The sequence below is a fragment of the Nocardioides sp. NPDC101246 genome, assembly GCF_044767415.1.
In the GTDB taxonomy this organism is placed as follows: domain Bacteria; phylum Actinomycetota; class Actinomycetes; order Propionibacteriales; family Nocardioidaceae; genus Nocardioides.
Genome location: NZ_JBIWNX010000001.1, coordinates 171476 through 283603 on the forward strand (window position 1 = coordinate 171476; position 112128 = coordinate 283603).

The window sequence follows — 112128 nt, forward strand, 5'->3', positions numbered from 1 at the left end:
TCCTCATAGTGGTCGCGCTTCAGCATGCATCGGAGTCTACGACGCAGTGGTTACTCGGTGGTAACCCTCTCAGAATTCAATCTGCTTCAGTCCTGCCGGATCCGGACCGGCGTACGCCAGGCCACCACCAGCAGCGGAAGCGAGACGACCAGGCCGACGACGAAGACGACATGCAGCGCGGGCGCGAGGACGTCGGCCGGCAGGGCTTCGAGCGGCGGCACCTCTCCCCCGGCGTACTCACGCCTGACCAGCCCGTTCGCGACCGCACCGAAGAGCGCGACGCCCAACGCCGAGCCGACCGAGCGGGCGAACATGTTGGACCCGGTCGCCACCCCGCGCACCTCCCAGTCGACCGCCGACCCGGCGGCGACGATGCCCGGGTTGACCGACCAGCCGAACCCGAGGCCGAGCACGAAGCACGGGATCGCCAGGTGCCAGATCGAGGACGTCTCGCCGACCGTGATGAGCACCAGCCCGCCGACGATGACCAGCAGCGAACCGAGCCCGACGGCGCTCCGGAACCCCCGAGAAAGGTAGATCCGGCCGGCCGTGGCGGCGGCGATCGGCCAGCCGATGCTCATCCCGGCGAGCGCGAACCCGGCCACCAGCGCCGAGTGACCGAGCACGCTCTGGGCATAGAGCGGGACGTACGTCGTGAGCCCGAGCATCACCACGCCGACGATCAGGCTGGCGGCGTTGGCCGGGGCGAGCACACGGTGACCGACGACCCACGGCGGCAGCACCGGGTCGGCGGCGCGGCGCTCGACGAACCCGAAGGCGACCAGGGCCGCGATGCCGACCGCGAAGATCAGGTAGGACGGCCACGAGGCCCACGCCCAGGCATGCCCGCCCTCGAGCAGCCCGAGCAGCAGCGCGATCCCGCCGACCGTCAGCAGTCCCGCACCGGCCCAGTCGATGGCCTGATCGTCGGCGGCCGCCCGCCGCTCCTCGCGGAAGTGCCGCAGCAGCCACAGCGCGACCGCCCCGACCGGCAGGTTGATCAGGAAGATCAGCCGCCAGTCGAGGTAGTCGGCGAAGAGGCCGCCGAGCGTCGGCCCGACGATGGCAGCGGTGGCCCAGACCGAGGCGACGTACGAGGTCGCGACCGCCCGCTCCTCCAGCGTGTAGATGTCGGAGACGATCGTCATCGCCATCGGCTGGATCGCCCCGGCACCGATCCCCTGGATCGCCCGGAAGACGATCAGCGCGGTCAGCGACCACGCCAGACCGCACAGCAGCGACCCGATCAGGAACGCGACGATCCCCGCGATCATCACCGGCTTGCGCCCGAGCCTGTCGGCGACCTTGGCGTAGAGCGGCGTGGTCACCGCGGTGGCCAGCACGTAGATCGAGAAGAGCCACGGGAACTGCTCGAACCCGCCGAGGTCCTTCACCACGCTCGGCACCGCCGTCGCCAGGATCGTCATGTCGATCGCGACCAGGCTCAGCGACACCATCACCGCGAGCAGGATCGGGCCGCGTTCGCTACGAAGTCCTACAGAGCTGCGCGTGGGTCGGGTCGAGGTGGGCACACCAGTGAGCAAGCCTCACGACCGCCCATTCATTCCAGAAGAGTCATTCCTTCCGCGCACGGGCGGCGATGCGTACGTCCAGGTCGGCGAGTTCGTCGAGGATGTCGCCCGCCCCCCAGACCTGGTTGCGGGTGCGGTTGGTGAGCGGCCGGATGACGCCCGCCCCCCGGAGGCGGTCGATGACCCGGTGCGTCGTGGCGACAGAGAGGCCCAGACCATCCTCGACGTCCTCAGTGGTCACAACCGGCTCCGACGCCAGCTTGTCCAGCAGCGCCTCGGCCGCACTCCCCCTGCTCGGCTTCACGCGCTCGCGCCAGTCGTCCGGCAGTTCGGCAAGTCGGGAGGCCGTCACCTTCGACTCCTCGGCTGCGACAGTCGACGCGGTCGCGATGATGCTGATGATCGGCTCGGCGTCGCCCGCGTGGAAGTCGTTCAGCGCCTCGAAGTAAGCACTGCGACGAGCCGCCAGTGCGGAGGCCACCGGGACGGTCACCGAACGAGCAATGCCACGGCGCCGTACGACTGCCGCGGCAAGCGCTCGACCGATGCGCCCGTTGCCGTCGGTGAACGGATGGATCGCCTCCAACTGCGCGTGCGCGACCGCTGCCTGCGGGATCACCGCGATGTCGTCGCGGGTCGCGAAGGCAACCAGGTCGGCCATCAAGCCGGCCACGCGGTCCGGTGGCGGCGGTACATAGATCGCGCCACGAGGCGAGTGGTCACTGCCCCCGATCCAGTTCTGCATGTCACGCCAGCGCCCGGCGTACGGCCCGTCGACGGGGTCGTCACGCATCAATCGTCGGTGCGCGTCCATCAGCGTGTCGAGGTCGAGCGGGCCGGAGACAAGCCGATCCAGCGCCCCGGTCGCACGGACCATGGAGAGCGCCGAAGAGTTCGACTTCGCGCCATGCAGTGCGCGTACGTAGTCGTCGACCGAAGCGATCTCGTGCTCGATCTTCGAGGATGCGATCGACTCGGCACGCAGGAGCATCGTCGCCAGCGGGCGAAGCTGCGGGCCATGAGTGGCGTCCAGAGACGCGATCGCCCGCACGGCCTCATCACACTCGGCGGCCACCCCGGGCGGGACGCTCAGGCTGACCCCGGAGATGAGTGCCGGGATGCTGACCGTCACCTCTGCCAGCCGACGGTCATCGATGGTGCCGCCCTTGACGCTCTGGCGCCACGGAACGAGTGCGCGCTCGGCCGCCGGAATCAGCGCCGCACCGTGATCGGTCATGAGAAGAGCGTACGCGCTATTCTCACATTTTCGCGTAAAGTGAGAATAGCGGCAGGGCTGTTCTCACTTCTCCAGCTCCGCGAGGTCGAAGACCTCGTCGGCGGCGGGCTCCTCGACGTCGAACTCCTTGTCGAAGTCGGAGAAGGTGAGCTCGCCGGAGCTGCCCTGGGTCCACTTCACGATCCGGTGGGGCTCCGAGGCCCGGACGTACGTCCTGCTCTCGGTCTCACCGTTGGTGACGTCGAGGCGGACAGCGGGGCCGTCGGCGGCCATCGCCGGGCCGATCGCCTGGGCCTCGGCCTCGGGCGGGACCATCTGGGCGGTGAGGCTGTCGATGCTGCAGAAGGCGCGGAGGCTGGCCAGCTCGCCCTCGAGCTTCACCCACTTCTCACCGACCCGCTTGGCGATGCGCTGGCCCTCACCCTCGGCCGGCGCGATCGACTTCCAGAACTCCTCGTCGCCCTGGTACCAGGCCGAGCCGTCGATGGAGCGCAGCGAGATCTGGCCGTCGCCGATGCTGACCTTGCCGACGCAGGCGTCGTCGGCGGAGACGTCGAGGTCGACGGTGATCTTGGTGCTCTTCGAGTCGAGCACGTCACCTTCGACATGGACGGTCTTGATGTCGTGCATCGCGGCGCGGGCGTCCTCGGCGATCTGGTTGCCGGGCTCCTTGGCGTAGTCACGCGCCTGGGACAGGGTTCCCTCCTCGTCACCGCAGCCGGCGAGAGCGCTGGTCAGCGCGACGATGAGGACGGCCAGGGGCACGGTTCTGCGCAACACGCGGCCTATCGTGACAGAATTTACGGAGGGGTCAACGCGCGAGGGTCTGTACGTCGGCAACCCACTCGGGCACCAGCTTGCCGGCCGGTCCCTGACGGGCGTCGTCGAAGAGGTGCGAGGTCTCGGACGAGTCCAGGTTGAGCTCGAGCGTCTTGGCCCCGGCACGGGTGGCCATACGTACGAAACCGGCGGCCGGGTAGACCGCGCCGCTGGTGCCGATGGCGACGAAGAGGTCGGCCTGGACGAGCGCTCGCTCGATCAGGTCGAGGTCGTAGGGCATCTCGCCGAACCACACCACGTCGGGCCTCAGCGTGTCGTTGCCGCAGCCCGGGCAGGCGGGACCGTCGGCGAGGTCGTCGTCCCACGCGAACCGGCCCTGACAGGAGTCGCAGAGGGCCGAGAGCAGCTCGCCGTGCATGTGCACCACCCGACGGGAGCCGGCGCGTTCGTGCAGGTCGTCGACGTTCTGGGTGACCACCAGCAGCTCGTCGCCGAGGACCTGCTCGAGTCTGGCCAGCGCGAGATGGGCCGGGTTGGGCACCACCGCACGCAGCTCCCGGCGGCGGTCGTCGTAGAACCGATGGACCGTCGCGGGATCGCGATGGAACGCCTCGGGCGTCGCCACGTTGTCGACGTGGTGACCCTGCCAGAGCCCATCGGCATCGCGGAAGGTCGCGAGACCGCTCTCGGCGGAGATCCCGGCTCCGGTGAGCACGACAACTTTCACAAGCATTCAGGCTAGCGAGGTTGACGAAACATCCGCTGCCCCCGGACGGGCTTTTGGTCACTTGATCGGTGTTCGTGACCGAACCGAGGCCGTCCCGACGCCGCTCGGCGAAGGTATGGACTTTTACTGTAAAGGCCCCTTACTGTAATGCGGGTTCCTACAGTTCCCCACTCGGGAGGTCCCATGCTGACCAGACGATCTGTACTCGCCGCCACCTCTGCCGCCTTCGCCGTGCCGCTCCTCGGCGGAACCTCCTGGCAGGCGCAAGCCATGCGCCCACAGGGCGTGGGCGCGCAGGCCACCATCCAGCTCCGCTTCGTCAACCGGACCGGCGCGTACGACAACGCCTCCATCCACTTCTACGTCGTCGGCACCAACCTGGCCACGGGCGAGCAGTCCCGGGTCACGCCCGAGGGCACGCTCGTGCCCGTCTCGCTCGCCGACAACGGCGCCGACGGCTACGCCGACTACGCGATCCCGTTCTCGAGCAGCGGCGACACGCTCTCCCAGATCCCCGCCGACATGTCGGGCCGGATCTACTTCTCGCTCGGCGACAAGCTGAAGTTCAAGGTCAACGAGGGCAACGCGCTCGCCTACCCGGCGGCATGGGTCGAGTCCGACCCCAGCTACGGGGTGCTGCACGACTGCGTCGAGTTCACCTACAAGAGCGGCCGGATCTACTGCAACACGACCATGGTCGACATGTTCAGCGTCCCGCTCTCGATCGCGCTGACCGGCGAGGAGTCCCCGACCACCGGCACCCTCGTCGAGGGCGGGCGCGCGAGGATCTTCTCCGCCGTCTCGGCCTCGCCCGACTTCGGCTCCCTGGTGGTCGACGACCGCCGCATCATCGCGCCCGGGCACGGCCTGGACGCCGGGAAGTTCTCCTCGACGTTCTTCGGCTCCTACATCGACCAGGTCTGGTCGAAGTACGCCGGCGAGGACATGGTCGTCAGCGCCAACAACACCACCTTCCGGGGTCGGGTCAGCGGCGACCAGTTCGTCTTCGACGGCGGCGTCAAGGCGTTCAGTCGTCCCTCGACCCGCGACGTGCTCTTCTGCGACGGCGCCCTGGCCGCGCCCAACGACGGCATCACCGGTCCGGTCGCCGCCGTGCTCGGCGCGGGCTTCAACCGGACCACGCTGCTCGCCTCCGCGAACCAGCCCACCGGCGACCCCGCCGGCTTCTACCGGGGCGACCCGGTCCATGCGTACTGCAAGGCCATGCACGACAACACGGTCGACGGGAAGGCCTACGGGTTCGCCTTCGACGACGTCGGCGGCTTCGCCTCGTACGTCGAGGACAACGCCTCCGAGATGGCGGTGACGCTGACCCCGTTCTGACGTCTGCCACGGTCCCCATCCCCTCTATCGGGGATGGCCGACTTGGCTCGTCCACCGCGCCACGAGGGCCCGTACGGTCACACCATGTCGTACGTCGTCCTCGTGGCGTGGCTCGTCCAGGCATCCGTCGGAGTCCTGCTGCTGACGGGCTGGTTCCGGCATGGCCGCGTCCGTGCACCGGTGGTGCTCACCCACGTCGGCCTCTCCGTCCTCGGACTCGCCTGCTGGACGACGTACGTCCTGGTCGACCAGGTCCTGTGGGCCTGGGCCGCTCTCCTGCTCATCACCGCCGGCAACGGCTTCGGCGACAACATGCTGCTGTGGCGTACGCGGCGGATGGGCGGCAGCCACCTCTCGACGGTCAACGCCTACAAGGTCGCCCTCCGCTCGATGTTCAAGGGCCGGCTGCCGCTCCGGGTCAGCTTCCACGCGATGTTCGCCGGCGTCGTCTACTTCTCCACACTGGCCATCTGCGTCGTCGCGACCGTCTCCTAGCCCGTTCGGCCGTGCCGGGCACCGTGTGGCCGGGATACTGGGGCCATGGGTGCGGGTGGGGCGGTTCTGATCATCGTCGTCGGGGCTGTCCTGCTGTTCTTCGTGGCGGTCGCGCTGATCCTGCTCGTGGCCGCCGGAGTGGTCCGGTTGTCGGGGAAGAATCCCAAGCCGCTGGCCTGGTCCGGGGTCGCCGTCCTCGCAGTGCCGGTACTGTTCATCGCCACGCTCGTCACGTGGGGCCAGCTCACCCGCGACCCCGACACCATCGAGCTCGACCTGCGCGAGCCGGTCCGGCTCTCCAGCCTGCCCGAGGACAACGAGGACTTCCCCGGGATCCGCGACTACGACAGCGACCGGATCGACCTGGTGCTGCCCGACGGCGAGCGCTTCGAGGCCGAGGTCGACGGTGTCCTGGTCTGGTCCGACGACGGGTACGTCACCCGCGTCACCTTCGACCGGCGCGCCCGCGAGGATGGCGAGACCGAGTCCCTCGCCCGGAAGTGGGAGAGGGAGCTCGGTGGCGCGGGCACCGTGGAGACCGATGCGGACTACTCCGATCACGGGCGGGTCCGGGCAGCGGTGCTCGCCGGCCCGACCCCGTAGGCCACCCGGTCAGCCCGTCCTGTTGGCCACGACGAACGGGCAGGCGAAGGGGTCGCGGTCGCCGAGGCCCACGCGGTTGAGATGGCGGACGACGATGGCGTACGACTCCAGGAGCCCGGCCTCGGTGTAGGGGACGCCCTGCTCGGCGCAGTAGGCGCGGACCAGGGGCTGGGCGCGACGAAGGCTGCCGCTCGGCATGCTCGGGAAGAGGTGGTGCTCGATCTGCAGGTTGAGGCCACCCATGAGCCAGTCGACCCAGCGCCCGCCGCGGATGTTGCGGGAGGTCAGGACCTGGCGGGAGAGGAAGTCGATCCTGGTGTCACGCGGGACCAGCGGCATGCCCTTGTGGTTGGGGGCGAAGCTGGCGCCCATGTAGACGCCGAAGACGGCCAGCTGCACACCCAGGAACGCCGCACCGAGACCGAGGCCCAGGACCGAGCAGACCAGCACCGGCCAGCCGATCAGCCGCAGCGCCAGCAGCGCTGCCTCCGTACGCCGGTGCTTGAGCTCTCGGTCCTTGATCACGGTGAGGACGGCGCCGAGGTGAAGGTTGATGCCTTCGAGGGTCAGCAGCGGGAAGAACAGCCATCCCTGGCGGGCGGTGAGCCACCGCTTGAGACCGGTGCGCCGCTCGACGTCCTCGGGCGTGAACAGCAGCACCGAGGGGCGGATGTCCTCGTCCGCGTCGACCTTGTTCGGGTTGGCGTGGTGGCGCGTGTGCTTGCGCATCCACCAGCCGTAGCTCAGCCCGACGACCAGGTTGCCGAGGATGCGAGAGGCCCATTCGTTCTTCGGGCCCGAGGCGAAGATCTGACGATGGGCGCCGTCGTGGGAGAGGAACGCCGTCTGGGTGAACAGGACCCCGAAGGCCGCCGCGACCAGCAGCTGCCACCAGGTCTGGCCGAGGGCGAGCAGGGCGATCGGCGCGAGCGCGAAGCCGGTGCCGAGGAGGACCGCACGCCGGGCGTACGTCCTCGGCTCACGCTCGAGCAGGCCCTCCTGCCGGACGCGACTCATCAGCTCGGTGTAGGCGTTGACCTGGCGGTGCGACTGGACCGGGAGCGTGGGCATCGTGGTCACCTCCCCAGCCGGCGCAGCCGCGCCATGGCCAGCGGCAGGCAGACCGCGATGATGGCGACCGGCCAGAGGACGGCCATGGTCAGCGCGTGCTCGCCGACCCAGGTGGTGGCGGGAGCGGCCGCGTTGCCGAAGAGCTCGCGCGTGGCGATGACGGTCGAGGAGAGCGGGTTCCACTCGGCGGGGAGCGCGAGCCAGCCGGGCATCAGGTCGGTCGGCACGATCGTGTCGGCGACCATGGCGAGCGGGAAGACGAGGGCGAAGTACTTCATCGCCGCCTCCGGCCCGCTGACCAGCAGGCCGAGCAGGATGCCGACCCAGGAGAAGGCCATCCTGAGGAGGATCAGCAGCCCGAGCGCGGCGATCACCGCACCGAGCCCCAGATGGGCCTGCCAGCCGAACAGCGTCCCGAGCGCCAGCAGGATCGACAGCTCGACCACGGCCAGGATCACGTCGGCCAAGGCCCGCCCGGCCAGCACCGCCACCGGCGACATCGGCAGGGATCGCATCCGGTCCAGCACCCCGCCACGTACGTCCTCGGCGACGGAGATCGTCGTGTTGCCGATGCCGAACGCCATGGTGAGCGCGAAGAGGCCGGGGAGCAGAAACTCGCGGTACTCCGCGCCCGGCACGTCCATCGCGACCCCGAAGGCCTCGCCGAAGACGAAGCCGAACATGGCCACCGCCATCACCGGGATCATCAGCGTGCCGAGGAGCTCGTCAGGGCGGTGTACGAGATGGAGGAGGTGGCGCTTGGCCACCACCCAGGTGTCGACCGTCGCCCACGTGATGCGTGATCCGTGGACGGCTTCGGTCATCGCCCCATCAATGGACACAGTCATCTCAGGCCCCCTCGGTGATCAGCAGGAACGCCTCGTCGAGGTCGCGGCCGCCGACGCTGGACTTGAGCTCGGCCGGCGTCCCCTCGGCGACGACCCGGCCGCGGTCGACCATCGTGATGCGTGAACACAGCCGGTCGGCCTCCTCCAGGTACTGGGTGGTGAGCAGCACGGTCGTGCCGGAGTCGGCCAGCTCGCGGACCGCGTCCCAGACCTCGATCCGGCTGCGCGGGTCGAGGCCGGTGGTGGGCTCGTCGAGGAAGAGCACCCGAGGGCTGCGGATCAGGCTGACGGCCAGATCGAGGCGCCTGCGCATGCCGCCGGAGTAGCCGCGCACCCGGCGGCCGGCGGCCTCGACGAGGTCGAAGCGCTCGAGCAGCTCGTCGGCTCGCGCTCGTGCCTCCCGGGCCCGCATCCGGTACAAGCGGGCGAACATCTCCAGGTTCTGACGGCCGCTCAGGACGCCGTCGACGGCGGCGTACTGGCCGGCGATGCCGATCCGCGCCCGCACGCCGGCCCGGTCGCGGGCGACGTTGCGGCCGGCGACCCAGGCCTGGCCGGAGTCGAAGCTTGCGAGGGTCGCCAGGATGCGTACGGTCGTGGTCTTGCCGGCTCCGTTCGGGCCGAGCAGGCCGTGGACGGTGCCGGCGGGTACGGCGAGGTCGATGCCGTCCAGGGCGGCTCCGCGGCCGGGGTAGCTCTTGCGGAGTCCTTGGGTCCAGATGGCGGGTTCGTCGGTGATCATGCTGCTGCCTCCAGTTCTGTCGGTCGAGCCGACGTCGTGAGGGACGAACGACGGCGTGTCGAGACCAACGCGGTCGTCACCTCGTCGTAGCGGCCCAGTGCGATTCGGGCGATGTTGAGCAGCGACTCGCTGCCCTCGGCGTAGTAGCCGCAGTGGCCGGGAATGTCGCCGGTGCCGAACCGGGTCGCCCCGAGCTCGAGCGGCCCGCGCCCGAGACCGAGACGCCCGACCCGCACCCGCGGGACCAGCCGGATCCGGTCGGTCTCGCCGTACGCGGCCCAGAGCCGGGTGCCGGTGCCCAGCTCGGAGCGCCGCACCGCGCCCATCCCCGCGCTGCCCAGCGCCACGTAGTCCTCGGCGCGAGCGCTCGCGAGGGCGAGGCCGGCGACCGTCGAGCCGTAGCTGTGGCCGATCAGGGTGAGGTGCGCGGCACGCGGCAGGTAGTGGGTCAGGTTCGCCAGGTCCTGCGCCCCGGCGTAGGCGGGGACGTTGGTGATCGCGTTGTACCACTCCGGCGGCGAGTGGTAGCCCAGCCAGACCACGACGGCCGACCGGCTCTCGGGCGCGATCTCCTGCATCGTACGCAGCAGCAGCTGCCCCCGGGAGCGCGGAGAGTGGGCCTCGGTGCTGGTGAAGTAGTTGCCGAGGTGGTGGCCGTTGCCGGGCACGACGACGGCGATGTGGTCGGCGGTCGCGGCGTCCCCGAAGACCTCCACGACCCGCGCCCCTCCGGGCGGGTCGCAGGCGAGGAGTCGGGGTCCGATGGTTCCGTCGGCCTCGTTGAGGCCGTATCTGAGCGGCGTCACTGTCATGGCCGTGACGTTAAGAACCAGAATGACTGCCGCGCGTCACTCCCGGGAGCCATTCGACCCCCTACCGGGGTAGTGCGGGATGCCCCTTATATACGGCGGCACGGCGCCGACTATGTCGCTACCATCCACGCCATGACAGAGGTCGCGGGAACGGTGTCGCGCGGGGGCGAGCGGATGCACGACCCGCGGGTGTGGGGGACCACGATCGGGGCGGTCGGCGCGACGGTGTTCGTCTTCGCCAATCGTGGGCTCATGGACGGGGGCTGGCCGACCGCTGCGCTGGTCGCCTGGGTCCTGGCGCTCGCCGCGTACGTCTGGGCCGTCTTCGTGGTTCCGCGGCGGTTCACGCCGCCTGAGCCGGTGGGACCGCTGGCCGGGCTCGTCTACCTCGCCGGCATCGCCTTCATGCTCGTCGGCATCTTCCTCGGCCGCAAGCTCCTGGTGGCCCAAGGACTCGAGGGGGCGGAGGGGGCGGTGATCGCCTTCTTCGTGGGGGCGCACTTCCTGCCGTACGCCCGAGCCTTCCACGCGCCGCTGTTCATCATGATCGGGGCGACCCTGATGACGATCGGCGCGGTCGGTCTCCTGCTCGCGGCGGTCTGGACGGTGACGGCTGGTGCGGCGGCCGCGGTGGTCGCGGGACTCGCCATGCTGGCCATCATCGCCCTGGACGCGTGGCGCACCCGGCACACTCGCTAGCCCGCCGGCTTCTGGGACGCCGCTAGACGTGCGGAGCGACCAGGCCGCTCTCGTACGCGAACACCACGGCCTGGGCGCGGTCGCGCAGCCCGAGCTTGCCGAGGATGCGGCTGACGTGGGTCTTCACGGTCTGCTCGGCGAGGAAGAGCTCGGCGGCGATCTCGCTGTTGGAGCTGCCGCGGGCGATGTTCTCGAGCACCTCGCGCTCCCGTTCGGTGAGCTGCTTGAGCCGCGGGTCGGCCTTCCTTCGTCGCGGCGCGCGGGCGAACTGCGCGATCACCTGGCGGGTCACCGAGGGTGAGAGCAGGGCCTCGCCGGCATGGACCACGCGGATCGCTGAGGCGAGCTCGTCGGGCGAGGCGTCCTTCAGCAGGAAGCCGCTGGCGCCGAGGCGCAGGGACTCGTGGACGTACTCGTCGGCGTCGAACGTGGTCAGCATGACCACCTTGACCGCCGCCGTGGCGGGGTTCTCGGAGAGCTGGCGGAGCGCCTCGATCCCGTCCATCACCGGCATCCGGACGTCCATCAGCACCACGTCGGGATGCGTACGCCGCACCACCTGCAGCGCTTCGGAGCCGTCGGCGGCGGTGCCGACCACGTCGATGTCGGGTTGGGTGCTGAGCAGCGCCACGAAACCCGAGCGCACCATCTCCTGGTCGTCGACGACCACGATCTTCACCGTCACGGGGTCTTCCTACCGCGTTTGGCGGACGCGCGCACGGCGGTTTGGGCCGGGAGCCGGGCCTCGACGACGAACTGGCCGTCGGCTGCTCCTGCGGTGAGGCTGCCGCCCACCGCGCTCGCGCGCTCGCGCATCCCGATCAGCCCGTGACCACCCCCGGTGGCCTCGGCGACCGGGCCGGCGCCGTCCAGCGGGTTGGTGATGCGTACGTCCAGGTTCTCGCCCACCACGAGATCGACGCTGACCGGTTCGTTCGGCGCGTGACGGCGGGCGTTGCTGAGCGCCTCCTGCACGATCCGGTAGGCCGCGGTGCCCACCTCGGGGGCCACGTCGGCGAGCTCCGGAAGGTCACCGTGCACCTCGACCCGCTGCCCGGTCCCGCGGGCCGACTCGAAGAGCTCACCCAGGCCGTCGATGCCCGGCACCGGGACCCGGCCCGACTGCCCCTCCTCGGTACGCAGCACGTCGAGCACCCCGCGCATCTGCCGCAGCGCCGAGGCCGCCAGGTCGGCGATCTCGGCGAACTCCGCCTCTGCCGCCGGGCTGACGTCGTCGACCCGGTGCGGCGCCGACCTGGCCTGCACGGTGATCAGCGACATGTTGTGGGCGATCACGTCGTGCAGCTCGCGGGCGATGCGCGCCTTCTCCTCGACGACAGAGCGGCGCTCGTGCTCCTCGCGCAGGGCGCTGCGCGACTCCGAGAGCCGCCTGGCGACCGTGGCGAGAGCGCCGAGCAGCAGCGCGAGCGAGGCGAAGTTGGCCACTTCCACGAGCGAGGCGACGATGTCGTTCCAGGCCATCCCGACCACGGCCAGGACCACCCCGGCGGCGACCTGGATGCCCAGGGTGATCGCCGCCAGCCGCCACCCGGCGACCAGGGTCAGCACCACCAGCACCAGCAGCTGGGTCAGCGTCGGCGGCGCCACCATCCACGGCCAGCCTTCCGGGCTCTGCCGCGCGACCGCCAGCGCCGCCACTGTGACCGCGACCAGAGAGAGCCCCGCCGCCTCCACCGGACGCCGGAGCGCCAACGGGATCGAGGCGGCGTGCGTGGCCCCGATCAGCAGCGCGACCCCGCCCGCGACCTCGTAGGGGTCGGTGGTCAGGACCGCTGCCTCCACGATCCCGAGCACGGTCGCGGCGACGTACAGCGCCAGACGTCCGCGGCCGGCCCACGTGGAGAGCATGTTTCAGTAATACCAGGGCGGCTAGCGCCCCACGGCCGCGTTGTCCTCGTCCCGGCTCCGGATCGTGCCCTCGCCGGACTCGATCCGACCCTTCAGACTGACGGTGATGTAGTGAGTCCAGGCGTCGTAACAGACGTCGAAGCACTCGTCCCCGCGCCCGAGGCCCTCGTGGGTGAAGGTCACCCGGGTCAGCCCGCCGTCGCGGGCGATGTCGAAGCGTCCGGTCGTGCCGATCCACTCCTTCTTGTCGGCGATGAAGTCGAGGTAGCCGTCGGTGAACTCCCACACGACGCGCTCCCCCGGGACCAGCTCGGCCACGCGCTGCTTGGAGAAGTGGATGTCCGGCACCAGGTAGAACCACTCGGCACCGACCTGGTCGGTGGGTCCGGCGATGTGGTGCCCCCACCAGGAACGTACGTCGTTGATGGCCTCGTACGCCTCCTCAGGAGTGGCGTCGACGGTGAAGGTCGCGGTCAGGTCGCTCATCGTTGTCCCCTTGGAATCGGTTTTGACTTGCATCATGCAAGCCCCACCGTAGACACCTCCACTTTCATCATGCAAGTGATTTGCTAGAGTCGTCCTCGTGCTCGGAAAGACGTACGACGGCCAGATCTGCTCCATAGCCCGCTCCCTGGAGATCGTCGGCGAGCGATGGACCCTGCTGATCCTGCGGGACGCGATCTTCGCCGGCGTCACGCGCTACGGCGACTTCCAGCACAACCTGGGCATCGCCACGAACATCCTGAAGACGCGCCTGGCCACGCTCGTCGAGGCCGGCCTGATGACGCGCGACGACGCCGGCGACTACCGGCCGACGGCCATGGCCCAGGGGCTACGGCCGGCGCTGATCGCCCTCACGGAGTGGGGCGATACGTGGTTCGCCCCCGACGGGAGACCGATCGAGTATCTGCACGCCGACTGCGGCGAGCCCGTCCGGATCGAAACCCGTTGCGAGCAGCACGGCACCGTCCCCCCGGACGACGTTATGGTTCGGCCCGGCCCCGGCATGCCCGCGGAGTATCTCGCGGCCCGCCGACCGACCCGAGACAGATGAGCGCAACATGCCTGCCCGCCCAGTCCCACCCAGGCCGGGGTGGTCGTCAGGCGGCGAGTTCGTACGGTGGGTCGAGGTCGTTGCTGACATCGACCGTGCCGGTCGGGGCGACGATGTAGTGGTAGCCGTGGGGGCTTCGCCATCGGTAGACGCCCGCGCGGAGGCGATGGTAACGCCAGCCGTGGTGGGTCTTCATTCGGTGGTGTCGTCGACACAGTGGGGTGAGGTTGCGGCTGCTGGTCGGGCCGCCGTCGCCGTAGGCGACGCGGTGGTCGAGGTCGCAGTGCTCGGCGCGGGCTTCGCAGTACGGGAACGAACACTTCTGGTGGAGCAGCTCGGCCTGACGCCGCTGCCGCGCGGTCGGGGCGTAGCCCGCGGCTTCGATGTCCTCGGCGAGGTCGACCACGATGATCGGCTTGATCACGGTGCCGGGGGTGGTGGCCCACTCCTCGAGGCGCTCGATGGTGACCAGGCCACGGGTGTTCTCAAGGCGGGTCAGGCCGGTGCCGACGAGCTCGCGGGTGTCGGTGTGGATGACCAGCTCGACGACCCGAGCCGCACCGGGGACCCCGTCGAGGGAGCCGGAGTTGTAGGCCCTCCCGAGGACTCCCAGTGCGGCCGCGCGTCGTAGGTCCAGGCTCGCGGTCACGTAGTCGTCCTGGTCGAGGAGCCCGTGGGCGATCGCGGCGACAGCCTGCTCCAGATCGAGAGCATCCGCGGCGTCGAGCACACCGTCGAGATACCCCAACGCCAGCACGGCTTGGCCTTGTTCGGCACCGGTGGCAACGACCGGGGTCGTCTCGGTGGTGGTGATCGTGACCGCACGGTGCTCGACCGCATCGTGCTCGGCGACCGCTGCGGCGACATCGGGTTCGAACATGGTGGCGGCCTGGGTGATCATCCGCTCCAGCTGGCGGGTGCCGACCTGTGGGCATGGGCCCCGATCTGCTGGTCGACCCAGGCGGCGGCATCGGCATCCAGGTTCCGGGTCAGGTCCGCGATCCGACGGGCACGCCACGCAAGCAGGGATCCGTCCAGGATCCGCGCCCAGACATGCTTGAGCCGGTAGCGCAGCTCGACGGCGTCGCCGAGGAACCTCTTGCCCGCCAGGGTCGACCGACCCAACACAGCCGCGAACTCCACCGCCGCAGCCTCCGACACCAGCGGCGCCCCCGGGCCGGCCAGGGGCAGCATCCGATCGCCGAACGTGTCACCATCCAGCCGCGCGGACTCCTCCATGGTGTCGACCGAATGCAGTGCCGCGAACCGTGCGGCAGCGATCAGCACGTCCCGGTCAGCCTGCTCCGCGACCGCACGCGACCTACGCACCGCAGCCAGCAGGTCGCTGGTGGTGTCGTCGGGGTCGAGGAGTGCTTCCATGCCCCCAATTTTACCAAGTCCAAGCCTTGAAGAGAACGCTGTTTTCGCAGGTCAGATGGCATATTTACGCCATCTCCAGAGTCGTCTTTGGCGCGTTGCGCCACCCCTTCCGCGACCCCCTGGACCCGCGCTGTCAATGGCCGGCTACCAACCCAAACCCAAGCCGGACAGGGCTGGCCGCGAAAACACACCAACCCAACAAGCAACCCAGTCGACACGGAGCCCGACAGCGACCGTGATGGCCTCGACACGCTCGGCCGCAGCCGGCCCGACGGCCTGCTCGGGACAGATGAGACAACAGAGCCCGCCGCGACTCGCGCGGCAGGCTCTGTTGCATGGGGTCTCAGGCGTCGACGAGCTCTCGGCCGCTGGTCTCGCCGAGGCGTACCAGGGAGAACACGCTCAGCAGACAGAACGCCGCAATGACGGTGGAGAGCATGACGGTGCTGGCGCCGGCCTTCTGCAGCGAGGCGAAGAGGAGCGGCGAGAGGCCCGCGCCCATGCCGGCGAGCTGGTAGCCGAGCGAGGCACCGGTGTAGCGCGAGGAGGTCTCGAAGACCTCGCTCATCAGCGCGGCGAGCGGGCCGTAGAAGGCGGCATGGATGACCGACTGGCCCAGGACCACGGCGAGCACGAGGAGCGCGACCGACCCGCTGTCGAGCATCGGGAAGAGCAGGTAGGCGAAGACCGCGGTCGCGACGGCGGCGGAGAGGACCACCGGCCGGCGGCCGACCCGGTCGGTGAGCGCGGACCAGCCGAGGATGCCGACGACGGCGCCGGCCGAGGAGACCGTGAGCGCGTTGAGGACCGTGGGGCGCTCGAAGCCTGCGCCGAGGGCGTACGAGATCAGGAAGGTGGTCAGGGTGCCCTGCACCACGAAGGCACCGAGGCCGACGCCGACGGCCAGCAGGAGCGTACGCGGGTGGTTGCGGAGGACCTCGAGCAGCGGCGTCTTCGCCTCGGCCTTCTTCTCCTTCATCGCCTCGAAGGCGGGCGACTCGGTCACGCTGAGGCGGATCCACAGGCCGACCGCGAGCAGCACGATGCTGAGCAGGAACGGCACCCGCCAGCCCCACGCGGTGAACTGCTCCGGGGTGGTGACCGAGGCCATCACCGCCATCACCGCGGTCGAGAGCACCATGCCGGCCGGGGCGCCGGCGTTGGTGAACGAGGCCCACAGCCCGCGCCGGGAGGTGGCGTGCTCAGCGGTGATCAGCACCGCGCCGCCCCACTCGCCGCCGATCGCGACGCCCTGGACGACCCTGAGCGCGACGAGCAGCACCGGCGCTGCCGCGCCGATCTGGCCGTACGTCGGCAGGCAGCCGATCAGGAAGCTGACCACACCCATGATCAGCATGGTCAGGACCAGCATCTTCTTCCGGCCGAGCCTGTCACCGAAGTGGCCGAAGACCACACCGCCGAGCGGGCGCGCCAGGTAGCCGGCGGCGAAGGTGCCGAAGGACGCGATCGTGCCGGTCACCGGGTCGAGGTTGGAGAAGAAGACCTCGTTGAAGACCACGGCCGAGGCGGTGGAGTAGAGCAGGAAGTCGTAGTACTCGATCAGGCTGCCCGTGAAGCTGCTGGCGACGATCCGGCGCATCTGCGTGCGTGAACCGGTCGTGCTACCGCCGGAGGTGAGGGTCATGGTGGGGGCTCCATTCAGGATTCCTGTTTATCAGGATTCCTGTCGATTCTAGTGATGCACGTCACCCCGTCAAGGGGTTCGGCGGTGAAAAGAAGGGTCAGATCAGGCCGAGCAGGCGAAGCGCGTTGTCCCGGAACAGCAGCGGCTTGACCTCGTCCTTGATGTCGAGATGTTCGAGGTCGGCGAACCAGCGATCGGGCGTGATCACCGGGAAGTCGGAGCCGAAGAGCACCTTGTGGCGCAGCGGGCCGTTGAGCTGCTTGACCAGCTGCGGCGGGAAGTATTTCGGCGACCATCCCGACAGGTCGATGTGCACGTTGGCCTTGTGGGTGGCGATCGAGATCTGCACGTCGACCCAGGGGACGGCGGGGTGGGCCATCACGATCTGCAGGTCCGGGAAGTCGGCGGCCACGTCGTCGAGGAGCAGCGGGTCGGAGTAGCGCAGCCGGATCCCGCGTCCGCCGGGGAGGCCGGCACCGATCCCGGTCTGGCCGGTGTGGAACAGCGCGACCACGCCGAGCTCCTCCAGGGTCGCCCACAGCGGGCGGTGCTCGGCGTCGGCCGGCGAGAAGGCCTGCAGGCCGGGATGGAACTTGAAGCCGCGTACGCCGTAGTCCTCGACCAGCTTCCTGGCCTGCTTCACGGCGGCCTCGCCCTTGCGGGGGTCGACGGAGCCGAACGGGATCAGCACGTCGGCGTGCTCGGTCGCGCGCTCGGCGATCTCCTCGCTCGACAGCGGCGGATGGTCGAGGCCGGTCGAGGCGTCGACGGTGAAGATCACCGCGGCCATGTCGCGCTCGCGGTAGTAGGCGGCGAGGTCGTCGACGGTCGGGGTGCGCGGGTGGTCGCCGCGGAAGTAGGCCGCCGAGGCGTCCATCAACTCCTGGTCGAGCGAGAAGTGACCGTGGTGGTCGGCCTCGACGTGGGTGTGCATGTCGAGGGCTCGGATCGCGTCGGTGTCGATGCGGGGCTCGTAGGGCATGGTCATGCTCCTTCCGGGGTGCCGTACAGCTCGCGCACCCGGGACTTCAGCAGCTTCCCGGAGGCGTTGTGCGGGATCTCGTCGACGAAGACGACGAGCTTGGGGATCTTGTAGCGGGCCAGCCGTCCGTCGAGGTGTTCGAGCAGGTCATCTTGGGTGAGCGCGGAGTCGGGGTGGCGTACGACGACGGCGCGGCCGACCTCTCCCCAGCGCTCGTCGGGGACGCCGATGACGGCGGCCTCGGCGACGTCTGGATGGGTGTAGAGCGCCTGCTCGACCTCTGCCGGGAAGACGTTCTCGCCGCCGCTGATGAACATGTCCTTGACCCGGTCGACCACGTAGAGGAAGCCGTCGTCGTCGAGCACCGCGACATCGCCCGTACGCAGCCAGGGCCCGTCGAAGGCAGCCTCCGTCGCGGCTCCGTTGTGCCAGTAACCGGGAGTCACGTTCGGGCCGCTGACGTGCACCTCACCGGCCCGGCCGGGGGCCGCGTCCTCGCCGCCGGGGGCGACCACGCGGACGTCGGTGAAGAAGCAGGGGGTGCCGGCCGAGCCGAGCTTGTCGAGGCCGTCGCCGGCGCGCAGCATGGTCGTCCCCGGGGACGCCTCGGTCAGGCCGTAGCCCTGGATGATGTGCAGGCCGCGGCTCTGCCAGGTGTCGAGGAGCGTGCGCGGGATCGGGGCGCCGCCGCTCAGGGCCGAGCGGAGGCTGTCGAGGTCGGCGCTCGCCCAGGTCGGCTCCTGGGCGAGCGCCTGGTACATCGAGGTGACCCCGAAGAGCAGGGTGACCCGCTCCCGCTCGATGGTCGCGATCGCGGCCGCCGGGTCGAAGCGGGCCGCGATGAGCGACATGCCGCCCTTGAGGAAGGTCGGGAGCAGCACCTGGTTGAGCGCGGCGGTGTGGAACAGCGGGGCGGTGACCAGGGCGATCTCGTCGGAGCGGACGTCGACGTCGACGAGCAGGTTGAAGGCGTTCCAGGCGATGTTTCCGTGCGTCAACATCACGCCCTTGGGGCGGCCACTGGTGCCGGAGGTGTACTGGATCATGAAGACGTCGTCCAGCCCGACCTCGACGTCGATCCGCTCCTCGCCGGGCACCGCGAGCCTGTCGAGCCCGTGACCGCCGGCGGCGGTGAACCGGTGGCTCGGCAGCCCGAGGGCCGCGACCGGCTCGGCGGAGACCGCCGCGTCGAAGTCCGCCGCGTGGACCAGCAGCGCCGGCTCGGCGTCGGTGAGGATCCAGGCCAGCTCCGGCGGCGCCAGTCGGGTGTTGAGCGGCAGGAAGACCGCCCCCAGCCGGGCGGTGGCGAAGAGCGTGACCGCGAGCTCGATCGAGTTCAGGCCCAGAAACGCGACCCTGTCCCCCGGGGCCACCCCGCGGGCGCGCAGCCCGTGGGCGACGGCCTCGACGAGGCGGTCGACCTCGGCGTACGTCACCACCGCGTCGTCCTGCACGAACGCTCGCGCACCAGGGGTCATCCGGGCTCGCCGGGCGGGCCACGATCCGATGCCGCTGTCCAACATGTCGATCCTCGTTCGTCTCGCGGGCTCAGCCGAGCCCGAGGTCGGTCTTGATCTCCAGCAGTCGCCGCAGCGCCTGGTCACGTCGCGCGACCAGGTCTTCGGCGGAGGTCCCGTCGAGCTCCTCGTCGACCCCGTCGACCAGCTTCCCGATCAGATCTTCGGTCAGGGCGGGGTGACCCAGGTCGTCCCACCAGTCGACCATCGGCGGGCCGAGGTGCTCCAGCACGTGGCCCAGTCCGCCGGGACCGCCGGAGAGATGCTGGGTCGCGAAGGGTCCGAGCAGGGACCAACGCAACCCCGGACCGTCCGCGATCGCGGTGTCGATGTCGGCGACGGAGACGATGCCCTGATCGACGAGGTGGTAGGCCTCGCGCCACAGCGCCGCCTGGAGCCGGTTGGCCACGTGCCCGGGCACCTCACGACGGATGTGGATGGGACGTTTGCCCAGGTGGCGCAGGGTCTCCAGAGCCGCCTCGACAGCGTCTGCCGACGTCGCCGAGCCGCCCACGACCTCGACCAGCGGCACCAGGTGCGGCGGGTTGAACGGATGCGCCACGAGCACCCGCTCCGGGTGGTGCGTGCAGGCGTCCTGGAACGTGCTCGGCATCAGGCCCGAGGAGCTGCTGGTCAGCAGTACGTCACCCGGGGCCGCCTCGTCGAGCGCGGCGAAGATCTCCCGCTTGACGTCGAGGCGCTCGGGTCCGCTCTCGAGCACCAGGTCGGCGTCGCGTCCGACTTCGGCGAGGCTCTCGGCGAAGCGAAGCGCGCCGGCGGACCGTGTTGGTCTCGACACGCTCGGCCGCAGGCGGCCTCGCGGCTCGACCGACAGGTCGCGCAGGCGCTCCTCGGCGCCCCCGGCGGGGTCCCAGGCGACCACGTCGAGCCCGTGCTCGAGCCCGAGCATCACCCAGCTGACCCCGATCGCACCGGTGCCGACGACACCGAGCGTACGTACGTCCTCGCCGCTCCTCATGCGGTCCTCCTGCTCAGCGCGCCCGAGGCCGCGAGCGCGACGAACGGATCCAGGGACGCCGGGTTCGCGAGCGCGTCCCGGCTGGCGACGTCCTCCATGCGGACCCCTTGCAGGATGCGTTTGGCCGGCAGCTCGAGCTTCTTGCCGGTGAGGTTGCGCGGCACCGCGGGCACCTCGACCACCTGGTCGGGGATGTGCCGCGGGGAGAGCGCCGACCGCAGCGCCCGGACGAGGCGGGCGCGGAGCGGGTCGTCGAGGCGTCTGCCCTCGTCGGTGACCACGAAGAGCAGCAGCTCGCCGTTGCCTCCGTCGGGGTCCTCGAGGTGGACGACCAGCGAGTCGGCGACCCCGTCCACCTCCTCGGCGACGCGGTAGAACTCGGCGGTGCCGAGGCGTACGCCGCCGCGGTTGAGAGTGGCGTCGGAGCGGCCGGCGACGTGGCAGCTGCCGTTGTCGTGGAAGAGGATCCAGTCGCCGTGGCGCCACACGCCGGGATAGTGGTCGAAGTAGGCGCTTCGATAGCGGGACCCGTCGTCGTCGCCCCAGAACCCGACCGGCATCGAGGGCATCGGCGAGGTGATGACCAGCTCGCCGAGCTCACCGGTCACCGGGTGACCCGACTCGTCGAAGGCGTGGGCGTCCACGCCGAGGCAGCGACCCGAGATCTCCCCGGCATAGACCGGGAGCAGCGGGTTGTTCTGCACGATGCCGGAGCAGACGTCGGTGCCGCCGCTGCCGACGTTGATCTGCGCACCCGGGAGCTGGGCCCGGAGCCAGGCGTAGCCCTCCGGCGGGAGCGGCGCCCCGGCCGAGCCGAGGACGCGAACCCGCAGGTCACCGAGGGTGCCGAGGTCGACACCGGCCTTGCGGCAGGCCATCACGAACCCAGGGCTGGCTCCCATGACCGTCGCCCCGGTGGACGCCGCGAGCCGCCACTGCCAGGTCAGGTCGGGGTGCATCGGGTTGCCGTCGACCATGACGATCGAGGAGCGCACGAGGAGCGAGGAGACCAGCGCGTTCCACATCATCCAGGCGGTGGTGGAGAACCAGAGCATCCGGTCCTCGGGCCCCATGTCCCAGGAGAGCGCGTGGTTCTTGAGGTGCTCGAGCAGGATGCCGCCGTGACCGTGGACGATCGCCTTCGGCCGGCCGGTCGTGCCGGAGGAGAAGAGCACCACCAACGGGTGGTCGAAGGGCACCGGCTCGAAGGCGAGCTCGGCCCCGTCCTCGGCACCGAGCAGCGAGGTCCAGGAGCGCGCGCCCTCGACGCGATGCTCGCCGTACTCCACGTCCACGACATGGCGTACCGACGGCAGCTCGGCCCGAATCTCGGCCACCTGGGCACGCCGGTCGACATCCTTGGCGCCGTAGCGGTAGCCGCCGGCGACCAGCAGCACGACCGGCTCGATCTGAGCGAAGCGGTCGATCACGCTGCGCGGGCCGAACTCGCTGGCGCAGCTCGCCCAGATCGCGCCCAGGCTGCCGGTGGCGAGGTAGGCGACCAACGCCTCGGGGATGTTGGGCAGGTAGCCGGCGACGCGGTCGCCGCGACGTACGCCCAGCCTGACCAGCGCCGCCCGCGCCCGGACCACCTGGTCGCGCAGATCGCCGAAGGTCAGCTCGACGTCGTCGCGCGTCTGCGAACGGCCGAGCACGGCGACGCGCTCCAGATCCGCGTCGGTGCCGAGCGCGTGCTCGGCATAGTTGAGGGTGGCACCCGGGAACCAGCGCGCCCCTGGCATCTCGCGGGAGGCGAGGACGGTGTCGTACGGAGCGTGCGCCCGCACGCCGAAGAACTCCCACACCGCCGACCAGAAGCCGTCCAGGTCGGTCACCGACCAGCGCCACAGCTCCTCGTGAGTGGTCATCGACAGGTCGCGCTCGCGGGCGAGCCAGCCCAGGAACTCACCGACCCGGGAGGTGGAGAGCACATCGGCGGGAGGGGTCCAGACCACGTCACCCTGGTTCACTGGTCCGTCACCTTCCTGGCCCGCCCGGCGAGGAAGTCCTGCATCCGGCCCTTGGCGTCGTCGGTGCCCTGCGCGATCGCGGCCATCAGCGACTCCATCAGGAAGCCGTCGCGCGGGTTGGCCTCGGCGATCCGCGGCAGCGCCTGCACGACGGCGAAGTTGGTCTGGGGCGCGTTCTGCGCGATCCGGCCAGCCAGCTCGAGGGCGGTCTTGCGGCCGGTGCCGTCGGCGACGACGTACTGGCTCAGCCCGAGCCCGAGGCCCTCCTCAGCCGCATAGCGACGGCCGGTCAGCATCATGTCGGCCATCCGGGAGACCCCGATGAGCCGCGGGACGCGCACCGAGGCGCCGCCGCCGACGAAGAGCCCGCGCTGCCCCTCGGGCAGGGCGTAGAAGGTGGACTCCTCCGCGACCCGGATGTGCGCGGCCGCGGCGAGCTCCAGCCCGCCTCCGACCACGGCTCCCTTCAGCGCCGCCACGACCGGGACCGGCCCGAACTCGATCTTCTCGAAGACCCGGTGCCACATCCGCGAGTGGGCGACCCCGGCGAGGGTGTCGCGCTCGGTCATCTCGGACAGGTCGAGCCCGGCGCAGAAGTGGTCACCGTCCGCATCGATGACGACGGCGCGTACGTCCGGCTCGAGGCTGTCGAAGAACCGCTCGATCCCGAGCACCGCCTCGTCGCTGAGCGCGTTCCGCTTCGCGGGTCGGGCCAGGGTCAGCACCGCGATGTCGTCGACGCGCTCTGCTCGCAGGGGCATGGTGAACTCCTCCGTGATTGACAGGAATCCTGATAATCGCAGAAGTAGGCGCGGCTCGCAAGCCTGCTTGAATGACCGCATGACCGATGCACCCCTGCTGCTCTACGTCGTCAAGCAGCTCGAGCTCGCGACCCGAGCCCGCCTCGACGCCGTCCTGAAGGAATCAGGGGTCACCGCCCTGCAGTACACCGCGCTCTCGGTGCTCGAGCGCCGCCCGACGATGAGCGCCGCCGACCTGGCCCGCGCCTCGTTCGTACGCGCCCAGTCCGCCGCCGATCTCATCGGCGCCCTCGAGCGTCGCGGACTCATCGAGCGCCGCATCGACCCCGACAACCGGCGCCGGATGCTGATCAGCCTCACCACCGAGGGCCGCGCCTTCCTCGACGCCTACGACCCCCGCGTCGAAGAGCTCGAGGAGCAGATGCTGGCCGAGCTGGGGCCCGAGGACCGAGAGTCGTTCCGTACGTTCCTCGACACCGCTCGCCGGGCGCTTTCCTAGTCAACGATCCCCATCCACAACGCGGGGAAATTAGGCTAGCCTCACCTCATGAGACCCCACCTCGCCGCAGCCACGGCCGCTGCCGCAGCCCTGGCCCTGGCGTTGTCCGCCTGCTCCTCCGACATCGCCGACGACGACGGCGCGAAGCCGGCGTCAGGTGCGTCCTCGGTCCCTGACGGTCCGTGGAGCTTCACCGACGGCTCGGGCGAGGTCGTGAAGACGGACAAGACGCCGACCCGGATCATCGCGCACGCCCCCGCGGCCGCCGCACTGATCTCGTACGGCATCCGCCCGGTCGGCATCTACGGTGACGAGTCGGTCAAGACCGACCCGAACCTGGACGGCGTCGACCTGACCGGCGTCGAGATCCTCGGTGAGGAGTGGGGCTCGATCGACGTCGCCAAGGCGTCCACCTTGAATCCGGACCTGATCGTCGCCGACTGGTGGCCGGCCGAGAAGGCCCACTCGGGCGTGGAGAACGGCACGAAGGCCAAGAGCAAGAAGATCGCCGACCTGGCCCCGTTGGTCGGCCCGTCCCAGGGTGGCTCGATCCTCAACCTGGCCGAGGGCTACGAGGACCTCGCCGAGAGCCTCGGCGCGGATGTGGAGAACTCGCAGGGTGCCAAGGACAAGGAGGCCTTCGAGAAGGCCCGCGACGAGTTCGAGACCGCGATGAAGGACAAGGACCTGACCGCCCTTGCAGTCTCGCCCGCGGACGACCTGCTCTACGCCGCCAACCCGGAGTACGCCCCGGAGCTGCTGGACTTCACCGAGTGGGGTCTGCAGATCGTCACGCCCGATTCCCCGGACCCGGACTTCCCCTACTGGGAGAACCTGAGCTGGGAGAACGCCGACAAGTACCAGCCCGACGTCCTGCTGATCGACAGCCGCACCTTCGTGGACGCCACGAAGACGGCCGAGGGCCAGCCGACCTGGACGTCGATCCGCGCGGCGAAGGAGGGCCAGGTCATCGAGTGGCCCGCCTTCTGGCTGCACACCTACGCCGACTACGCCGACGCCCTGACCAAGCTGACCGCCGACCTGGCCGACGTCGACGACACCATCGGCGACTGACGCGGCGGTGACCGCTTCCGTCGCCACCGCGGCGACCCCCACACCAGTACGACGACGGCGGGCCTCCGGGCTCGCCGTCGGCCTGCTGCTGCTCATCGCCCTCGTGCCCGTCCTCGCCTTCCTCAGCGTGACGCTCGGGTCGCGGGACATCGCGCTGAGCGAGGTCCTCGACGCGTTCCGGCACTTCACCACCTCCTCCTCGGTTGAGGACACGGTGACCGTACGTCTGCGGGTCCCCCGGACCGTGCTCGGACTCCTCGCGGGCGCGGCTCTCGGGCTCGCGGGCACCCTGCTGCAGGGACTGACCCGCAACGCCATCGCCGACCCGGGGATCATGGGCGTCAACGCTGGGGCCGCCTTCGCGGTGGTCGGCTCGATCACCCTGCTCGGGATCAGCTCGCTCGGGTTCCACGTCGTCGCGGCCTTCGCCGGGGCGCTCGCCGCGACCGTGCTGGTCTACGCGGTGGGCTCGCTCGGACGGGAGGGCGCGACGCCGGTGAAGATGGCCCTCGCCGGGGCCGCGATCACCGCCGGGCTGACCGCGGTGACGACCGGGCTGCTGCTCACCGACCTCGACGCCCAGCAGCAGTTCCGCTTCTGGCAGGTCGGCTCGCTGGCCGGCCGCTATGCCCCGATCGTGACGGGGGTGGCCCCGTTCCTGGTGGTCGGGGTCGTCCTGGCGCTGCTGTGCGGTCGCTGGCTCAACGCCCTGGCCCTGGGTGACGACGCCGCCCGTGGGTTGGGTGTCTCCCTGACCAGGACCCGGATCCTGTCGTTCCTGGTCGTCGGGCTGCTCTGCGGCGCCGCGACCGCGGCGTGCGGTCCCATCGTCTTCGTCGGTCTGGTGGTGCCCCACGTGGCGCGCTTCCTGTGCGGTCCCGACTACCGCTGGGTCCTGCCCTACTCGCTGGTGCTCGGTGCGCTGCTGCTGCTCGGCGCGGACATCCTCGGTCGCGTCCTCGGCGGCACCGGGGAGCTCCAGGTCGGGGTGGTCCTCGGCATCATCGGCGCCCCGTTCTTCGTGCTACTGGTCCGCTACGCCCGGCTGGCGGACCTATGAGCGTCCTGCCCCAGACCGTCCTGCCCCAGACCGTCACGGACCTGCGGCGCACACGCCGCAGCCGTCGGGTCCGCGCGGGCGTCGTACCTGTCGTCCTGCTCGTCGTCGCCGCCGTCCTGGCCCTGCTCACGCTCTGCTTCGGCTCGGTCCAGCTCAGCCTCGACCAGGTGCTGGCCTCGCTGCTCCATCTGCGCGACCACGCCGCCGTCGACTTCATCGTGCGCGACCTGAGCGGACCGCAGGTCAAGGCGGCCGTGTGCGTCGGGCTGGCCCTCGGCGCGGCCGGCACGATCTTCCAGCAGCTGCTGCGCAACCCGCTGGCCTCCCCCGACTTCGTCGGCATCTCGGCGGGCGCCAGCGTCGCGGCCGTCGCCGGTATCGCGGTGCCCGCCCTCGCCGGGGTGAGCCTTCCCGTGTTGGCCTTCGGCGGCGGTCTGCTGACCGCGATCGCGATGTACGTCCTGGCCTGGCGCGACGGCATCACCGGCTACCGGTTCGTGCTGATCGGGATCGGCACGGCGGCGTTCTGCACCGGCGTCACCGGCTACCTGCTCACCCGCACCTCGCTCACCGAGGCCCGGGCCGCGCTGCACTGGCTGACCGGCTCCATCGGGCAGGCCGGCGACGCGGAGAACAACGCGCTGCTGATCGCCCTCGTCGTGCTCGCGCCCCTGGTGCCGCTGCTCCAGCGGATGCTCCGCGCGGTCGAGCTGGGCGACGACACCGCCCGCGGCCTGGGCGTACGCATCGAGGCGACCCGGCTCGCACTGATCGCGACCGGGGTGCTGCTGACCTCGCTGGCCACCGCGGTCGCCGGTCCGATCGCGTTCGTCGCCCTTGTCGCCGGGCCGGTCGCCGACCGGCTGCTCGGCAGCGCCCGCGGCGGCATCGTCGCCGCCGGCGCGGTGGGCGCGATCGTATGCCTGATCGCCGACTACGTCGCCATGAACCTGCTGCCGGTCGAGGTTCCGACCGGCGTCGTCACCGGCGCCGTCGGCGCGCCGTACCTGCTGTGGCTCATCGCCACCACCAACCGGAGAGGGATGGGCGGATGACGGAGATCCCGCAGGCGCCGAGGCTCGCGGCGCGCGAGCTGTCGCTCGGCTACGAGGACCGCGTGGTCGTCGACCGGCTCGACCTCGACGTGCTCGACGGGCGGGTGACGGCGATCGTCGGCGCCAACGCCTGCGGCAAGTCGACGCTGATGCGCGGCCTCGCCCGGCTGCTGCGTCCGTCCGCCGGCGAGGTGCTGCTCGACGGGACCCCGATCCTCGACCGCGGCTCCCGCGAGGTCGCCCGGATCCTCGGGCTGCTCCCCCAGACCCCGGTCGCGCCCGACGGGATCACGGTCGGCGACCTGGTCGCGCGCGGACGCCACCCGCATCAGGGCTGGTTCCGCCACTGGAGCGCGCGCGACGAGGAGGCGGTCGCCGAGGCTCTTCTGGCCACCGACACGGGCGCGCTCGTCGACCGTCCGTTGCGCGAGCTGTCCGGGGGCCAGCGGCAGCGGGTCTGGATCGCGATGGCGCTCGCCCAGCAGACCGACCTGCTGCTGCTCGACGAGCCGACGACGTACCTCGACATCAGTCATCAGGTCGACCTGCTCCGGCTGCTGCGCACGCTCAACCGGGAGACCGGGCGGACCATCGTCACGGTGTTGCACGACCTCAACCTGGCCTGCCGCTACAGCGACCATCTCGTGGTCATGGCCGACGGCCGGATCCTCGCCGAGGGGCCACCGGCCGAGGTGGTCACCGCGGAGGTCGTCGAGAAGGCGTTCGGGCTGCCGTGCGTCGTCGTGCCCGACCCGGTCGCCGGTACGCCGATGGTGGTTCCGGCGGGCGACTGAGCCGAGCACGACAGGACACGAGACTCAGCCGACCGCGATCTCGTTCGGCTGCTCGTCGAGCTCGACCGAGGCGGTGACCTCACCGGAGGTGAGGTCGACGGCGTGCACCGTGTTGCTGGCCGGCTCGGTGACGTACGCGATGTCGCCGCTCACCTTGATCGCCGGGTGCGGGTCCTGCCACTCCGCCGGCCCCTCCCAGGGCTTCACGACCGGGAACTCGTCGGTGATCTTGCCGGTCGCGGGGTCCAGGACGTGGATCGAGCCGTCGGTGGCGAGGATGTAGGCCAGGTCCTCCGGGCCGCGCGCCACGTCGCGGAAGGTGTACTCGACACCCTCGGGCAGCGCGACCGGCTTGAAGGTGCTCTTCTCGGTGTCGATGAGCGTGACCGTGTCGAGCAGGTAACCCTCGGCGTCGGGGTCGGTGTTGTAGTCACCGACGATGATCGGGCTGGTCTCGGAGACGTACGCGTTGCCCATCCGGCCGTACGCGTCGGGGGCCTGGAGCTTCTCGAACTCGCCGTCGCGGTAGAGCAGGGCGCCGTCCTCGCAGCCGAAGACCACCGCCTCCTCGGCCGCGGTGCCCTCACCGTGGATGCCGGGGCAGGTGTCATTGGCGGCGACCTGCTCGAACCCGTCACCCTGGGGCTCGAGGGCGATCGCTCCCGAGCGGCTCTCCTCGGTGCCGACCGTGGTCAGCAGGGTGCCGTTCTCGAGCACGATCGAGACGCCGTGGTGGGCATCGGGAGCCGTCCAGGTCGTCGTCTCGGGGAGCTTCCCGGCATCCCCGAGAGCGGCGGTCTCGAAGATGGTCGTCTCGCCGCTGCCGTCGGCGAAGAGGACCGTGTTGTCGCCGTGGTGGACGACGTGCCCGCCGGTGTCGGCCGAGAAGACGAGGTCGGTCAGCTCGGGGGTCCGGGTGTCGAGCACCTGGAAGCCCTTGCTGGTGGTGACCGCGATGTTGCGGTCGTCGCCGACCGGGTTGACGCGGACGAACTCCTCGGTCTCGAACTCCTCGACGACATCGAGGGACTTCGCGTCCAGGACGGCGATCCCGTTGGCGTAGGTCACCGCGAGGCGGCTGCCCTCCTCGGCCTTCGGGGTCGCCGACTCCTCGCCCTCGGCAGTGGGGCCGCACGCCGAGAGCGCCAGCGATACGCCGGCCACCGCCGTGACGGCTCGGAGGGCACGGTTCTGTGGGGTTTGCATGGTGTGCCTTTCAATCGGTGGGCCCTGGTGAGAGCCCGCTGGTGATGCGCTCGGTGTTGGCGCGCATCATGGTGAGATAGGTGTCGGCGCCCTGGCCCTTCTCGGTCAGGGACTCCGTGAACAGCTCGCTGACCTCGACATCCACGCCCGCCTCGTCGGCGAGCACCTGGATGAGGCGGTCCGGCTGGGAGGACTCGGCGAAGATCGTCCGTACGCCGGCCTGCTCGATCGCCTCGGTCAGGTCGCGCAGGTCCGCGGCGCTGGGCGCGGCCAGCGTCGTCCCGCCCGGGATCACCGCGCCGACGACGCGGAACCCGAACCGGTCGGCCAGGTAGCCGAAGACGTGGTGGTTGGTGACCAGGCTGCGATGCTCCTCCGGGATGCTCGCGAAGGAGTCGGTCATCTCCCGGTCGAGCTCGTCGAGCTCGATGACGTACGCCGCCGCTGCCTGCTCCACGGCCTGCTCGTCGATGCCGTCGATGTCCGTCACCGCCGCCTCGAGGCCGTCGACGACGTCGAGCATCCGCGCCGGGTCGGTCCAGAAGTGCGGGTCCGGGGTGCCTTCGGCGTCGCCGTCGGAGTAGTCGAGGACATCGATCTGCTCACCGGCGACGTACGTCTCGACGCCGGCGTCGGCCGCCCGGTCGAGGTGGCGCTGGAGGCCCTCCTCGAGCCCGAGCCCGTTGGAGACGATCAGGTCGGCGTCGCGCATCATCGCGGCCTCGCGGGCCGAGATCTCGAAGGAGTGCGGGTCGGCGTTGGGCCGCATCAGGGTGGTGACCTGGGCGGCGTCGCCGACCGTGCTCGCTACGACGTCGCCGAGGATGTTGGTGGTCACCACGATGTGCGGGCGGTCGTCGCCGTCGGCTGCTCCGGCGCAGCCGGTGAGTGCCATCGTGACGGCCACGACCCCGATGAGGCGCCTCATCGGCCCGTCTCCGTGAAGAACACCGGAGCGGTGGGCGTCTCGAGCGTCCTCGCGATCCGTGCCCTGTCGGCGTAGTCGATCTCGTGGACGACCCCTTCGGCCGGCACGTTGAGGTAGGCCCGCTCCTGGTCGACGACCAGGTCGACCCCTGGTGACGTGGCGTCGGTCAGCGGCTCGGTGACGGCGAGCTGCTTGCCGCTCTCGGCGGCGAAGACACGCACCCGGCCGGTGGTGTCGAGGGCGAGCACGTGCCCGTCCTCGTCGTCGGCGGCGACCACCTGACGCAGCGGTACGCCGGCGTCGAGGTGGGTCCAGGTCCGCTCGCGGGTGTCGAGGAGCCAGATCCCGGTCCGGCCCGAGAGCGCCGCGACCGTCGGCCGGTTCTTGCGACCCTCGAACCTCATGGCTCTGGGCTCCGTGGTGCCCTTCGGGTAGTCGATCCGTTCGACCTCGAGCTCGCCGTCGGACTCGGTGGCCAGCACCGCACCGTCGGCGCAGCCGACGACCACGCCGACCTTGGTGGTGATGGTGCCGCTCGCCCGGGCACAGGGGATCTGCTCCCCGACCGCGTCGCCGTCGGCGTCGTGATGGCGCAGCCCGGTGACCGTGCCGTCCTGGGCGACCGTCACCAGGGCCCCGTCGCCGACGGGCACGACCAGGCCCTCGTGGGGCTCGCCCTCCACCCGGAACAGCTCGCGTACCTCGCCGTCGGCGAGGGCCTCGTTGTCGAGCAGGACCGCCTCGCCGCTACCCGCGAAGAAGACCCCGGTCGCCCCGGCCGTCGACAGCGGTCCGGTCGCGACCGTCGCCGCACCTGTCCCATCGACCGTGCCGAGCAGCGTCGGCTCGCCCCGGTAGTAGTGGAAGTGGTCGCCGTGGTCCCAGGTCCACATCCCGCTGTCGACGATCTCCACGCCGTCGGCGGTGGTCGCGAACAGGTAGCGACCGTCGGAGTCGACCGCGCTCGGCTCGCCGATCCGCCCGACCTCGGCCGAGCTCCCCTCGAGGAGGTCGAGCTGGGCGACGGTTCCGGTGCCGTCGATCGTGGTCAGGTGCAGCTGCGGCTCGGCGACCTCCTGCGCGCCCTCGACGGCGCCGTGGTCCTTCCCGGAGCCCGGGTCGGCGTCCGCGTCATCAGCCGGGGTGGCGGTGCCGCATCCGGCGGCGACCAGGGTCAGCCCTGTGACGATGCCGGCGAGTGTCCTGCGGTGCATGGGGTCCTTTCGGAGGTGGGGGACGGACGTCGAAGCAGACCGAGGGCGCTGCGGAGCAGCCCCGAGGTGACCGCGGTGAGGATGGCCGCACAGGCGATGGACGCTCCGGCGGCGGTGCCCGCGTACCAGGACGCTGTCAGGCCGATGAAGACCGCGACGGCGCCGATCGCGGCGGCGCAGGCCATGGTCGTGGGGATCCGCGTGGTCCACTGCCCCGCGGCCACCGCCGGCGCGAGGAGCAGCGCGATCACGAGCAGCGAGCCGACCGCCTGGTAGGAGGCGACCACGGCGAGGGTCACCAGGCCGACGAGCATCACCTGCGCCAGCTGCGGACGCAGGCCCAACGTACGGGCGATGCGCGGGTCGAAGGCCGAGGCGACGAACGCGCGATGGAAGCCGATCGCGACGGCCAGGGTGACCACCAGCGCGATCGCGAGGACGGTGAGGTCGTCGGGCCCGAGGGCGAGCACGTCGCCGAACAGCATCGCCGTCGCGTCCGTCGCGAAGCTGCGGGAGTGGGAGATGATGATGACGCCGAGCGAGAGCATCGCCACGAACAGCAGCCCGATGCTGGTGTCGTACGTCATCCGGCCGCGGCGCTGGAGCGCCCCGATCGTCGCGCTCATCACGATCGCGCTCACCGCGCCGCCGACCATGACAGGGGCGCCGAGGACCGTCGCGAGGGCGACGCCGGGGAGCATCCCGTGCCCGATCGCCTCGCCGAGGAAGGCCATCCCGCGGATCACGACCCAGGTGCCGACGACTCCGCAGATGGCCGCCACGAGGACGCCGCCGGCCAGCGCCTGCAGCATGAAGTCGGTCCGGAACGGCTCGGTGATCGATGGCACGGAGCGGGACTCTAACGGTTAATGAGAATGGTTACCAATTGCTATAGTGAGGCGCGTGCTCCCGCTCGAATCGACCGACTCCCCGTCCCTGTCCGCTCACGGCCTCTGCTTCGGCTACGACGGCGAGGACGTGCTCCACGACGTCAGCGCCCGGTTCTCGCCCGGTACGGTCACCGCCGTCGCCGGGCCGAACGGCTCGGGAAAGTCGACCTTCGTCGAGCTGCTCGCGGGCGTACGGAACCCCCGGCGCGGCACGGTCAGCCGCCACGGACGGCTCGCGCTGGTCGTGCAGCGACCCTCGACGCCGGACGCGCTCCCGGTGACCGTCCGCGACGTCGTCGCGATCGGGACCTGGGGCCGCCGGGTCCGATGGGCCGACCGGCAGGCCGCGATCGCCGAGGCGATCGAGCGCGTCGGGCTGACCGGCCTCGAGCAGCGTACGTTCGGCGAGCTCTCCGGCGGTCAGCGCCAGCGTGCGCTACTGGCTCAGGGCATCGTCCAGCGCACCGAGATCCTGCTCCTCGACGAGCCGGCCGCGGGGCTCGACGCCGCCAGCCGGCAGCGCACCCGCGAGATCCTCGCCGAGGAGGCCGCCCGCGGTGCCACGATCGCCTGTGTCACCCACGACGAGGAGAGCATCGCCGCCGCCGATCACGTCATCCGCCTCGACGCCGGCCGCATCGTCGGCTGAGTCCGGAACGGCCCCGGGCCGGTTGAAGGTGGCCACCCCGGCCACGATCAGAGCGAGGGCCACAGCGAGGCCGAGGCCGATGCGCTCACCGAAGATCGGGACCGCGAGGACGGCCGTCAGCACCGGGCTCACCGCACCCCCGACCGAGGCCGGGCCGCCACCCAGGGCCTTGACGGCGAAGGCGTAGCAGAGCGTCGACCCCAGGCCGGTCCCGATGCCCTGGAGCACCGTGAGAACCGCGACGTCGCCGAGCTCGGCGGTGCCCGCGAGCAGGTGCGACGGCATCACGCCGGAGACAGCCAGGACGAGCAGCGCCAGGCTCGAGACGGCGCAGACGGTCAGCACCATCTGCAGCAGCGTCAGGCTCGTACGCTGCAGCCCCATCGTGAACACCGCCCACGCGAACCCTCCGACGAGGAGCAGGCCGACCCCGCCCAGGGACGCTCCACCGCCGACGAGGAACCCGCTGACCCCGACCCCGGCAGTGATGAGCCCCAGCGCGAGCACCCGCCGGGGCGGGATCGAGGTCCGGCCGCCGACGAAGGCGAGCAGGGTGACGAACAGCGGCACCGTGCCCGGGACCAGCATCCCGGTGAGCGCCGCACTGGTCAGCTGGGCTCCGAACGCGAAGACGAGGAAGTGCGGGAGGCCGCCCACGAGCAGCAGCGCGAGGACGGCGGGCCGCTCGCGGCGTACGGCCCTGATCGTGCTCGGCAGCAGCGGGGCGAGCAGGACGACGGGTGTCGCGAACCGGAGGAACGCCGCGTCGGCGACGGTGAGGCTGGAGCCGCCGATGCCGCGCGTGCTCAGCGCGAACGACGACCAGAGCGCGACCGTGGCCGCCAGCGCCGACCAACCCAGATACTTCCTCATGTCGCGCCACGATAGAGACAAGACGAGCGCACATGATTGCCGAATCTGCCGCGATCACATCGCTCAGTGGCAGAATCTGCCACCATGCGCACGCTCGACGAGACCGACAGGCACATCCTCTGGGAGCTCCAGCAGAACGGCCGTCTGACCAACCAGGAGCTCGCCGACCGCGTCGGCCTCTCCCCCTCGCCGTGTCTGCGCCGCGTACGCGCCCTGGAGGAGGCCGGCGTGATCAGCGGCTACCGCGCCGTCGTCGACCCGCACGCCGTCGGCATGAACATCACCGCCTTCGTACGCATCAAGATGGCCACCCACACCACCGAGGCGGTCGAGGCCGTCGAGGAGCACCTGCGCGCCATCCCCGACATCACCGAGGCGTACGTCCTGGCCGGCGACCACGACTACCTGCTGAAGATCGTCACTTCGTCCTTCGAGACGTACGAGCAGTTCCTGCGCGACAACCTCCGCACGATGCCCGCCCTGGCCTCGATCGAGACCACGTTCGCGTTCGGCAACACCAAGGAGAGCGGCCCGCTCCCGCTCGGGTGACCGCTCGGGTCAGAAGCCGGCCTCGCGACAGGCCGGCGCGTCGTCGCAGAACAGCTCGAACGCGCGGGCGGCGGCGTCGATCTGGGCGGCCATGCCACGCAGGCCCCCGCGACCGACCGCTCGCCTGGTCTCGCTCTCGAACAGTGCTCGGTCGTAGGCGGGGAGCATCCCGACCAGCCGCTGCCGAGCATGTCTCCCCGACCCCAGAGGTTGGACGAAGACCTCGACCAGGTCGTCCATCCAGTCCAGCTCGAACTCGACGAGGTGATGCGGCATCGTCAACCGGACCTCGGTGCGACCGACCCGGTCCACCTGCGCGTAGGTCGTCGGCGCGAAGCGGGACGCCACCGCCTCGGCGACGGCCTGGGAACGGCGCCTCAGAATGTCATTACCAGTACTCGACATCGCGCCTCCGCCCGAACGTGACCGATGGTCATATGACCACCGGTCACAGATTAGGGGTGTCGCTGCGGCACGGTCAAGGGACCCACCCGAAGCACGCTACGATGCGAGCGTCCAGCCACGAGAGAGGGCGGGTGGCGCCATTGCCTACGCCGACCTGGGAGCGTCTCCCGGAGGCCAAACGCGATGCCGTGCGCCGGGCAGCGGAAGAGGAGTTCGGGGTCCGGGGCTACAACGCCGCCAGCCTCAACACGATCTGCCGCGAGGCCGGGATCTCCAAGGGCAGCCTGTTCCAGTACTTCCCCGACAAGTCCGACCTCTTCGTCCACCTGATCGCCCGGGCCAGCCACGACATCCGGACGGCGATGGAGGTGGCGAGCGCCGACTTCCCGTGGATGACCGACTACCTCGGCTCGGTCAAGATGCTCATGGACGCGTGGATCGACTACTTCTACGACCACCCGCGTCACCGGCAGATGCTGGTCTCGGCCAACCTCGAGCACAACCCCAAGGCGCTCGCCGCCGTCCGCGAGGCCGTCTATGTCGACTATCTCGAGGTCATCGGCGGCATGGTCGACATCGGCCTCGCGATCGGCGCCCTCCGTGAGGACACCGACCGCGACGCCCTCGTCGCCGCCATCATCATGCTGCTCCCGCACATCGCCCTGGGCCCTCACGTACGCGGCCTGGACCCGCTCCTCGGGCTCGCCGGCTCCGACCGCGACCACGCCATGTCCGTCGGCCGCCGCCTGATCCACGTGCTGATGGGCCAGTACGTCACCTGATCAGCGCGGAGGCAGCCGGATCGCGCCGTCGAGCCGGATGACCTCACCGTTGAGGTAGGGGTTGTGGATCAGCTCCCAGGCGAGCGAGGCGAACTCCTCGGGGACGCCGAGCCGGCGCGGGAAGACGACACCCTCGGCCAGCTTGGCCTTGAACGCCTCCGGGTCCGGGACCGTCTCGTAGATGGGGGTCTCGATGAGTCCGGGGGCGATCGTGTTGACCCGGACGCCGACCGCGGCCAGGTCACGGGCGAGCGGCAGGGTCAGGCCGACGACGCCACCCTTGGAGGCGCTGTACGCCACCTGGCCGATCTGGCCGTCGAAGGCGGCGACGGAGGTGGTGTTGACGATGACGCCCTTGGCGCCGTCGGCGTCGGGCTCGTTGCGCGACATCGCCGTGGCCGCGAGCCGCACCACGTTGAACGTGCCGATCAGGTTGACCTCGACCACCTTGCGGAAGGCGCCGAGGTCGTGGGCGGACTCGTACTTCCCGTCCTTCCCGACGGTGCGGGACAGGCTGGGGATCCCGGCACAGTTGACCGCGACCCGCAGCGGGCCCGTGGTGAGGGCGGCCTCGGCGGCGTCGATCACCTGGTCGGCGTCGGCGACGTCGGCACGACGGAACATTCCGCCGATCTCGGCGGCGACGCGCCCGCCGCGGTCCGCGTCGAGGTCGATCACCGTCACCGCCAGGCCTTCGGCGGCGAGCCTGCGCGCGACGGCCTCGCCGAGGCCGGAGCCACCGCCGGTCACGATCGCCGAGCTGTTGGTCAGTTCCACGTCCACTCCTACTTGTCTACTTGTCGTTCGGTCTGTTGAAGGCACCGATCGCGGCGTCCGCCTCGGGTGAGGCGATGACCGCGACCTGGTTGGCGATCTCGGCCTCGAGGGCCTCGGCCAGCGTCTGCTGCCAGGCGTTCTCGAGCAGTCGTTTGGTGCCGGCCAGCGCCATCGGCGAGGCGCTCGTCAGCCGCGTCGCCAGCGCCGTCGTGGCACCGGCCAGCTCCGCGCGCGCGACGACCCGGTTGACCAGACCCCAGGCCTGCGCCTCGTCGGCACCCACCTCGTCGCCGAGCAGGGCGAGCTCCAGGGCACGGCGATGGCCGACCAGCCGGGGAAGCAGCCAGCTGGCGCCGCTGTCGAGCGAGAGCCCGCGCCGGATGAAGAGCTGCAGGAACCGGCTGCGGTCCGAGGCGATGACGAAGTCGCAGGCCAGGGCCAGGTTGGCACCCGCACCGGCGGCGACGCCGTCGACCGAGGCGATCGTGGGGACGCCGAGCTCGCGCAGGGCGAGGATGCAGGCGTTCGACATCCGCATCCGCTCGGGGAGGAGCTCGGGATGGCCCAGCAGGCCGCCGACGTCGGAGCCCGCGCAGAACGCGCCGCCGGCGCCCGTGACCACGACGACCCGGACCTCTCCCCCGCTCGCCGTGTCGAGCAGGTCGCGCAGCGTCGACCACATCGGGTCGGTCATCGCGTTGAGCTTGTCGGGACGGTCGAGGGTGATGGTCAGGACGCCGTCGGCCAGCTCATGACGCACGCTCACGAAGCGGCCCCGAGGGTGCGTCCGATGATCTCCTTCATGATCTCGGTGGTGCCGCCGTAGATCGTCTGGATCCGGGTGTCGAGGTAGGCCCGGGCGATCGGGTACTCGCGCATGAACCCGTAGCCACCGTGCAGCTGCAGGCACTGGTCGACGACCCGTTTCTGCAGCTCGGTGGCCCACCACTTGCCCTTCGCCGCGTCGACGCCGTCGATCTCGCCCCGCAGATGGCGCTCGACCAGGTCGTCGACGTACACCTGGGTGACGTCGATGGCCGTGCTGAGCTCGGCGAGCACGAACTTGGTGTTCTGGAACCCGGTCAGCGGCTGCCCGAACGCCTCGCGCTCACGGCAGTAGTCCAGGGTCCAGTCGAGGGCGACGCGTGCCGCCGCGACACCCGACACCGCGAGCGAGAGCCGCTCCTGGGCGAGGTTGGCCATCAGGGTGCCGAAGCCGGAGCCCGGCTCGCCCAGCAGGTTGGCGACCGGGACGCGGGCGTCGCTGTAGGACAGCTCGGCGGTGTCCTGGCTGCGCAGGCCGATCTTGTCGAGATGGCGGCCACGCTCGAAGCCGGGCGTGCCGGCCTCGACCGCCAGGAGGCTCAGGCCGCGGTGCGGCTCGGTGGGATCGGTGCGTACGACGGTCAGGATCAGGTCGCTGTTGAGGCCGTTGGTGATGAACGTCTTGGCCCCGTTGACGACGTAGTCGTCGCCGTCGCGGACCGCCGAGGTCCGGACCGCGGCCAGGTCCGAGCCCGCGCCCGGCTCCGTCATCGCGATCGCGCCCATGAGCTCGCCGGAGACGAACCCCGGCAGCCAGCGGCGCTTCTGCTCCTCGTTCGTGGCACCGAGAAGGTAGGGCAGCACCACGTCGTTGTGCAGGGTGATGCACATGCCGGAGCCGATCACGTTGGCGCGCTGCAGCTCCTCGATGATCACGACGTGGAAGCGGAAGTCGTCGGCACCGAGACCGCCGTACTCCTCCGGCACGGCCATGCCGAGGAAGCCCTGGTCACCGGCGGCCCGGAACATCTCCTTGTCGACCCGGCCGGCCTCCTCCCAGCGGTCGTGGTGCGGCACGATCTCGGCGCGGACGAAGGCCCGGAAGCTCTGTCGGAAGTCCTCGTGGGTCTCGTCGAACAGTCGGCGGCTCATCGTGCGGTCCACCCTCCGTCGACGGCCAGCACCTGGCCGGTGAGGTAGCTGCTGCCGGGTCCGGCGAGGAGCAGCAGTACGCCGTCGAGCTCGTCGCCCCGTCCGGTACGTCCCATCGGGGTGTTGCGCCGCAGCCACTGCTGGGCGGAGGTGTCGGCGAACATGTCCGCGGTCAGCTCGCTGGGGAAGAACCCCGGAGCGATCGCGTTGACCCGGACCCCGTCGCGGGCCCACTCGCAGGCGAGGTGGCGGGTGAGGGTCACGACTCCGCCCTTCGCCGCCCCGTACGCCGACTGGGTGACCGGGGCCGAGCCGACCATGCCGAGCACCGAGGCGATGTTGACGATCGAGCCGCCACCGCGAGCGCGCATCGAGGCGTACGCCTCCACGCTGAGCGCGAACAGTGCCGTCAGGTCGATCTCGAGGGTGCGCCGGAAGGAGTCGAGCGGCTGCTCGGCGGCGGGCAGGGCCTCGGCCCAGCCGGCGTTGTTGACCAGCACGTCGACCCCGCCGAGCTCCTCGGCCCGGGCGACGAGCGCCGCCCGGTCGGCCTCGTCGGTGACGTCGCAGCGGAACGGGACCACCCGGTCCTGGTCCGCGGCGAGCTTCTCGAGGAGGTCCAGCCGGCGGGCGGCCGCGACGACCGTCGCACCCCGGGCGGCCAGGACCTCGGCGAAGCGCCGACCCAGGCCGCTGGACGCGCCGGTCACCACCGCGACCTGACCGGTCAGGTCGGTGAGGTCGGTCGACGGCGCCCGCAGCTCCTCGGTGGCCGCGGTCACGAGACCCGCTCGATGATGGTCGCGTTGGCCATGCCACCGCCCTCGCACATGGTCTGCAGGCCGTAGCGGCCGCCCGAACGCTCGAGCTCGTGGAGCAGCGTGACCATCAGCCGGGCACCGGAGGCACCGAGCGGGTGCCCCAGGGAGATCCCGCCGCCGTTGACGTTGACCCGCTCCGGGTCCGCGCCGGTCTCCCGCTGCCAGGCCAGCACGACCGGGGCGAAGGCCTCGTTGCACTCGAACAGGTCGATGTCCTCGACGCTGAGCCCGGCCCGCTTCAGCACCGCCTGGGTCGCCGGGATCGGCGCGGTGAGCATCTGCACCGGGTCGTCGCCCACGACGCTCATGTGGCGTACGACGGCACGCGGTCGCAGACCCAGCTCCTCGGCCCGCTCGCGGCTCATCAGCAGCACGGCCGCCGATCCGTCGACGATCTGGGACGCGTTGCCGGCGGTGACCCGGCCGTCGGGGATGAACGACGGCTTGAGACCGGCCAGCGACTCGGCCGAGGTGGCGTCGCGGATCGGCTCGTCGACCGCGACGCTGCCGTCCTCGACGGTGACGGCGCCGGTCTCCTTGTCCCGGCGCTTCACCCGGACCGGTGCGATCTCCCGCTCGAAGCGCCCCTCGTCGCGGGCGGCCGCCGCGCGCCGGTGGCTGCGCAGGGCGTACGCATCGAGCTCCTCGCGGGTCAGGCCCCACCGCTCGACGATCATCTCGACCGAGATGCCCTGGGGCACCAGGCCGGTGTGCCCGAAGGCCGAGCGGTCGGCGTAGCGCTGCTGGGCGACGTCGCCGTAGACCTCGGTGATGTCACCCGCCGGCGCGTTGGAGAACATCGGGACGGTCGACATGCACTCGATGCCACCGGCGACGACGACGTCGTTGACACCGGCCATGATCGACTGCGCGGCGAAGCTGATCGCCTGCTGCGACGAGCCGCACTGGCGGTCCATCGTGGTGGCGGGCACGCTGTCGGGCCAGCCCGCCGCGAGCACCGCGGTGCGGGCGACGTTGGTGCTCTGCGGCCCGACCTGGGTGACGCACCCGAACATCACGTCGTCGACGACGACGGGGTCGATGCCGGTGCGCTGCTGGAGCGCCTTGAGCGTCTCCGCGGCCAGCTCGGCCGGGTGCCAGCCCGACAGCGAGCCGAACCGCTTGCCGATGGGGGTGCGTACGGCCTCGACGATGACGGCCTCGGTCATGGGGGTTGCTCCTTGTGTCTTGGGTACGTCGGTCAGCGGGTCGCGAATCCGCGCTCGGTCAGCCAGGCGGTGATGGTGGTGACCGCCTCGCCCAGCGGTCCGCGCTGGTCCTTGCCGCCGTAGTAGTGGGTGGCGCCCGGGACGACGTGCAGCTGCTTGTCGGGGTGCCCGACCGCGTCGTAGAGCCGCTGGGTGTGGCTGGGCGTGCAGGCGTCGTCGGCGCTGTTGCCGATCACGAGCGTGGGGATCTGCAGGTCGGCGGCGCACTCGACCCCGTCGCCGTGGGCGTCGTCGTAACTCCACTGCGACAGCCAGCTGCGGAGCGTGGTGAACCGGGCGAGGCCGACCGGGCTGTTGTTCACGATCTCGGGGTCGCCGAGGTAGCAGACCCCGGGCTTGCGGTCGTTGGGGTCGACCGCCGGGTCGAGCCAGCGCGGGTCGGCCATCGTGCCGTGGACGACGAAGGCCCGCTCCTCCCGCTCGCGGCCGGTCGCCCGCAGGTGAGCCAGCTGCGCCTTGACCCATGCCGTGATCCGCCGGTTGCGGGCGATCTGCGCCTCGCGGTAGCGGGTGAGGAACTCCTCGGTGTAGGGCGGCTGGTTGGGGTTGTCGGGGTTGTAGAGGTCCAGCTCGGGATCACGGATCTCGGGGTTGTTCTCGTCGAGGATGGAGGCGTCCATCCACTCGGTCATCGTCCCGTGGCGGCTGACGTGGGCGGCGAGCAGCATCAGCGCGTCCGCGGGGATCAGGTCCAGCTGGGTGAGATCCGGCCCGTCGCCCGACGGGCTCGAGGTGACCGTCGGCTTCTGCGCCTGCTGCTGGTAGTAGAGCGACAGGGAGCCGCCGCCGCTCCACCCGGCGAGGACGACCTTGGTGTAGCCGAGCCGCTCCTTGGCGTCGCGGATCGCGGCGCCGAGATCCTGGACGACCTTCTCCATGAGCAGCGCCGAGTCGACGCCCCGGTAGCGGCTGCCGCAGTAGATGACGTGGTGCCCGGCCTTGGCCAGCGCGTTCATCATCGGCAGGTACGCACCGCCGCCGATCGGGTGCATGAACATGATGACGGTGTCGGCCTCGACGCCATGGGGACGCAGGTTGTAGCTCTCCAACGCCACGATGTCGCCCTCGCCACCGTAGGTGTCGCGGTAGGCCGAGGTGTCCTCGAAGACGACCAGGTAAGGCACCCGGTCGTAGGTGTGGGTCGCGAAGTCGGTGCTGTTCGTGGTGCTCACAGGGCTACCTCCGGGTCGGGCTGGATGGCGGCCGCCAGCACCTCGGGGCTCGGCGTGAGCCGGCGCCGGGTGTCGACGGCGATGATCTTCCACTCGACGCGGTCGAACTCGTCGAAGCGTCGGCGGGCGCGTTCCCGCGCCTTCTCGGGGGCGCCGTGGTGGACGCCCTGCGGCGCGTGCGAGATCAGGCCCGGAGGCATCTTCTGACCGAAGACGTTGCCGCCGTGGTAGAAGGCGATCTCGTCGAAGTCGACGTTGCGGTGATACCAGGGGAACCGCTCGGTGCCCGGTCGCATCTCCGCCCGGCGGGGCAGGAAGTGCATCACGTACACGCCCGTGGCCTGCAGGAACAGGTGCACGGTCGGCGGCAGGTGCATCGACTCGGAGCCGAGGACGTCGTGGTCCTCGATGTTGAAGGTGAACGGGAAGTTGTCGCCCCGCCAGCCCTCGACGTCGCACGGGTCGTGCGGGTAGAAGAGCGAGGTCGTCTCCCCGGAGTGGTAGAGCCGGACCTCGTATTCCTCGCGGCCGTCGTCCTCGACCGGCTCCGCCTCGGGGATGGTGATCAGCGCCGGGTCGAAGGGGAAGTGCCGGCCCAGCACGCCGGGCTCGGGCACCCGGAACTCCTCGGTCGCCTCGATGACCAGGCGGCAGCCCGGCTCGCCCCCGCCGTCGGGCTCGATCCGGTAGGTCGTGGCCTTCGGGATGTAGACGTAGTCACCGGGTCGGTAGGTCAGCGGTCCGAACTCGGTGACGAACCGTCCGGTGCCCTCGTGCACGAAGTGCAGCTCGTCGGAGTCGACGTTGCGTACGTAGAACGGGTGGGCCTCGGCCCGGCGGCTGAGCGAGATCCGGCAGTCCTCGTTGCTGAACATCAGCACCGGGGTGCCCGCGGGGTCGGCCAGGTCGGTGGGCTCGAGGCCCGTCGTCATCAGGTCGACGCCGGCGAGCCTGCCCTCGGCCCGGAAGTCGGTCGGGTCGTTGCGGTGGTAGAGATGGGCGCTGCGGCCGACGAACCCGTAGCGGCCGAGCTCGTCGTCCTTGAGACCCTCGAGGTCGGCGTGCATCCGCCGCGGCGTGGTCCCCTTGCGGAGCTGGATGAAGGACTCCATCGATCAGTTCCTCCTGTTCTCGTGGGCGCTGGACTGGGTGAGCCGCTGGTTGAGCGGTGCGGGGTCGACGTACTCCTCGATCCGTCGGACGCGGTCGCCGTCGACGACGATGCGGAGCATCGCCGGCATCCGCAGGCCCTCGGCACGCCCGGACAGCACGACGACGTGCTGCTGCACGACACCGTCGGCGACGACCTCACGACGCACCTCGGTGTAGCGCATCGGACCGGCGACGTGATGGAGATAGCCCAGCGTCCGCAGGCTCTCCTCGCGGGTCTGGGTGACGTCGTCGTAGTTGTGCCAGATGCCCGCGTCGGGGCTGTAGATCTCGGTGAGCGTCGCGGTGTCTCCCGCCTCGACGGCGGTGAAGAAGCGGTCGACGACGGCCTCGATGCTCACTTGCCGGCCCGGTCGCAGAACGGCAGCCGGAGACCGCGGCGCGGCCAGTCGAGCTTGAGCAGCTTGCCGGTGCTGGAGGCCGTGACGTACGCCGTACGTCCGTCGGGTCCGCCCCAGCAGATGTTGGTGATCCCGGGGTCGCCGTCGGTGTCGATGTCGAGGAACTCGACCAGGTCGCCGTCGGGGCTGACCACCGAGATGCCGTGAGTGATGAGCGAGGCGACGCAGACGTTGCCGGCCGCGTCGACGCCGAGCGAGTCGAAGTTGGTGTAGTCGGAGGCGGTGTAGAGGAAGTTGCCGTTGCCGGACCCGCCGAGCGTCTGGCCGCCCTTGATCTGGCCGGGGCCGGTCACGTCCCACCACCACACGCGGGCGGTGTAGGTCTCCGAGACGTAGAGGCGGCCGCCGTCGGGCGAGAGTCCGATCCCGTTGGGGCCCTCCATCCCGCCGGCGATCTGGGTGATCGAGGAACCGTCGGGCTGGGCGTAGAAGAGGCGGCCACGGTCGCCGGTGACGCCGTCGCTCTTGCCGTAGTCGGTGAAGTAGAGGCCACCGTGCTCGTCGAAGACGAGGTCGTTGGGACCGCGCAGGTCCTGCCCGTCGCACGAGGTGTAGAGAGTCTCGACCGCACCGGTCTCCAGGTCGACGGCCTGGATGCTGCCGCTGACGTAGTCGGCGGGGATGCCGCCGGCGAAGACGTAACCGCCGACGGGGAACGCGTTGAGGCCACCGTTGTTGGCGATGTAGACGCGGCCGTCGGGGCCGATCGCGGCGCCGTTGGGGCCGCCACCGACGTCGGCCACGACGGTCTTGGTGCCGTCGGGGGTGATCCGGGTCAGGGTGCCTGCGATGACCTCGACGACGAGGACGTCGCCGTTGGGGAGGGCGACCGGGCCCTCGGGGAACTGCAGTCCGGTCGCGACGACGGAGAACTTCATCTTCTTCCTGCGCTTTCGTGAGACGGGGTGGGCGTCGGCGGAGCCGGCGAGAGTGGTGGTGCCGAGGGCGCCGAGGACCGCGGCGCCGGCGGCGCCGAAGAGCGATCGGCGGCGGGCGGTGAAGCGGGCGGTGGCAGGGAGGTTCGGGCGGTTCGTCATCGCGCCGTCACCTCCGTCCCGAGGGCCGTGCGAAGGTCGTGCTTGCGGACCTTCCCGGTCGCCGTACGCGGGAGCTCGTCGAGGAAGACGACCTGCTTGGGCCGCTTGTACGCGGCCAGCCGATCCCCGACGCGGGCGATGACCTCGTCGTCGGTGACCTCGGCTCCCGGACGGCGTACGAGGACGGCGACGACCTGCTCGCCCCAGACCTCGTGCGGGAGACCGATGACAGCGGCCTCGGCGACGTCGGGGTGCTCGTGGAGGACGTTCTCGACCTCGGCGGAGTAGACGTTCTCGCCGCCACTGATGATCATGTCCTTGGCCCGGTCGACGATGGCGAGGAAGCCCTCCTCGTCGCGGCGGGCGAGGTCGCCGCTGTGGAACCAGTCGCCGGTGAAGGAGGCTGCGGTCGCCTCCGGGTTGCCGAGGTAGCCGACGGTCACCTGATCGCCGCGGACCCAGATCTCGCCGATCTCGCCGACGGCGCAGTCGTTGCCGTCCGGGTTGACGATGCGCAGGTCGACCAGCTGCATCGGCCGGCCGACGGCGTCGAGCAGGTGCTCCTCGCCCGCTGCCGCGCGCCGGTGCGCCTCCCTGTCCAGGGTGAGGATGTTGCCGGCCAGCTCGGTCATCCCCATGCCGGCGTACACGATCGGCCCGAAGCGGTCGAGGGTGCGACGGAGCAGCTCGGCGGGGATCTTCGAGGCGCCGTAGCCCATCCACTCCAGGCTGGACAGGTCGTAGTCGTCGATGCGCGGGTGGGCCAGCAGGATCGCCATCATCGTCGGCGCGAAGCCGCCGCTGGTGATCCGGTGCTCCTGCACGACCTGCATCCAGGCCTCGGGCTCCCAGCCCGGCATCATCAGCACGGTGCCGCCGTGGAAGAGGTTGACGGGGGTCAGGTAGCCGGCGACGTGGCACAGCGGCATCGCGTTGAGGAACCGGGTCTCCGGACCCGGCTCGTATTCCAGCACCGACTGCAGGATTGAGGTCACCAGGTTGCGGTGGGTGAGCTGAGCGCCCTTCGGGAAGCCCGTGGTGCCGCTGGTGTACATCACCCAGGCGACGTCGTCCTCGGACACGGCCCGCGTCGACGGCTCCGGCGAGGCCGCGGTCAGCAGCGCCTCGTACGTCGGCAGGTCGTCGACGGGCTCACCGATCACGACCACATGGCGCAGCGCCTTCAGCCCGGCCAGGTGCTCCCGGATCGCCGCCAGGTACTGCTCCTGGACCAGCAGCACACTCGCCTCGGCGTTCTCGAGGATCCACGCCCACTCCTTCGGGTGCAGCCGGGTGTTGAGGGTCGTGAGCGCGACGCCGGCCGCCGGGACGCCGTAGTAGGCCTCGACGTAGGGGATGCTGTTGTCGGAGAGGATCGCGACCCGGTCACCGGGCTCGGCGAGGTCGCCGATCGCGTTGGCCAGCCGGTGTGTCCGCTCGAGCAGCTCCGCATAGGTGCGGGAGTCGTCGCCGGTGGTCAGCAGCAGTGCGGTGCGATCGGGATGGTCGCGGGCCGTACGCCGCAGCAGGTCGTGGATGAGCATCGTTGCCTCCTCGGGTGGTTCGGGGTCAGGTCTGGTCGGATGGGACGGGGAACGGGCCGGCGGAGCCGACCCCGGAGCGGACTCGGGTCCCGAGATGACCGCAGACCTCGGCGCCGGCGGCGGCGATGGCAGCGATGTCCAGGCCTGTGGTGAAGCCGCTCCGCTCGAGCAGCCAGGCCAGGTCTTCAGTGGCGACGTTCCCGGCGGCGCCGGGGGCGAACGGGCACCCGCCGAGGCCGGCCGCGCTGGAGTCGAGGGTGCGTACGCCCTCGGCGACCGCCGCGAGCGCGTTGGCGAGCCCGGTCTTGCGGGTGTCGTGGAAGTGGGCGCGCAGCGGGAGGTCGGTGAGGTCGCGGACGGCGGCGAACCGCTCGTGCACCTCGGCCGGCACGCCGGCACCGATCGTGTCCGCGAGCGCGACCCCGGCCAGCGGGCCGACCCGCAGCACGTCGCGGACCACCGCGGCCACCTCCTCGGTGCTCACCTCGCCCTGGTAGGGGCAGCCGAACGCGACCGCGACCGTGACGGTGAGGGGCAGCCGGGCGGTGTCCGCGACCGCCGCCACGCCCTCGAGCGCACGGATCGCCTCGGCGACGGTCACGCCCTGGTTGCGTCCGCCGAAGACGTCGGTGGCGGGGACGACGTAGTTGAGCTCGTCGACACCCGCGTCGACGGCCCGCTCCGTGCCCCGTCGGTTCAGCACGAGCCCGGCGTAGCTGACGCCCGGCACCCGGGTGATCCCGGCGAGCACCGCCTCGGCGTCGGCCATCTGGGGCACCCGGTCAGGACGTACGAAGCTGGTGACCTCGACGCGCCGGGCACCGGCTGCGACCGTCTGCTCGACGAGAGCGATCTTGTGCCTGGTGTCGAGCGTGACCGCCTCGTTCTGCAGGCCGTCCCGGGGGCTGACCTCGACGATCTCGATGTGTGCGCTGGTCGTCATGAGAGGCCGAACTCCCAGTTCTCGCCGCGGCCGTAGCGACCGAGGATCCTTCGGGAGACAGTGTGGATGTGGACCTCGTCGGGGCCGTCGTAGATCCGGCCGAGGCGCGCGTTGCGGTACATCCGGCTGATCGGGGTGTCGTCGGTCAGCCCGAGCGCGCCGTGCACCTGCAGGGCCCGGTCGACCACGTTGTGCAGCATCCGCGCACCGACGACCTTGATCACCCCGATCTCCTCGCGGGCCTGCTCGCCACGGTCGATCTTCTCGGCGGCGCGCAGGGTCAGCAGCCGCGTCGCCTGGATCTCGGCGAAGGACTCGAAGACGTGCTCCTGCATCAGCTGCTTGCGGGCCAGCGGCTCGCCGAACGCGACCCGGCCGTTGAGGCGGTCGCACATCAGGTCGAAGGCCCGCTGCGCCTGGCCCAGCCAGCGCATCACGTGGAAGATCCGCCCCGGGCCGAGCCGCTCCTGGGCGATCACGAAGCCCTTGCCCCGCTCCCCGAGGAGGTTTCCGACGGGGACCCGCACGTCGTCGTACGCCACCTCGTAGTGCCCCGCGTCCATCCCCAGCACCGGGGTCTCCCGCACGAGGCGGTAGCCGGGGGTGTCGGTCGGGACGATGATCATGCTGAAGGCGTCGTGCGGTGCCGCCTCCGGTTCGGTGCGGCACATCACGGTCGTGTAGGCGGCCTGGGCAGCGCCGGTGGTGAACCACTTGCGCCCGGAGATGACCCACTCGTCGCCGTCGAGCACCGCGGTGGTCTGCAGCTGGGTCGGGTCCGAGCTCGCGACCTCGGGCTCGGTCATCCCGAAGCTGGGGTTGATCTCTCCCCTGACCAGGGGAAGCAGATAGGCCTCACGCAGCGCCGGGTCGGCGTGGCGGTCCAGCATGATCGAGTCCTGCAGCGTCAGGGTGCCGAGAGCGACCTGGCCGAACTCGCTGCGGCCCTGCACCTCGTTGACGAACACGTAGTCGAGGAACGGCATCCCGCCGCCCCCGATCGAGGCGGGGTGACCGAGCGCCCACAGGCCCTGGTTCTTCGCCTCCGCCTGGAGGCCAGCCATCAGTCTGTCGGCGTCGGGACCACCTGCGTAGAGCTGTGGCTCGACGGGTTCGACCCGCTCGGTGATGAACCGGCGGACCCGGTCGCGGACCGGCCGTACGTGCTCGGGGACCTCGAAGCTCATCAGCGCACCACTCCCGCGTCCGCCAGCTCCGACCACTCGGTGTCGTCGACGCCCGCCAGCTCGGCCAGCAGCTGCCGGCTGTGCTCGCCGATGCGCGGTCCGGAGGCACGTACGCCGCCGGGGGTGCGGGAGAACTTGGGGACCACGCCGGCGGCCGGCACCTCTCCCCCGGCAGCGGTCGGCAGCCGGAGGACCATCTCGCGGGCGAGGTAGTGGGGGTCGGTCAGCATGTCGGGGGCCGTGTAGACCCGGCCCGCCGGCACACCGTGCTCCTCGAGGAGCGCCAGCAGTGCCGCCGTGTCCAGGCCGAGGGTCCAGGCGCCGATCAGGTCGTCGAGCTCGACCATGTTGGTGCCGCGGGCGGCGTGGCTGGCGTAGCGCTCGTCGGTGGCGAGCTCGGTCCGGTCCATCGCCTTGCAGAGCCGGCCGAACACGGTGTCGGCGTTCGCGGCGATCAGCACCTCGCTGCCGTCGCGGGTCGGATAGGCGTTGGACGGCGCGACCCCCGGAAGGACCGAGCCGGTACGTCCCCGGGTGCGGCCACCGACCTCGTGGTCGGCCATGGTCGACTCCATCAGTGCGGCCACCGCCTCGTAGATGGCGACGTCGACCTCCTGGCCCCGGCCGCTGCGGCCCCGCTCGACGAGGGCGCCCATGGTGCCGATCACGGCGAACATCGCGGCCAGGGAGTCACCGAGGCTGATCCCGGCCCGCGACGGCGCGCGGTCCGGCTCGCCGGTGGTGTGGCGGATGCCGCCCATCGCCTCGCCGATGCTGCCGAAGCCGGCGTCGGCCGATCGCGGCCCGGTCTGACCGAAGCCCGAGACGTGGACCATGACCAGGCCGGGATTGATCTCGGCCAGGCTCTCGTAGTCGAGCCCCCAGCGTGCCAGCGTGCCGGGCCGGAAGTTCTCCAGCACGACGTCGACCTCGGCGGCGATCCGGCGGACCAGGGCGCGACCCTCGTCGGTGCGCAGGTCGATCGCCACGGACGCCTTGTTCCGCGCCAGGCTCGGCCACCACAGGCTCTCGCCCTCGTGGACGACCCCCCAGGTGCGCATCGGGTCGCCGCCGACGGGCGCCTCGACCTTCACCACCTCGGCGCCGTAGTCACCGAGGAGCTGTCCGGCGAAGGGGCCGGCGATGAAGCTGCCGAGCTCGAGGACACGAATCCCGGCGAGGGGGCCGGAACCGTGGCGTGCGTCACTTGTCATGACGACGATTGTGCACAATCATCGGTTGAAAAGCCAGATCTATCGAAGTTTTTGCTCTGATTGCATACTATTGAGCCGAAAGCGAGGTAGCCATGACCACCACGACATCCCCCGCCGAAGACCTGCTCCCGGGCCTGCACGCGGTCCTCGGGAGCCGCTACGGCGCGCTCGACGACCTGACGCCCGTGCGGCTGAGCAGCGGAGCGTCGCGTACGACGTGGCTGCTGCCGGGCACGGGTTCCCGACCGACGCTGTTCCTGCAGCAGGAGCGTCCCGGCGGTGTCCCGGGGCAGTCCGGGCAGGTGGCGGAGATCGCCGCCATCCGCGCGGCACGGGCAGCCGGCGTCGCGGCCCCCGTCGTGGTCGCCAGCAGCATCGACGAGGGCGCGCCGACGGACCTGGGCGAGTTCGTCCTGGTCGAGGGGCTCCCCGGTCGGTCCGACCCGGCGCCGCTGCTCACCGAAGACGGTTTCGCCGGAGCGCGTGAGCGGTTCGCGGCCCAGGTCGGCGAGCTGCTGGCTCGATTGCACACCATCGGGACGGAGCACCTGCCGGAGGTGCCCACCACCGATCCGCTCGAGTTCTACCGCGACCTGCTGGACGATCTCGGGGAGCCGCACCCAGCGCTGGAGGTGGCGCTCGCCTGGCTGGTCGCCCACCGCCCCGCACCCGTCGCGACACCCGTGCTCGTGCACGGCGACTTCCGGGTCGGCAACCTGATGTACGACGAGACCGGTCTCCGCGGCGTCCTCGACTGGGAGATCACCCACCTCGGCGACCCGTCGGAGGACCTCGGCTGGCTCTGCGTACCGTCCTGGCGGTTCGGTGGTGCCGGCCGGGCGGGCGGGGTCGCATCCGTGCACGACGTGCTCGCGGCGTATCGCGCCGCGGGCGGCCGGGCCGAGGTGACCGCCGAACGGGTCCGCTGGTGGGAGGTCTTCGGAACGTTCAAGTGGGCCGTCATCTGCATCATGCAGGCCGCGGCCCACATCGACGGCTCCGAGCGCTCGGTGGAGCTGGCCGTGCTCGGACGCCGGACCGCCTCGGTCGAACGGGACCTCCTCGACCTGATCGGGGCCGCCGATCCGGCTCCCTTCGAGGACACGGAACCGGACGGCGACCCCGGTCCCCATGACGCTCCCGACGCGGTCGGGCTGGTCGGTGCCGTACGCGAGCATCTGGCCGAGGCGGTCCTGCCCGAGCTCACGGGCCGCACCGGCTACCTCACCCGGGTCTGCTTGCGCGCCCTGGCGACCGCCGAGCGCGAGCTGCGGTTCGGCGCGCTGCTCGCCGCCCGGCACCGCGATCGTCTCGCCGGCGTCGGCAGCGCGGACGACGCCGCCCTCGCGCGGGCCATCCGCTCGGGCGATCTGGACTACGACCAGGCGCTGGAGCTGGTCGTCGAGCTCGTCGCCGACAAGCTGCGGGTCAGCGATCCACGACGCCTGTCGTCCGGCAACATGGCATGGGACTGAGAGGCATGGAGATGTGCGAACGGCATACACTCGCCCGATGAGCGTGGCAGGAGAGGCCCCCGGCAAGGTCAACGCGCTGCTCGCCTACGAGGGCATCCGCCGCAAGATCATGGAGGGCGAGTACCAGCCCGCTCAGCGGCTGATCGAGCAGCGCATCGCCGTCGAGCTGGGGCTGTCGCGTACGCCTGTCCGCGAGGCCATGCGGCGGCTCGAGGCCGAGGGCCTGGTCCGCAGCGAACCCAACCGCGGCGCGATGGTCCGCTCGGTCACCGTCGACGAGATCCACGACATCTACGGTCTTCGCGCCCAGCTCGAGTCCTACGGCGCCGGCCTCGCCGCGCAACGCGCCCAGGACTCCGACCTCGAGAAGATCGACGCCGGGATCGAGCGGTTCGGCTCAGCCATCGCCGTCATGAGCACCGACGAGCTGGCCTCGGTCCGCGAGGTCCACGACGCCAACGAGCAGATCCACGCGGCGATCGTGGCGAGCGCCCGGCATCGGCGGCTCGGGACGCTGCTGGCCCGCACCGTCGACGTACCCCTGATCTTCCAGTCCTTCCGGCGGTTCGACCACGACCAGGCGGCGCGGTCGGACCTGTTCCACCGGATGATCCGCGATGCCATCGCGCGGCGCGACACCGAGCGCGCCGCGAACCTGATGACCGAGCACATCCTCCAGGGTCGCGACGTGCTCCTCGAGAGCCTCGAGACCCGCGACGACGGCAGCGTCGACCTCTTCCGTACGTCGGGATCCGCCTGACCTGCGAAGAGGCTCAGTCGGTGGCGTCGAAGGATCCGTGGCGTCCGGCTCCGTCGGCGAACCGGGTCGCCCCGGCGACGGTGTCGGTGGTGATCGAGACGACCCCGTGGGCGTACTCGACGGCCAGGGCGTCCTGCTCGCCGAGCCCTTCCTGCTCCAGCACCGAGAGCCGGTCGTGACGCATGCAGGTCTGCGGAAAGGCGGCGAGCTGTCGCGCCAGGTCCTGGGCGGCCGCCAGTGCCTGACCGGCTGGGACGACCCGGTTGGCCAGCCCCATCCGCTGGGCCTCCTCGGCACCCACGGCGCGGCCGGTCAGGATCATGTCCATGGCGTTGCTCGCGCCGATCAGCCGGGGCAGCCGGACGGTGCCGCCGTCGATGAGGGGTACGCCCCAGCGCCGGCAGAACACACCGAAGACCGCGTCCTCCTCCACGACCCGCAGGTCGGCCCAGATCGCCAGCTCCAGGCCCCCGGCGACCGCATGACCGGCGACGGCGGCGATGACCGGCTTGCCCAGCCTCATCCGCGTGGGACCCATCGGGCCGTCCCCGTCGGGCTCGAACCGGTTGGGGTCTCCTCCTGCGACCGCCTTCAGGTCGGCGCCGGCGCAGAAGGTGCCGCCTTCGCCGTGCAGCACGGCGACGGCGGCATCGGGATCGGCGTCGAACTCCTCGAAGGCGGCCACCAGGGCCTCCGCGGTCGCCCGGTCGACGGCATTGCGTACCTCTGGGCGGTTGATCCGGACCGTGGTGACCGGACCGTCCTTGGTGACCTCGACCGTCATGCCGGAAGCGCCCGCTCGATGATCGCGGCCAGGTCGCCGCGTGGCGACAGCGTGCCGAACGCGCCTCCCCAGTCGCGGCCGAGGCGCGAGGAACAGAACGCGTCGGCGACCGGTGCCGGTGCGTGCCGGAGGAGCTGCGAGCCCTGGAAGACCAGCGCCAGCTGCTCCACGATCCGCCGGGCCCGGAACTCGAGGTCGTCGAAGGAGGTGAACTCCTTCTTCAGCCGGTCCAGCGCGGCGTCGTACCTGGCGTCGGCGCCGGTGGCGAGCTCCGCCTCCGCCAGGAACGCGTCCAGGGTGTGCGGCTCCTTCGCCAGCGCCCGCAGCGCGTCGAGCGCCGCCACGTTGCCCGATCCCTCCCAGATCGAGAGGAGCGGCATCTCGCGGTAGATGCGGGCGACGTCGAAGTCCTCGATGTAGCCGTTCCCGCCCAGGCACTCCAGGGCCTCGTTGACCATGAACGGCGCCCGCTTGCAGACGTAGTACTTGGTGACGGCGAGCGCGATCCGGCGCAGCGCGGCCTCGGACTCGTCGCCGCGGATCGCCCGGTCGTTGGCGCCTGCCAGCCGCAGCATCGCGGTGGTCGCCGCCTCGGACTCGACCTGCAGGTCGGCGAGTACGTTGCGCATCGCCGGCTGCTCGATCAGCGGCTTGCCGAAGGCCGAGCGATGCCGGGCGTGGTGTGCCGCCATGGTCAGCGCCGTGCGCATGCCGGCCGAGGAGCCGATCACGCAGTCGAGGCGCGTCATGTTGACCATCTCGACGATGGTGCGGACCCCGCGACCCTCCTCGCCCACGAGCCAGCCGGTCGCCGCGTCGTACTCGATCTCGGAGGAGGCGTTCGACCTGTTGCCGAGCTTGTCCTTGAGCCGCATGAAGCGCATCGCGTTGCGCTCGCCCCCGGGCAGCACGCGCGGGACCAGGAAGCAGGAGACGCCGGCGGGCGTCTGGGCGAGCGTGAGGAACAGGTCGCTCATCGGGGCGCTGGTGAACCACTTGTGCCCGCGCAGGACGTAGGTGCCGTCGGGCTGCCCGGTCGCCGTGGTCGTGTTGGCGCGTACGTCGGAGCCGCCCTGCTTCTCGGTCATCGACATCCCGGCGATCAGACCGCGCTTGGTCTCGGGGTCGCGCACGCCGAAGTCGTACGTCCGATTGGTCAGCAGCGGCTCGAACCTCGCGGCGAGCTCGGGGTTGGCCCGCAGCGCCGGGACCACGGCGTAGGTCATCGAGATCGGGCAGCCGTGGCCGGCGTCGACGTTCCAGGCGTAGAACTTCGCGGCCCGCGCGACGTGGGCGCCGGGACGGTCGTCTGCCCAGGGCGCGGCGTGCAGGCCGTGCTCCACCGCGGTCGTCATCAGCTGGTGGTACGCCGGGACGTACTCGACCTCGTCGACCCGATTGCCGTAGCGGTCATGGGTGTGCAGACGCGGCGGCACCCGCTCGGCGAGGCGGCCCCACTCCTGCGCCTCCGCGGTGCCGGCGAGACTGCCCAGCTCGTCGATCTCGGGCAGCGCCCACGCGGCGCCCTCGCGCTCGAGACCCGCCCGCAGGACCGGGTCACCGGCCGTGTTGTGACCCACCAACGGCGGGACCTGGTTGAACACCTCGTGCGTGCTGGTCATGCGTCTACCCCTTGCTGGTGGAGGCCATCAACTTGATGTTACATAATCACACACAACCGTGTCGAGAAACGTTGCATGAGAGGATGGCCGCGTGGCTACCGCGCGCGATGAACTGGCTCCGCTCTCCGCCCGCTCCACCATCCTGAGCCTGATGCTCGGCGCGCACCCGAGCCCGCTGACCCCGGCCGACCTCGCCCGCGCCGGCCAGTTCTTCGGCATCGCGCCGGCGACCGTGCGGGTCGCGGTCACCCGCGCCGTCGGCGACGGCGACCTGACCAGGACGGAGACCGGCTACCGGCTCGGCGAGCGGCTCGTCCAGCGACAGGCCCATCAGGACGAAGCGGTGCACAAGGCGGACAAGCCGTGGGACGGCTCCTGGGAGATGGCCATCGTGGTCACCGCCGGCCGACCGGGCCCCGAACGCGCCGTGCTGCGCGATGCCCTGAAGGCGCACCGGCTCGCCGAGCTGCGCGAAGGGGTCTGGACCCGGCCGGCCAACCTTCAGCGGCCGCGCTTCTCGGACCCGGTCCTGCAGGACTTCACGGCGACACCGGAGCAGGATCCGGGCGAGCTCGCCGCCGCCTTGTGGGATCTCCGCGGCTGGGCACACGAGGCTGAGCGGCTGCTCGACCTGCTGTCGTCCACGCCCCAGCCCGCGCTCCGTCTCGCCACGGCGGCCGCGATCGTGCGCCACCTCAGCGACGACCCGCTCCTCCCTGTCGAGCTCCGCCCGGCGGACTGGCCGGCAGCGGACCTGCGAGAGACCTACCGCGCCTATCAGCGTGAGCTGAGCGAGCTCGCCGCACTCCCCCGCTGAACGGGGCGATCAAGCTGCCGCCAGGCGAGCGGTCAGTCCGAGCAGGCAGATGACGACGGTCGTGCCGGCCACCACGGCGGCGCGTCCGGCTCCGACCTGCGCAGCATCTGCGGCGCGGGCGGCCCGATCGAGGAGCAGGTTCCACCAAGCGAGGATCGCGGCGCCGGCGACGAACACACCGAGCGCCCACCAGCCCAGCCACGGAAGCGCGACCCGGGCAGCGACGGCCATCGCCGCGGCAAGCGAGAGCGACGTGCGCGCCCAGGCCAGGCGCGTACGTTCGGCGGCGACCCCGGCGTCCTGCCCGACGGGGCTCATCCCAGGGCCACCATGATGGCTGCTCCGGCGACCGCGACGCCCAGCGCGAATCCTCCGGCAGCGCCGGCAAAGCTCGGCAGCGACCGGGCCGCGCGCATCTCGCGTTCGGCCAGGGCCCACCGCAGCCACGCGACGACCGCACCGACCAGGGCCAGGAGGACCAACAGGTCACCGGCCACCTGCTGGGCCCAACGCGGCCCCTCGAGGTCGATCAGACTGAGCCCGACGCTGGCCGCCAACAGGGCGAGGCTGGTGCGGATCCAGGCCAGGAACGTGCGCTCGTTGGCCAGACTGAAGCGGTAGTCGGGATCGGCGCCGCTGCCGTAGATCCACCGCGGCCGCCGGAACATGGATGTGCGCACCGACCTCACCTGGCGCTCACGCGAGCTCCCCGTGTCCGGCAGCGGGCTCCTCGGGCACCTCGGCCAGATCGCGCAGCGCACGGCGGACTCGGGGATTGTCGGGCAGCACCAACAGCCGGGGCGACGTCGAACCGAGGCCGGACGAGCCGAGCCGGTCCCTGATCCAGGCAAAGCCCTCCAGCAGCTCGGCGATGGCATCCGACTTCCCGTGGGAGCGGATCCAGTTGGACAACGCCGACCGGTGCACGCCGTCGATGAGCGCCGCCACCGCCTGGGGTACGAAGCTGGGGGTCGACACCTCGAGATGAGTGCTCAGGTGTCGGCGGGTGATGGCGACGTACTTCTCGTGCTCGAGGATCTCCCGCTCGGCGAGCAGCGGGATCTGGCGGGTGAGCGCGTAACGCGAGAGAACCAGCTCCGGGTGCTTCAGGAAGTCGCGCAACACCGCCTCGGTGACCTCGAAGACGTCCTCGATCGGATCGCTGCCGAGATCGGCGAACATCTTCTCCATCATGCTGCGGCGCTCGGCATGGTCGGGGAACGGCAGCTCTCCCTTGGAGGGGAAGTAGCGAAAGACGGTACGTCGCGAGACGCCGGCCTCCGCCGCCACGGCCTCGACCGTGACGTTGTCGTAGCCGCGAGCCAGGAACAGCTCCATCGCCACGGCGGAGATCTGGGCCTTGCCGTCCTCGCGGCGACCGGACGGTGCGGAATCAGTCGTCATGTCTTCGGCGTCATTTCCTTCGGGCGCGCGGCCATCGCCTCGCGCAGACTCAGCTTGGAGATCTTGCCGGTTGCTGTTGTCGGGAGCTCGTCCAGAAAGGCGTAGTCGGTCGGGATCCACCACTTGGCGACCCGGCCGAGCAGGAACGCTCGCACGTCCTCCGAGGTGAGACTCTCACCCTCGGTCGTCACGATGCACGCCAGCGGCCGCTCCTCCCAGCGCTCGTCGGGAATCCCGATGACAGCGGCCTCGAGCACTGCCGGATGGCTCATGATCTCGTTCTCGAGCGCGCTGGAGGAGATCCACTCACCTCCGGACTTCACCAGGTCCTTCGCGCGGTCGACGATCCGCAGATAGCCGTGGGGGTCGAGGGTCGCGATGTCCCCGGTGCGCAGCCAGCCGTCGTCGGTGATCGCGTCGTGGTCGTCGTTGCGGTAGTAGCCGGCGGCGACCGTGGGCCCTGCGACCTCGAGGGACCCCGGGGATCTTCCGTCCCAGGGCACGTCGCCCCCGAGCGCATCGCGCAGCCGCATCTGGACGAGCGGCGGCTTCACACCCGGCGAGGTCAGGACGTCGCGACGCTCCTCCTCGCTCGCCGTCCGGTCCTTGGTGCTGATCCGTGAGACCGCGCCGACGGGGCTCATCTCGGTCATGCCCCAGCTGCTGGTCAAGGGCAGGCCACAGGCCCGCTCGTACGCGGCGGACAACGACGGCGGCAACGGGCCACCACCGTTCATCAGACGACGGAGACCGCTGAGATCGCGCCCGTCGAGGTGGGGCAGCACACTGCGCCAGATGGTGGCGACGCCGGCGGCGAGGGTGACCCGCTCGCGCTCCAGCTGCTCGGCGAGGAGCACCGGGTCGGTCTGGTTGCCCGGCATCGCCAGGTCGGCGCCGGTCATCACGCACGCATAGGGCAGGCCCCAGGCGTTCGCGTGGAACATCGGCACGACCGGCATCACGACGTCGGCTTCGGAGATGGCGAGGTTGTCAGCGCCCAGGAGCATCAGGGCGTGGAGCACGATGGATCGGTGGTCGTAGAGCACGCCTTTCGGGTTCCCCGTGGTGCCGGAGGTGTAGCAGAGGCCTGCGGCGGTGCGCTCGTCCCCGACGAAGAGAGCGCCGTCGGCCGGCTGATGGCTGCTCACCAGCTGCTCGTAGTCGAGGACTCGCTCGTCGTCCGGAATCCTCACCGCCGGGTCATCGGGCATGACGACGACGTGGCGGATGTGCCGGGACCGGCTGACCATCGGCCAGACGACATCCAGCAACGACGCATCGACGACGACCATCACATCCGCGGCATGGTCGAGGATGTAGTCGATCTGGGCAGGGAACAGACGGTGGTTCACCGTGTGGAGCACCATCTCAGCGGACGGGACAGCGAGATAGAGCTCGAGATGACGCTGGCTGTTCCACCCGAAGGTCGCGACCCGGTCACCCGGCTGCAGGCCGAGTGCCCCGAGAGCCGTGACCAGCCGACGTGTCCGTTCGGCCACCTCCCCGTACGTCGTCCGCTTCGGTCCGGTCGCCTGCGCGGTGGTCACACCCTTGGCCGAGAACGACCGTTCCATCGGGCCCAAGAGCGTCGAGACCGTGAGCTGCGTGCTCTGCATGAGGCCGTGCAATGCCATCGTTCTTCTCCTTCAACGTCACCCAAAGGCACGCCGTGCCACCTATCGACCATGTCTCCCGAGAGCAAAATTGGACCAGAGATCACGCGTAAATACAACCTCCCGAGCCTCATGTCAGGACACCGAGACCAGAACCGGCGGACCACAGTTCTCACCAAGATTGACACGCAGTGCCAACCGTCTCTAGCATCCGTTGGACGAGTGACGCTGGCCACAACGGCGAGCCGGAAGGAGAGGCGATCATGGACATCGAGATCGATCCGACGGAGGCAGGCTTCGCTCCCGAGCGGCTGGCCCGCATCGATCGCTACCTGGAGCGGTTCGTCGATGAGGGCCGGTTGCCGGGATGGCAGCTCGTCCTGACCCGCAGGGGGAAGGTCGTGCACGACTCCTCCTACGGCTACCGGGACCTGGAGGCCCGGACGCCGACCGGGCACGACTCGCTGTTCCGCATCATGTCGATGACGAAGCCGATCGTCTCGGTGGCCGCGATGACGCTGTGGGAGGAGGGCGCGTTCCAGCTGAGCACACCCGTCAGCGACTTCATCCCCTCCTTCGCCGACGTACGCGTCTACCAGGGCGGCAGCGACCTCCGCCCCAACACGGTCGCAGCAGTCGAGCCGATCCGCATGGTGCATCTGCTCACCCACACCTCGGGCCTGACCTATCCCTTCCTGCGCCAGCATCCGGTCGACGCGATGTACCGCGAGCGCAAGCTCGACACCACCGTCCCGACCGCGATCGACCTGGAGGGACTGTGCGACGAGCTCGCCGCGCTTCCGCTGCTCTTCCAGCCGGGCGCCGAGTGGGCCTACTCCATGGCCACCGACGTCCTGGGGCGTGTCATCGAGGTCATCAGCGGCAAGAGCTTGGGCGAGTTCCTGGCGGAGCGGATCTTCCGTCCGCTGGGCATGACCGAGACCCGCTTCGGCAGGGCGACAGATCCAGAGCCGCACCTCGTCAACCTCTACGCCCACACGCCCGACGGCCTGACCCGGAGCGACCTCTTCGCAAACGGCTGCGACAAGGCCTCCTTCGAGTCCGGGGGCGGCGGACTGATCAGCTCCGCTCACGACTACCACCGGTTCACCCAGATGATGCTGCGCAGAGGAGAGCTGGACGGGCAGCGGGTCATCGGCTCACGCACCGCCTCCTTCATCACGACCAACCACCTGCCGGGCGGCGTCGACCTCGATACGTACGGGCGCCCGCTCTACTCGGAGTCGCCGATGCGAGGCTCCGGCTTCGGACTCGGCTTCTCCGTGAACCTCGATCCGGCGACCGCGGGTCGTCCCGGTACGCCGGGCAGCTTCGGCTGGGGCGGGATGGCGGGCACCCGGTTCTGGGTGGACCCGGTCGAAGAGCTCACCATGCTGTTCTTCACCCAGGTGTTCTCGTCGACTCCGCTGCCGATGCGCGAGACGATGCCCCAGCTGGTCTACCAGGCACTGGTCGACTGACCTGAAGGTCCGCGCATGCAAGGCGCTCGGCTGAGATCCTCAGCCGAGCGCCTTGTTGGCTGCCTGCGTGCACGTCAGTGCGGCGGGTGGCTCCCGCCTCGACCATGAGCGTGCCGCTGGGCGTGCTGACGCGACATCTGCCCGGCTCGCGCGGTCGCATCGCCGTCCGCGGTGAGCAGGTAGGTCCACGCGACCGGTACGCCGGCAAGGTAGGAGCCGTCGTACGCCGTCGACATGTGGTTCTTCAGCGCCGTTCCCTGCTCGACGGTGAGCACCAGACGGTGGCTGCCCTGCGGGTCGCCGGAGCCGTCGCCCACCTGGACCTCCGCGGTGTCGTCTCCCGCGCCGATGCCCGCGCCGCCGAGCTCGCTCCAGACCTGGGCGAGATGCGCACCGTAGGCTCCCTCGGACTGGTGACGCATCGCCCAGTAGCGGTCGAGCGGCGTCGCCGAAGCGGCGCCGATCCAGGTAGCCGTACCGGACTGAGTGGTGTCGTCGGGGCTTCCGAGCAGGATCGCCCGCTCGACCTCGGTACGCATCGCCAGGAAGGCGGCATGACCGCCACCTTGGGAGTGGCCGGCGAGGATCAGCTTCCTGTGGTCCAGCCGAACCGGACCACGGTGCGTCGCGACGTACGGCGAGGTCGCGTCGTCGACGAGGAAGCTCCCCCACCACGGGTCCTGGACGGCCAGGTGGTCGATGAGTGCGACCAAGCGACCCGAGATGGAGTTCGCCGCATCGACACTCACGTTGCCCGAGGCGTAGGTCTGCCCCTGCGGATCGGGGACACCAGCGCCGAAGACGATCTCGCCTCGAGCGTTGTCGAAGCACCGGTCCGTGGCCACGGTCGTCTGGCAGGCGGCGCCGATCGTCCCCTGGTTGGGATAGCTCAGGCTCACGGCCGCATAGCCGAGGCCGCCCGCATGGGCGACGAGGTCGCCGTAGCCCGCCGCAGCCACGTTCGAACCGCTGAGCATCACCACGAGCTCGGGCTGACGGTCTCCGTCGGGCTCGACGACCAGGTGATATCGGTCGACGTTCGTCTCCGTGGTGATGCCGGCCCCCGTGGTCGAGGGCTCGACCTGGACGGTGGTGATCGCGCCGGCATCGGCACTGGCGGGCGCGGCTGTCACGGCCGCACTGCCGATCGTCGCCGTCATGACCGCCGCCAGGGCGAACCCGCTGGCCGCCAGGCTCCTACGGCGTACGCGCCGACGTCTGTCATGTCCTGAAACCTCCGTGTGTGTCTGGTACATGCCTACCTCTCCGTTGAGCCGATCAACCTTCACTGACGAGCAGTCGTGGGATGGACGAGACGAGCAGCTGCGTGTATTCATGTCGCGGCGAGCCGCAGACCTCCTCGGCCGTGCCCGACTCGACGACTCGGCCTTCTCGCATCACGTGCACGCGATCGCACAGCTGGCGGACCATCGCCAGGTCGTGACCGATGAACAGCATGGCCGAGTCCGGGCGCAGGAGGCCGTGCAGAAGCCTGGCCACCGATGCCGCGGTCGTGACGTCGAGGGCGCTGAGCGCCTCGTCCAGGATGAGGAGGGACGGCTCGATGATGATCGCGCGCGCGATCGCCACGCGCTGTCGCTGCCCACCCGACATCTCCCGGGTCGTCCGCCCGAGGAACGAGGCGTCCAGCCCTACGGACTCGAGCGTCGCCACGGTGCGATCTCGCCGCCCGGACTCATCGAGGTCGGTGTGTATCCGCAGCGGCTCGCCCACCAGCTGGGCCACCGTATGGCGCGGGTTGAGCGCTTGCAGCGGGTCCTGGAACACCGCCTGGACGGTGCGTCGGTAGGCCGGCGGCGCGGGCGTCGGCAGCGCCGCGACGTCGAACCCGCAGACGCTCGCCCCGCCGGTGAACGGCACCAGCCGCAACAGTGCCCGCGCCAACGTCGACTTGCCTGATCCGGACTCGCCGACGATGCCGGTGATCTCGCCCGGGCGCAGGTCGACCGTGACGCCGTCGACCGCGACGAACGGCTCCGGTCGTGGGTTTGCCAGAGTGCGACGCCGAGGGAACTGAACGGTGAGCCCGTCGGTGGAGACCAAGGGGGCGTACGTCGCGTTCATCGCATCTCTCCTGCCGGGGACATCTCGAGGGCCTCGACCGGGTCGACCGGCGGGTTGAGGATCGCCCGACCCGGCTCGTTGCGCGGGACGGCGGCGACCAGTGCGGCCGTGTAGGCGTGCGAGGGTCTGCGGACGACGTCGTCGATGGGCCCGGCCTCCACGACGTCCCCGTGCAGCATCACCACGACGCGGTCGGCCAGCTCGCCGGCGACACCGAGGTCGTGGGTGACGAGCAGCACGCCGAAGGAGTGCTCCTCGCACAGGCGACGCAGCAGCGCGATGATCTCCGCCTGGACGGTCACGTCGAGCGCTGTGGTCGGCTCGTCGGCGATCAGCAGGGTCGGCGACTTCGCCAGCGCCAGCGCGATCATCACGCGCTGAGCCATGCCTCCCGAGATCTGGCCAGGACGCAGCCGGGCCACTTCGGCGGGGCGGCGTAGACCGACCGAGGTCAGCAGGTCGACGATCTCGTCATCGACCGTACGGTCGGTCGCTCGAGACCCGCCGCGCGCGCCGACCAGACGCCGTTGCGCCTCGATGACGTCCCGAAGCTGGCGCCCCACGGTCTGCAGCGGGTTCAGCGCGGCCGACGGCTCTTGGAACACGACGCCGACGTGGCTGCGCCATGTCTCTCGGGCCTTGCGGCCCGCACCGGCCAGCTCGAGCGGCTCGGCGGCGGCGAGGGAGATCCGCTCGGCGGACGCCGACGCCGGCGAGGTCAGCAGCCCGGCCAGCGCCATGGCCACCGACGTCTTGCCGCTGCCGGACTCACCGACCAGAGCCACGACCTCGCCGCGGCGAATCGTCAGATCGACGCCCTTGACCGCGACGTGATCGCCGTAGCGGACCTCCACGGCCCGTGCGTCGAGCAGCGGGGGCACGCCGTCGACCGGGTCCATGGAGTGTCCCTCCGAGGCGGACTCGGCGGTCGCAGTGATCCCGATCGGCTCCAGGTAGCCCGTGGGGTTGTCCGAGCTGACGCCCTGACGGCGCCGGAACATCGCATCACCGACGATGTTGAGCGCCAGCACGGTGAGCACCAGCGCGAGGCCGGGCGGAATCGTCTGGAACGGCTCCTCCCGCATCGTGCGCTGCGCCGTGGAGAGCATGACGCCCCAGCTCGCCGCCGGCGGCTGCGTACCGAGGCCGAGGAAGCTCAGGCCGGCCTCGATCGTCACCGCGTGGGCGAACACCAACGTCGCCTCGACGCCGATCGGCGCGGCGATGTTGGGCGCGATGTGACGACGCAGCAGGTCGAGGCGTCCGGCTCCCACGACGCGGGCTCCGTCGACGTACATCCGCTCACGTTCGGAGAGCGCCAGGCCACGCGCCAACCGGGCGACGGCCATCGCGAACGCGATGCCGACGGCCAGCATCGAGCTGCCGAGGCCGCTGCCCAGCGCCGCGATGATCGCGATCGCCAGGACGATCGCGGGGATCGCGGAGATGCCCTCGACGATTCGCATGACGACGCGGTCGACGGTGCCGCCGAGAAGACCGCTGACCATGCCGAGGGAGCAGCCGAGCACGAGGGCGACGGCCGTCGCCTCCACACCCGCGATCATCGACACGCGCGCACCGTCGATCAGACGGCTGAGGGTGTCGCGGCCGAGATAGTCGGTTCCCAGCCAGTGCTCGGGTCCCGGATGGGCGAGGGCGTCGCCGATCTCACCGACGGTCGGGTCGTACGGGGCGATCCAGGGCCCCGCGACGGCGAGGAACACCACCACCGCGAGGACGGCCCAGGACGCCTTGACGATCACAGTGTTCTTCATCCGGCACGCACCCTTGGATCGACGAGGGCGTAGGTCAGGTCGAGCACGAACTGGACCAACGCCATGAGGAGAGCCATCAGGGCGACGAACCCGAGCACCACCGGCATGTCGCCGTTGTGGATGGCGTTGAGGACGAGTTGGCCGAGCCCCGGGAGGGCAAAGACCTGCTCGACGATGACGGCACCGCCGACGAGAACGGCCGCCGTGCCGGCGACCGTGGTCACGACCGGGATCGCCGCGTTGCGCAGCGCCGTGCGCCACAGGATGCGACGACGAGCCAGTCCCCCGGCGACGGCCGTGCGGATGTACGGCTCGTGCAGCACCCGCACGTAGCCCGCCCGAGTCTGCCGGGCGAACGCGCCCGCCGCGGCAGCCCCGAGAGCCACGGAGGGCAGCGTGATGCTCAGCAGCCAGGACCCGACACCCTCGCTGATCGGGACGTAGCCCGTGGCCGGGAACAGCGAGGTCTTCATGGCGACGTACGCCACGAACAGCAGGGCCAGCCAGAAGCTCGGCACGGCCTGCCCGAGCGAGGCGCCCGCGGTCAGCAGCGAGTCGGCGCTGCGGCCGGCCCGGATCCCGGCAGCGATGCCCACCGGGAGGCCGATGACCAGCCCGACGACCAGCGCGCCGAGGGCGATTGAGAACGTGGCCGGCATCCGGTTGGTGAGCAGATCCGTCACCGAGGCCGAGTTGGACCAGGAGACCCCGAGGTCTCCGCGGACCGCCCCCGCCAGCCAGCTCCCGTACTGGACGAGCAGAGGGCGGTCCACGCCGATCTCGTGCCGGAACGCTGCGTAGGCCTCGTCCGAGGCGTTCTCACCAAGACGTACGACGGCGGGGTCGGTGGCCGTCATCTGGAGCAGCAGGAACGCGGTGAAGGTGGCGATCAGCAGCAGGGGCACCAGGGCCGCAGCGCGACCGATTGCGACGCGAAGCATCGCTCAGCCCACGCTGATGTCGAACGGCTTGGGCAGGTTGTCCGACGGCGCGAGCTCGACACCCTTGATGTTCTCGGCGGCGACGACGGTCGGCGTCTCGTGGCCGATGACCATCAGGTAGCCCTGCTCGATCAGGTAGGTGTAGACGTCGCGCCAGCCCTTGGCCTGCGCCTCGGGGGTCTCGGCGGTCAGTGCCACCTTGGCCAGGTCGGCGACGTCGCCCCGGTCGGTGCCCAGGGTGTCGTACGGGCTGCCGGGAGCGAACCGCTCCGCGTACTGGCTCTCGGCCGTGAAGCCGCGGGCCAGAGTCGGCGCCATGGTCGTCTTTCCGTCGCGCATCACCGTGGCCAACGTGCCCGGCTCGACCTGCTCGATCGTGACATCGACACCGATCTCGGCCCACATCTGCTGGATCGACTCCGACACCACCGTCAGCGCACCGAACGACGGGAAGGTCACCTTGAACCCGTCCTCGTAACCTGCCTCGGCGAGGAGGCGCTTGGCTTCCGCCGGGTCGTAGGCGAGCTCCTCGGTCGACGCGTCGTAGTACGGCGAGTCCGGCAGCCAGAAGTTGGCGGTGGCGTCGCCGTTGCCGAACTGAAGACCGGTGTCGAAGGACTCGCGGTTGATCGCCAGGTTGAGGGCGCGACGTACGCGCTCGTCCTTCATCGGCTCGAGCAGCGTGCCGTCGGTGTCCATGATCTGCACGTAGTAGACGTTCGGGGTGGTCCGCTCGATGAGCTGGAGCGTTCCGTTGTCCACCGTCGCCCGGTCGCCCTCGCCACGCAGCTCGATCATGTCGACCTGGCCGTCGAGGACCGCGTTGGTGGCGGCCGCGGCATCCTCGATCACCTTGATCTCCACCGTGTCGACCTTGACGCTCTCGGGGTCCCAGTAGTCGGAGTTGGCCTGGAACACCTGCACGTCGCCGGCGCTCGACGCCGCAGCGTCATACGTCCACCCGCCGGCACCGACCGGCTGGGTGTCGGGCGAGGCGTCGAAGGACGCCGGGCTCATCATCATGCCCGGCAGACGGCTCAGCTGGGCCAGCATGTCGGTCGTCGGCCCCTTGAGGTTCAGTCGCACCGTGACGTCATCGACCGCCTCGACCGAGGCGATGTTGGCGTAGAACGCCAGCGACGGGCTCGCGGTCATCGACATGCCGCGCTCGAAGTTGGCGGCCACGGCCTTCGCGTCGACCGGGGCGTCGTCGCTGAACGTGACGTCGGAGCGGAGGGTCAGCTCGAAGGTCTTGGGGTCCACGCTGCTCCAGGACTCGGCCAGGCCCGCCTCGAACGTGCCGTCGGGCAACGCGTGCACCAGCGTGTCGAAGACCGGGTTCAGGTAGTACTCCTGGGCGACCGCTGCCATCTGCGGGTCGTACGTCTGCACGTTCGTGGCCGCGGCCATCGTCAGAGTGCCCGAGCCGCTGGACTCGTCGGCGCCACCGCCCCCGCAGGCCGTGAGAACCAGAGCGACGGTCGTGACGCTCGCCAGGGTGCCGAGGAAGCGCCGAGAACGCTGTGGTCGATCAATCTTCATGTCATTCCTTCGGGGTGTGCTGTTTCCAGACAAACTGAGGCGAGCGGGCATCAGATCGCGCCACCTTCTCGCAGCGCGGCGATCTCGTTGACGCTGAGACCGGCAAGCTCGGCGAGGACGGACTCGGTGTGTTCCCCCAGATCCGGCGCGGCCGTGCGAATGCTGGGTTCGAACCCGGAGAATTTACCCGCGGGGGCTTGCATGCGACGCGAGCGGCCGGCCGCGTCCGGGACCGCGACGATCGACCCGCGGGCCCGGATGTGCGGGTCGTCGCAGATGTCAGCGGCCGAGTAGACCGGACCGGCCGCGACCTCGGCGTCGACCAGGATCTCCATCAGAGGCTCGAGGTCGTGCTGGCCGACGAACTCGTCGATACGCGCCTCGATCTCTGCACGATGGGCGATACGTTCGGTGAGGTCTCCCCAGTCCGCCAGCTCGTCGTCGTCCATCACCTTCACCAGCCGGCGCCACATCTGTTCCGTGGAAGCCGGGAGCGCCAGCCAGTGCCCGTCGCGCGTGCGGTGGAGGTTGTTGGGGCTGATGTGAGGGTTCTGGTTGCCCTGCCGCTCCACGCTCCTGCCGGTCAGGTCATAGCCGACGATGAAGTCCTCCTGCATTCTCAGCAGCGGCTCGTAGAGCCCGATGTCGGCCAGTTGCGGCTCACCGGTGAGGTCACGCTGGCGCAGAGCCTGCATCGCCGCGAACGCGGCATAGATCCCGGTGACGCCGTCGGCGACCGGGTAGCCCGCGAAGATGGGCGGGCCATCGGGGTCGCCGGTGCGGTGGGTCAGGCCGGCGAACGCCTCCGCGACGCGCGCGAACCCGGGCCGGTCGGCGTACGGTCCGGTGCGGCCGAAGGCACTGACGTGCACCATGACCAGATCGGGACGGAACTTCACGAGATCGTCGAAGTCGACGCCGAAGCGCTTCAGCGTGGCCGGGCGGAAGTTCGTCACGACGATGTCGGTGGCCGCGACGAGGCGTCCGACGATCGCAGGGGCGTCGGCGTGGTGCAGGTCCAGGCTCACGCTGCGCTTGTTGCGTCCCAGCATGAACCACTGTGCGGAGTCGCCGTCGACGAGCGGAGGGTACGCCCGCGCGGGATCCCCCGTCCGAGGCTGCTCGATCTTGATGACGTCGGCACCGAACTCCGCCAGCAACGACGACGCCAAGGGACCAGCCAGGATCGTCGACAGATCCAGGACGGTGATGCCGCTCAAGGGCAACTGGGTCATACGCGTCACCTTTCATCCCGGCCGCCCACAAAGTGTGAGGCACGTCACCGGCTGGCGGTCAGACTGCCATGTACAGCGACTTCTCCGACTCCACCTACCAAGGGTGATAGGAAATCGCTATCGTTACCCGCATGCGAGTGGAGCGAGCCCGCTACTTCCTGGCCGCCGTCGAGACCGGATCCCTGCGTGCGGCTGCCGAACGGTGCGGCATCAGTCAACCCACATTGGGCCAGCAGATCAGTCTGCTCGAGGAAGAGCTCGACGTCGTGGTGCTCACCCGGAGCCGCACCGGGGTCCGGCCCACTCCCGCGGGCCAGGGTCTGCTCGAGTCGATGTCGCGCCTCGTCGCCGCCGAGGACGCCGTCCTCGAAGCGGCCGCACAGTCGAGCAACTCCTACAGCGGCAGGGTCGCCATCGGGACCATCTCGGTCGTGGCAGGGACCGTCATCGCTCCGGTGGTCGGCAGGCTGCGTGACCTGCACCCGGATCTGCGGTTCACCGTTCGTGAAGGGGGATCGACGGAGATCGAGTCCCAGGTCGCCGCCGGCGAGCTGGACTTCGGCGTCGTGACAACGCCTCGCAGGCCCGCGCCGAGCAGCATCGAGCGAACGATCCTGCTGCGGTTCCCGCTCGGGGTCGTCATGCCACGCGGCCACCTGCTGGCCGACCGTGGCAGCCTGCGCTGGGAAGACCTGGAGACCTGGCCGATCGTGACGATGCGCGAGGGCACCGTCATGTGGGAGCACCTGCACGCCGGCCTCCCCCGGCCCGACGTCGTCGTGGAGGCGACCTCCGCCCGCACGATGAAGCTGATGGTCGCCTCCGGTGCCGGCATCGGGGTCCTGGGACCGTTCGAGACGACCGTCGACGTGCCCGGCCTGCGCTGGGTCCCGCTGCACGACGCGCACTCGGTGAGCATCGAGCTGGTGCAACGACGGGACTCCCGCCCCTCTCCCTCAGCGCTGGTGGTCAAGCGGCTGATCACCGCGCAAGCCGCCGAGCTGCTCGCCTCCACGATCAACCGGCACCCCGAGCGCGCCTGACGCGGTCCGTCGACGCCGGCTTCAGGTCACCATCTTCAGCGCGAGATCGGCGTTGAACGCTGCCACCTGTTCGGGCGAGTCCGAGCCGTCCAGTCGGTACCAGCGGACCAGGTCGATCCCGAGGGAGAGGATCGCGCGGGCCACTCGCTGCACGTCGACGTTCTCGAAGGACCCGTCGTCGACGCCGGCCTGCACGGCGCTGCGAAAGATCATGCTGGTCTGCTGCCGCAGCTCGACGATGACGTCGTAGTCCTCCACGTTCAGACCCGTGAAGTCGTACTGCGAGACGCGGGCTGCCACATGGTGGCGCGCATGCCACTCGGTGTAGCGAGCGACCAGGGTCCGCAGACGAGTGGCGGCGTCGAGCTGGTCCAGGTCGGGCGTCGTGATGTGCTCCAGCACCCGCTCGTGTCCGGTGCGGATGATCTCGAACAGGACGCTCGCCTTCGACGGGAAGTAGACGTACAGCGCCGCAGGGCTCAGTCCCAGCATTCCCGGAATATCGCGCGTGGTCGTGCCGTGGAAGCCGTTCGTCGCGAAGCAGCGCACCGCGGACGTGAGCATGTTGCGGGCGACCTCGGGGAGGTCCTCACGCCACAACTGAGGTGACTCGTCGTCGAGGTCGGGCTGCTGGCCGACCTCGATCACGGTGAGACGAGCCTGTCGCGGTTTGGCCACCCTCGCTTGCCCTTTCTGTCGCTGACCGATACGGCAGAAATCGCCGATACGGCTTGACACACTAGTTCACCCGTGACTGACTATGCGCTTAGTAACCTAGCGGAGGAGTGAGCCAGTGACCACGACGAGCGTGTCCCCCACCATGAGCGGCGACGTCCGGACCCTCGTCGATGCGCTCGAGGTCGCCGACAGCCCGCGACCACGAGGCGGCCGGATCTGGTTGTGCGACGCCGCCACCGACGCGGTCTACTCGACCGACCGCGACGGCAACGGCCTGCGCGCGGAGCTCGAGGTGCCGGAGCAGCCCTCGGGCCTGGGTTGGCTCCCGGACGGCCGCCTGCTCGTCGTGTCCCGGCGCGACGCCCGCATCCTGCGGCTCGAGCACGACGGTTCCATCCGCGTGCACGCCGAGCTCGCCCGCCATGTCAACGGCGTCGCGCTGGGCATGGTGGTCGATCACGTGGGTCGCGCCTGGGTGTGCGAGTCCGGCGGCGATCTCCGCTCCGACGGACCCTTCTCCCCCGGTCGCGTCCTGCGGGTCGACCCCGACGGCACCGTGACCGTCGCCGCCGACGACCTGCTCCTACCTCACGGGAGCATCGTCACCGACGACGCTGTGCTGCTCATCTGCGAGAGCGCCGGCAACCGGGTCACCGCCTTCGACATCGGGGGTGACGGCGTCCTTGGCAATCGACGCATCTGGGCGAGGTTCGGCCCCCGTCCAACCGTCCACGGCCTCGACGCGCTGCTCGGCCAACTCGTCGCGGCACCTGCCGGATGCGTCCTCGGCGCAGACGGGTCGCTCTGGGTCGCCGATGCCCTCCACGGACGGGCGCTTCTGGTCCGCGACGGCCGCGTCGTCGAGCACGTCGGCGAGGTCGCGCCCCTGTTCCTCCTTCCTCCGCCCATCGAGCACGCGGTCACCGCGTCCACCCCACCTTCAGGAGTCACCCTGTGACGGATCAGCAGCGCATCCTCATCCTCGACGGCGCCCGCACGCCGATCGGAAGCTTCGGCGGCGCCCTGAGCGAGGTCCCCGCCCACGAACTGGGTGCCACCGCCGCCCGCGCTGCGATCGAACGCGCCGGAGTCCGACCGGACGACATCGGCGAGGTCGTCATGGGCTGCATCGGACAGGTCGGACCCGACGCATTCAACGCCCGGCGCGTGGCCCTGACCGCTGGCCTGCCGGTGAGCACCCCGGCGTACACCGTCAACCGGCTCTGCGGTTCGGGGCTCCAGGCGATCTGGTCGGCTGCGATGCAGATGCGGTGGGGCGGGGTCGACATCGCCCTCGCCGGCGGCGACGAGTCCATGAGCCGGATGCCGTTCTACGACTTCGGCGCCCGCAGCGGCTACAAGCTCGCCGACCGAACGCTGCACGACGGCACGCTCATGATGCTCACCGACCCCTTTCACGACATCTTGATGGGCCGCACGGCGGAGAACGTCGCGCGCACCTACGGCATCTCGCGCGCCGAGCAGGATGAGTTCGCCCTCGCCTCCCAGCACGCTGCCGCCTCGGAAGCAGCCCTCCGGGCATTCGACGAGGAGATCGTTCCGGTCACTACCGGCGGACGTCGCTCACGTACCGTCGAGCAGGACGAGCACCCGCGGCCGGAGACCACCCTGGAACAGCTGGCCGGCCTACGCCCGGCCTTCGAGGTCGATGGCTCGGTCACGGCCGGGAACTCCTCGGGCATCAACGACGGCGCCGCCGCGGTGGTCCTCGCCACCGAGACCGCCGCAGCCGAGCGCGGCCTGACCGCGCTGGCTTCCCTCGAAGCCGTGGCGAGCGCCGCCCTGGAACCGGAGCTGATGGGCTACGCCCCCGTCCTGGCGCTGCGGAAGCTCTTCGCCACCACGGGCCTGACGCCCGACGACATCGACGTGTTCGAGGTCAACGAGGCCTTCGCAGCCCAGGCGGTCGCCGTCATCCGCGACGCGAAGCTCGATCCTGAGAAGGTCAATCCCTACGGCGGCGCGATCGCGCTCGGACACCCCGTCGGCGCCACCGGCGCGATGCTCACCCTCCGGGTGGCCAAGGATCTGGTACGCCGCGACCTCCGGCTCGGCGTCGTCACGATGTGCATCGGGGGCGGCCAAGCCCTGGCCGCCCTCGTACGACGCGCCGGCTGACCGCGATGACCACCTGTGGATCCACGTCACCCCTCACCTTCGCCACCGAAAGCAGACACTCATGAACTCGCCCACCCTCACGTTCGACTTCACCGGCCAGAGCGTCATCGTCACCGGAGCCGCCCGCGGCATCGGCCTCGAGCTGGGCCGGTTCTTCCTGACCGCCGGAGCGAGGACGTACCTGGTCGACCGCGACGCCGAGGAGGTGAAGGCACGCGCGGCCGAGATCGGAGCCACGGGCCTCGCTGCCGACGTCGGCAGCACCGAGCAGGTGACGGAGGTCGTCGACCAGGTCGTACGCGAGACCGGGCGCCTCGACGTCGTCGTGAACAACGCCGGCATCCTGCGCGACAGCGTGGTCTGGAAGATGACCGACGAGGACTGGGATGCCGTCCTGAACACCCACCTCGGCGGAACCTTCCGGTTCACCCGCGCGGCGACGCCGCACTTCCGCTCGCGCGGCTACGGTCGCGTCGTGAACGTGACGTCGTACACCGGACTGCACGGCAACACGGGGCAGGCCAACTACGCCGCCGCGAAGGCCGGCATCATCGGGTTCACCAAGACCACGGCCAAGGAGCTGGCGCGCTTCGGCGTCACGGTGAACGCCATCTCACCGAACGCCGCGACCCGGATGATCGAGTCGATTCCGGACGACAAGAAGGCGGAGATCGCGGCCGGTATCCCGATCGGGCGCTTCGCCGAGCCACGGGAGATGACCGGCGCGGTCGGCTTCCTGGCTTCGGTCGAGGCCGGGTACGTCACCGGGACGGTGTTGCCCGTCGACGGCGGCCTCTCGATGTGACGGCAGAGTCTTGAACCGGGTCGACAGCTGATTCCGGCATCGGACCGCCCCGCAGGGGGAGCCGGGTCGCGGCGCGCTGCTCGTTGTCGCGCAACCGCCCTTCGTAGTGGCTGAAGAACACCTTGGCGACCAGGTCGCGGCGGCTGCGTACGCCTGTCTTCTCGAACACGTGCTTGAGGTGCTGCTGGACCGTGTGCGGAGAGATGACCAATGCCTGGGCGATCTCGACCGTCGACAGTCCCTTCAGCACGAGCTGGGTGAGCTCCTTCTCGCGCTCCGTCATCCCGTACGCAGACATCAGCAGTGTCGCGATCCGCGCGGGATGAGCGGGCTCGACGATGACCGCCACCTGTGGGTCCGGTCGCGTCGCGAGAACCGCGCCGTGCAGCACGATCCAGGTGCCCGACTCGCTGAGGACGCGCGAGGTCGCCACCTCACCGGACTCTCCCGGCGAGTCGACCGAGCGCAACGCTCGCGCCGCGACCGCGGCCACCGCGACCGGCACGGCCCCCGGCGCGGGACGAGGGAGATCCGCGAGCCATCGCTCGACGCCTTCCGTGGCCGAGTCGATGCCGAGCGCCGAGTTCAGCACGACCAGGCCAGGCGCCCCGGAGGAGTCGGGGTCGGAGGCCTCACCCAGCAGGAGCGCGTTGCGCGCCGCCTCGGCCAGGCTGGGCGCGATCGCCTTGAGGAACGCCTTGTCGGCGGCGCCGAACATCGGCCGGTCAGGTTCGCGGTAGAGGGCCAGCGAACCCCAGACGACGCCGGCTCGGGTCCGCAACGAGGCGATGAGCTCCTGGTCGCCGCCGAGCTCCATGTTCGCCTTCCACCGCGACGTCGCCGACGGGTCGCCGTCGGTGATCTCGTAGAGCGTCGAGACACCTTGGTCCGACTTGGCGACGTCGCTGAGCTTGTGCACCCCGTCGGCGCGGTACTCGTTGTCGAGGAAGTCGGCCGGGAGCACCGGCAGCAGCTCGTCGAAGTGGCTGGTGATCAGCAGCGACGCGGGATCGAGCGTGTAGAAGCACGGCGCCCAGTAGTGCGGGATCGCGTCGGCGATCGGCTCGCGACACTCCCGCCACAGCGTGACCAGATCGAGCCCCTGTCTGCTCAGGCGCTCGATCTTGTCCTGCGACCGCTGACGGGTGCGCTGATCCACCTGATCGAAACTACTCCCCGCGAGGGGCCACCTGAATGCCAGATTGCTGGTATATCCCGTCGCCACATCGGTGCCTAGCGTCGACAGCATGGACATTCACAAGCTCTCGCACGACGTGAGCCAGCTCGCCGACTGTGCGCTGGTTCCAGGGCTGGGATACCTGCCCGTGAACGCGTTCGTGCTGCATGCGCAGGAGCCGGTCGTGGTCGACACCGGGCTCAGCACTCCCGACAAGCACTTTCTGGACGACCTCGCCGCGGTCATCGACCCCGCCGACGTGCGGTGGGTCTGGATCACTCACCCCGACCGCGACCACACCGGAGGGGTCCGGGCTCTGCTCGACGCGGTTCCGAACGCGCGCCTGATCACGACCTTCGGCGGAGTCGGGATCCTCGGCTGCGAGTGGGAGGTCCCGCTCGACCGCGTGTACCTGCTCAACCCGGGCCAGGCGCTCGAGGTGGGCGACCGGACCATCCGAGCCTTCCGCCCTCCCCTGTTCGACAGCCCGGTCACGACCGGGTTCGTCGACGAGAGCACCGGCGCGATCTTCACCTCCGACTGCTTCGGCTCACCGGTGCCGACCGCCGAGCTGGCCACGTGCGCTGACGTACGCGACGTCGGGGACGTACGCGAGGGGCAGCTGCTCTGGGCGACGATGGACAGTCCGTGGGTGGCCGACGTCGACGAGGCTCGCTATCGCCGGACGATCGAGCCGCTTCGATCGCCCGAACCGTCCGCCATCTTCAGCACCCACCTGCCTCCGGTGCTGGCGCACACGGACACCATGTTCGACACCATCAGCCAGGCGCCCCGGGCACCGTCGTTCGCCATGCCCGACCAGCGGGCTCTCGAGGAGCTCCTCGCGACCTTCGCCCCGGCGGTGCCGTCATGAAGCTCGCGATGTTCGGGGGCAGCGGGTTCGTCGGTGTCCCGACGCTCGCCCTGGCTGCCGAGCGCGGGCACGACGTCCGGGCACTGATGAGGTCCTCGAACCGAGTCGCTCCTGCGGGTGTCGACGTCGTGCTCGGCGACGTACTCGACCCGGAGGCGGTCGCCCGGACGGTCGCCGGCTGCGATGCCGTCGTGTCGACCCTCGGCGGGTGGGGTGACAACGACTCGATCGACCTCGGCGCCCGCAACGTGCTCGCTGCCATGCGCGAGGAGGGGATCACGCGGATCGTCTTCATGGAGGGCTTCAACATCCCCTTCCCCGGAGACCCACGCAACGCCGGCGCGATCTTCATCGACACGGTCGTACGTCTGCGCAGCCCCGGCCACGTCCGGAGCCAGCGGCGCCTGGGACTCATGCTGCAGGCGTGCGCCGACCTCGACTGGACGATGGTGCGGACCCCGATCGTCCGCGCCGGGGACAGGACCGGTCGGACCGAGGTCGGAACCCTGAGGATGGGACCACGAAGCCACGTGACGACCGGCGATCTGGCCGAAGCGCTGCTGGACGCGGTGCAGGACGGTCGACACGTACGCGCTGCTCCCATGGTCCGCTCGGTGTGAACCACCTCTGGTGACGAGCTCGACATACGATGGCGCGGGAGATCCGCACCGTCTGACAAGGAGTTCGGCATGGACCTGATGGAAGTCACTGAACGGGCGAGGCTGCGTCGCGAGGACGCCGCGGCTCGCCTGCGCGCCCTGGCCGACGCGCTCGCCAGCAACAACGAGGTCGAGTTCGAAAGAGAAGGACTGCGCTTCAAGGTGCGCGTGCCTGACGAGGTCGACTTCAAGCTGGAGGTCGAGATCGGGGACGACGAGCGCGAGGTCGAGATCGAACTGAAGTGGTGACCTGAGGCTCGACGCGGGCTACTGCAGCGCCGCGGTCAGCCTCATCACGTTGTCCAGGTACGCCGCGCCGCGCGACCGGGTCAGCCAGTCCTCGAGGAGCAGCTCCTTGGAGATCGACCGATAGTTGTCCTCGACCTTGCGCATCTCGGCGACGACCTCGGGTCCGAGAAGCATCAACGAGACCTCGTAGTTCAGCACGAACGAACGCATGTCCATGTTGCTCGATCCCAGAACCGCGACGTCGTCGTCGACGCTGAAGAACTTCGAGTGCAGGATCGCGGGCGCCGGATACAGGTAGATCCGCACCCCCGCACGCAGCAGCGCCTCGTAGTAGGAGCACTGGGCGTGGTAGACCATGAACTGGTCTCCGGCCTCGCTCACGAACAGCTCGACCTCGACGCCCCGCTGCGCGGCCGTGGTGATGGCGTACAGCAGCGACTCGTCCGGCACGAAGTAGGGGCTGGTGATCGACAGCCGGCGTTGTGCCGAGTACAGCAGGAGCGTGAACGCACGCAGGTTGTTCTCCGTCGAGAAGCCCGGCCCGCTCGGGATCACCTGCCCCTCGATGTCGCCGGCCGGGGTCGGTACCGTGCCGAGCTCGTCGGTCAGCTTGACCTCCGTCTCGCTGTACCAGTCGGTGCAGAAGAGCAGGTTGAGAGCGCTGACCGCCGGTCCCTCGACGCGGGCCACCAGCTCCGTCCACTCACGGCCCAGCTTGTGGTTCGCGGGCTTGTTGTAGCCGGGCTCGATCAGGTTCTGCGAGCCGGTGAACGCCACCATCCCGTCGATCACCAGGATCTTGCGGTGGTTGCGCAGGTCCGGGCGGCGCTTGAAAGGCGCGATCGGCAGCATCGGGTGCCATTCGATGCCGGACGCGTCCAGCCGGGCGATGAACTCCTTGTAGCCCGGGATGCCCTTGGATCCGAGGTGGTCGAAGAGCAGACGGACCTTCACCCCGCGGTCGACGGCCCGTGCCAGCGCCTCGTAGAAGGGGCCGGTCACGTTGTCCCACGCGGTGATGTAGAACTCGACGTGCACCCAGGCGGAGGCCTTGTCGACCTCAGCGGTCATCGCCGCGATGGACTCGGAATAGATCGGGAAGAGGTCGATCCTGTTGCCGGGCGTCACCGGCTGGGCGCCCAGGTTGCGGCTCAGCGTCGCCACCGAACGTACGTACATGGGTCCGGGGAAGTCCCTCTCGAGCGTGGGCACGTGCGCCGCTCGCTCCGCCACCAACGCGTTGACCTCGGCCTGCTGCTCGTTGCGACGGCGCCCGAGCTTGGTCCGCCCCAGGACGAGGAAGATCACCCACCCGAAGAGCGGCACGACCAGGATCAGGAGCAGCCAGGCCATGCCGCTGGACGGCCGCCGGTTCTTGGGCACCACGCCCAACGCGACGATCTTCAACGCGAGGTCGATCAGATAGAGAGAAGCGGCGATCCATGGGGCCATGGTCGGAAGTCTGGTTCCCGCCCGGCCGCGCGTCCTCACCCAAGATGCGTGAAGACCGACGCCGCGGCCGGTCCAGGACGGCTGTTCAGCAGGTCTCCTGGACGTCGGTGATGAGAGTCCGTACGTCGCTGCCGAACGTGGAGAGCGCAGTCGCGGCGGCACTCAGAGTGGTGGCGGAAGCACTCTCCTTGGCCGCGTCGAGGCTCGCCACGAGCGCGTCGTAGCTGGCCTGGACGTCTTCGATCTGGCTGGAGAACTCGGCCTTCGCGTCGGTCTTGACGTCGGACAGGTCCGACCCGATGGCCTCGAGTCCGCTCTCCAGGTCGGCCAACGCGCCCGAGGACGACACGTCGATGTCCCGCACCTCGTCGACCGACGTCTGGAGGTCGTCGACGGAGCCGCACACGGCAGTTTGGTCGTCGCCGCACCCGGTCAGCGGCGTGGCCAACGCCAGGGTCAGGACAGCGACGGGGATGAGCTTCATGGTGGCTCCTTCGATGGGTTGCCCATCCTTCGCGGGGACGAGCCCACTTTCGTCACACAGAAGACGTGAATCGTCGACCGGAGTCTCGGTGTGCCCGGCGTGCGCGCTTCACCAGATCTACATGATGCGGACCGAACCGTGGTGGGGGTGAATGAGGCGTACCGCGATATCGAAGGGTCGCGGTCGAACCCAGAGCGAGCCGGAAGGACGGTCCGGAGTGCACTACGCCGATCGACTCCACCGCTTGGCCATCAACCAGACGGAGTGGTCCGAAGACCCCACCTACGCGGCCGACGAAGCGTGGCGCGAACCCACGTTGGATGCCCGAACCCTGGCCCTGGTCCGGCTGGCCGCACTGGTTGCGGTCGGGGGCGAGGTCCCCTCCTACGGTTTCGCCGCCGATGCGGCCGTCGACGCCGGCGCGAGCGCTGCTGAGGTCGTCGACGTGCTGATCGGCGTCCTTCCCGTCATCGGTACGGCACGTGTGGTCGCGGCCGCTCCCAGGCTGGCGATGGCTCTCGGATATGACACAGACGCGCTCGAGCAGGAGCACCCGGCCGGGACAGGAGATCCTCATGAAGCACGCCTCCACCACCGCACCTAGCGAGCTTCGGCCCCGGTCGTTCGCCTGGACCTTGTTGCTGGGTGCCGCCGCGCTGACGCTCGCGCTGGCCGGCGTGAGATCCGTCGCGGACATCGTCGGGCCGGTCCTCATGGCTGTGGTCATCACGATCACGTTGCACCCGATCCGCGTGTGGCTCGAACGGGGACGACTTCCCGGATGGGCGATCTCGACGCTGATGCTGGCCTCGGCAGTCCTGCTGCTCTCGGTCTTCGCAGTGGCCCTGATGGTGTCGGTCGCCCAGCTGGCCGCTCTGGTGCCCACGTACGCCGACCAGATCGCCGACGGGGTCGCGAACGTGGGGAACACCTTGCGGGACGCGGGGGTCAAGCAGGAGCAGATCAACGCGGTGGTGAACGCGTTCGACCCGGGCCAGGTCATCGACGTGGCCATGTCGGTGCTCGCCGGCACCTTCGGCGTGGTCACCGATCTGTTCTTCCTGATCACGGTGCTGCTGTTCGTGGCCTTCGACACGGACTCCACCCGCCGCAGCCTGAAGACGTTGGGTGACCGGTTTCCCGACCCGGTCGCCGCACTGGACAACTTCGCCCACGGCACCCGCAACTACATGGGTGTCTCGGCGGGCTTCGGGCTGATCGTCGCCGTCATCGACGGGGTCGCCCTGTACGTGCTGGACGTCCCTGGAGCCTTCGTGTGGGCGGTGCTCGCATTCGTCACCAACTTCATCCCGAACATCGGCTTCGTCATCGGCGTCATCCCACCGGCCCTCATCGCCCTGCTCGACGGCGGCCTGGGCCTGATGGTGACCGTCATCGTCGTCTACTGCGTCATCAACTTCGTGATCCAATCCATCATCCAGCCTCGGGTGGTGGGCGACTCGGTCGGTCTCTCGGCGACGTTGACGTTCCTCTCCCTGGTGTTCTGGACCTGGGTGATCGGACCGGTCGGGGCACTGCTCGCCGTCCCGTGCACGCTGCTCACCAAGGCCCTCCTGGTCGAGGCCGACCCGCGCGGCAGGTGGGCCCTGCCCCTGATCTCAGGGAAGCCGGACACAGAGCCCGGGCCGGAGCGGGCCGCCCCGGCCGAGCTTCAGCCTGAGGGAACGCCAGAATGAGATCGGCATGGACTCGAACGACGGGACTCCGTCCTCGGAGAGCCAGACAGGTCCGGCCGCCGATCCTGTCCGGGCCCGCGCCGACGCGGCCCTGAGACGTCTGCCGGCCGGGTTGCAGCGGCGGCTGGGATGGCTGCTCGACACGCTGCTGGGACGGTTGTTCCTGCGGGCGGTTGCGGGGCTCGGCCGGATCGAGGTGTTCGACCGGTCGATGACCATCGCGGCCCAGTTCTTCACATCCGTACTTCCGGTGCTCATCCTGCTCGCCGCGCTGGGTTCGAACAGCGACAGGTTCGCCGACGCGATCGAGATGCCGGAGCAGTCCCGGCAGGTGATCGAGGGCGCGGTCGACAGCAGCGGCGCAGCGTTCGGCATCGTCGGGGCCGTCTTCGTGCTCGTCTCGGCGACCAGCCTGTCTCGCGCGCTGGCCCGGGCCTTCGCCGCGATCTGGGGAGTGCCGCGCCCGCCGACCAGGCTGAGCTCGGCCTGGCGGTGGCTGGCCGTCGTCCTGGTCTTCGCGCTCTCCCTGGTCCTCGTCCGAGCTGCGGGTGGGCCCCTCGACGCCCTCCCCCCTCGGGAGCTGTGGCCACGGGTTGCCTCGTTCGCCTGGGACGTCGCGGTCGCAGTGTTCATCCCCTGGGCGCTGCTCGCCGGCGCCGTTCGCGCCCGGATGCTGATGCCGGGTGCGCTGCTGTTCGCTCTCCTGATGATCACTGTGCGCCCCGCCACCCAGGCATGGCTCCCCGGGGCGCTCGAGGCGAGCGCCGACAGATATGGATCCATCGGTGTCGCCTTCACCTACCTGACCTGGCTCTATGTCGCCGCCTTCTGCTTCCTCACGACCGCGCTCGTGGGCCAGGTGGTCGCGACCGATCCGGGAATGGTCGGTCGACGCGTACGGGGCGACTGACGACACGGGTCGAGGGCACGTTCAGCCTCGCTGAGCCACGACCCGGCCGTCATCGACCGCACGACGGAGCGCTGCGTAGTCCCGCTCGTTCTGGTCGGCGTAGGCCTCCGCGAACGTCGAGACCGCCCGATCGAACCGATCGCCGGAGCCGAGGTAGCTCGCGATGGCGACCGGGTCGCCGGAGCGTGCGTGGGCCCGTGCCAGCGTCCACCCGCACATCCGGGCGTACCCGGTCATGGCAGTGGGATTCATCGCCTCCACGATCGCCGAACCCTTGCCGTCCCACAGCTGTCGGACGAAGAAGTCTCGCTCGACGCCGTCGAACCCGCTCGCTCTCACCCAGCCGAGCATCACGTCGCTCGCGGACTGCATCAGTCGCTGCCCCTCGACGACCCGCTGACCGTGGCTGGTGTACGCGCTCTTGCCGAGGAAGGGTTCCAGGACGGATGCCGTGGCCTCCTTGGCCTGGAGGAACAGCGGGTCATGGTCGTCGTTGCCGATCAGCAGCACGATCCAGGCGCGGGTGCCTACGCTGCCGACCCCGACCACCTTGCGTGCGGCGTCGGTGAAGCGAAACCCCTCGAGGAGGTGCCGATGGTCGCCCTGCAGGGTCCCGCGGTAGATGTGCAGGATGGCATGGAGCGTGTCTTCGACCTCATGGAACTCGTTGTCGGGCATCAGCTCCTGGATCCTCGCGATCATCGGAGGATCGTGGATCAGGCGCGGACGTCCGTCCACGATCTCGACGAGCTTGGAGAAGGCCTTCAAGCTGTTCTTCGCCTGGGCCTTGGCCACGTTCTTGCGGAAGCGCTTGAGCTGTTTGGTCTCGATCTGCGAGCTCATCAGAGCGTCCAGCTCGTCCATGTCCAAGCGGGCGTACCAGACATCGAGCTTGCGCATCCGCGCCAGTTCCCGCATCGTCTCTCGGTACGCCGATGCGGCAGCCAGGTTGACGGTCCTGCGCGCGGCATCGTCGAACTCACGATCACGCCCCGCGACCGCAAAGCTCGCCACCATCCGCTTCACGTCCCACTCGAACGGGCCCGGCAAGGTCTCGTCGAAGTCGTTGAGGCCGAAGACCAGGCGCCGGTCCGGCGCTGCGAACGACCCGAAGTTCGACAGGTGCGCGTCGCCGCACAGCTGGACCGTCAGGTCCGTACGCGGCGCACCCGCCAGATCTGCCGCCATCAGGTAGGCGGAGCCGCGGAAGAACGTGAACGGGTTCACCAGCATCCGGCCGTAGCGGAGCGGCACTAGCTCTTGCACCCGACTGCTCCCCTGCTCCTCGAGGAGGCCGACCGGGTCGGCCCGGTCGGGCGCCGGTCGCCACTCGCCGTGCACCGAACGCGGGACCCTCGCTCGCGCCCCTCGGCCCACCGAGGCCCGCTCCGCCAGGGTGAGGTGGTGGGGCCTGGGTGCCTGGGTCTCGATCGAGCTCATCGGTCCATGTGACCTCACCCGCCCGCCGTTGGCATCACGCAGCCTGTGTGAGGTCGGAGGCTGGTCAGTGAGTAGCGCGGATCAGTAGTACCAGGGGTAGGGCGACCAGTCGGGCTCGCGCTTCTCCAGGAACTGGTCGCGGCCCTCCTGGGCCTCGTCGGTCATGTAGGCCAGACGGGTGGTCTCACCGGCGAACATCTGCTGGCCGACGAGGCCGTCGTCGAGGAGGTTGAAGGCGTACTTCAGCATCCGCTGGGCGGTGGGTGACTTGCCGTTGATCTTGCGGCCCCACTCGAGTGCGACATCCTCGAGCTCGGCGTGCGGGACGGCGCGGTTGACGGTGCCCATGCGTACGCCGTCCTCGGCCGAGTACTCCTCGGCGAGGAAGAAGATCTCGCGGGCGAACTTCTGGCCGACCTGGCGGGCGAGGTAGGCGGAGCCGTAGCCGCCGTCGAAGCTCCCGACGTCGGCGTCGGTCTGCTTGAAACGCCCGTGCTCGGCGCTCGCGAGCGTCAGGTCGCACACCACGTGCAGGGAGTGGCCGCCGCCGGCGGTCCAGCCGGGGACGACGCAGATGACGACCTTCGGCATGAAGCGGATCAGGCGCTGGCACTCCAGGATGTGCAACCGGGCGAGCTTGGCCTTGTCGATCGGGGTCGGCTCCTCCGCGCCGGTGCGGCCGGCGGCGTACGCCTCGGTCTCCTCGTACTGATAGCCGGCCTTGCCGCGGATGCGCTGGTCGCCGCCGGTGCAGAAGGAGTGCTTGCCGTTCTTGGCCGAGGGGCCGTTGCCGGTGAGCAGGACGCAGCCGACGTCGGCGGAGGTACGGGCGTGCTCCAGCACGCGGAGGAGCTCGTCGACGGTGTGCGGGCGGAAGGCGTTGAGTACGTCGGGGCGGTCGAAGGCGATGCGTACGGTGCCGTGCTCCTTGGCCCGGTGATAGGTCAGGTCAGTCAGATCCTCGAAGCCCTTCACCTCGTCCCAGCGGCTCGGGTCGAACGTGTCGGAGACTCCCTCGATGGCGCTCATGGGGGTGAGGCTATCCGGCCGACCGCCAACAGGCTTGACCTTGCCCCCAAGGGCAAGGTCTACGGTCGTAGGCGTGCAGATCAAGGAGCTCGCGGATCAGGCGGGCGTGACCGTGAAAGCCGTGCGCTACTACGAATCACGCGGACTGCTCACGCCACGGCGGTCGGGCAACGGATATCGGGACTATGCCGAGGTGGACGTGCAGGTGGTGCGCGAGATCCGCGCGCTGCTCTCGCTCGGCCTCACTGCCGAGGAGACGCTGCCGTTCGTCGACTGCCTGCGCGCCGGCAACGACCGTGCCGACGTGTGCCCCGCCTCGCTCGATGCCTATCGGCAGCGGATCGCCGAGATCGACCGGCGGGTCAACGAGCTGACCGCCCTGCGCGGCGAGCTGGCCGGCCTGCTGCACGAAGCCGAGTCCTATCACCCAGAAGGAGACAAGCGATGAGTCAGACCGCCGTGATCGAGGACATCACCGATGCGCAGTTCGTCGAGGACGTGCTCATGTCCGACACGCCCGTGCTGGTGGAGATATGGGCCGAGTGGTGCCCGCCGTGCCGGCAGCTCGCACCGATCCTGGACAAGATCGCCGCGGAGCGCGCCGGAAGCCTGCGGGTGGTGAAGCTGAACCAGGACGAGAACCCGGCCACCTCCGCCGATTATCGGGTCATGGCGGTGCCGACGATGCTCCTCTTCCGCGACGGGAAGCCCGTGCTCCAGATGGTCGGCGCGCGGCCGAAGTCGCATCTCGACCGCGAGATCGACAAGGCCCTCGCCTGATCCGGGCTCCTCGGAATAGGCGCCGCCCCGTGGTGTTGTAGTGGGCATGACCGAACTGCAAGGTGAATACGTCCCGAGCACGGCCGGATGGGTGCGCGAGCAGGTGGCCGCGTTCGAGGCTTCCAACGGCGCCGATGCCAACGTCCTCGAGCGCGACGGCAAGCCGATCATCCTGATCACCAACCGCGGCGCGAAGACCGGCGCGATCCGCAAGACCCCGCTGATGCGCGTCGAGCGCGACGGCCGCTACCTCGCGGTCGCCTCGCTGGGCGGCAGCGACAAGAACCCCGCCTGGGTCGCGAACTTCCGGGCGTACCCGGATGTCGCGCTGCAGGACGGCGGCACCAAGAAGGCGTACGTCGTGCGCGAGCTCTCCGGGTCAGAGCGTGACGAGTGGTGGGACTATGCCGTGAAGACCTGGCCGACGTACGGCGAATACCAGCCCAACACGTCGCGGATCTTCCCGCTGTTCCTGCTGGAGCCGGCCGGCGAGTAGGTCGCCAGTTGACGGGTGTGTAACCGGGACAGTGCTACGACTGTCGGTTGGCGACGCTAGGGTCTATGGCCATGCCGTTCCTGCTACGCGTCGAGCTGCCCGACATCCCGGGTTCCCTCGGTCGCCTCGCCTCCGCCATCGGTGAAGCCGGTGGCGATATCGAGGCGATCGAGATCGTCGAGAAGAACAAGGTCGACGGAAGAGCTGTCGACGATGTGCTGCTCGAGACCCAACCGGGAACGATGCCGGACTCCATCGTGTCGGCGTGCAACGAGCTCGACGGGGTGCACGTCGTCTGGATCTCCCGCTACGCCGCCGGCGGCAACCTCTTCCTCGACCTCGAGGCCGTTGAGGACCTCACCGAGAACGCCCTCGAGGCGCTCGACCGGCTCGTGGACGTGCTTCCCCTGACCTTCCGTGCCGACTGGGCGATCCGCGTCCACCGCGTCAAGGGCATCAGCCGAGCCACCGACGGCTCGCCGGAGAACGTCCCCTTCATCGAGCTCGACCGCCCCGAGCGGATCGAGGTCGACGGCGAGGACGAGAACATGTTCGCCGGTGCGCGCATCGACGGTAACGAGATCGTCATCATCGGCCGCCGCGGCGGCCCCGACTTCCTCGACTCCGAGCTGGCCCGCCTCGGCCACCTCGCCTCCCTCGCCACCTCGATCGCGCGGTCCTGACCCGGCTCAGTGGCCGAGGCGCTGACGGAGGCCGGAGGCGCGCTGGGCGCGATGGGTGATCGCGGCGGCGACGGCGTCGGGGGTGCCGACGATGCGTACCCGCTCCTGGGCCCGGGTGACCGCGGTGTAGAACAGCTCGCGGGTGAGCAGCGGCGAGTCGTCGGGCGGGAGCAGGACCGTGACGGACCTGGCCTGGCTGCCCTGGGACTTGTGGACCGTCATCGCGTGCAGGGTCTCGATGTCGCCGAGGCGTGAGGGCGCGTACGTCGCACCACCCGCGATCGCGACCCGGAGGTCGCCGGCGGCATCCTGATAGGTGACGCCGGTGTCGCCGTTGAAGAGACCGAGGCCGTAGTCGTTGGCGGTGACGAGGACCGGTCGGCCCGGATACCACTCGTGGCCCCAGCCGATGCCGAGCGGCTCGCCGGTGGTCTCGGCGAGGCCGCGCTCGATCTGCCGGTTCCAGTGGGCGACGCCCCAGGGGCCATCGCGGTGGGCGCAGAGGAGGCGCGACTCGTCGAGCATCCGTACGCAGCGCTCCGCATCTCCCGCGAGCGCAGCCTCGTGGAGGGCGGCGGCGTGGGTGACCAGGCCACGCTCGACGCTCGCCATCGCGGGCTCGTCTGCGGGGTCGATCAGCTCGACAGCGTCGTCGTCCGACTTCAGCACCTCGAGCGCGGCGTCGGCGTCGCCGACTCGCAGCGCCTCGGCGAGCGCACCGATCGCACCACCGAAGCGGTGGGTGGTGCGGAGGGCCGCGACGGCGTCGGGCTCGCGGACCGCCAGGCCCGCGACGAGGTCGGAGAGCACCGCCCCGGCCTCGACGCTCGCGAGCTGGTCGGGGTCACCCACGAGGATCAGCCGCGCCTCCGGGCGTACCGCCTCGAGGAGCCGGGCCATCATCGTCAGCGAGACCATGCTCGTCTCGTCGACGACGATCACGTCGTGCGGCAGCCGGTTGGTGCGGTGGTGCTTGAACCGGGTCGAGGAGCCGGGGCGCCACCCGAGCAGCCGGTGCAGGGTCGACGCGGTCAGGCCGTCGAGCCGGGATCGGTCGGCGGCGGTGAACTGCGGGGCCCTTTGGGCACCCTCCACCGCCTCCTGCAGCCTCGCGGCCGCCTTACCGGTCGGCGCGGTCAGCGCGACCCGCAGCGGCGCCGAGGACTGCTCGGTGAGCAGCGCCAGCAGCCCGGCCACGGTCGTCGTCTTGCCGGTGCCGGGTCCGCCGGTGAGCACCGTCGTCGACTGCCGGGCGGCGGCGAGCGCGGCGGCCCGCTGCTCGGCGTAGCCCTCGCCCGGGAAGAGCCGGGCCGCGGTCGCCTCCAGCAGGGCCTCATCGCCCACGGGGCGCGGCGAGGCCAGTCGGGCGAGCAGGTCGTCGCGTACCTGGCCCTCCTCGCGGTTATAACGGTCGAGATAGAGCAGGCCGTCCGCGACCTGCACCAGGGACTGTGCGGCCAACGGGCTGTCGGCCACCGCCTCCAGCCAGCCGGCTGCGGCCGGCCAGGGCAGCGTCTCCTCGGTCTCCCGCAGCGCGGCCAGGTCGACGCAGACCGACCCGTGCCGGACCGCACGGACCGCCAGCGCCACCGCCAGCCGCACCTCGTCGCGATCTTCTCCGGCGAGCGCTGCGGCGCGGGTCGCGACATGTACGTCGGCCGCGGTCAGTACGCCCTCGCGGTTGAACGACGCGAGCAGGCCGGTCGCGGACCGGGCCAGGCGTGCGTCGAAGGGGTCCTCGGACTCCCAGCGCTCGATCATGCGGTCCCTCCGTCCAGCAGGTCGGACAGCGCTACCGCCAGGGAGGCGGGCGGCTGCCAGGTGAAGACGCCGGTCGGGATGCCGTCGACGACGGGGGTGTGCGGGCCGAGCATCCCGCGCACGTAGAGGTAGAGCACGCCACCGAGATGAGTCTCCGGGTCATAGCCCGGCAGCCGCCAGCGCAGGAAGCGGTGCACGACCGCCGAGTAGAGCAGCGCCTGCAGCGGGTAGTGGGAGTGCAGCATGGCCTCGGCGAGCTTCGGCTGGGTGTAGTCCATCGCCTCGACGCCCAGGAAGTTGGTCTTGTAGTCGACGACGACGAACCGGCCGCTCGGCAGCCGCAGCACCACGTCCACCGAGCCGGTCAGATAGCCCCGCAGCGACTGCTCCCCCAGCGGCGGAGCCTCCAGCCGGTCCGCGTACGTCACCATCGGGTCGTCCGCCGCAAGATGCGCCCGCAGCAACGGGGCGAGGTCGCGCAGACGCACGTCCGGTGCGCCGGGGCTGTCGCCACCGGCGAGCGGGATCTCGAAGTCGAGCTCGCGCAGCCGGTCCCGCAGCGGGATCTCGGCCAACGTCAGGCCGTCGGCCAGCGGGCCGAGCGAGGTCAGGTTGAGCGGCAGGATCGCGGTCGCGAGGTCCTCGGCGGAGGCCGGCACCGGCCACCAGCGGAGCTGCTCGCGGGTTCTCGTCAGCAGCTCTTCACCCAGGTCAGGAGCCTGCGGGTCGGTGTGTTCCAGGACCGCGTGGACCAACGACCCGAAGCCGGCGCCCTTCGGTAGCTCGGCCATCGGCGAGAGATGCTCCTCCTGCGCGGGGGTCTCGACGAGATCGGCGTCCTCGGCGATGGGCTCGTCGTCCTTGCCCTCGACCTCCGGCTCCGAGGTCGCCGCAACGCCCTCGTCGACCCGGATGAGCCCCGAGTAGGACGTACGCCGCCACTCCGCGTCCACCTCGCGGGTGAACCGTCTCGCCGCGAGCCTGCCGGGCGGCGCTTCTCGCACCGGTTGCGTGGCTGTCACCGGCACCGCTTCCTCGGCGACCGGACCGCCGTGGCGCGCTACGTTGCTCAGCAGACTCGCCGCGTCCTCGTCGCTCGGCACGGCGACGTTGTCGGGAACCGCGGCTTGGCCGGGACCGCGCCCGAACAGCAGCCGGTGCAGTCCGCCGGTGGCGGTGTTGGCGGTCGGCGCCCACCACGCGACGACCTGGGACTGCGCCCGGGTCAGCGCGACGTACAGATCTCGAAGCTCCTCCCCGAGCTCCTCGGCCTGGTGGCGCGCCTGATGTTGTGCCCACTGTGCACCGGTCCGGGTGACATCGATCGTCCGCTGCCCCGAGGCGTCGTGGAAGCGGGCGACCTCGGGGTCGCGCACGAAGAAGTCGTAGGCGAAGGGCAGATAGACGATCGGGTACTGCAGCCCCTTCGACCCGTGCACCGTCACGATCTGCACCGCCGCGGCGTCCGAGTCGAGCCGCCGCGGCCGCTCGGCCGCGGCAGAGCGCCGCCGCTCGTCGCGGAACCAGGCCAGCAGCGCCGGCAGCCCGAGCGAGTCGCGCACCGAGATGTCGTGGAGCAGCTGCCCCAGATGACGTACGTCGGTGAGCAGCCGGTCCCCGTCGGTGCGCCGCAGCACCCGCGCGGTGAGCCCGCGCTCCTCCGCCGCCTCGATCAGGGCGGCGACACCGCGGCCGCGCAGCAGCAGCGCCCAGCCGCGCAGCGTGTCGGCGATGCGCGAGGTCAGCGCCTCGCCGCCCGCGTCGAGCTCGGTCGCGGTGTAGCCGAAGAACACGCTCAGCCCCGCCGCCCGCACCAGCGGCGTCCGGTGGGGCGAGTCGAGGGCCTGCAGCAGCGCGAGCCAGTCCTCGCCGGCGGGCGTCAGGAAGACGTCACCGCCGCCGGCCATCACCGCCGGGATGCCGTGCTCCTGCAGCACCCGCTGGACCAGCAGCCCGTGGGAGCGGATCGCGACGATGACCGCGACGTCCCCCGCCTGGACCGGACGATCGCACCACGTGGCGCCCGAGCCGAGCAGCGCGGCGATGTCGCCGGCGAGGTCGCGGGCGATGTGGGTGCGCGCGTCGCCGGCGGTGATCATCTTGCCGCGGGTGAGCTTGAAGCCGCTGCGGCCGACCCGGCGGATCCGGAACGGCGACGGATGCGGGGCCCCGACCAGCCTGGACCCCGCGTGGTGAGCCTTCACGTCGTGGACGACGATCTCGGGCGAGCCCAGAGCTGCGCCTCGTAGGACCACCTGGAGCCGCTCGACCAGCGGCTCGTCGCTGCGCCAGTTGGTGTCGAGCGTCGCCTGTGTCTCGGCCGTCCGGGCCGCCGTCAGGTAGGTGAAGACGTCACCGCCGCGGAAGGCGTAGATCGCCTGCTTCGGGTCTCCGATGAGCACCAGGGTGGCGTGGCCCTCGAAGGCGCGCGACAGCACCTGCCACTGCACGGGGTCGGTGTCCTGGAACTCGTCGACCAGGACGATCTTCCACCGCTGCCGCATCCGAGCGCGGGCCGGCGCCGTGGGGTCTTCCAGCGCCACCGCGAGCCGAGAGAGCAGGTCGTCGTAGGAGAGCACGCCGCGCATCTGCTTGCGCCGGTCGACCTCGTCCCGGACCGCCTCGGCGAACCGCACCCGTGCACCCGCCACCGGATCCTCGGCAGGCGCTGGGGCGAGCACCGACTGCGGGTCCTCGACGGCGGTGCGCGCCAGCCCCAGCGCGTCGTCGCGGTCGAACGGCGGTCGCTCCCGGGCCTCGCCGAACCACTTCAGGTAGAGGTCGTCGACGACCTCCACGACCAGCTCGTCGAGCGACTCGACCAGCTCGGCGCCGGCGTCGGTGTCACCGGCCACGCCCAGCGACCGCAGCACGAGCTGGCAGAACTGGTGGGTCGTCGCGATCGTCGCCCCGTCGAAGGAGGCGAGCGCGTCGCGCACGCGCTCGTGCCGCAGCCGGATCTCCTCGTCGGACACGTCCAGCAGCAGCTCGAGGTGGTCGTCGAGCGGGGTCGGACGCTGTCCGGCGACGGCGGCCGCGAAGGCCCGCTCGGCCTCGACCAGGTGGGAGCGCACGCGGTCGCGCAGCTCCTGGGAGGCGGCGCGGCCGAAGGTGATCGCCAGGATCTCGTCGAGAGTCGCCTCACCCTCGACGACGTAACGCGTCACCAGGGCACCGATGGTGAAGGTCTTCCCGGTGCCGGCCGAAGCCTCGATCAGCGTCGTTCCGGTCGGCAGCGGGCCGGTCAGGTCGAAGGGGGTCATCACCAGCTCCCCTGCTCGGCCTTGAGCAACGGCGACCAGACCCGCATCGCGAGCGCGCCGAAGCGGGACGTCTCCCCGTCGAACTCCTCGCCGGACTCCGGCGGGTCGCCCAGACCCGGGATCCCGGATCCCTTGCCCCAAGCCCGCACCTGCTCCACATCGGACTCCTCGCCCTCGAACCGCCCGTCGTTCCACTCCCAGCCGGCCTTGTAGAGCGCGTCGTCGATGCCGGCCTGGGTCCGCCGCTGGCGCGCGTAGGTGAGCGAGGTCTTCAGCGGCAGCGGCAGCGGCGCGGCGAGCCCCCGGTCGCGCAACCGCACCAGATCACGCAGCACGTCGACCGCGGTGTGGTCGAGCGGCCCGAGCTGGGAGAGCCCGAACGGCGTACGCGACCGGGAGTTGCCCGGCCGACCCAGCGTCCAGGCGCTCCAGGCGCGGTCCTCGTCGGAGGCGGCCAGCGCGGCCAGCTGCACCCACGACTCGATCCGCTGCTTGGCGCCCAGGCGGGAGTACGTCACCGGAGCGAGCCGGTCGCCGTACACCTGTGGGACGGTGCCGGTCAGGCGCCGACCGTCGCCGAGATCGACCTCGACATCGACTGCCCGCGCCTGTCCGGTGGAGATGCCGGCCTGCCGCACCCGCAGCGCCTCGGCCGCGATCGGCTTCGCCTTGGTGATCACGTCGGTGAGGATGCGCCAGCCGAGCCACTTCGGAGGCAGTACGCCGCGTCGCCACTCCTGCTGGGTCGCCTGCTCCTCCGACATCCCGGCGAGCAGGTCGTGGAGCATCCGGTCGCCCACCGACCACTGCCCCAGGCCGTCGAGCTCGACCGGCAGACCGTCGGAGAGCGGGTCGTCGTCGCGCGGCAGCGCCAGGTCCAGCCGGTCGCGGAAGAACGCACGCACCGGCGCGCGGTAGAAGGCCAGCAGCTCCTCGAGCGTCAGGTCTCCGGCGGCGGCCGGCGCCAGCGGCGCGGGCAGGAACTCCGGCGGCTCGACGCGGTCGGACACCGCGGCGAGCGCGCCGGCCTCGGCGGCCCTGTCGAAGGAGAAGGAGTGTCCGGCCACCAGCGCCCCGGGCGTCAGGTTGCGCGGGTCGAACGGCTGCAGCGGATGCCTCGTCGTGATCTCCCTCGAGACCGGCGTCCCATCTGCGGTGACAGCGGTCGCGTCCAACGCGTCCAGCAGCTCGCCGAGCGGCACCGCGGGTGGCCGCGGCTGGCCCGAGTACTCGTTGGCACCCGTGTAGGTGACCACCAGCGTCTCGGTCGCCGCCAGCAGCGCGTCGAGGAACAGCTGCCGGTCCTCGCTGCGCAGGTCGCGCTCGCCGGTCTGCGGGTCGCGGGCCAGCAGGTCGTCGCCGTCGGTGATCCCGACCCTGGGGAACACCCCGTCGTCAATGCCGAGCAGGCAGACCACGCGATGGGGCACCGAGCGCATCGGCACCAGCGTGGACACCGTCAGCGTGCCGGTGCGGAAGTTGGCACGCGTCGCCCGCCCGGCCAACCGCGCACCCAGGAGCGCGCGCACGTCCGGGAGTCGCAGCTCGTCGACCTCATGCCCCGCTGCGGCCTCACGCACCCGGGACAGCTCCCTGGTCACCTGGCCCGACTGCCACTCGTCGTTGGTCGAGACCGACGTCAGAGCGGCGACACCGTCCTCGATCACCTCGAGCCAGTGCTTCAGCGGATGCACCCCGGCCAGCTCGTCGGTCACCTGCTCCAGCCGATCGACGAGCTCGGCGAACTTCCCCGCCAGCTCGACGCTTCCACTCCCCACGTCGTCCAACGGCAGCGTCGTATCCAGCCAGGTCGCCGAGTCCTCGGACATCGCCACCCCGGTGAGGATCCGGTCCATCCCGAAGCGCCAGGTGTTGGCGACGTACGTCTCCAGCCCGAAGGGCTCGCGGTGCTCCGCGTCGAAGCCCCACCTGATCCCGGCGTCCTTGGCCCAGTCCTCGAGCTGCTCCAGGGCATCGTCGTTGAGCCCGAACCGGCGCCGCACCGGATCGAGATGAGCAAGATCGAGTACGTCGCTCACCCCCGCCCGACCGCCGGCCAGGTCGAGCAGCCTGGTGGCCACGTCCAGGAGCGGGTTCGTACGCGTCAACGACCGGTCCGCCAGCTTCACCCGCAGGCGGTGAGCGGGGTGGCCGGTCTCGCCGGTCATCTCACCCAGCCCGAACCCGGCCTCGATGAGCGGCGCGAAGGTCTCGATGTCGGGGCACATCACCAGGACGTCTCGCGGCTCCAGCGTAGGGTCGTCCTCGAGCAGCCCCAGCAGCACCTCGCGCAGCACCTCCACCTGCCGCGCCTCGCCGTGGCAGGCATGCACCTGGATCGAGCGGTCCTCGGGCTCGAGCCTCCTGTTCGGCTTCTCGCCCACCGTGTTGCCCCGGATGTCCTCCTGCAGCCACCCGAGCAGCCGGCCCCCGCTGGTCGAGCCGCGAGCGCCAGCGAGCGTGTCGAGACCAACACAGTCGTCTTCAGCGGCCAGCCCCGCGAGCCCCCGCTGCAGCTCCCGCGTATCCCGCCCCAGCGTCGCCAGCAACGGATGCCCGACCTCGTCGTGCGACCGGTCCGCCGTACGCGCCACCGTCCCGTCCAGCCCGGCGAGCGCCGTCCACAGTTCCTCGGAGGGGTGCGGCAGCCACAGGTGCACCTCCCGGTGCTCCCCCAGCGCCGCGACGAGCTCGATGTCGGTCGCCGAGAGCCGGGTGTGCCCGAACAACGAGACCCGTTCCGGCAGCTCGAACTCCCCCGGCGCCTCCTTCAGGCGCGCGACCGTCGCCGCCTGCCGCTCCACCGGCGTCGGCCCACCGACCAGGCCGGCGACGGCCCGCCACAACGGCGGCTGCCACGCCAGGTCCTCCGCGATCTCGGCTCCGAGCCCGTCGCTGTCCTTTCCTGCGGCCCAGTCGGAGACCACGGTCGGCCGCTGGTCCGCGTACGCAGCGAACAACCGCGCCAGCCTCCTCGCCAGCGCCAGCCGCCTTCCCCGCCGACGTACGCCTTCCTCCGTCGCATCCCCGTGCCCCAGATGCAGCGCGAGCGGCCGGGCCCAGGGCTCGTCCAGCGATGCGTCGATCGCCGCCAGCACCGGCCAGGTCAGCGACTCCGGCGCCCAGGGATCCTCATCCCCCGTCCCCTCGACCTCGGCGAACAGCGACCACGGAGATCTGAAATCAACCCCCGCACAGATCCCGTCCTCACGCCCGTCAGCGGCACCCAGCCGATGCGAGAGCCGCTGCGACAACCACCGCTCCACCCCCCGCGCCGGCACCACCACGACCTCCGTCGCGAACGGGTCCCCCAAAGGCACCGACAACTGCTCGCCGAGCGAGTCGGCGAGCAGATCGGTCCGCGGCGCGCGGTGCAGATGTACGACCACAGACCGCAACCTATCGGGAGGTACCGACACCGCTCGCGGCGCTGTACTACTGCCAACGAAGGATCTATTGCGGCCGACCTCGATCAGCCGTTGAACTTGAACGTCGGCATCACCTGGTTGATCAGCGAATCGGCTTGCTTTCGATCAGCCAAGGCTGTGATGAAGTTCCAGTCGACTGTCACTTGAGAGCCGTCAATGACCGTACCGTACTGATCGTACGACCTGTTCCCGCTCTTCCCACGGATATGGAAGAAGGTCACGCCACCGAACTTGGCGTCGGCTAGTTGCTCGAGGTCCTCGTAACCTTGGGCCTTAAGGGTCTTAACGCTGACCTTCGCAAGCTCATTGGTTGTCTCAGCGAGCGTGATGTCGGCGTCGAGGATTCCGGAACCCGGCGAGTCGCCATCGGCATCCTTAGGCGCATTCAGGATGGGATTCCCATCTTCTGTCCGCACCTCCCACCCCGAGGGCGCTTGAAGCTGGGCGCCGTTGATCTCCGCTGTCCCTCCCCCGCTTCCGGTCGTGGTTGGCGACTCTGACCGTGAGCTGCTCGGCGAGTCCGTCGCATTCGGTCCGGATGGCCCGCCATCCTCAGCGCCGCAGGACGTCAGCACGAAAGCTGTCATTGCCGCCACGACGATCGTGGCCAAGCGTGGGTGCGAATGCGTCCGAGAGCGAGTCATGCCCAGAGGATAGTGGCTCACAGCGGCTTGCATTGCCAGTGACGTCCTGAGGTCGTCGTGTTTACACTTCAGACACCGCACACTACTCGGGGGGAGGACCGCCATGGCAGGTTCAGGCTCGACAGGGGTCGATGAGGCCAAGGTCAACAAGATCAAGCAGGTCTTGATGGATGCCAAGGTCGACATCGACAAGGTCCATGTCGACAAGCCCCCTGCAGGGACGCTTGGCGGCAGCCAGTCCGCTGACTCTCTGGGGGGTTTGATGCACCGAGCGACCGAGCGGATCACGTCGGCGCTCTCCGAGACGTCTGACGCGTTGATCGATTTCGTCGATGGCCTCGATGCCGCATTGCGGGCAGTCAAGGACGCCGACGAACAGGCAGAGAATGCGTTTCACACAAAGCTGGACTCAGCCGTGGCAGGGATCAGGCAGCCCTTCTTCGAGAACCTGGTCAAGGACGACCGTCCTGACGTGCCAGGGATCCAGATCCCATTTATTCCTCTGCCTCCCGAGTTGTTGCAGGAGATTGCGTCTCGCTCCGAGTTCGGCCAGAACCAGGAGGGGCAGAAGTGAACGCAATCGCGGCTGGCGGCGGAGTCAGCAAGGGCCCGATGATGGCAATCTTGAAGGAGTACGTCGCCACAGCCGACCCCGATGAGGTCAACGCGCGACTGAACGACTGGGACCAAGCTGCCACGGCGATGACGACGACCGCGCAGGCTCTCGAGCTCGCTTCCACCAAGTTGCCACAAGCGTTCGAAGAGACGTCCCTCACCCATGATGCTGCCTGGCATCAGTTCCAAGAGGCCGCTGCCAGGCTCAACGAGAAGGTGTCGCAGCTCAAGGCGGCCACCAAGGCACTGAGTGCGGCACAGGAAGTAACCAAGCGGGCGAAGCAGGCCGAAGCTCAACTTGCCGCGTCTCTCCCAACGAACCACGGCCCTGCACCCGATCCCTCGTCGTCGCAATACGCACAGTCCGGCACCGGCGTCGACTCAGCGCAAGCAGCCCAGAACAAAAAGGCGCTACAGGCCGACCGAGCCGCGTGGCAGGCTCAAGAGCAGGCGATTGCGGATGCCGAGGCGGCCGCCGCGGAGCACATCAAGCAGATCGATGACGGCAACTACACCGCCGAACCCCCAGTGCGCGCGATCACGGACGAACCGAACTCTGACTCTGGTAGCGCCCCGCCGAGCCCCTCATCTCCCGGCTCCTACAGCCAGATCGCCGCGTCCAAAGCCCGGATGGAGAAGTACAACTCCGGCACCCTCTACCCCGACGGCTGGGGCCACGAGCTGATCGCCCAGGAGAAGGCGAACATCGAGGCGCACCAGGCCGAGAACAAGCCCGAGTGGGACGGCACCCAGTGGATCAACGCGGACGGCACGCCCGCACCCTCGACGTCCTACGCGATGGTCGAGACGGCTGACGGCCTGGCACCGATGGCCGGCGGCAGCGGCGGGATGGCCGCGCTGGCGATCGCTGGTGGCGGGGCTCTGCTCGGTGCTGGTGTGGCGAAGGCGCTTGCCAGCAAGTTCGCGTCCGGAGCGTCTGCGAAGGCAGCGACGGCCAGCGCGACGTCGAGGTCTGCGGCGGCCAGGGCCGGTGCTGCCGGTGCCCGCTCGGGGGCCGGAGCCGGAGCAGGCGCACGAGGGGCTGGCGCGCGTGGCGCCGGCGCAGGTGCGGGCGCCAGAGGCGCCGGAGGGCGGGGCGGCCGAGGCGGTCCGACCGGTGCGGGCAGCCGGGCAGGACGCGGTGGAGCCGGCGGTGCCGGCGGCCGAGGCGGCAAGAAGGACGACAAGCGGAACAGCCAGGACCAGGACTGGCAGGCCGACTACAGCGACGACTGGACCGAGACCGCGAGCGACGTCCTGGACCCCAATGCGTCCCGGGGCTGGACTCCGAACGCACCCCAGGACGACGCCTCCAGCGCCGACAAGAACGGCCGCAAGCCCTCCTAGGGACACGGCTCGCTGAATCGCCGGCCTCCTCCACGGCCCACAACCGCGGAGGAGGCCGGCGGTTTCGCATTGTCCGGAGTGGCAGCGTCCGCAGCCTGGTTGGATGGTCGCGATGACCACGCTGAGGATGGATCGGCTCTCGATCGAGGGCGCCGAGGACCCGATCGACGGGCCGCTGCCGTTGCTGCACGGCGTACCCCGGCCAGGGTTCGAGCCCTGTGCCGCGCCTTATTCGGACATGGCGGCCAACCTCGAGTTCGGCCGGCCGAGGACACTGCTGCCCTACACCGGCCAGGACTCCTACACGCGCCGACGCGGCCAGCGCGATCTACCGAGCCTGGTGCTGGAGAACGAGCTGCTCTCCGCCACCTTCCTGCCCGGCTACGGTGGGCGGCTGTGGTCGCTGGTGCACCGGCCGTCGGGCCGGGAGCTGCTGCACCGCAACCCCATCCTGCAGCCCGCCAACCTGGCGTTGCGCGATGCCTGGCTGGCCGGCGGGGTGGAGTGGAACCTCGGCGCCACGGGGCACTGGCCGCTCACCTGCTCCCCGCTGCACGCCGTGAGCCTGACCGCGCCGGATGGCAGCCCGGTGCTGCGGATGTACGAGCTGGAGCGGATGCGGCAGGTCGTGGTCACGATCGACGCCTGGTTGCCCGCCGGCTCACCGGTGCTGCTGGTGCACGTCTCGCTCCACAACCCGGCCCCGAACCCGACGCCCGTCTACTGGTGGACGAACATCGCGGTGCCCCAGAGCCCGGACGTACGTGTCGTGGCGCCGGCCGAGCAGGCCTTCCATTTCGACTACGCGGAGCAGCTGAGGCTGATCGACTTTCCGCAGACAGCGGGCGGCGACCAGAGCTATCCGGCGAGGTTCCCGCAGGCGGCCGACTTCTTCATGGACGTCCCGGGAGACGAGCGCCGCTGGATCACCGCGCTCGACGGCGACGGCCGCGGGCTCATCCAGACATCCACCGACCGACTCGTCGGCCGCAAGCTCTTCCAGTGGGGCACCGGTGCGGGCGGGCAGCGGTGGCAGGAATGGCTGTCCGGGCCGGGCGCTGCCTACATCGAGATCCAGGCCGGCCTGGCACGTACGCAGCTCGAGCACCTCGCGCTGCCCGGCGGCGAGACCTGGGAGTGGACCGAGGCGTTCGGCCTGCTCGAGGTCGACCCCGAGCGGGTGCACGGCTCGTGGGACTCGGCTCAGGCCGCCGTGAACGAGGCGCTCGAGGTACTCGTCCCGCGGGCCGAGCTGGACGACGCGCTCGGCGAGGCAGGACGCTTCGCACCGCCCGCAGACCTGCTCGCCCGTGGGTCCGGGTGGGGCGCGCTCGAGGTCGCGGCCGGAGCTGTGCCGGCCGACCCGCTGCGCCCGTTCGGCGCCTGTGGCGAAGATCAGCAGCCCTGGCTCGATCTGCTACAGCGCGGCCGGCTGCCGATCAGCGACCCGCCCGCGAGGCCGGTCCTCGGTACGCACTGGCGCGAGCTGCTGGAGGCCTCGGCGGACGACTGGCACGCGTGGTACCACCTCGGCCTGCTCCGGCTGGCCGACGATGACCGCCGCGGAGCGCGCGAGGTCCTGGAGCGGTCGGTCGCCGACCATCCCAACCCCTGGGCCCTGCGCGCCCTCGCGCACCTCGCCGTACCGGCGGACCCGCCTGCTGCGGACCTCCTGCTCGAGGCCCACCGCCTCCGTCCCGACCTGCGCGAGCTCACCATCGAGCTGCTCCAGGCGCTGATCGCCTCCGACCGCCACGCCGAAGCACTCGAGGTGATCGCCGCCCTTGCAGAACCGGACCGTGAGCATGGCCGGATCCGACTGTGCACCGCTCAAGCGGCGCTCGCCCTGGGCGACCTCGACCGGGTTCGCAGGCTTCTCGACGAAGGCATCACCGTCGACAACCTCCGCGAGGGCGACGCGGCCTTGGACACCCTCTGGCTCGCCGTTCATCCCGGCGAGCCGGTGCCGCCTGCGTACGACTTCCGGATGACCTCCGACTGACGACCGTCAGGCGATGGTCAGGCGACCTTGTTCATCTCGCCCGTGTGCTCGATGTCCTCGTCGAGCTGGTGGCGAGCATCGGGGTGGCCGTGGAAGCGGTGGTAGGAGTAGCCCAGGATGACGAGGGCGATGACGCACGACCCCAGCAGCGTGACACCGGTCCAGTCGCCACCCAGGAGCCAGAAGGACGCCTCCAGGGGCCACCAGTGGGGCGCGGGCGGCTTGAGCAGGAAGACGACGCCGACGGCGCCGATGGAGAGCGCCCCCAGGGTCGAGGCCACGATGCGCGGCCAGGTCTCGACGCCCTCGGCGGCCCCGCGCAGGGCGCGGAGGCGGACCGGCTCGACGTAGCGGCGAGCCCAGGCGTACTGGCGGGAGAGCACAGCCAGCCCACCGAAGAGCATCAGCAGACCCGGACCCGGCAACACCATCGCGGCGATACCGGCGACCACGAGCAGCCACCCAACGGTCTCGTAGGCGAGCCGCTTCGCCGCGGCTCCTGCGAGGGACTTCATGCCAATAGCCTGCCATTCCGGGACAACCCCGAGAACAACTAGGGGAATCTTACGTCCGCTCATGCGGCCAGGTCGTACTTGACGCCCTCGGGGCTGGGGAAGGTCAACCAGAGCACCGCGAGGACGATGTCACCGATCACAGGTACGACCAGGATCAGCTGCCACCACCCGGAACGGTTGATGTCGTGGAGCCGCCTCGCACCGAGCGCGATGGTCGGCAGGAACGCCACCAGCCCGTAGAGACCGACCACGAGGCTCACCACCTCGTTTCGCGCCAGCACGAGGACGATGAGCAACAGAAGGTTCACGAGCATCGGCCAGAGCAGCTCAGTGCGGCTGGCGCGACCCGAGAATGTCGCGTACTTCTTCCAGAACCGCGCGTACGCCTCGGTGATCGAGGCCGCACGAAGCGGCTGGCTCAAGGGGATCGTCACGGGCAGGAACCTTAGGTGCGCGACATCGGCTACGTAAATGTCTGGCCGGGCATCTGTTCCAGATACGAACAAAGTTCATCTTCCCGTAGGAAACGGACGCAGACGGAAACAACGAGGGCGGCGTACGGAAAGAATTCCGTACGCCGCCCCCGGCTGTGGTCTCGATCAGGCCTGAGCGGCCTCGTCGATGGCAGCAGCGACGCGCCGGTGCGCCTCCCAGATCTCCTCCGGCAGCTTGAACTGCTTGAGGTGCTCCTCACGGAAGCCCATCTCCTGCTTCCAGCGAGCCAGGTCGAGGGAGAGGATCCGGTCGAGGTCGGCCTGCGGCAGGTCGAGGCCGCGCAGGTCGAGCTCGTCCTCGGTCGGGATGACGCCGACGGGGCTCTGCTGGCCCTTGACCTCACCCTTCTTGAACTGCAGCAGCCACAGCAGCGCGCGCACGTTCTCGCGGTAGCCGGGCCACAGGAAGTGACCGTCCTCGGAGTCACGCTGGAACCAGTTGACGTGGGCGAAGACCGGCTTGTCGGTCGCCTCGCCGATGATCTTCAGCCAGTGGCGGGCGTAGTCGCCCTCCTCGTAGGCGAGGAACGGACGCATCGACATCGGGTCGTAGCGCAGCACGCCCTCGAGGCCGTCGGCCGCGGCGGTCGCCTCGGCACCCAGGGTGAGGCCGTCGTAGACGCCCTCGGCGACGTCGGTGATCGCGCGGATCAGCGGCTCGCGGTCACGGGTGCGGCCACCGAAGATGATCGCGTCGACCGGCACACCGGCCGCGTCGTCGAAGTCGGGGGCCGCGTTGGGCACCTGCGAGATCGGCGTGGTGAAGCGGGAGTTGGGGTGGGCCCAGGGCTCGCCCAGCTCGTCGTCGATCCGGTCGGCGATGCGCTCGCCCTTCCAGTCGATCCAGCCGTCGAGGTCGTCCGGGTGGTGCTTGGTGAGCCCCTCCCACCAGACCTCCTGGGTCTTCTCGTTGTAGGCGACGTTGGTGAAGATCGCGCCCGAGCCCGGCAGGACCGCCTGAACGGCACCCGGGTTGGTCTTCTCGTTGGTGTCCTTGGCGACGCCGAAGACGCCGTTCTCCGGGTTGAAGGCGTAGAGCTTGCCGTCCTCGCCGACCCAGATCCAGGCGATGTCGTCGCCGTAGAAGGTGACCTCGTAACGCTCACCGAGGGCGTCGGGCGAGAGCGTCATCGAGAGGTTGGTCTTGCCGGAGGCGGACGGGAAGCCACCGACGACGTGGAACTCCTCGCCGCTCTCCTTGTCCTTGATGCCCAGCAGCAGGAACTGCTCGGCCAGGAACTTGCCGGAGGCGCGACCGTCGTAGCAGGCCTGGCGCAGCCCGTGGGCGATCTTGCCCAGCAGCGCGTTGCCGCCGTAGGAGGAGCCGAAGTGGAGGATCGTACGCTGATCGGCGACCGTCGCGAAGAGGCGCTGGTCCTTGTCGGTCCCCTGCCCGAGGTTGGGCAGGTCACCGGTCACGTGCACCGCACGGACGAAGGAGCTCGGGTCGGCGAGGTCGTTGATGTAGTCGATGCCGACGCGCGCCATCCGGATCATCTGCTGCACGACCGGACGACTGTCGGTGAGCTCGACACCCGCGGCGTAGGCCTCGAGCGGCGAGCCTGCCGGAGCCATCAGGTAGGGGATGACGTACATCGTCTTGCCCGCCGAGGCGCCGGTCATCCGCTCGGTGAGCGTCTTGACGGTCTCGTCAGCAGGCTTCCAGTTGTTGTAGACGCCCTTGTCCTCCGGGTTGGAGGTGGCGACCACGGTGCGCTCCTCGGAGCGCGCGGTGTCCTTGCGGTAGGAACGGCTGTAGTAGCGGCCGCCCGTGACCGGGAGAAGCTCACCCGCTGCGAGGGACTCCTGGAGGAGCCGCTCGTCGTCGGCTGCGCTGACAACCTCGATCTGCTCGGCTCCGGTCACCCCTGCCCAGTAGGAGACATACTCCCGAACATGAGGATTCGTCAGCCCCGCCTCATCGAGGACCTTGTCCACGTCAACCATTCCGACACCCTTCAAAAGTTTCGCCGATTGCAGGCACGTTACCCCAGTTGAAGAGGCCTCCAACCGGGGTACCGTGCACCAGAGTGGGTCATCGATCACGGGCCTGGACAATTGATCGATCCAACTGCAGGCGATGTTCCGATTGCCGGTCCTGAGACCCTTGTGACCCCCATGTTTAAGTGAGAAACGCCTCATTTCGGTGAGCGGTCCGTAATGTGGATGTGACGCCGATGTCGCATCGTGACACGGATTACATCTAAGGTTTCGCGGGTGATCCCCCAACACACTGACGTTGAATTGTTTCAATTCCTGAGCGGTCCAGAGGTCGCCTGATGGACCTCATTCTCGGGACCTTCGCCGCCTCCTTCACCGGAGGGCTCTTCCCCGTCATCAACTTCGAGACCTACCTCGCGGTGGCTGCCTCGAACCTGACCTTCTCCGCCCTGGTGCTCGCCCTGGTAGCGGGAATCGGCCAGACCAGCTCCAAGGTCGTCTGGTACTACGCGGGTCACGGCACCACCTCCCTCCCCTTCGTCCGCAAGAAGATGTCTTGCGAGAAGTGGCAGCAGCGGATGGAGAAGTGGGAGCGACGTACGCAGGGCCGACCCGCCTACGCCGGCGGGCTGCTCGCGGTGGCCGCGCTGAGCGGGCTTCCTCCGCTGGCGATCCTGGCCGTGGTCTACGGCACGCTCAAGGCCAACCTGATGCTCTTCGTCGCGATCACGTTCGTGGGCCGCGTACTCCGGTCCTGGATGATCCTGGAAGCCGCCGCCTTCGCGTGGGTGCGGACATAGGGCGCAGCCCGCTCTGACTGGTTCTAGGCTGTTCGCATGCCTCAACCAGCCGGATTCGTCGGAGTCACCGCCAACCTCGGTCTCAAGGAGGGCGCTGACGACTTCGCCGTCGTCGCCGCCCCCTCGGGCCCGGTCACGAGCGCAGCGGTCTTCACCCGATCCCGCTTCGCCGGCGCCTCGGTGCTGCTCTCCAGAGCCTCCGACCTCGCCGGGTTCCGGGGGATGGTGACCATCTCGAAGAACGCCAACGTGGCGACCGGCCCGACGGGCGAGGCCAACGCCCTGGAGGTACGCCGCCTGGCGGCCGAGGTCGTCGGCGTCCGCCCCGAGGAGCTGCTGGTCGCCTCGACGGGCGTGATCGGCGTGCAGTACCCGATGGAGGTGCTCACGCCCGCTCTCGAGAAGCTCGCCGGGACCGGTGCCGACGCCGACTTCGACGCCGCCGCGGCGGCGATCATGACGACCGACACGATCGCCAAGATCGAGACCCGGACCGTCGGTTCCGGCGAGGGCGCAGCGACGATCACCGGGATCGCGAAGGGCGTCGGGATGCTCGAGCCCGACATGGCCACGATGCTGACCTACTTCTTCACCGACGCCGCGGTGCCCGCCGCCGAGCTCGACGCGGTCTTCCGTCGGGTCGTCGACCGCACCTACAACGCCGTCTCGATCGACACCGACACCTCGACCTCCGACACCGCCGCGATCTTCGCCTCCGGAACGGCCGGCGCCGTCGACCTGGCTGAGTTCGAGGCCGCGCTCTACGACGCCGCGCTCGCGCTGGTGAAGAAGATCGCCTCCGACGGGGAAGGCGCGTCCAAGCTGATCACGGTCTCGGTCAGCGGCGCCCGCGACGACGCCCAGGCCAAGCGGGTCGGCAAGGCCATCGTCAACTCGCCTCTGGTCAAGACCGCCGTCCACGGGGCCGACCCCAACTGGGGCCGCGTCGCGATGGCCATCGGCAAGCTCCGCGAGGAGACCGACATCTCCCCCGAGCACGTACGCATCGCCTTCGGCGGCACCGAGACCTACCCGGCCCAGGTCTCGGCAAATCTATTGGCAGATTTGTCGACTTATCTGTCTGGTGATGAAGTCTCGATCGAGGTCGACCTCGGTATCGCCTCGGGCGAGTTCACCGTCTACGGCTGCGACCTCACCGACGGCTACATCCGCATCAACGCCGACTACACGACCTGACCGCGAACCCCGCCGAGTCGGCTCGTCATGACGAGCCGACTCGACACGAAAGTCGGTCAGAACGAGCCGACTCGGCGAGGTTGATGGCGGTCAGCCGACCTTGGCCTCGTCAGTGTCGCGTGCGGCGAGGAGCGCCGCGGCGCGGCGTACGACCAGCTCGACCACGTCGGGGTGGGGGCCGATGACGTCGGCGACGACCTCGGCACCGGCGGCTTCGGAGCGCGTCCGGACCAGGTCGGAGAAGAAGCCGGGGGCGAGCAGGTAGGGCGAGACGGCGTCGCCAGGGCGTACGACCTCGTCGAGGGCCGGAGCGCCGGAGCCGGAGACCGTGGCGACCCGGACCGGGCCACCCCAGGCCTCGGCCAGCATCAGACCGGCCGCCGCGATGTCGGCGCGGGCCGACGGGTCGTTGGAGCCGGCGGCGACCAGAACCACCGGATGACCAGGTGAGACGCCGGCGGCGACCAGCCGCGAGACCTGCGCGGAGGCGAGCAGCGGATCCGGGCCGAGCGCACGGCCCATCGCCACCGGCAGCCCTTCGGCGGCCCGCGGCAGGTCGACCTTGATGTGGTAGCCGGTCGAGAGCAGCAGCGGGACCACGACCGACGGCTGGCCGTCAGCCAGGACGTCGGTCAGCAGTGGATCGCAGAGCTCGACGTACGCAGCCTTCGACTCCATCCCGAGCACCCGTCCGGCGCGCTTGGCGATGATCGAGGCGACCGCGTTGCCGAGCAGCTGTCGGGTGCCGTGCGCGACGACCACGAGCCGCGTCATCGCCGACCACTTCCCCGCACATGCACGGAAGTCACGCCGCCGGCCGTCGCACGGCTGGTCACTTCCCCACACATGCGGGGTTCTGGCCGGCTCATTCCGCCACCGCCAGGCGGTAGCCGCGTTTGACCACCGTCTGGATCGTTTTCGTTCCCAGGGCTGAGCGGAGCCGTGCGACAGCCATCTCGACCGCATGCTCGGAGCCGGCGGTGCCGGAGGGGAGCATGGCGAGCAGGGCCTGCCGGGAGACGACGTTGCCGGGGTTGGCGACGAGCGCGCCCAGGACGGCGGCGGGGGCCGGGGAGAGCTTGACCTCGGCACCGTCGAGGATGACCGCGTCGTCGTGGAGCAGCAGCTGGTGGCCACCGGAGAGCTCGATGAACAGCCCGGAACGCCGCAGCGGCAGCTCGGTCTCGAGCATCTTGACCATGGCGGCGGTGCGGGAGCGGTCCGGGACCATCGTCGGCACGCCCCACATCTCGAAGGCCGCCGCGGTCACCGGACCGACGCACGCCGCGACCACGTCGGCCTGGAACGCCGCCACGACCTCGTCGCGCAGCCCGACCGAACCGGCGGCCTGCATGAACGCGGCCACGGCGGGAGCGGAGGTGAAGGTGACCGCGTCCAGCTCGCCGTCGGACAAGACCTCGACCAGCCGGAACATCGGCTCGGGGTCCGCGGCCGACTCGACCCGGTAGACGACCACGTTGATGACCTCGGCGCCCTGCCGGGTCAGCGCGTGCACGACCATCGACAGCGACTGTCCGTGCTCCTGCACCACGATCCGCTTGCCGGTCAGGTCGCGTCCGCGCAGGTGCTCCAGGACGTCGTCGAACTCCTCCGACTCCGGCGCCCACAGCTCTCGCAGCCCGCGCCGCCGGATCGCACCCACCGACTTCGGTCCGCGTGCCAGGATCTCAGCGCCGCGGAGCGTCTCGAGGAGCCGGTCGAGCAGTCCCCACTCCTCCGCGGCGTCGAACCACGCACGGGTCCCGATGCCGGTCGTGGCCAGGAACATGTCGATCTTCTGGCCGATGATCTGCTCGGTCACCGCACGCAGCGCACCGGCGTCGACCCGGTTGGGGTCGACCGAGAGGGCGGGGGCCCACACCACATGTGCCCCCCGCCTCTCGAGCAGGTTGATCTGCTCCTCCGCCTTCCGTGCCGCGGTCACGCCGACACGGAAGCCGCTCAGCGCGCCACTGTCCACATCCGAATCGTAGGTCTCCTGGACCATTTGTGCCGCGTTCGTCATCGCCGGGCGCCAACCCGGATCTCTCCGTCGACGACGTCGACCTCGTAGGTCGCGACCGACACCGACGGGTCGTCGAGGCACCGACCGCTCTCGAGCGAGAACGGCTGCTTGAGCAGTGGCGAGGCGACGAACGGCACCTCGCCACGCGTTCCGAGGATCCCGCGGGCGAGGACCGAGGCGTGACCGTACGGGTCGAAGTTCGACAACGCGAAGACCCGGTCGTCGAGGGTCCGGAAGACGGCGACGGCCTCGCCGCGCACCAGCGCGGCGATGCCCGTCTCCGGGTCGATGTCGTCGAGGCGGCAGACGGCGATGTAGGTCACGGTCTGGATCTGGGTCTCGGTCATCGGGTCTCCTCGAGAGTGGGCATTCCGACAGGGATCGAGGCACCGAGCGAGACCGGGCCGACGGCGGCCGGCTCCACGCCGACCTCCGGGACGATCTGGCCGCGGGTGGATCCGAAGGAGATGTTGGGGTCCGGGATGTCGGGGGCGTTGACGAAGGAGACGAACCGGCGCAGCTTCTCCGGGTCCTCGAGCGTGGCCTTCCACTCGTCGAAGTACGTCTCGGTGTGGTGCGCCATCGCGGCCTCGAGCTCGGTGCCCAGGCCGAGGACGTCGTCGACCACGACCTCGCGGACCCGGTCCAGGCCACCGTCGAGGGAGTCGATCCAGGTCGAGGTGCGCTGGAGGCGGTCGGCGGTGCGTACGTAGTACATGAGGAAGCGGTCGAGGTAGCTGACCAGCTCCTCGGTGCTCAGGTCACCGGCGAGCAGCTGGGCGTGGGCCGGGATGGCGCCACCGTTGCCGCCGACGTACAGGTTCCAGCCCTTCTCGGTGGCGATGACACCGAAGTCCTTGCCGCGGGCCTCCGCGCACTCGCGGGCGCAGCCGGAGACGCCACCCTTGAGCTTGTGCGGCGAGCGCAGCCCGCGGTAGCGGGTCTCCAGCATGATCGCGAGGCCGACGGAGTCCTGGACGCCGTAGCGGCACCAGGTCGAGCCGACGCAGGACTTCACGGTGCGCAGGGACTTCCCGTACGCGTGGCCGGACTCGAACCCGGCGTCGACCAGGCGCTTCCAGATCGCGGGGAGATCCTCCATCCGGGCACCGAACATGTCGATGCGCTGGCCGCCGGTGATCTTGGTGTAGAGCCCGAAATCCTTGGCCACCTCACCGATCACGATCAGGCCCTCGGGCGTGATCTCGCCACCGGGGATGCGCGGGACGACCGAGTAGGAGCCGTTCTTCTGGAGGTTGGCCAGGTAGGCGTCGTTGGTGTCCTGGAGCTTGCGGTTCTCCTTGGCCAGGACGTGCCCGTTGAGCTGGCTGGCCAGGATCGACGCGACGGCCGGCTTGCACAGGTCGCAGCCGCGGCCGGTGCCGTGGGCCTCGATGATCTGATCGAAGGTCTTGTAGCCGTGGATCAGGACCACGTCGAAGAGCTCGGCGCGGGTCATCGCGAAGTGCTCGCACAGGGACGTGTCGACGGTCTTGCCCTGGGCGGTGAAGTAGTCCTCGACGATCTTCTTCACCTGCACCTTGCACGACCCACAGGTGCTCCCGGCCTTGGTCGACTTGGTGACCTCGGCCGCGCTCTCGCAGCCGTTGTCGACGGCGGCCTCGATGTCACCGCGGGTGACGTTGTTGCACGAGCAGATCTGCGCCTCCGGCGGAAGCTGGATCCCTCCCCCACCGCCCGTGGACTGGGGGAGGATCAGCTCCTCCGGGTTCTCCGGAAGCTCCATGCCTGAGGCCACCATGGGGCGGAGCAGGCCGTACGCCGAGGCGTCGCCGACCAGCACGCCGCCGAGCAGCCGGGTGCCGTCCTCGCTGATCACCAGCTTCTTGTAGACGCCGGCGACGGCGTCGGAGTAGGTGAGCTCCAGGCAGTCCGGGGTGGTGCCGTGCGCGTCACCGAAGCTCGCGACGTCGACACCGAGCAGCTTCAGCTTCGTCGACATGTCGGCACCGGTGAAGGTGCCCTGGCCGCCCAGGAGGGCGTCGGCGACGACCTCGGCCATGTCGTAGCCGGGGGCCACCAGGCCGTACATCTTCCCGCCGGGCGCGGCACACTCGCCGACCGCCCACACGTGCGGGTCGGAGGACCGGCACTGCTCGTCGACCAGCACGCCGCCGCGCTCGGCCAGGTCCAGGCCGGCGGCCCGGGCGAGCGCGTCGCGCGGCCGGATACCGGCCGAGAAGACGATCATGTCGACCGGCAGCAGCTCCTCGACGTCCTTGAACCTCAGCGCGCTGACCTTGCCGTCGAGCACGCCACCCTCGTCCTCGTCCACGACCGAGATCTCGGCGACGGCGTCCGGCGAGATCGATTCCGTCATGACGCCGGTGTGAACGGTGAGGCCGAGATCGGTGATGTGCTTACCGAGCACGCGGCCGCCGGCCTCGTCGATCTGCACGGACATCAGCCGCGGGTTCATCTCGACGACGTGGGTCTTGACGCCGAGCTGGTGCAGCGCGTTGGCGGCCTCCAGACCGAGCAGGCCGCCGCCGATCACGGCCCCGGCCTTCGCCGTCTTGGCGGCCTCGCGGATCGCCTCGAGGTCCTCGATGGTGCGGTAGACGAAGACGTTCCCGAGCTCCGAACCCGGCACCGGCGGCACGAACGGTGCCGCTCCGGTGGCGAGCACCAGCTCGTCGTACGCCATCTCCTCGCCGTCGGCGAGCATCACCGTCTGGGCGGCAGGGTCGATCTCGACCACGCTCGTGCTGGTGCGCAGGGTGACCCGCGGGTCCTCGTAGACGCCGGAGGGGAGGAAGGAGAGGGCCTCGGCGCCGACCTCGAAGAAGCTGGTGAGGGCGACCCGGTCGTACGCCGGGCGCGGCTCCTCACCGAACACCACGATGTCGTGGGTCTCGGTGAGACCGCGCTCGATCGCGGCGGTCACGAAGCGGTGACCGACCATGCCGTGGCCGACGACGACGACCTTCTTGCGGAGGTGAGGGCTCATCACGTAGTTCCTTCCAGACTGAGCTGCGTTGCACTGAGCTGACTGCCACTGGGCCGGGTGGCCAGGAGCTGACGTACGGTCGACGCGCAGCCACCGCAGCCGGTGGTGGCGCGGGTGGTCTCGCGTACGTCCTCGAGGGACCGGCACGCCCGGATCCGGCCGGCGCTGACGCCGGCGCAGGCGCAGACCTCCGCGTCGTCGGGGAGCTCCGGACGCGGACTCCTGGAGGGCTCGGGCAGCAGCAGCTGCCCGGCCTCGTGCTCGCCGAGCACCGTCTGCCGGTCGAAGGCCTGGGTGATCAGACCGACCCGGCTCAGGTCACCGACGAGGGCACCGGCGACGATGCGGCCGTCGCGTACGACGAGCTTGCGGTGGGTGCCCTTGATCGGGTTGGCGATCTCGACGACCTCACCCGCCTCGTCCTCCGGGGAGCCGAGGACGCAGACGTCGAGGTCGGTGGCGCGCAGACGGGCGACGACGCGGTGTCCCTGATAGCTCGCGTCCTTGCCGGCGAGGACGTCGGCCAGGACCCCGGCTTGCTCCCAGGCCGGTGAGACGAAGCCGGTCACGTTGCCGTCGTGCTCGGCGCAGTCGCCGATCGCGTAGACGTCCGGGTCGTCGATGCTGCGCAGCTGGTCGTCGACGACGATGCCGCGGTTGACGGTGAGCTCGGCGCGGCGGGCGAGGTTGGCGCGCGGCCGTCCGCCCGCGGTGAGCACCACCAGGTCGGTCTCGAGGGTGTAGCCGTTGTCGAGCTTGAGCCCCTCGTCGGTCAGCCTGGTCGCGCGGGCGCCGAGGTAGACCTGGGTGCCGAGCTTGGCCATCGACCGCTTGAGCACCTTGCCGGCCGACGCGTCGACCTGGCTGCTGAGCAGGTGGTCGTGGCCCTCGACGATCTCGGTCTCGATGCCGCGGACCGCCAGGGCGCGGGCGACCTGGAGACCGAGCAGGCCACCGCCGACGATCACCGCGCTGCGCGGGTGGTCGTGCAGGGTGTCGAGCAGGCGCGCGCAGTCATCCAGGCTGCGGAACGCCTGCACCCGCGGGTCCAGCGAGCCGTCCATCCGCACCACGCCGCGGATCGGCGGCAGGGTCGGGATGGCCCCGGTCGCCAGCACGACGGCGTCGTAGGGGACCGTCGTCCGGTCGGCGAGCTCGACCGTCTTGGTGTCCCGGTGGATGTCGACGACGAGGCTGTTCAGGCGGAGGTCGACTCCCCTGTCGGCGTACCACTGCTTCTCGCGCAGCGCGAGTGCCCCGGGACGGTGGGTGCCCTCGAGAACGGCGGAGAGCAGGATCCGGTTGTACGGAGCGTGCTGCTCCTCCGCGAGCACGGTCGTCTGCGGACCGAGGCCGCGCGCGACCAGCCCTTCGACGAGGCGCGCCGCGGCCATGCCGCCCCCGATGACGACGATGCGCTTCTCACTCATGGGCTCGTTCATGCGCTCACCGCCGCCGCGCAGACCTTGAACTCCGGCATCCGGCTGGACGGGTCGAGAGCGTCGTTGGTGAGCTTGTTGGCGCCGACCCAGTGGAACGGGACGAAGACCGTGTCCGGGCGGATCGTGGTGACGATCCGCGCGGGCGCCTTCATCTCGCCGCGGGGGGTGCGTACGACGACCGGGTCGCCGTCGTGGGCGCCGACCCGGTCGGCCAACAGCGGGTGGAGCTCGACGAAGGCGCCCTCGTCGGGAAGGTCCTTGATCCGCCGGGTCTGGGCACCGGACTGGTACTGCGCGAGCACCCGGCCGGTGGTCAGGTGGAGCGGGTAGTCGGCGGTCGGCGCCTCGGCCGGGCCACGGTGGGCGACGTCGATGAAGCGGGCCCGGCCGTCGGCGTGGAAGAAGTCCTCCGCGAACATCCGCGGGGTGCCCTCGCTGCCCTCCGGGCAGGGCCAGAAGACGCCGTCCTCGTCGCGGATGCGGTCGTAGGTGATGCCGCTGTAGTCGGCCTTGCCGCCCTTCGAGGCCGCACGGAGCTCGTCGAAGACAGTGGCCGGGTCGGTCGGCCAGGTCGAGGCGGCACCGAGGCGGGTGGCGAGGCCGGTGATGATGTCGAGGTCGTTCTTGACCCCGCCCGGGGCACTGATCGCCTGGTTGCGCAGGATGACCCGACCCTCGAGGTTCGTCATGGTGCCGGTCTCCTCGGCCCACTGGGTCACCGGCAGGACCACGTCCGCCAGCGCGGCGGTCTCGCTCATCACCATGTCGGCGACGACCAGCAGGTCGAGGTCTGCCAGTCGCGACGCGATGTGGGTGGCGTTGGGGGCGGAGACGACGATGTTGGAGCCGAACACGAGCAGGCTCTTGGGGCCCTCGGGGGTGCCGAGCGCGTCGAGCAGCTCGTAGGCGGAGCGGCCCTTGCCGGGGATGGACGCCGGGTCTACGCCCCAGACCTTGGCGACGTGTGCGCGGGCCGCGGGGTCGTCGATCATCCGGTAGCCCGGGAGCTGGTCGGCCTTCTGGCCGTGCTCGCGGCCACCCTGACCGTTGCCCTGGCCGGTCAGGCAGCCGTAGCCGGCGTACGCCTTCCCGGGCATGCCGAGCGCCAGCGCGACGTTGAGCCAGGCCAGGACGGTGGCGGTGCCCTGGGCGTGCTGCTCGGCGCCGCGGGCGGTCAGGACCGTCACCTTCTCCGCGTTCGCCAGCAGGGCGGCGAGCTCGCGCACCTGGCTCGCCTCGACGCCGGTGACCCGCTCGACCATCTCCGGCCACCAGGCGGCCACGGAGCGGCGTACGTCCTCGAAGCCCGTGGTCCGCTCGGCGATGTAGTCCTCGTCGACCGCGCCGGCCGCGTCGAGCAGGTGCAGGACACCGAGCGCGAGGGGCAGGTCGGTGCCGGGGACCGGCTGGAGGAAGAGGTCGGCGCGCTCACCGGTCGGGGTCAGCCGCGGGTCGATGACGACGACCTTGCCGCCGTTCTCGCGCAGCCGGTCGAGGTGGCGGGCGGCCGGCGGCATCGTCTCGGCGAGATTGGAACCGACGAGCACGCAGACGTCGGTCTGCTCGATGTCGGCCAGCGGGAACGGCAGCCCGCGGTCGACCCCGAACGCCTGGTTGCCGGCCGACGCGGCCGAGGACATGCACCAGCGGCCGTTGTAGTCGATCTGGGAGGTGCCGAGGGCGACCCGGGCGAACTTCCCGAGCTGGTACGCCTTCTCGTTGGTCAGCCCGCCGCCCCCGAAGACGGCGTTGGCGTCGGCGCCGTGCTCGTCGCGGAGGGCTTCGAGCCGAGAGGCGATCAGGTCGAGCGCCTCGTCCCACGTCGCCGCGCTCCACTCCCCCGTCGCCCGGTCGCGCACCATCGGCGTGGTGAGCCGCTCGCGGCTGCCGCGCAGCCCCGCCGCCGTCCACCCCTTGCGACACAGAGCACCCTCGTTCACCGGGAACGATCGCTCACTGACCTCCAGCCGGGGCCCTTTGCGTGAAAGGGTCATCCCGCACTGCAAGCTGCAGTAAGGACAGTGGGTGTCGGTCACGCGTACTCACACCGTTTCGGGTCGGGGACTGGCGACCTCTACATTCCGGCGTCAACGTTTCACCCCGACCGGCCCTCCGTACCCCTTCCGTCAACTTCCTCTCACCACCTCACAACCCGATCCGGCCGAGGCGTCACTTACGTCGGCCGAGGCGTCGCTCCGGTCGGCCGACACGTCACCGCGCTGCCAAGTCGGCCAGCGCGAGCGACGCCTCGGCCGACGGGGCTGACGCCTCGGCGGTCAGGGAGTACGCCGCCGCAGCGTCGCCGAGCCGAGGGCGAGGCCGGCCACGACGAACCCGGTGACGACGGCCAGGTCGGTCCAGACCTCGCCGGTGTCGGTGGAGGTGACGAGGTGGGTCATCGCATCGACGGCGTAGGAGAGCGGGAGGAGGTCGGAGATGGCCTCGAGGACCGTCGGCAGCGACTCGCGCGGTACGAGCAGGCCGCACAGCAGGATCTGCGGGACCACGATCGCCGGCATGAACTGCACGGCCTGGAACTCGGTGGTGGCGAAGGCCGAGACCAGCAGGCCGAGCGCGGTGCCGAGGACGGCGTCGACGATCGCGACGACCACGAGCAGGGCGACCGAGCCGCTGATCTCGAGCCCGAGCAGGCCCACACTGACCCCGACCGCCACGCCGGACTGGACCGCGGCGAGCAGCCCGAACGCGAGCGCGTAGCCGAGCAGGAAGTCGCCCTTGCCCAGCGGCATCGCCAGCAGCCGTTCGAGCGTCCCCGAGGAGCGTTCGCGCAGCGTGGTCACCGAGGTGACCAGGAACATCACGATGAACGGGAAGATCGCCAGGAGGGCCGGGCCGATCCGGTCGAAGATCGGCGCGGGTGACTCCTTGTACATCCACCACAGCAACGTCATCAGCAGCGTCGGCAGCACGACCAGCATCACCAGGGTGCGGTGGTCCCGCCGGATCTGGGCGAGCACCCGCCCCGCCACGGCCAGGGTTCGTCGCAGGCTCATGCCGCCTCCTTCACCAACGTCAGGAAGGCGTGCTCGATATCGTCCGCGTTCGCCTTCTGCTTGATCTCGGCCGGGCTGCCGTCGGCGAGGATCACGCCCTCGCGCATCAGCATCAGCCGGTCGCAGCGATCGGCCTCGTCCATCACATGGCTGGAGACGATGACCGCCGCACCCGCGGCGGCCAGGCCGTGGAAGGTGCCCCACAACTGCTCGCGGAGCACCGGGTCGAGCCCGACGGTCGGCTCGTCGAGCACGAGCAGCGACGGCGAGCCGAGCAGCGCCGCCGCGAGCGAGACGCGCGAGCGCTGGCCGCCGGAGAGGTCGCGTACGACCTGGTCGGCATGGGACACCAGGTCCACCGTCTCGATCGCCGACGTCACCGAGGACGCGGGCGCACCGAGAACCTTCGCGAAGAAGCGGAGGTTCTCGGTGACCGTCAGGTCGTCGTAGACGCTGGACGCCTGCGTGACATAGCCGATCCGCGAGCGCAACGAAGAAGACCCCGCGGGCTCGCCGTGGACGGTCAGCGTTCCAGTCACCTTCGCCTGGACGCCGACGAGCGCACGCATCAGCGTCGTCTTGCCGCACCCCGACGGCCCGAGCAGCCCGGTCACCTCACCTGCCCGGACGGAGAAGTCGAGGCCGTGGAGGACCTCGCTCTTACCGCGTACGACCCGGAGGCCGGACACCTCCACCACGTTATTCATCACATGATGAAATGTGGCACGACGCGGCTGCCCGCGCAAGAGGCACTAGGGCAAAGGCCCGGTCAGATAGCCCTGGACCACCGGCGCGTACGTCGCCACCAGCGTCTCCACCGGAGCCGAGGCGAGCGGCTCGATCCGGGCGATGTAGCGAAGCGCGACGAGCCCGACCAGCTGCGAGGCCACCAAGGTGATCCGCCGCTCCGGTTCGTCGAGCTCGAGCGCCTCGCCGACCGGCGCCAGGATCAGCCGGCCGAAGGCCTCCGGCACCAGAGCGCTCCCCTCCGGCTCGAAGGCGCTGCGCATCAGCGCCATCAGCGGGAGCCGGGACTCCTCGTCGTCCCAGATGCTCAGGAGCATTCGGATGAGCCGCTCCCCCACACCGTCGCGGCCACCGGCGGCGAGCACGGGCACGACGTCTCGTGGATCGACCCTCAGCTCCAGCGAGGCGACGAAGAGGTCCTCCTTGGTGCCGAAATAGTGGTGCACCAGAGCGGAGTCGACACCGGCGGCGGTCGCGATCCCGCGGACGGAGGTCGCGGCGTACCCCTGCTGCGCGAAGCGCTGCCGCGCCACCGCCAGGATCGCCGCGCGCGTGTCCGGCGAGCCGGGTCTGCGCCCTCGCCGCGGTGCCGTGGTGCTCATGGAAGCACGCTAACCCGACGACGACAGCTCGGGGCGGGGCTCCGTCCTCCGCAGCCAGGCCGCAGGGCGCCCGACGAGCCATTCGAGCGGCCCCGAACGACCCCACGCGGTGACGAGCGCGCCGATCCCCATCACGACCAGCACATGGAAGACGTACGTGTCGGGCGTCTCCCGCGGCCAGACCGCATCGGTCTTCATCACTACATGCAGCGTGTAGAGGGTGAGGGTCATCGTGCCGGCGCCGAACAGCACCGCCATCCCGGTGCGCCACCGGTCCGGCAGCCGCAGCGCGATCATCTGGCATGCCCCGATGACGAACATCGAGCTGCCGATCGTCTGCGCCAGGTCGAACGGCGTGGTCGAGTGCGGCGCCACGACCAGCAGCCATTGCCAGCCACCGTCGACCGGGGTCTGCCCGTAGAGGCCATGGCTCATCGCGGTCAGCGCCCCGTCGATGTCCAGCCCGGGATAGGTGCGCAGCAGCACCTCGGCCACCGACGGCAGCCGGACCAGTCTGTCCGAGAGCCAGGTGGCCGAGACGGAGATGATGACGCCGCCGGTCCAGAGCATCGTGACCACGAGCCGGTTGCGCAGGTCGATCCGGCCGATGGCCATCCCGATCAGTACGTACGCCAGCCACGGGACGGCCGGGTAGTAGCCGGTGAAGAGCAGCTCGGCGAGCAGCTGGCCCGGCTCCAGCAGCTGGGCCGGATCCGGACTGGCGAACTGCCGCGCCGGCAGCAACGGCCGGAC

Annotated in this window: 109 protein-coding genes and 1 pseudogene (2 of these 110 only partly in view); 36 read left to right on the forward strand and 74 right to left on the reverse strand. The window is 70.2% G+C overall.

Annotated features, from left to right (window positions below):
* The 5 genes from ACIRON_RS00785 to ACIRON_RS00805 all read right to left on the reverse strand — a co-directional run.
* On the reverse strand, positions 1-26 hold the 5' end (the start) of the coding sequence (locus tag ACIRON_RS00785; RefSeq protein WP_402987643.1) for an acyl-CoA dehydrogenase family protein. Its footprint begins 1123 nt before the window's first position; only the first 26 of its 1149 coding nucleotides appear in the window; the start codon lies at positions 24-26; its stop codon lies beyond the left edge, outside the window.
* A 60-nt stretch (positions 27-86) separates the two neighbouring features.
* On the reverse strand, positions 87-1532 hold the full coding sequence (locus ACIRON_RS00790; protein WP_402987646.1) for an MDR family MFS transporter: 1446 nt from the start codon (positions 1530-1532) through the stop codon (positions 87-89).
* 43 nt (positions 1533-1575) lie between these two features.
* Positions 1576-2769: a Fic family protein gene (locus tag ACIRON_RS00795; RefSeq protein WP_402987649.1), complete on the reverse strand. Its 1194-nt coding sequence runs from the start codon at positions 2767-2769 to the stop codon at positions 1576-1578.
* Between the two features lie 63 nt (positions 2770-2832).
* Positions 2833-3549 carry a hypothetical protein gene (locus ACIRON_RS00800; protein WP_402987652.1) on the reverse strand — a complete coding sequence of 239 codons (717 nt, stop codon included), beginning with the start codon at positions 3547-3549 and terminating at the stop codon, positions 2833-2835.
* Positions 3550-3580: 31 nt separating this feature from the next.
* Positions 3581-4282, reverse strand: coding sequence for an NAD-dependent deacylase (locus ACIRON_RS00805; protein ID WP_402987655.1), 702 nt, complete (start codon positions 4280-4282; stop codon positions 3581-3583).
* 177 nt (positions 4283-4459) lie between these two features.
* Here ACIRON_RS00805 and ACIRON_RS00810 point away from each other — a divergent pair, with 177 nt between their 5' ends.
* The 3 genes from ACIRON_RS00810 (at position 4460) to ACIRON_RS00820 (ending at position 6718) form a co-directional block, all read left to right on the forward strand.
* Positions 4460-5620 carry a beta-1,3-glucanase family protein gene (locus ACIRON_RS00810; protein WP_402987658.1) on the forward strand — a complete coding sequence of 387 codons (1161 nt, stop codon included), beginning with the start codon at positions 4460-4462 and terminating at the stop codon, positions 5618-5620.
* 84 nt (positions 5621-5704) lie between these two features.
* Positions 5705-6115, forward strand: coding sequence for a hypothetical protein (locus ACIRON_RS00815; protein ID WP_402987661.1), 411 nt, complete (start codon positions 5705-5707; stop codon positions 6113-6115).
* Positions 6116-6160: 45 nt separating this feature from the next.
* Positions 6161-6718, forward strand: coding sequence for a hypothetical protein (locus ACIRON_RS00820; RefSeq protein WP_402987663.1), 558 nt, complete (start codon positions 6161-6163; stop codon positions 6716-6718).
* 9 nt (positions 6719-6727) lie between these two features.
* Here ACIRON_RS00820 and ACIRON_RS00825 read toward each other — a convergent pair whose 3' ends face one another.
* Genes ACIRON_RS00825 through ACIRON_RS00840 form a run of 4 tightly spaced genes read right to left on the reverse strand, consistent with a single transcriptional unit; the run spans position 6728 to position 10191 of the window.
* Positions 6728-7789 carry a fatty acid desaturase family protein gene (locus tag ACIRON_RS00825; protein ID WP_402987666.1) on the reverse strand — a complete coding sequence of 354 codons (1062 nt, stop codon included), beginning with the start codon at positions 7787-7789 and terminating at the stop codon, positions 6728-6730.
* 5 nt (positions 7790-7794) lie between these two features.
* Positions 7795-8613 carry an ABC transporter permease gene (locus tag ACIRON_RS00830; protein WP_402987669.1) on the reverse strand — a complete coding sequence of 273 codons (819 nt, stop codon included), beginning with the start codon at positions 8611-8613 and terminating at the stop codon, positions 7795-7797.
* A 25-nt stretch (positions 8614-8638) separates the two neighbouring features.
* The gene (locus tag ACIRON_RS00835; protein WP_402987671.1) at positions 8639-9379 is read right to left on the reverse strand and encodes an ABC transporter ATP-binding protein; all 741 of its coding nucleotides are present in this window, start codon (positions 9377-9379) and stop codon (positions 8639-8641) included.
* A complete protein-coding gene (locus ACIRON_RS00840) occupies positions 9376-10191 on the reverse strand; it encodes an alpha/beta hydrolase (RefSeq protein WP_402987674.1) in 816 nt (271 codons plus the stop codon). Before ACIRON_RS00840 ends, ACIRON_RS00835 begins: the two co-directional genes overlap by 4 nt.
* 132 nt (positions 10192-10323) lie before the next feature.
* On the opposite strand from ACIRON_RS00840, the gene ACIRON_RS00845 reads away from it, so the two are divergent.
* Positions 10324-10890, forward strand: a complete 567-nt coding sequence (locus ACIRON_RS00845; RefSeq protein WP_402987676.1) for a hypothetical protein — start codon at positions 10324-10326, stop codon at positions 10888-10890.
* 22 nt (positions 10891-10912) lie between these two features.
* Here the strand turns inward: ACIRON_RS00845 and ACIRON_RS00850 are convergent, their stop codons facing one another.
* From ACIRON_RS00850 to ACIRON_RS00860, 3 genes are read right to left on the reverse strand one after another with little or no spacing between them, the layout of a single operon-like run.
* Entirely contained in the window at positions 10913-11575 is a 663-nt protein-coding gene (locus ACIRON_RS00850; protein ID WP_402987679.1) for a response regulator, read from the reverse strand.
* Positions 11572-12759, reverse strand: a complete 1188-nt coding sequence (locus ACIRON_RS00855) for a sensor histidine kinase (RefSeq protein ID WP_402987681.1) — start codon at positions 12757-12759, stop codon at positions 11572-11574. The genes ACIRON_RS00850 and ACIRON_RS00855 overlap by 4 nt, the downstream gene beginning before the upstream one ends.
* Before the next feature lie 21 nt (positions 12760-12780).
* Positions 12781-13245, reverse strand: coding sequence for an SRPBCC domain-containing protein (locus tag ACIRON_RS00860; protein WP_402987683.1), 465 nt, complete (start codon positions 13243-13245; stop codon positions 12781-12783).
* 97 nt (positions 13246-13342) lie between these two features.
* Between ACIRON_RS00860 and ACIRON_RS00865 the strand changes: the two genes are divergently transcribed.
* Positions 13343-13813, forward strand: a complete 471-nt coding sequence (locus ACIRON_RS00865) for a winged helix-turn-helix transcriptional regulator (RefSeq protein WP_402987686.1) — start codon at positions 13343-13345, stop codon at positions 13811-13813.
* A 46-nt stretch (positions 13814-13859) separates the two neighbouring features.
* Here ACIRON_RS00865 and ACIRON_RS00870 read toward each other — a convergent pair whose 3' ends face one another.
* From ACIRON_RS00870 to ACIRON_RS00905, 8 genes are all read right to left on the reverse strand, one after another.
* Complete coding sequence (locus tag ACIRON_RS00870) at positions 13860-14714, reverse strand: HNH endonuclease signature motif containing protein (protein WP_402987689.1); 855 nt, start codon at positions 14712-14714, stop codon at positions 13860-13862.
* Positions 14711-15193, reverse strand: a complete 483-nt coding sequence (locus ACIRON_RS00875) for a hypothetical protein (protein ID WP_402987692.1) — start codon at positions 15191-15193, stop codon at positions 14711-14713. The genes ACIRON_RS00870 and ACIRON_RS00875 overlap by 4 nt, the downstream gene beginning before the upstream one ends.
* Before the next feature lie 343 nt (positions 15194-15536).
* Entirely contained in the window at positions 15537-16838 is a 1302-nt protein-coding gene (locus ACIRON_RS00880) for an MFS transporter (protein WP_402987694.1), read from the reverse strand.
* A 97-nt stretch (positions 16839-16935) separates the two neighbouring features.
* Complete coding sequence (gene couO / locus ACIRON_RS00885; RefSeq protein ID WP_402987697.1) at positions 16936-17820, reverse strand: 4-hydroxyphenyl-beta-ketoacyl-CoA hydrolase; 885 nt, start codon at positions 17818-17820, stop codon at positions 16936-16938.
* Positions 17821-17822: 2 nt separating this feature from the next.
* On the reverse strand, positions 17823-19343 hold the full coding sequence (locus tag ACIRON_RS00890; RefSeq protein ID WP_402987700.1) for a long-chain fatty acid--CoA ligase: 1521 nt from the start codon (positions 19341-19343) through the stop codon (positions 17823-17825).
* 25 nt (positions 19344-19368) lie between these two features.
* Positions 19369-20316 carry a 3-hydroxyacyl-CoA dehydrogenase NAD-binding domain-containing protein gene (locus ACIRON_RS00895; RefSeq protein WP_402987703.1) on the reverse strand — a complete coding sequence of 316 codons (948 nt, stop codon included), beginning with the start codon at positions 20314-20316 and terminating at the stop codon, positions 19369-19371.
* Positions 20313-22286, reverse strand: coding sequence for an acetoacetate--CoA ligase (locus tag ACIRON_RS00900; protein ID WP_402987706.1), 1974 nt, complete (start codon positions 22284-22286; stop codon positions 20313-20315). Before ACIRON_RS00900 ends, ACIRON_RS00895 begins: the two co-directional genes overlap by 4 nt.
* Positions 22283-23047 (reverse strand): crotonase/enoyl-CoA hydratase family protein, encoded by a 765-nt coding sequence (locus ACIRON_RS00905; protein ID WP_402987709.1) that lies wholly within the window; start codon positions 23045-23047, stop codon positions 22283-22285. The genes ACIRON_RS00900 and ACIRON_RS00905 overlap by 4 nt, the downstream gene beginning before the upstream one ends.
* Before the next feature lie 79 nt (positions 23048-23126).
* On the opposite strand from ACIRON_RS00905, the gene ACIRON_RS00910 reads away from it, so the two are divergent.
* From ACIRON_RS00910 to ACIRON_RS00930, 5 genes are read left to right on the forward strand one after another with little or no spacing between them, the layout of a single operon-like run.
* Positions 23127-23546, forward strand: coding sequence for a MarR family transcriptional regulator (locus ACIRON_RS00910; RefSeq protein ID WP_160026473.1), 420 nt, complete (start codon positions 23127-23129; stop codon positions 23544-23546).
* 48 nt (positions 23547-23594) lie between these two features.
* Complete coding sequence (locus ACIRON_RS00915) at positions 23595-24620, forward strand: ABC transporter substrate-binding protein (RefSeq protein ID WP_402987713.1); 1026 nt, start codon at positions 23595-23597, stop codon at positions 24618-24620.
* 7 nt (positions 24621-24627) lie between these two features.
* Positions 24628-25680: a FecCD family ABC transporter permease gene (locus tag ACIRON_RS00920; RefSeq protein ID WP_402987716.1), complete on the forward strand. Its 1053-nt coding sequence runs from the start codon at positions 24628-24630 to the stop codon at positions 25678-25680.
* The gene (locus ACIRON_RS00925; RefSeq protein ID WP_402987719.1) at positions 25677-26735 is read left to right on the forward strand and encodes a FecCD family ABC transporter permease; all 1059 of its coding nucleotides are present in this window, start codon (positions 25677-25679) and stop codon (positions 26733-26735) included. Before ACIRON_RS00920 ends, ACIRON_RS00925 begins: the two co-directional genes overlap by 4 nt.
* Positions 26732-27529, forward strand: a complete 798-nt coding sequence (locus ACIRON_RS00930; RefSeq protein WP_402987722.1) for an ABC transporter ATP-binding protein — start codon at positions 26732-26734, stop codon at positions 27527-27529. The genes ACIRON_RS00925 and ACIRON_RS00930 overlap by 4 nt, the downstream gene beginning before the upstream one ends.
* Positions 27530-27553: 24 nt before the next feature.
* Here the strand turns inward: ACIRON_RS00930 and aztD are convergent, their stop codons facing one another.
* Genes aztD through aztB form a run of 4 tightly spaced genes read right to left on the reverse strand, consistent with a single transcriptional unit; the run spans position 27554 to position 31725 of the window.
* Positions 27554-28735, reverse strand: a complete 1182-nt coding sequence (gene aztD / locus ACIRON_RS00935; protein WP_402987724.1) for a zinc metallochaperone AztD — start codon at positions 28733-28735, stop codon at positions 27554-27556.
* A 10-nt stretch (positions 28736-28745) separates the two neighbouring features.
* Positions 28746-29663, reverse strand: coding sequence for a zinc ABC transporter substrate-binding protein AztC (aztC, locus tag ACIRON_RS00940; protein ID WP_402987730.1), 918 nt, complete (start codon positions 29661-29663; stop codon positions 28746-28748).
* The gene (locus ACIRON_RS00945) at positions 29660-30877 is read right to left on the reverse strand and encodes an ABC transporter (RefSeq protein WP_402987733.1); all 1218 of its coding nucleotides are present in this window, start codon (positions 30875-30877) and stop codon (positions 29660-29662) included. The genes aztC and ACIRON_RS00945 overlap by 4 nt, the downstream gene beginning before the upstream one ends.
* A complete protein-coding gene (gene aztB / locus ACIRON_RS00950) occupies positions 30838-31725 on the reverse strand; it encodes a zinc ABC transporter permease AztB (RefSeq protein ID WP_402987736.1) in 888 nt (295 codons plus the stop codon). Before aztB ends, ACIRON_RS00945 begins: the two co-directional genes overlap by 40 nt.
* A 55-nt stretch (positions 31726-31780) precedes the next feature.
* On the opposite strand from aztB, the gene aztA reads away from it, so the two are divergent.
* Positions 31781-32416, forward strand: a complete 636-nt coding sequence (gene aztA, locus ACIRON_RS00955; protein ID WP_402987739.1) for a zinc ABC transporter ATP-binding protein AztA — start codon at positions 31781-31783, stop codon at positions 32414-32416.
* Between the two features lie 36 nt (positions 32417-32452).
* Here the strand turns inward: aztA and ACIRON_RS00960 are convergent.
* Positions 32453-33289: pseudogene (locus ACIRON_RS00960) on the reverse strand (EamA family transporter); the annotation flags it as partial.
* A gap of 84 nt (positions 33290-33373) precedes the next feature.
* On the opposite strand from ACIRON_RS00960, the gene ACIRON_RS00965 reads away from it, so the two are divergent.
* A complete protein-coding gene (locus ACIRON_RS00965) occupies positions 33374-33838 on the forward strand; it encodes an Lrp/AsnC family transcriptional regulator (protein ID WP_091045195.1) in 465 nt (154 codons plus the stop codon).
* Between the two features lie 9 nt (positions 33839-33847).
* Here the strand turns inward: ACIRON_RS00965 and ACIRON_RS00970 are convergent, their stop codons facing one another.
* On the reverse strand, positions 33848-34243 hold the full coding sequence (locus tag ACIRON_RS00970; RefSeq protein ID WP_402987742.1) for a hypothetical protein: 396 nt from the start codon (positions 34241-34243) through the stop codon (positions 33848-33850).
* 140 nt (positions 34244-34383) lie between these two features.
* Here ACIRON_RS00970 and ACIRON_RS00975 point away from each other — a divergent pair, with 140 nt between their 5' ends.
* Positions 34384-35025: a TetR/AcrR family transcriptional regulator gene (locus tag ACIRON_RS00975; protein ID WP_402987745.1), complete on the forward strand. Its 642-nt coding sequence runs from the start codon at positions 34384-34386 to the stop codon at positions 35023-35025.
* Here the strand turns inward: ACIRON_RS00975 and ACIRON_RS00980 are convergent, their stop codons facing one another.
* From ACIRON_RS00980 to ACIRON_RS01040, 13 genes are read right to left on the reverse strand one after another with little or no spacing between them, the layout of a single operon-like run.
* The gene (locus tag ACIRON_RS00980; protein WP_402987748.1) at positions 35026-35802 is read right to left on the reverse strand and encodes an SDR family NAD(P)-dependent oxidoreductase; all 777 of its coding nucleotides are present in this window, start codon (positions 35800-35802) and stop codon (positions 35026-35028) included.
* A gap of 16 nt (positions 35803-35818) precedes the next feature.
* Complete coding sequence (locus tag ACIRON_RS00985) at positions 35819-36568, reverse strand: enoyl-CoA hydratase/isomerase family protein (protein WP_402987751.1); 750 nt, start codon at positions 36566-36568, stop codon at positions 35819-35821.
* The gene (locus ACIRON_RS00990) at positions 36565-37719 is read right to left on the reverse strand and encodes an acyl-CoA dehydrogenase family protein (RefSeq protein ID WP_402987754.1); all 1155 of its coding nucleotides are present in this window, start codon (positions 37717-37719) and stop codon (positions 36565-36567) included. The genes ACIRON_RS00985 and ACIRON_RS00990 overlap by 4 nt, the downstream gene beginning before the upstream one ends.
* Positions 37716-38501 carry an SDR family NAD(P)-dependent oxidoreductase gene (locus tag ACIRON_RS00995; RefSeq protein WP_402987757.1) on the reverse strand — a complete coding sequence of 262 codons (786 nt, stop codon included), beginning with the start codon at positions 38499-38501 and terminating at the stop codon, positions 37716-37718. The genes ACIRON_RS00990 and ACIRON_RS00995 overlap by 4 nt, the downstream gene beginning before the upstream one ends.
* Positions 38498-39709, reverse strand: a complete 1212-nt coding sequence (locus ACIRON_RS01000) for a thiolase family protein (protein WP_402987760.1) — start codon at positions 39707-39709, stop codon at positions 38498-38500. The genes ACIRON_RS00995 and ACIRON_RS01000 overlap by 4 nt, the downstream gene beginning before the upstream one ends.
* Positions 39710-39741: 32 nt before the next feature.
* On the reverse strand, positions 39742-40941 hold the full coding sequence (locus ACIRON_RS01005; protein WP_402987762.1) for a serine aminopeptidase domain-containing protein: 1200 nt from the start codon (positions 40939-40941) through the stop codon (positions 39742-39744).
* Positions 40938-42053: a homogentisate 1,2-dioxygenase gene (locus ACIRON_RS01010; RefSeq protein ID WP_402987765.1), complete on the reverse strand. Its 1116-nt coding sequence runs from the start codon at positions 42051-42053 to the stop codon at positions 40938-40940. Before ACIRON_RS01010 ends, ACIRON_RS01005 begins: the two co-directional genes overlap by 4 nt.
* Positions 42054-42056: 3 nt before the next feature.
* The gene (locus ACIRON_RS01015) at positions 42057-42452 is read right to left on the reverse strand and encodes a nuclear transport factor 2 family protein (RefSeq protein ID WP_402987767.1); all 396 of its coding nucleotides are present in this window, start codon (positions 42450-42452) and stop codon (positions 42057-42059) included.
* Positions 42449-43549 carry an SMP-30/gluconolactonase/LRE family protein gene (locus ACIRON_RS01020; protein WP_402987770.1) on the reverse strand — a complete coding sequence of 367 codons (1101 nt, stop codon included), beginning with the start codon at positions 43547-43549 and terminating at the stop codon, positions 42449-42451. Before ACIRON_RS01020 ends, ACIRON_RS01015 begins: the two co-directional genes overlap by 4 nt.
* Complete coding sequence (locus ACIRON_RS01025) at positions 43546-45093, reverse strand: long-chain fatty acid--CoA ligase (protein WP_402987773.1); 1548 nt, start codon at positions 45091-45093, stop codon at positions 43546-43548. Before ACIRON_RS01025 ends, ACIRON_RS01020 begins: the two co-directional genes overlap by 4 nt.
* Before the next feature lie 25 nt (positions 45094-45118).
* Entirely contained in the window at positions 45119-46036 is a 918-nt protein-coding gene (locus ACIRON_RS01030; RefSeq protein ID WP_402987776.1) for a hydroxymethylglutaryl-CoA lyase, read from the reverse strand.
* Complete coding sequence (locus ACIRON_RS01035) at positions 46033-47223, reverse strand: acyl-CoA dehydrogenase family protein (protein ID WP_402987779.1); 1191 nt, start codon at positions 47221-47223, stop codon at positions 46033-46035. The genes ACIRON_RS01030 and ACIRON_RS01035 overlap by 4 nt, the downstream gene beginning before the upstream one ends.
* Complete coding sequence (locus tag ACIRON_RS01040; protein ID WP_402987782.1) at positions 47223-48437, reverse strand: CaiB/BaiF CoA transferase family protein; 1215 nt, start codon at positions 48435-48437, stop codon at positions 47223-47225. Before ACIRON_RS01040 ends, ACIRON_RS01035 begins: the two co-directional genes overlap by 1 nt.
* Positions 48438-48529: 92 nt before the next feature.
* Between ACIRON_RS01040 and ACIRON_RS01045 the strand changes: the two genes are divergently transcribed.
* Positions 48530-49912 carry a phosphotransferase family protein gene (locus ACIRON_RS01045; protein ID WP_402987785.1) on the forward strand — a complete coding sequence of 461 codons (1383 nt, stop codon included), beginning with the start codon at positions 48530-48532 and terminating at the stop codon, positions 49910-49912.
* 37 nt (positions 49913-49949) lie between these two features.
* Positions 49950-50672, forward strand: a complete 723-nt coding sequence (locus ACIRON_RS01050) for a GntR family transcriptional regulator (protein ID WP_402987788.1) — start codon at positions 49950-49952, stop codon at positions 50670-50672.
* A gap of 13 nt (positions 50673-50685) precedes the next feature.
* Here ACIRON_RS01050 and ACIRON_RS01055 read toward each other — a convergent pair whose 3' ends face one another.
* A complete protein-coding gene (locus tag ACIRON_RS01055; RefSeq protein WP_402987791.1) occupies positions 50686-51456 on the reverse strand; it encodes a crotonase/enoyl-CoA hydratase family protein in 771 nt (256 codons plus the stop codon).
* Positions 51453-53078: an acyl-CoA dehydrogenase family protein gene (locus ACIRON_RS01060; RefSeq protein ID WP_402987794.1), complete on the reverse strand. Its 1626-nt coding sequence runs from the start codon at positions 53076-53078 to the stop codon at positions 51453-51455. Before ACIRON_RS01060 ends, ACIRON_RS01055 begins: the two co-directional genes overlap by 4 nt.
* 91 nt (positions 53079-53169) lie before the next feature.
* Here ACIRON_RS01060 and ACIRON_RS01065 point away from each other — a divergent pair, with 91 nt between their 5' ends.
* Entirely contained in the window at positions 53170-53895 is a 726-nt protein-coding gene (locus ACIRON_RS01065; RefSeq protein ID WP_402987797.1) for a PaaX domain-containing protein, C- domain protein, read from the forward strand.
* 9 nt (positions 53896-53904) lie between these two features.
* On the opposite strand, the gene ACIRON_RS01070 is transcribed toward ACIRON_RS01065, so the two are convergent.
* The 4 genes from ACIRON_RS01070 to ACIRON_RS01085 are packed head-to-tail and all read right to left on the reverse strand — an operon-like array spanning position 53905 to position 56933.
* Positions 53905-54213 carry a DUF202 domain-containing protein gene (locus ACIRON_RS01070; RefSeq protein ID WP_402987800.1) on the reverse strand — a complete coding sequence of 103 codons (309 nt, stop codon included), beginning with the start codon at positions 54211-54213 and terminating at the stop codon, positions 53905-53907.
* Entirely contained in the window at positions 54210-54575 is a 366-nt protein-coding gene (locus ACIRON_RS01075; protein WP_402987803.1) for a YidH family protein, read from the reverse strand. Before ACIRON_RS01075 ends, ACIRON_RS01070 begins: the two co-directional genes overlap by 4 nt.
* 16 nt (positions 54576-54591) lie before the next feature.
* Positions 54592-55299 carry a TetR family transcriptional regulator gene (locus ACIRON_RS01080; protein ID WP_402987806.1) on the reverse strand — a complete coding sequence of 236 codons (708 nt, stop codon included), beginning with the start codon at positions 55297-55299 and terminating at the stop codon, positions 54592-54594.
* Positions 55296-56933 carry a long-chain fatty acid--CoA ligase gene (locus ACIRON_RS01085; protein WP_402987809.1) on the reverse strand — a complete coding sequence of 546 codons (1638 nt, stop codon included), beginning with the start codon at positions 56931-56933 and terminating at the stop codon, positions 55296-55298. Before ACIRON_RS01085 ends, ACIRON_RS01080 begins: the two co-directional genes overlap by 4 nt.
* Positions 56934-57175: 242 nt before the next feature.
* On the opposite strand from ACIRON_RS01085, the gene ACIRON_RS01090 reads away from it, so the two are divergent.
* A complete protein-coding gene (locus ACIRON_RS01090; protein ID WP_402987812.1) occupies positions 57176-58393 on the forward strand; it encodes a serine hydrolase domain-containing protein in 1218 nt (405 codons plus the stop codon).
* A 74-nt stretch (positions 58394-58467) separates the two neighbouring features.
* Here ACIRON_RS01090 and ACIRON_RS01095 read toward each other — a convergent pair whose 3' ends face one another.
* From ACIRON_RS01095 to ACIRON_RS01120, 6 genes are all read right to left on the reverse strand, one after another.
* Positions 58468-59553, reverse strand: coding sequence for a BPSS1187 family protein (locus tag ACIRON_RS01095; RefSeq protein WP_402987815.1), 1086 nt, complete (start codon positions 59551-59553; stop codon positions 58468-58470).
* Positions 59554-59671: 118 nt separating this feature from the next.
* Positions 59672-60478 (reverse strand): ATP-binding cassette domain-containing protein, encoded by an 807-nt coding sequence (locus tag ACIRON_RS01100; RefSeq protein ID WP_402987818.1) that lies wholly within the window; start codon positions 60476-60478, stop codon positions 59672-59674.
* Positions 60475-62253, reverse strand: coding sequence for a dipeptide/oligopeptide/nickel ABC transporter permease/ATP-binding protein (locus tag ACIRON_RS01105; protein WP_402987821.1), 1779 nt, complete (start codon positions 62251-62253; stop codon positions 60475-60477). The genes ACIRON_RS01100 and ACIRON_RS01105 overlap by 4 nt, the downstream gene beginning before the upstream one ends.
* On the reverse strand, positions 62250-63194 hold the full coding sequence (locus tag ACIRON_RS01110; RefSeq protein WP_402987824.1) for an ABC transporter permease: 945 nt from the start codon (positions 63192-63194) through the stop codon (positions 62250-62252). Before ACIRON_RS01110 ends, ACIRON_RS01105 begins: the two co-directional genes overlap by 4 nt.
* Positions 63195-63197: 3 nt before the next feature.
* Entirely contained in the window at positions 63198-64736 is a 1539-nt protein-coding gene (locus ACIRON_RS01115; RefSeq protein WP_402987827.1) for an ABC transporter substrate-binding protein, read from the reverse strand.
* A 50-nt stretch (positions 64737-64786) separates the two neighbouring features.
* Positions 64787-65971 carry a CaiB/BaiF CoA transferase family protein gene (locus tag ACIRON_RS01120; RefSeq protein ID WP_402987830.1) on the reverse strand — a complete coding sequence of 395 codons (1185 nt, stop codon included), beginning with the start codon at positions 65969-65971 and terminating at the stop codon, positions 64787-64789.
* 131 nt (positions 65972-66102) lie between these two features.
* On the opposite strand from ACIRON_RS01120, the gene ACIRON_RS01125 reads away from it, so the two are divergent.
* The gene (locus ACIRON_RS01125; RefSeq protein ID WP_402987833.1) at positions 66103-67014 is read left to right on the forward strand and encodes a LysR family transcriptional regulator; all 912 of its coding nucleotides are present in this window, start codon (positions 66103-66105) and stop codon (positions 67012-67014) included.
* A gap of 21 nt (positions 67015-67035) precedes the next feature.
* On the opposite strand, the gene ACIRON_RS01130 is transcribed toward ACIRON_RS01125, so the two are convergent.
* Positions 67036-67692 carry a TetR/AcrR family transcriptional regulator gene (locus ACIRON_RS01130; RefSeq protein WP_402987836.1) on the reverse strand — a complete coding sequence of 219 codons (657 nt, stop codon included), beginning with the start codon at positions 67690-67692 and terminating at the stop codon, positions 67036-67038.
* Between the two features lie 115 nt (positions 67693-67807).
* Between ACIRON_RS01130 and ACIRON_RS01135 the strand changes: the two genes are divergently transcribed.
* The 3 genes from ACIRON_RS01135 to ACIRON_RS01145 all read left to right on the forward strand — a co-directional run bounded on the left by ACIRON_RS01135 (position 67808) and on the right by ACIRON_RS01145 (position 70636).
* Complete coding sequence (locus ACIRON_RS01135; RefSeq protein WP_402987839.1) at positions 67808-68650, forward strand: SMP-30/gluconolactonase/LRE family protein; 843 nt, start codon at positions 67808-67810, stop codon at positions 68648-68650.
* Entirely contained in the window at positions 68647-69831 is a 1185-nt protein-coding gene (locus ACIRON_RS01140) for a thiolase family protein (protein ID WP_402987842.1), read from the forward strand. Before ACIRON_RS01135 ends, ACIRON_RS01140 begins: the two co-directional genes overlap by 4 nt.
* Before the next feature lie 61 nt (positions 69832-69892).
* Positions 69893-70636, forward strand: a complete 744-nt coding sequence (locus ACIRON_RS01145; RefSeq protein WP_402987845.1) for an SDR family oxidoreductase — start codon at positions 69893-69895, stop codon at positions 70634-70636.
* Here the strand turns inward: ACIRON_RS01145 and ACIRON_RS01150 are convergent.
* Complete coding sequence (locus ACIRON_RS01150; protein WP_402987848.1) at positions 70593-71795, reverse strand: LuxR C-terminal-related transcriptional regulator; 1203 nt, start codon at positions 71793-71795, stop codon at positions 70593-70595. The two genes, ACIRON_RS01145 and ACIRON_RS01150, sit on opposite strands and share 44 nt — an antisense overlap.
* A gap of 88 nt (positions 71796-71883) precedes the next feature.
* Between ACIRON_RS01150 and ACIRON_RS01155 the strand changes: the two genes are divergently transcribed.
* The 3 genes from ACIRON_RS01155 (at position 71884) to ACIRON_RS01165 (ending at position 73595) form a co-directional block, all read left to right on the forward strand.
* Positions 71884-72687, forward strand: a complete 804-nt coding sequence (locus ACIRON_RS01155) for an MBL fold metallo-hydrolase (protein ID WP_402987851.1) — start codon at positions 71884-71886, stop codon at positions 72685-72687.
* The gene (locus tag ACIRON_RS01160; protein WP_402987854.1) at positions 72684-73307 is read left to right on the forward strand and encodes an NAD(P)-dependent oxidoreductase; all 624 of its coding nucleotides are present in this window, start codon (positions 72684-72686) and stop codon (positions 73305-73307) included. The genes ACIRON_RS01155 and ACIRON_RS01160 overlap by 4 nt, the downstream gene beginning before the upstream one ends.
* 69 nt (positions 73308-73376) lie before the next feature.
* A complete protein-coding gene (locus tag ACIRON_RS01165) occupies positions 73377-73595 on the forward strand; it encodes an amphi-Trp domain-containing protein (RefSeq protein WP_091045126.1) in 219 nt (72 codons plus the stop codon).
* Between the two features lie 18 nt (positions 73596-73613).
* On the opposite strand, the gene cls is transcribed toward ACIRON_RS01165, so the two are convergent.
* Positions 73614-75047, reverse strand: a complete 1434-nt coding sequence (cls, locus tag ACIRON_RS01170; RefSeq protein ID WP_402987857.1) for a cardiolipin synthase — start codon at positions 75045-75047, stop codon at positions 73614-73616.
* 85 nt (positions 75048-75132) lie between these two features.
* The gene (locus ACIRON_RS01175) at positions 75133-75531 is read right to left on the reverse strand and encodes a hypothetical protein (protein ID WP_402987859.1); all 399 of its coding nucleotides are present in this window, start codon (positions 75529-75531) and stop codon (positions 75133-75135) included.
* A 244-nt stretch (positions 75532-75775) separates the two neighbouring features.
* Between ACIRON_RS01175 and ACIRON_RS01180 the strand changes: the two genes are divergently transcribed.
* Genes ACIRON_RS01180 through ACIRON_RS01190 form a run of 3 tightly spaced genes read left to right on the forward strand, consistent with a single transcriptional unit; the run spans position 75776 to position 78138 of the window.
* The gene (locus ACIRON_RS01180) at positions 75776-76135 is read left to right on the forward strand and encodes a carboxymuconolactone decarboxylase family protein (protein WP_402987862.1); all 360 of its coding nucleotides are present in this window, start codon (positions 75776-75778) and stop codon (positions 76133-76135) included.
* Positions 76107-77228, forward strand: coding sequence for an AI-2E family transporter (locus ACIRON_RS01185; RefSeq protein WP_402987864.1), 1122 nt, complete (start codon positions 76107-76109; stop codon positions 77226-77228). Before ACIRON_RS01180 ends, ACIRON_RS01185 begins: the two co-directional genes overlap by 29 nt.
* A 7-nt stretch (positions 77229-77235) precedes the next feature.
* The gene (locus ACIRON_RS01190; protein ID WP_402987867.1) at positions 77236-78138 is read left to right on the forward strand and encodes a YhjD/YihY/BrkB family envelope integrity protein; all 903 of its coding nucleotides are present in this window, start codon (positions 77236-77238) and stop codon (positions 78136-78138) included.
* Positions 78139-78159: 21 nt separating this feature from the next.
* Here ACIRON_RS01190 and ACIRON_RS01195 read toward each other — a convergent pair whose 3' ends face one another.
* Both ACIRON_RS01195 and ACIRON_RS01200 read right to left on the reverse strand, forming a co-directional pair.
* A complete protein-coding gene (locus tag ACIRON_RS01195; protein ID WP_402987870.1) occupies positions 78160-79578 on the reverse strand; it encodes a DUF2252 domain-containing protein in 1419 nt (472 codons plus the stop codon).
* 81 nt (positions 79579-79659) lie between these two features.
* Positions 79660-80607, reverse strand: coding sequence for a 1,4-dihydroxy-2-naphthoyl-CoA synthase (locus ACIRON_RS01200; protein ID WP_091045109.1), 948 nt, complete (start codon positions 80605-80607; stop codon positions 79660-79662).
* 73 nt (positions 80608-80680) lie between these two features.
* Here ACIRON_RS01200 and ACIRON_RS01205 point away from each other — a divergent pair, with 73 nt between their 5' ends.
* The 4 genes from ACIRON_RS01205 to ACIRON_RS01220 all read left to right on the forward strand — a co-directional run bounded on the left by ACIRON_RS01205 (position 80681) and on the right by ACIRON_RS01220 (position 82566).
* Entirely contained in the window at positions 80681-81055 is a 375-nt protein-coding gene (locus tag ACIRON_RS01205; RefSeq protein WP_402987873.1) for a MerR family transcriptional regulator, read from the forward strand.
* Positions 81052-81387 (forward strand): thioredoxin, encoded by a 336-nt coding sequence (gene trxA, locus ACIRON_RS01210; RefSeq protein WP_402987876.1) that lies wholly within the window; start codon positions 81052-81054, stop codon positions 81385-81387. Before ACIRON_RS01205 ends, trxA begins: the two co-directional genes overlap by 4 nt.
* A 46-nt stretch (positions 81388-81433) precedes the next feature.
* Complete coding sequence (locus ACIRON_RS01215) at positions 81434-81883, forward strand: nitroreductase family deazaflavin-dependent oxidoreductase (protein WP_402987879.1); 450 nt, start codon at positions 81434-81436, stop codon at positions 81881-81883.
* 80 nt (positions 81884-81963) lie between these two features.
* Positions 81964-82566 (forward strand): amino acid-binding protein, encoded by a 603-nt coding sequence (locus ACIRON_RS01220; protein WP_371113337.1) that lies wholly within the window; start codon positions 81964-81966, stop codon positions 82564-82566.
* Between the two features lie 6 nt (positions 82567-82572).
* On the opposite strand, the gene recD is transcribed toward ACIRON_RS01220, so the two are convergent.
* From recD to ACIRON_RS01240, 4 genes are all read right to left on the reverse strand, one after another.
* Positions 82573-84327, reverse strand: coding sequence for an exodeoxyribonuclease V subunit alpha (gene recD, locus ACIRON_RS01225; protein WP_402987882.1), 1755 nt, complete (start codon positions 84325-84327; stop codon positions 82573-82575).
* Positions 84324-87590 carry a UvrD-helicase domain-containing protein gene (locus tag ACIRON_RS01230; protein WP_402987884.1) on the reverse strand — a complete coding sequence of 1089 codons (3267 nt, stop codon included), beginning with the start codon at positions 87588-87590 and terminating at the stop codon, positions 84324-84326. Before ACIRON_RS01230 ends, recD begins: the two co-directional genes overlap by 4 nt.
* Complete coding sequence (gene recC / locus ACIRON_RS01235) at positions 87590-90979, reverse strand: exodeoxyribonuclease V subunit gamma (RefSeq protein ID WP_402987887.1); 3390 nt, start codon at positions 90977-90979, stop codon at positions 87590-87592. The genes ACIRON_RS01230 and recC overlap by 1 nt, the downstream gene beginning before the upstream one ends.
* Before the next feature lie 83 nt (positions 90980-91062).
* Entirely contained in the window at positions 91063-91629 is a 567-nt protein-coding gene (locus ACIRON_RS01240) for a hypothetical protein (RefSeq protein WP_402987890.1), read from the reverse strand.
* A 136-nt stretch (positions 91630-91765) separates the two neighbouring features.
* On the opposite strand from ACIRON_RS01240, the gene ACIRON_RS01245 reads away from it, so the two are divergent.
* The 3 genes from ACIRON_RS01245 (at position 91766) to ACIRON_RS01255 (ending at position 95626) form a co-directional block, all read left to right on the forward strand.
* Entirely contained in the window at positions 91766-92236 is a 471-nt protein-coding gene (locus ACIRON_RS01245) for a hypothetical protein (protein WP_402987893.1), read from the forward strand.
* Between the two features lie 41 nt (positions 92237-92277).
* Positions 92278-93624, forward strand: coding sequence for a hypothetical protein (locus ACIRON_RS01250; protein ID WP_402987895.1), 1347 nt, complete (start codon positions 92278-92280; stop codon positions 93622-93624).
* 112 nt (positions 93625-93736) lie between these two features.
* Complete coding sequence (locus ACIRON_RS01255; RefSeq protein ID WP_402987898.1) at positions 93737-95626, forward strand: DUF5107 domain-containing protein; 1890 nt, start codon at positions 93737-93739, stop codon at positions 95624-95626.
* 17 nt (positions 95627-95643) lie between these two features.
* Here ACIRON_RS01255 and ACIRON_RS01260 read toward each other — a convergent pair whose 3' ends face one another.
* The 3 genes from ACIRON_RS01260 to ACIRON_RS01270 form a co-directional block, all read right to left on the reverse strand.
* Entirely contained in the window at positions 95644-96141 is a 498-nt protein-coding gene (locus ACIRON_RS01260) for a PGPGW domain-containing protein (RefSeq protein WP_402987901.1), read from the reverse strand.
* Between the two features lie 59 nt (positions 96142-96200).
* On the reverse strand, positions 96201-96575 hold the full coding sequence (locus tag ACIRON_RS01265) for a DUF805 domain-containing protein (protein WP_402987904.1): 375 nt from the start codon (positions 96573-96575) through the stop codon (positions 96201-96203).
* Positions 96576-96740: 165 nt separating this feature from the next.
* Positions 96741-98582: a phosphoenolpyruvate carboxykinase (GTP) gene (locus ACIRON_RS01270; protein WP_091045083.1), complete on the reverse strand. Its 1842-nt coding sequence runs from the start codon at positions 98580-98582 to the stop codon at positions 96741-96743.
* Positions 98583-98914: 332 nt separating this feature from the next.
* Here ACIRON_RS01270 and ACIRON_RS01275 point away from each other — a divergent pair, with 332 nt between their 5' ends.
* Both ACIRON_RS01275 and argJ read left to right on the forward strand, forming a co-directional pair.
* Complete coding sequence (locus ACIRON_RS01275) at positions 98915-99376, forward strand: hypothetical protein (protein ID WP_402987907.1); 462 nt, start codon at positions 98915-98917, stop codon at positions 99374-99376.
* Between the two features lie 36 nt (positions 99377-99412).
* On the forward strand, positions 99413-100573 hold the full coding sequence (gene argJ, locus ACIRON_RS01280) for a bifunctional glutamate N-acetyltransferase/amino-acid acetyltransferase ArgJ (RefSeq protein WP_402987910.1): 1161 nt from the start codon (positions 99413-99415) through the stop codon (positions 100571-100573).
* 90 nt (positions 100574-100663) lie between these two features.
* On the opposite strand, the gene ACIRON_RS01285 is transcribed toward argJ, so the two are convergent.
* From ACIRON_RS01285 to ACIRON_RS01330, 10 genes are all read right to left on the reverse strand, one after another.
* Entirely contained in the window at positions 100664-101347 is a 684-nt protein-coding gene (locus tag ACIRON_RS01285; RefSeq protein ID WP_402987913.1) for a sirohydrochlorin chelatase, read from the reverse strand.
* A gap of 91 nt (positions 101348-101438) precedes the next feature.
* Positions 101439-102554, reverse strand: a complete 1116-nt coding sequence (locus ACIRON_RS01290) for a uroporphyrinogen-III synthase (protein WP_402987916.1) — start codon at positions 102552-102554, stop codon at positions 101439-101441.
* Between the two features lie 41 nt (positions 102555-102595).
* Positions 102596-102946 carry a nitrite reductase small subunit NirD gene (gene nirD, locus ACIRON_RS01295; protein ID WP_402987919.1) on the reverse strand — a complete coding sequence of 117 codons (351 nt, stop codon included), beginning with the start codon at positions 102944-102946 and terminating at the stop codon, positions 102596-102598.
* Positions 102943-105570 (reverse strand): nitrite reductase large subunit NirB, encoded by a 2628-nt coding sequence (nirB, locus tag ACIRON_RS01300; protein ID WP_402987922.1) that lies wholly within the window; start codon positions 105568-105570, stop codon positions 102943-102945. The genes nirD and nirB overlap by 4 nt, the downstream gene beginning before the upstream one ends.
* A complete protein-coding gene (locus ACIRON_RS01305) occupies positions 105570-107000 on the reverse strand; it encodes an FAD-dependent oxidoreductase (RefSeq protein WP_402987925.1) in 1431 nt (476 codons plus the stop codon). Before ACIRON_RS01305 ends, nirB begins: the two co-directional genes overlap by 1 nt.
* A gap of 8 nt (positions 107001-107008) precedes the next feature.
* Entirely contained in the window at positions 107009-109048 is a 2040-nt protein-coding gene (locus tag ACIRON_RS01310; protein WP_402987928.1) for a molybdopterin oxidoreductase family protein, read from the reverse strand.
* A gap of 240 nt (positions 109049-109288) precedes the next feature.
* Positions 109289-110026 (reverse strand): ABC transporter permease, encoded by a 738-nt coding sequence (locus ACIRON_RS01315; RefSeq protein ID WP_402987931.1) that lies wholly within the window; start codon positions 110024-110026, stop codon positions 109289-109291.
* On the reverse strand, positions 110023-110733 hold the full coding sequence (ccmA, locus tag ACIRON_RS01320; RefSeq protein WP_402987933.1) for a heme ABC exporter ATP-binding protein CcmA: 711 nt from the start codon (positions 110731-110733) through the stop codon (positions 110023-110025). Before ccmA ends, ACIRON_RS01315 begins: the two co-directional genes overlap by 4 nt.
* A 45-nt stretch (positions 110734-110778) precedes the next feature.
* Complete coding sequence (locus ACIRON_RS01325) at positions 110779-111375, reverse strand: TetR family transcriptional regulator (RefSeq protein WP_402987936.1); 597 nt, start codon at positions 111373-111375, stop codon at positions 110779-110781.
* A 9-nt stretch (positions 111376-111384) separates the two neighbouring features.
* Positions 111385-112128, reverse strand: the 3' portion of a protein-coding gene (locus ACIRON_RS01330; RefSeq protein WP_402987939.1) for a heparan-alpha-glucosaminide N-acetyltransferase domain-containing protein. 447 nt of this gene lie beyond the right edge of the window; only the last 744 of its 1191 coding nucleotides appear in the window; the start codon falls outside the window, past its right edge; its stop codon occupies positions 111385-111387.

Coding starts and splice junctions, on each gene's coding strand:
- ACIRON_RS00795 (WP_402987649.1), bottom strand. CDS start 2,769: ATGACCGATCACGGTGCGGCGCTGATTCCGGCGGCCGAGCGCGCACTC.
- ACIRON_RS00805 (WP_402987655.1), bottom strand. CDS start 4,282: ATGCTTGTGAAAGTTGTCGTGCTCACCGGAGCCGGGATCTCCGCCGAG.
- ACIRON_RS00810 (WP_402987658.1), top strand. CDS start 4,460: ATGCTGACCAGACGATCTGTACTCGCCGCCACCTCTGCCGCCTTCGCC.
- ACIRON_RS00815 (WP_402987661.1), top strand. CDS start 5,705: ATGTCGTACGTCGTCCTCGTGGCGTGGCTCGTCCAGGCATCCGTCGGA.
- ACIRON_RS00820 (WP_402987663.1), top strand. CDS start 6,161: ATGGGTGCGGGTGGGGCGGTTCTGATCATCGTCGTCGGGGCTGTCCTG.
- ACIRON_RS00825 (WP_402987666.1), bottom strand. CDS start 7,789: ATGCCCACGCTCCCGGTCCAGTCGCACCGCCAGGTCAACGCCTACACC.
- ACIRON_RS00830 (WP_402987669.1), bottom strand. CDS start 8,613: ATGACCGAAGCCGTCCACGGATCACGCATCACGTGGGCGACGGTCGAC.
- ACIRON_RS00835 (WP_402987671.1), bottom strand. CDS start 9,379: ATGATCACCGACGAACCCGCCATCTGGACCCAAGGACTCCGCAAGAGC.
- ACIRON_RS00840 (WP_402987674.1), bottom strand. CDS start 10,191: ATGACAGTGACGCCGCTCAGATACGGCCTCAACGAGGCCGACGGAACC.
- ACIRON_RS00845 (WP_402987676.1), top strand. CDS start 10,324: ATGACAGAGGTCGCGGGAACGGTGTCGCGCGGGGGCGAGCGGATGCAC.
- ACIRON_RS00855 (WP_402987681.1), bottom strand. CDS start 12,759: ATGCTCTCCACGTGGGCCGGCCGCGGACGTCTGGCGCTGTACGTCGCC.
- ACIRON_RS00860 (WP_402987683.1), bottom strand. CDS start 13,245: ATGAGCGACCTGACCGCGACCTTCACCGTCGACGCCACTCCTGAGGAG.
- ACIRON_RS00870 (WP_402987689.1), bottom strand. CDS start 14,714: ATGATCACCCAGGCCGCCACCATGTTCGAACCCGATGTCGCCGCAGCG.
- ACIRON_RS00875 (WP_402987692.1), bottom strand. CDS start 15,193: ATGGAAGCACTCCTCGACCCCGACGACACCACCAGCGACCTGCTGGCT.
- ACIRON_RS00880 (WP_402987694.1), bottom strand. CDS start 16,838: ATGACCCTCACCTCCGGCGGTAGCACGACCGGTTCACGCACGCAGATG.
- couO (WP_402987697.1), bottom strand. CDS start 17,820: ATGCCCTACGAGCCCCGCATCGACACCGACGCGATCCGAGCCCTCGAC.
- ACIRON_RS00890 (WP_402987700.1), bottom strand. CDS start 19,343: ATGTTGGACAGCGGCATCGGATCGTGGCCCGCCCGGCGAGCCCGGATG.
- ACIRON_RS00895 (WP_402987703.1), bottom strand. CDS start 20,316: ATGAGGAGCGGCGAGGACGTACGTACGCTCGGTGTCGTCGGCACCGGT.
- ACIRON_RS00905 (WP_402987709.1), bottom strand. CDS start 23,047: ATGCCCCTGCGAGCAGAGCGCGTCGACGACATCGCGGTGCTGACCCTG.
- ACIRON_RS00910 (WP_160026473.1), top strand. CDS start 23,127: ATGACCGATGCACCCCTGCTGCTCTACGTCGTCAAGCAGCTCGAGCTC.
- ACIRON_RS00915 (WP_402987713.1), top strand. CDS start 23,595: ATGAGACCCCACCTCGCCGCAGCCACGGCCGCTGCCGCAGCCCTGGCC.
- ACIRON_RS00925 (WP_402987719.1), top strand. CDS start 25,677: ATGAGCGTCCTGCCCCAGACCGTCCTGCCCCAGACCGTCACGGACCTG.
- ACIRON_RS00930 (WP_402987722.1), top strand. CDS start 26,732: ATGACGGAGATCCCGCAGGCGCCGAGGCTCGCGGCGCGCGAGCTGTCG.
- aztD (WP_402987724.1), bottom strand. CDS start 28,735: ATGCAAACCCCACAGAACCGTGCCCTCCGAGCCGTCACGGCGGTGGCC.
- aztC (WP_402987730.1), bottom strand. CDS start 29,663: ATGAGGCGCCTCATCGGGGTCGTGGCCGTCACGATGGCACTCACCGGC.
- ACIRON_RS00945 (WP_402987733.1), bottom strand. CDS start 30,877: ATGCACCGCAGGACACTCGCCGGCATCGTCACAGGGCTGACCCTGGTC.
- ACIRON_RS00965 (WP_091045195.1), top strand. CDS start 33,374: ATGCGCACGCTCGACGAGACCGACAGGCACATCCTCTGGGAGCTCCAG.
- ACIRON_RS00970 (WP_402987742.1), bottom strand. CDS start 34,243: ATGTCGAGTACTGGTAATGACATTCTGAGGCGCCGTTCCCAGGCCGTC.
- ACIRON_RS00990 (WP_402987754.1), bottom strand. CDS start 37,719: ATGAGCCGCCGACTGTTCGACGAGACCCACGAGGACTTCCGACAGAGC.
- ACIRON_RS01000 (WP_402987760.1), bottom strand. CDS start 39,709: ATGACCGAGGCCGTCATCGTCGAGGCCGTACGCACCCCCATCGGCAAG.
- ACIRON_RS01010 (WP_402987765.1), bottom strand. CDS start 42,053: ATGGAGTCCTTCATCCAGCTCCGCAAGGGGACCACGCCGCGGCGGATG.
- ACIRON_RS01020 (WP_402987770.1), bottom strand. CDS start 43,549: ATGACGAACCGCCCGAACCTCCCTGCCACCGCCCGCTTCACCGCCCGC.
- ACIRON_RS01025 (WP_402987773.1), bottom strand. CDS start 45,093: ATGCTCATCCACGACCTGCTGCGGCGTACGGCCCGCGACCATCCCGAT.
- ACIRON_RS01030 (WP_402987776.1), bottom strand. CDS start 46,036: ATGACGACCAGCGCACACATCGAGATCGTCGAGGTCAGCCCCCGGGAC.
- ACIRON_RS01035 (WP_402987779.1), bottom strand. CDS start 47,223: ATGAGCTTCGAGGTCCCCGAGCACGTACGGCCGGTCCGCGACCGGGTC.
- ACIRON_RS01040 (WP_402987782.1), bottom strand. CDS start 48,437: ATGACAAGTGACGCACGCCACGGTTCCGGCCCCCTCGCCGGGATTCGT.
- ACIRON_RS01045 (WP_402987785.1), top strand. CDS start 48,530: ATGACCACCACGACATCCCCCGCCGAAGACCTGCTCCCGGGCCTGCAC.
- ACIRON_RS01050 (WP_402987788.1), top strand. CDS start 49,950: ATGAGCGTGGCAGGAGAGGCCCCCGGCAAGGTCAACGCGCTGCTCGCC.
- ACIRON_RS01055 (WP_402987791.1), bottom strand. CDS start 51,456: ATGACGGTCGAGGTCACCAAGGACGGTCCGGTCACCACGGTCCGGATC.
- ACIRON_RS01060 (WP_402987794.1), bottom strand. CDS start 53,078: ATGACCAGCACGCACGAGGTGTTCAACCAGGTCCCGCCGTTGGTGGGT.
- ACIRON_RS01070 (WP_402987800.1), bottom strand. CDS start 54,213: ATGAGCCCCGTCGGGCAGGACGCCGGGGTCGCCGCCGAACGTACGCGC.
- ACIRON_RS01080 (WP_402987806.1), bottom strand. CDS start 55,299: ATGACGACTGATTCCGCACCGTCCGGTCGCCGCGAGGACGGCAAGGCC.
- ACIRON_RS01085 (WP_402987809.1), bottom strand. CDS start 56,933: ATGGCATTGCACGGCCTCATGCAGAGCACGCAGCTCACGGTCTCGACG.
- ACIRON_RS01090 (WP_402987812.1), top strand. CDS start 57,176: ATGGACATCGAGATCGATCCGACGGAGGCAGGCTTCGCTCCCGAGCGG.
- ACIRON_RS01095 (WP_402987815.1), bottom strand. CDS start 59,553: ATGACGGCGACGATCGGCAGTGCGGCCGTGACAGCCGCGCCCGCCAGT.
- ACIRON_RS01100 (WP_402987818.1), bottom strand. CDS start 60,478: ATGAACGCGACGTACGCCCCCTTGGTCTCCACCGACGGGCTCACCGTT.
- ACIRON_RS01105 (WP_402987821.1), bottom strand. CDS start 62,253: ATGAAGAACACTGTGATCGTCAAGGCGTCCTGGGCCGTCCTCGCGGTG.
- ACIRON_RS01110 (WP_402987824.1), bottom strand. CDS start 63,194: ATGCTTCGCGTCGCAATCGGTCGCGCTGCGGCCCTGGTGCCCCTGCTG.
- ACIRON_RS01115 (WP_402987827.1), bottom strand. CDS start 64,736: ATGAAGATTGATCGACCACAGCGTTCTCGGCGCTTCCTCGGCACCCTG.
- ACIRON_RS01120 (WP_402987830.1), bottom strand. CDS start 65,971: ATGACCCAGTTGCCCTTGAGCGGCATCACCGTCCTGGATCTGTCGACG.
- ACIRON_RS01125 (WP_402987833.1), top strand. CDS start 66,103: ATGCGAGTGGAGCGAGCCCGCTACTTCCTGGCCGCCGTCGAGACCGGA.
- ACIRON_RS01145 (WP_402987845.1), top strand. CDS start 69,893: ATGAACTCGCCCACCCTCACGTTCGACTTCACCGGCCAGAGCGTCATC.
- ACIRON_RS01155 (WP_402987851.1), top strand. CDS start 71,884: ATGGACATTCACAAGCTCTCGCACGACGTGAGCCAGCTCGCCGACTGT.
- ACIRON_RS01160 (WP_402987854.1), top strand. CDS start 72,684: ATGAAGCTCGCGATGTTCGGGGGCAGCGGGTTCGTCGGTGTCCCGACG.
- ACIRON_RS01165 (WP_091045126.1), top strand. CDS start 73,377: ATGGACCTGATGGAAGTCACTGAACGGGCGAGGCTGCGTCGCGAGGAC.
- cls (WP_402987857.1), bottom strand. CDS start 75,047: ATGGCCCCATGGATCGCCGCTTCTCTCTATCTGATCGACCTCGCGTTG.
- ACIRON_RS01175 (WP_402987859.1), bottom strand. CDS start 75,531: ATGAAGCTCATCCCCGTCGCTGTCCTGACCCTGGCGTTGGCCACGCCG.
- ACIRON_RS01185 (WP_402987864.1), top strand. CDS start 76,107: ATGAAGCACGCCTCCACCACCGCACCTAGCGAGCTTCGGCCCCGGTCG.
- ACIRON_RS01190 (WP_402987867.1), top strand. CDS start 77,236: ATGGACTCGAACGACGGGACTCCGTCCTCGGAGAGCCAGACAGGTCCG.
- ACIRON_RS01195 (WP_402987870.1), bottom strand. CDS start 79,578: ATGAGCTCGATCGAGACCCAGGCACCCAGGCCCCACCACCTCACCCTG.
- ACIRON_RS01200 (WP_091045109.1), bottom strand. CDS start 80,607: ATGAGCGCCATCGAGGGAGTCTCCGACACGTTCGACCCGAGCCGCTGG.
- trxA (WP_402987876.1), top strand. CDS start 81,052: ATGAGTCAGACCGCCGTGATCGAGGACATCACCGATGCGCAGTTCGTC.
- ACIRON_RS01215 (WP_402987879.1), top strand. CDS start 81,434: ATGACCGAACTGCAAGGTGAATACGTCCCGAGCACGGCCGGATGGGTG.
- recD (WP_402987882.1), bottom strand. CDS start 84,327: ATGATCGAGCGCTGGGAGTCCGAGGACCCCTTCGACGCACGCCTGGCC.
- ACIRON_RS01230 (WP_402987884.1), bottom strand. CDS start 87,590: ATGACCCCCTTCGACCTGACCGGCCCGCTGCCGACCGGAACGACGCTG.
- ACIRON_RS01245 (WP_402987893.1), top strand. CDS start 91,766: ATGGCAGGTTCAGGCTCGACAGGGGTCGATGAGGCCAAGGTCAACAAG.
- ACIRON_RS01250 (WP_402987895.1), top strand. CDS start 92,278: ATGGCAATCTTGAAGGAGTACGTCGCCACAGCCGACCCCGATGAGGTC.
- ACIRON_RS01255 (WP_402987898.1), top strand. CDS start 93,737: ATGACCACGCTGAGGATGGATCGGCTCTCGATCGAGGGCGCCGAGGAC.
- ACIRON_RS01260 (WP_402987901.1), bottom strand. CDS start 96,141: ATGAAGTCCCTCGCAGGAGCCGCGGCGAAGCGGCTCGCCTACGAGACC.
- ACIRON_RS01270 (WP_091045083.1), bottom strand. CDS start 98,582: ATGGTTGACGTGGACAAGGTCCTCGATGAGGCGGGGCTGACGAATCCT.
- ACIRON_RS01275 (WP_402987907.1), top strand. CDS start 98,915: ATGGACCTCATTCTCGGGACCTTCGCCGCCTCCTTCACCGGAGGGCTC.
- argJ (WP_402987910.1), top strand. CDS start 99,413: ATGCCTCAACCAGCCGGATTCGTCGGAGTCACCGCCAACCTCGGTCTC.
- ACIRON_RS01285 (WP_402987913.1), bottom strand. CDS start 101,347: ATGACGCGGCTCGTGGTCGTCGCGCACGGCACCCGACAGCTGCTCGGC.
- nirD (WP_402987919.1), bottom strand. CDS start 102,946: ATGACCGAGACCCAGATCCAGACCGTGACCTACATCGCCGTCTGCCGC.
- nirB (WP_402987922.1), bottom strand. CDS start 105,570: ATGAGCCCTCACCTCCGCAAGAAGGTCGTCGTCGTCGGCCACGGCATG.
- ACIRON_RS01305 (WP_402987925.1), bottom strand. CDS start 107,000: ATGAGTGAGAAGCGCATCGTCGTCATCGGGGGCGGCATGGCCGCGGCG.
- ACIRON_RS01315 (WP_402987931.1), bottom strand. CDS start 110,026: ATGAGCCTGCGACGAACCCTGGCCGTGGCGGGGCGGGTGCTCGCCCAG.
- ccmA (WP_402987933.1), bottom strand. CDS start 110,733: ATGAATAACGTGGTGGAGGTGTCCGGCCTCCGGGTCGTACGCGGTAAG.
- ACIRON_RS01325 (WP_402987936.1), bottom strand. CDS start 111,375: ATGAGCACCACGGCACCGCGGCGAGGGCGCAGACCCGGCTCGCCGGAC.